The organism is Nostoc sp. LPT, assembly GCF_017115165.1.
Lineage (GTDB): Bacteria > Cyanobacteriota > Cyanobacteriia > Cyanobacteriales > Nostocaceae > Nostoc.
Genome location: NZ_JABXKF010000188.1, coordinates 1 through 109,138, shown reverse-complemented (window position 1 = coordinate 109,138; position 109,138 = coordinate 1). Strand labels below are relative to the sequence as shown.

Annotated in this window: 92 protein-coding genes and 7 pseudogenes; 51 read left to right on the top strand and 48 right to left on the bottom strand. The window is 41.4% G+C overall.

All coding sequences use genetic code 11. The annotated features are described in order from the left end of the window. The 5 genes from HWQ58_RS37955 to HWQ58_RS37935 all read right to left on the bottom strand — a co-directional run. Positions 1 to 291: hypothetical protein (locus HWQ58_RS37955; protein ID WP_292873949.1), on the bottom strand; the 291-nt coding region annotated here is incomplete at its 3' end. After that, on the bottom strand, positions 288 to 1,751 hold the full coding sequence (xylB, locus tag HWQ58_RS37950) for a xylulokinase (protein ID WP_292873947.1): 1,464 nt from the start codon (positions 1,749 to 1,751) through the stop codon (positions 288 to 290). The genes HWQ58_RS37955 and xylB, both read right to left, overlap by 4 nt. Before the next feature lie 146 nt (positions 1,752 to 1,897). After that, the gene (locus tag HWQ58_RS37945; protein ID WP_292873945.1) at positions 1,898 to 2,746 is read right to left on the bottom strand and encodes a metallophosphoesterase; all 849 of its coding nucleotides are present in this window, start codon (positions 2,744 to 2,746) and stop codon (positions 1,898 to 1,900) included. Positions 2,747 to 2,922: 176 nt separating this feature from the next. Next, positions 2,923 to 4,419, bottom strand: coding sequence for a mannitol dehydrogenase family protein (locus HWQ58_RS37940; protein ID WP_292873943.1), 1,497 nt, complete (start codon positions 4,417 to 4,419; stop codon positions 2,923 to 2,925). Further along, on the bottom strand, positions 4,376 to 4,561 hold the full coding sequence (locus HWQ58_RS37935; protein ID WP_292873941.1) for a hypothetical protein: 186 nt from the start codon (positions 4,559 to 4,561) through the stop codon (positions 4,376 to 4,378). The genes HWQ58_RS37940 and HWQ58_RS37935 overlap by 44 nt, the downstream gene beginning before the upstream one ends. Before the next feature lie 246 nt (positions 4,562 to 4,807). Between HWQ58_RS37935 and HWQ58_RS37930 the strand changes: the two genes are divergently transcribed. Both HWQ58_RS37930 and HWQ58_RS37925 read left to right on the top strand, forming a co-directional pair. Continuing rightward, positions 4,808 to 5,608, top strand: coding sequence for an SDR family NAD(P)-dependent oxidoreductase (locus HWQ58_RS37930; protein ID WP_292873939.1), 801 nt, complete (start codon positions 4,808 to 4,810; stop codon positions 5,606 to 5,608). Positions 5,609 to 5,709: 101 nt separating this feature from the next. After that, positions 5,710 to 6,702 (top strand): sugar-binding transcriptional regulator, encoded by a 993-nt coding sequence (locus HWQ58_RS37925; protein ID WP_292873937.1) that lies wholly within the window; start codon positions 5,710 to 5,712, stop codon positions 6,700 to 6,702. Between the two features lie 224 nt (positions 6,703 to 6,926). Here HWQ58_RS37925 and HWQ58_RS37920 read toward each other — a convergent pair whose 3' ends face one another. Both HWQ58_RS37920 and HWQ58_RS37915 read right to left on the bottom strand, forming a co-directional pair. Continuing rightward, positions 6,927 to 7,676, bottom strand: a complete 750-nt coding sequence (locus tag HWQ58_RS37920; protein WP_292873935.1) for an SDR family NAD(P)-dependent oxidoreductase — start codon at positions 7,674 to 7,676, stop codon at positions 6,927 to 6,929. Between the two features lie 40 nt (positions 7,677 to 7,716). Beyond that, positions 7,717 to 9,174, bottom strand: coding sequence for a DHA2 family efflux MFS transporter permease subunit (locus HWQ58_RS37915; RefSeq protein WP_292873933.1), 1,458 nt, complete (start codon positions 9,172 to 9,174; stop codon positions 7,717 to 7,719). A 97-nt stretch (positions 9,175 to 9,271) separates the two neighbouring features. Here HWQ58_RS37915 and HWQ58_RS37910 point away from each other — a divergent pair, with 97 nt between their 5' ends. From HWQ58_RS37910 to HWQ58_RS37900, 3 genes are all read left to right on the top strand, one after another. Further along, positions 9,272 to 9,463, top strand: coding sequence for a hypothetical protein (locus HWQ58_RS37910; protein ID WP_292873931.1), 192 nt, complete (start codon positions 9,272 to 9,274; stop codon positions 9,461 to 9,463). 531 nt (positions 9,464 to 9,994) lie between these two features. Beyond that, complete coding sequence (locus HWQ58_RS37905) at positions 9,995 to 11,023, top strand: Npun_R2821/Npun_R2822 family protein (RefSeq protein ID WP_292873929.1); 1,029 nt, start codon at positions 9,995 to 9,997, stop codon at positions 11,021 to 11,023. A 65-nt stretch (positions 11,024 to 11,088) separates the two neighbouring features. Beyond that, the gene (locus HWQ58_RS37900; protein ID WP_292873927.1) at positions 11,089 to 12,036 is read left to right on the top strand and encodes a glycosyltransferase; all 948 of its coding nucleotides are present in this window, start codon (positions 11,089 to 11,091) and stop codon (positions 12,034 to 12,036) included. Positions 12,037 to 12,282: 246 nt separating this feature from the next. Here the strand turns inward: HWQ58_RS37900 and HWQ58_RS38695 are convergent, their stop codons facing one another. Continuing rightward, positions 12,283 to 14,667, bottom strand: a complete 2,385-nt coding sequence (locus tag HWQ58_RS38695; protein ID WP_366839359.1) for an ATP-binding protein — start codon at positions 14,665 to 14,667, stop codon at positions 12,283 to 12,285. Next, positions 14,646 to 18,206: a serine/threonine-protein kinase PknK gene (locus HWQ58_RS38690; protein ID WP_366839357.1), complete on the bottom strand. Its 3,561-nt coding sequence runs from the start codon at positions 18,204 to 18,206 to the stop codon at positions 14,646 to 14,648. Before HWQ58_RS38690 ends, HWQ58_RS38695 begins: the two co-directional genes overlap by 22 nt. 212 nt (positions 18,207 to 18,418) lie before the next feature. Between HWQ58_RS38690 and HWQ58_RS37890 the strand changes: the two genes are divergently transcribed. From HWQ58_RS37890 to HWQ58_RS37875, 4 genes are all read left to right on the top strand, one after another. Then, on the top strand, positions 18,419 to 19,144 hold the full coding sequence (locus HWQ58_RS37890; RefSeq protein WP_292873925.1) for a pyridoxine 5'-phosphate synthase: 726 nt from the start codon (positions 18,419 to 18,421) through the stop codon (positions 19,142 to 19,144). A 187-nt stretch (positions 19,145 to 19,331) separates the two neighbouring features. After that, on the top strand, positions 19,332 to 20,051 hold the full coding sequence (locus HWQ58_RS37885; protein ID WP_292873923.1) for a SnoaL-like polyketide cyclase: 720 nt from the start codon (positions 19,332 to 19,334) through the stop codon (positions 20,049 to 20,051). Between the two features lie 61 nt (positions 20,052 to 20,112). Further along, a complete protein-coding gene (locus tag HWQ58_RS37880) occupies positions 20,113 to 20,442 on the top strand; it encodes an MgPME-cyclase complex family protein (RefSeq protein ID WP_292873959.1) in 330 nt (109 codons plus the stop codon). 377 nt (positions 20,443 to 20,819) lie between these two features. Beyond that, complete coding sequence (locus HWQ58_RS37875; protein WP_292873921.1) at positions 20,820 to 21,473, top strand: hypothetical protein; 654 nt, start codon at positions 20,820 to 20,822, stop codon at positions 21,471 to 21,473. Positions 21,474 to 21,768: 295 nt separating this feature from the next. On the opposite strand, the gene HWQ58_RS37870 is transcribed toward HWQ58_RS37875, so the two are convergent. From HWQ58_RS37870 to folD, 3 genes are all read right to left on the bottom strand, one after another. Further along, a complete protein-coding gene (locus HWQ58_RS37870) occupies positions 21,769 to 22,224 on the bottom strand; it encodes a divergent PAP2 family protein (RefSeq protein WP_190939008.1) in 456 nt (151 codons plus the stop codon). A 288-nt stretch (positions 22,225 to 22,512) separates the two neighbouring features. Next, a complete protein-coding gene (crtE, locus tag HWQ58_RS37865) occupies positions 22,513 to 23,445 on the bottom strand; it encodes a geranylgeranyl diphosphate synthase CrtE (RefSeq protein WP_292873919.1) in 933 nt (310 codons plus the stop codon). Positions 23,446 to 23,602: 157 nt separating this feature from the next. After that, the gene (gene folD, locus HWQ58_RS37860; protein WP_292873917.1) at positions 23,603 to 24,487 is read right to left on the bottom strand and encodes a bifunctional methylenetetrahydrofolate dehydrogenase/methenyltetrahydrofolate cyclohydrolase FolD; all 885 of its coding nucleotides are present in this window, start codon (positions 24,485 to 24,487) and stop codon (positions 23,603 to 23,605) included. A gap of 430 nt (positions 24,488 to 24,917) precedes the next feature. Here folD and HWQ58_RS37855 point away from each other — a divergent pair, with 430 nt between their 5' ends. The 5 genes from HWQ58_RS37855 to HWQ58_RS37835 all read left to right on the top strand — a co-directional run bounded on the left by HWQ58_RS37855 (position 24,918) and on the right by HWQ58_RS37835 (position 28,829). After that, complete coding sequence (locus tag HWQ58_RS37855) at positions 24,918 to 25,334, top strand: hypothetical protein (protein WP_292873915.1); 417 nt, start codon at positions 24,918 to 24,920, stop codon at positions 25,332 to 25,334. A gap of 21 nt (positions 25,335 to 25,355) precedes the next feature. Beyond that, positions 25,356 to 25,790 carry an NUDIX hydrolase gene (locus HWQ58_RS37850; RefSeq protein ID WP_292873913.1) on the top strand — a complete coding sequence of 145 codons (435 nt, stop codon included), beginning with the start codon at positions 25,356 to 25,358 and terminating at the stop codon, positions 25,788 to 25,790. 226 nt (positions 25,791 to 26,016) lie between these two features. Beyond that, a complete protein-coding gene (locus tag HWQ58_RS37845; protein WP_292873911.1) occupies positions 26,017 to 27,120 on the top strand; it encodes an AI-2E family transporter in 1,104 nt (367 codons plus the stop codon). Between the two features lie 341 nt (positions 27,121 to 27,461). After that, positions 27,462 to 28,208 (top strand): hypothetical protein, encoded by a 747-nt coding sequence (locus tag HWQ58_RS37840; RefSeq protein ID WP_292873909.1) that lies wholly within the window; start codon positions 27,462 to 27,464, stop codon positions 28,206 to 28,208. 9 nt (positions 28,209 to 28,217) lie between these two features. Next, positions 28,218 to 28,829, top strand: coding sequence for a DUF4231 domain-containing protein (locus HWQ58_RS37835; protein ID WP_292873907.1), 612 nt, complete (start codon positions 28,218 to 28,220; stop codon positions 28,827 to 28,829). A 564-nt stretch (positions 28,830 to 29,393) separates the two neighbouring features. On the opposite strand, the gene HWQ58_RS37830 is transcribed toward HWQ58_RS37835, so the two are convergent. The 9 genes from HWQ58_RS37830 to HWQ58_RS37790 form a co-directional block, all read right to left on the bottom strand. Further along, positions 29,394 to 30,254: a hypothetical protein gene (locus HWQ58_RS37830; RefSeq protein WP_292873905.1), complete on the bottom strand. Its 861-nt coding sequence runs from the start codon at positions 30,252 to 30,254 to the stop codon at positions 29,394 to 29,396. Positions 30,255 to 30,312: 58 nt separating this feature from the next. Continuing rightward, entirely contained in the window at positions 30,313 to 31,128 is an 816-nt protein-coding gene (locus HWQ58_RS37825; RefSeq protein ID WP_292873903.1) for a DUF692 domain-containing protein, read from the bottom strand. 519 nt (positions 31,129 to 31,647) lie between these two features. Then, complete coding sequence (locus HWQ58_RS37820) at positions 31,648 to 31,857, bottom strand: hypothetical protein (RefSeq protein WP_292873901.1); 210 nt, start codon at positions 31,855 to 31,857, stop codon at positions 31,648 to 31,650. 811 nt (positions 31,858 to 32,668) lie between these two features. Beyond that, on the bottom strand, positions 32,669 to 33,403 hold the full coding sequence (locus HWQ58_RS37815) for an HAD family hydrolase (RefSeq protein ID WP_292873899.1): 735 nt from the start codon (positions 33,401 to 33,403) through the stop codon (positions 32,669 to 32,671). A gap of 131 nt (positions 33,404 to 33,534) precedes the next feature. Continuing rightward, complete coding sequence (locus tag HWQ58_RS37810) at positions 33,535 to 34,629, bottom strand: 30S ribosomal protein S1 (RefSeq protein WP_292873897.1); 1,095 nt, start codon at positions 34,627 to 34,629, stop codon at positions 33,535 to 33,537. Positions 34,630 to 34,923: 294 nt separating this feature from the next. Further along, the gene (locus HWQ58_RS37805) at positions 34,924 to 35,031 is read right to left on the bottom strand and encodes a photosystem II reaction center protein T (protein ID WP_084227385.1); all 108 of its coding nucleotides are present in this window, start codon (positions 35,029 to 35,031) and stop codon (positions 34,924 to 34,926) included. A gap of 112 nt (positions 35,032 to 35,143) precedes the next feature. After that, complete coding sequence (gene psbB / locus HWQ58_RS37800) at positions 35,144 to 36,673, bottom strand: photosystem II chlorophyll-binding protein CP47 (RefSeq protein WP_292873895.1); 1,530 nt, start codon at positions 36,671 to 36,673, stop codon at positions 35,144 to 35,146. A 195-nt stretch (positions 36,674 to 36,868) separates the two neighbouring features. Then, positions 36,869 to 37,225 carry a hypothetical protein gene (locus HWQ58_RS37795; protein WP_292873893.1) on the bottom strand — a complete coding sequence of 119 codons (357 nt, stop codon included), beginning with the start codon at positions 37,223 to 37,225 and terminating at the stop codon, positions 36,869 to 36,871. After that, positions 37,189 to 37,515 carry a hypothetical protein gene (locus HWQ58_RS37790; protein WP_292873891.1) on the bottom strand — a complete coding sequence of 109 codons (327 nt, stop codon included), beginning with the start codon at positions 37,513 to 37,515 and terminating at the stop codon, positions 37,189 to 37,191. Before HWQ58_RS37790 ends, HWQ58_RS37795 begins: the two co-directional genes overlap by 37 nt. Positions 37,516 to 38,023: 508 nt before the next feature. Here HWQ58_RS37790 and HWQ58_RS37785 point away from each other — a divergent pair. Together HWQ58_RS37785 and HWQ58_RS37780 are read left to right on the top strand one after the other, a co-directional pair. Then, a complete protein-coding gene (locus HWQ58_RS37785; protein ID WP_292873889.1) occupies positions 38,024 to 39,676 on the top strand; it encodes an ABC transporter substrate-binding protein in 1,653 nt (550 codons plus the stop codon). Positions 39,677 to 39,843: 167 nt separating this feature from the next. Next, positions 39,844 to 40,869, top strand: coding sequence for an ABC transporter permease (locus HWQ58_RS37780; protein WP_292873887.1), 1,026 nt, complete (start codon positions 39,844 to 39,846; stop codon positions 40,867 to 40,869). Positions 40,870 to 40,885: 16 nt separating this feature from the next. On the opposite strand, the pseudogene HWQ58_RS37775 reads toward HWQ58_RS37780, so the two are convergent. Next, positions 40,886 to 41,491 (bottom strand): annotated as a pseudogene (locus tag HWQ58_RS37775) (hypothetical protein). 41 nt (positions 41,492 to 41,532) lie between these two features. Then, a complete protein-coding gene (locus tag HWQ58_RS37770; RefSeq protein ID WP_292873885.1) occupies positions 41,533 to 42,075 on the bottom strand; it encodes a hypothetical protein in 543 nt (180 codons plus the stop codon). A 191-nt stretch (positions 42,076 to 42,266) separates the two neighbouring features. Between HWQ58_RS37770 and HWQ58_RS37765 the strand changes: the two genes are divergently transcribed. Genes HWQ58_RS37765 through HWQ58_RS37755 form a run of 3 tightly spaced genes read left to right on the top strand, consistent with a single transcriptional unit; the run spans position 42,267 to position 45,987 of the window. Next, entirely contained in the window at positions 42,267 to 43,169 is a 903-nt protein-coding gene (locus HWQ58_RS37765; protein WP_292873883.1) for an AAA family ATPase, read from the top strand. Positions 43,170 to 43,181: 12 nt separating this feature from the next. Beyond that, positions 43,182 to 43,337, top strand: coding sequence for a hypothetical protein (locus tag HWQ58_RS37760; protein ID WP_292873881.1), 156 nt, complete (start codon positions 43,182 to 43,184; stop codon positions 43,335 to 43,337). Positions 43,338 to 43,350: 13 nt separating this feature from the next. Continuing rightward, on the top strand, positions 43,351 to 45,987 hold the full coding sequence (locus tag HWQ58_RS37755) for an ATP-binding protein (RefSeq protein ID WP_292873879.1): 2,637 nt from the start codon (positions 43,351 to 43,353) through the stop codon (positions 45,985 to 45,987). Positions 45,988 to 46,292: 305 nt separating this feature from the next. On the opposite strand, the gene HWQ58_RS37750 is transcribed toward HWQ58_RS37755, so the two are convergent. Together HWQ58_RS37750 and HWQ58_RS37745 are read right to left on the bottom strand one after the other, a co-directional pair. Beyond that, positions 46,293 to 47,408, bottom strand: a complete 1,116-nt coding sequence (locus tag HWQ58_RS37750; RefSeq protein ID WP_292873877.1) for an ABC transporter permease — start codon at positions 47,406 to 47,408, stop codon at positions 46,293 to 46,295. Between the two features lie 121 nt (positions 47,409 to 47,529). Then, positions 47,530 to 48,411 carry an Npun_R2479 family HD domain-containing metalloprotein gene (locus HWQ58_RS37745; RefSeq protein WP_104908142.1) on the bottom strand — a complete coding sequence of 294 codons (882 nt, stop codon included), beginning with the start codon at positions 48,409 to 48,411 and terminating at the stop codon, positions 47,530 to 47,532. A 796-nt stretch (positions 48,412 to 49,207) separates the two neighbouring features. Here HWQ58_RS37745 and HWQ58_RS37740 point away from each other — a divergent pair. Continuing rightward, positions 49,208 to 49,471, top strand: a complete 264-nt coding sequence (locus HWQ58_RS37740; protein ID WP_292873874.1) for a hypothetical protein — start codon at positions 49,208 to 49,210, stop codon at positions 49,469 to 49,471. Between the two features lie 208 nt (positions 49,472 to 49,679). After that, positions 49,680 to 49,897 (top strand): annotated as a pseudogene (locus HWQ58_RS37735) (hypothetical protein); the annotation flags it as partial. Between the two features lie 197 nt (positions 49,898 to 50,094). Here the strand turns inward: HWQ58_RS37735 and ovoA are convergent. Next, positions 50,095 to 51,432 carry a 5-histidylcysteine sulfoxide synthase gene (gene ovoA, locus HWQ58_RS37730; RefSeq protein WP_292873872.1) on the bottom strand — a complete coding sequence of 446 codons (1,338 nt, stop codon included), beginning with the start codon at positions 51,430 to 51,432 and terminating at the stop codon, positions 50,095 to 50,097. An 859-nt stretch (positions 51,433 to 52,291) separates the two neighbouring features. Here ovoA and HWQ58_RS37725 point away from each other — a divergent pair. Both HWQ58_RS37725 and HWQ58_RS37720 read left to right on the top strand, forming a co-directional pair. Continuing rightward, a complete protein-coding gene (locus tag HWQ58_RS37725) occupies positions 52,292 to 53,314 on the top strand; it encodes a glycerophosphodiester phosphodiesterase (protein ID WP_292873870.1) in 1,023 nt (340 codons plus the stop codon). A 35-nt stretch (positions 53,315 to 53,349) separates the two neighbouring features. Beyond that, a complete protein-coding gene (locus tag HWQ58_RS37720) occupies positions 53,350 to 54,525 on the top strand; it encodes a DUF3466 family protein (protein WP_292873868.1) in 1,176 nt (391 codons plus the stop codon). 153 nt (positions 54,526 to 54,678) lie between these two features. Here the strand turns inward: HWQ58_RS37720 and HWQ58_RS37715 are convergent, their stop codons facing one another. The 4 genes from HWQ58_RS37715 to HWQ58_RS37700 form a co-directional block, all read right to left on the bottom strand. Continuing rightward, positions 54,679 to 55,374, bottom strand: a complete 696-nt coding sequence (locus HWQ58_RS37715; RefSeq protein WP_292873866.1) for an SAM-dependent methyltransferase — start codon at positions 55,372 to 55,374, stop codon at positions 54,679 to 54,681. A gap of 219 nt (positions 55,375 to 55,593) precedes the next feature. Next, positions 55,594 to 56,691: an iron-containing redox enzyme family protein gene (locus HWQ58_RS37710; RefSeq protein ID WP_292873864.1), complete on the bottom strand. Its 1,098-nt coding sequence runs from the start codon at positions 56,689 to 56,691 to the stop codon at positions 55,594 to 55,596. Positions 56,692 to 56,945: 254 nt separating this feature from the next. Next, a complete protein-coding gene (locus HWQ58_RS37705) occupies positions 56,946 to 58,784 on the bottom strand; it encodes a penicillin-binding protein 2 (protein ID WP_292873862.1) in 1,839 nt (612 codons plus the stop codon). Between the two features lie 96 nt (positions 58,785 to 58,880). Then, the gene (locus HWQ58_RS37700; RefSeq protein ID WP_292873860.1) at positions 58,881 to 59,558 is read right to left on the bottom strand and encodes a hypothetical protein; all 678 of its coding nucleotides are present in this window, start codon (positions 59,556 to 59,558) and stop codon (positions 58,881 to 58,883) included. 502 nt (positions 59,559 to 60,060) lie between these two features. Here HWQ58_RS37700 and HWQ58_RS37695 point away from each other — a divergent pair. The 3 genes from HWQ58_RS37695 to glgB all read left to right on the top strand — a co-directional run bounded on the left by HWQ58_RS37695 (position 60,061) and on the right by glgB (position 63,670). Continuing rightward, a complete protein-coding gene (locus tag HWQ58_RS37695) occupies positions 60,061 to 60,258 on the top strand; it encodes a hypothetical protein (protein WP_292873858.1) in 198 nt (65 codons plus the stop codon). Positions 60,259 to 60,771: 513 nt separating this feature from the next. Beyond that, on the top strand, positions 60,772 to 61,104 hold the full coding sequence (locus HWQ58_RS37690; RefSeq protein WP_292873856.1) for a hypothetical protein: 333 nt from the start codon (positions 60,772 to 60,774) through the stop codon (positions 61,102 to 61,104). Between the two features lie 274 nt (positions 61,105 to 61,378). Beyond that, the gene (glgB, locus tag HWQ58_RS37685; protein ID WP_292873854.1) at positions 61,379 to 63,670 is read left to right on the top strand and encodes a 1,4-alpha-glucan branching enzyme; all 2,292 of its coding nucleotides are present in this window, start codon (positions 61,379 to 61,381) and stop codon (positions 63,668 to 63,670) included. Between the two features lie 554 nt (positions 63,671 to 64,224). Here the strand turns inward: glgB and HWQ58_RS37680 are convergent. Then, a complete protein-coding gene (locus HWQ58_RS37680) occupies positions 64,225 to 64,734 on the bottom strand; it encodes a GNAT family N-acetyltransferase (RefSeq protein WP_292873852.1) in 510 nt (169 codons plus the stop codon). Between the two features lie 314 nt (positions 64,735 to 65,048). Here HWQ58_RS37680 and ligA point away from each other — a divergent pair, with 314 nt between their 5' ends. Then, on the top strand, positions 65,049 to 67,085 hold the full coding sequence (gene ligA, locus HWQ58_RS37675) for an NAD-dependent DNA ligase LigA (RefSeq protein ID WP_292873850.1): 2,037 nt from the start codon (positions 65,049 to 65,051) through the stop codon (positions 67,083 to 67,085). A 611-nt stretch (positions 67,086 to 67,696) separates the two neighbouring features. Here the strand turns inward: ligA and HWQ58_RS37670 are convergent. Continuing rightward, on the bottom strand, positions 67,697 to 68,680 hold the full coding sequence (locus HWQ58_RS37670) for a Rieske 2Fe-2S domain-containing protein (RefSeq protein WP_292873957.1): 984 nt from the start codon (positions 68,678 to 68,680) through the stop codon (positions 67,697 to 67,699). Positions 68,681 to 68,741: 61 nt separating this feature from the next. Between HWQ58_RS37670 and HWQ58_RS37665 the strand changes: the two are divergent. From HWQ58_RS37665 to HWQ58_RS37645, 5 genes and pseudogenes are all read left to right on the top strand, one after another. Next, a pseudogene (locus tag HWQ58_RS37665) lies at positions 68,742 to 69,344 on the top strand (TetR/AcrR family transcriptional regulator); the annotation flags it as partial. Positions 69,345 to 69,401: 57 nt separating this feature from the next. Beyond that, positions 69,402 to 69,506 (top strand): annotated as a pseudogene (locus HWQ58_RS37660) (IS1 family transposase); the annotation flags it as partial. A 148-nt stretch (positions 69,507 to 69,654) separates the two neighbouring features. Next, positions 69,655 to 69,843, top strand: coding sequence for a hypothetical protein (locus HWQ58_RS37655; RefSeq protein ID WP_292873848.1), 189 nt, complete (start codon positions 69,655 to 69,657; stop codon positions 69,841 to 69,843). Between the two features lie 66 nt (positions 69,844 to 69,909). Further along, entirely contained in the window at positions 69,910 to 70,701 is a 792-nt protein-coding gene (locus HWQ58_RS37650) for an IS5 family transposase (protein WP_292873846.1), read from the top strand. Then, the gene (locus HWQ58_RS37645) at positions 70,694 to 71,422 is read left to right on the top strand and encodes a transposase (protein WP_366839343.1); all 729 of its coding nucleotides are present in this window, start codon (positions 70,694 to 70,696) and stop codon (positions 71,420 to 71,422) included. Before HWQ58_RS37650 ends, HWQ58_RS37645 begins: the two co-directional genes overlap by 8 nt. Before the next feature lie 69 nt (positions 71,423 to 71,491). Here HWQ58_RS37645 and HWQ58_RS37640 read toward each other — a convergent pair whose 3' ends face one another. After that, the gene (locus HWQ58_RS37640) at positions 71,492 to 72,229 is read right to left on the bottom strand and encodes an SDR family oxidoreductase (RefSeq protein ID WP_292873844.1); all 738 of its coding nucleotides are present in this window, start codon (positions 72,227 to 72,229) and stop codon (positions 71,492 to 71,494) included. Between the two features lie 639 nt (positions 72,230 to 72,868). Continuing rightward, positions 72,869 to 73,534 (bottom strand): phosphoribosyltransferase, encoded by a 666-nt coding sequence (locus HWQ58_RS37635; RefSeq protein WP_292873842.1) that lies wholly within the window; start codon positions 73,532 to 73,534, stop codon positions 72,869 to 72,871. 986 nt (positions 73,535 to 74,520) lie between these two features. Here HWQ58_RS37635 and HWQ58_RS37630 point away from each other — a divergent pair. Next, positions 74,521 to 75,024: a hypothetical protein gene (locus HWQ58_RS37630; RefSeq protein WP_292873955.1), complete on the top strand. Its 504-nt coding sequence runs from the start codon at positions 74,521 to 74,523 to the stop codon at positions 75,022 to 75,024. 460 nt (positions 75,025 to 75,484) lie between these two features. Here the strand turns inward: HWQ58_RS37630 and HWQ58_RS37625 are convergent, their stop codons facing one another. Further along, on the bottom strand, positions 75,485 to 76,276 hold the full coding sequence (locus HWQ58_RS37625) for an ion transporter (protein WP_292873840.1): 792 nt from the start codon (positions 76,274 to 76,276) through the stop codon (positions 75,485 to 75,487). Positions 76,277 to 76,364: 88 nt separating this feature from the next. Here HWQ58_RS37625 and HWQ58_RS37620 point away from each other — a divergent pair, with 88 nt between their 5' ends. Continuing rightward, positions 76,365 to 76,790, top strand: coding sequence for a nucleoside deaminase (locus HWQ58_RS37620; RefSeq protein WP_292873953.1), 426 nt, complete (start codon positions 76,365 to 76,367; stop codon positions 76,788 to 76,790). Positions 76,791 to 76,969: 179 nt separating this feature from the next. On the opposite strand, the gene HWQ58_RS37615 is transcribed toward HWQ58_RS37620, so the two are convergent. From HWQ58_RS37615 to HWQ58_RS37605, 3 genes are all read right to left on the bottom strand, one after another. After that, positions 76,970 to 77,473, bottom strand: a complete 504-nt coding sequence (locus HWQ58_RS37615) for an O-acetyl-ADP-ribose deacetylase (RefSeq protein WP_292873838.1) — start codon at positions 77,471 to 77,473, stop codon at positions 76,970 to 76,972. A 218-nt stretch (positions 77,474 to 77,691) separates the two neighbouring features. Then, entirely contained in the window at positions 77,692 to 78,354 is a 663-nt protein-coding gene (locus HWQ58_RS37610; protein ID WP_292873836.1) for a response regulator transcription factor, read from the bottom strand. Next, entirely contained in the window at positions 78,354 to 79,619 is a 1,266-nt protein-coding gene (locus tag HWQ58_RS37605; protein WP_292873834.1) for a sensor histidine kinase, read from the bottom strand. Before HWQ58_RS37605 ends, HWQ58_RS37610 begins: the two co-directional genes overlap by 1 nt. Positions 79,620 to 79,985: 366 nt before the next feature. Between HWQ58_RS37605 and HWQ58_RS37600 the strand changes: the two genes are divergently transcribed. The 3 genes from HWQ58_RS37600 (at position 79,986) to HWQ58_RS37590 (ending at position 81,579) form a co-directional block, all read left to right on the top strand. After that, entirely contained in the window at positions 79,986 to 80,498 is a 513-nt protein-coding gene (locus tag HWQ58_RS37600; protein WP_292873832.1) for a P pilus assembly/Cpx signaling pathway, periplasmic inhibitor/zinc-resistance associated protein, read from the top strand. A gap of 223 nt (positions 80,499 to 80,721) precedes the next feature. Then, positions 80,722 to 80,964 (top strand): regulatory protein SipA, encoded by a 243-nt coding sequence (gene sipA / locus HWQ58_RS37595; protein ID WP_292873830.1) that lies wholly within the window; start codon positions 80,722 to 80,724, stop codon positions 80,962 to 80,964. Between the two features lie 57 nt (positions 80,965 to 81,021). After that, positions 81,022 to 81,579, top strand: a complete 558-nt coding sequence (locus tag HWQ58_RS37590; protein ID WP_292873951.1) for a peroxiredoxin — start codon at positions 81,022 to 81,024, stop codon at positions 81,577 to 81,579. Positions 81,580 to 81,757: 178 nt separating this feature from the next. Here HWQ58_RS37590 and modA read toward each other — a convergent pair whose 3' ends face one another. Continuing rightward, complete coding sequence (gene modA / locus HWQ58_RS37585; protein WP_292873828.1) at positions 81,758 to 82,567, bottom strand: molybdate ABC transporter substrate-binding protein; 810 nt, start codon at positions 82,565 to 82,567, stop codon at positions 81,758 to 81,760. A gap of 95 nt (positions 82,568 to 82,662) precedes the next feature. On the opposite strand from modA, the gene HWQ58_RS37580 reads away from it, so the two are divergent. Beyond that, positions 82,663 to 83,106 carry a molybdopterin-binding protein gene (locus HWQ58_RS37580; RefSeq protein WP_292873826.1) on the top strand — a complete coding sequence of 148 codons (444 nt, stop codon included), beginning with the start codon at positions 82,663 to 82,665 and terminating at the stop codon, positions 83,104 to 83,106. A 211-nt stretch (positions 83,107 to 83,317) separates the two neighbouring features. Here HWQ58_RS37580 and HWQ58_RS37575 read toward each other — a convergent pair whose 3' ends face one another. Next, a complete protein-coding gene (locus HWQ58_RS37575; RefSeq protein ID WP_292873825.1) occupies positions 83,318 to 84,286 on the bottom strand; it encodes a TauD/TfdA family dioxygenase in 969 nt (322 codons plus the stop codon). A gap of 740 nt (positions 84,287 to 85,026) precedes the next feature. On the opposite strand from HWQ58_RS37575, the gene HWQ58_RS37570 reads away from it, so the two are divergent. The 5 genes from HWQ58_RS37570 to HWQ58_RS37550 all read left to right on the top strand — a co-directional run bounded on the left by HWQ58_RS37570 (position 85,027) and on the right by HWQ58_RS37550 (position 91,517). Continuing rightward, positions 85,027 to 86,619 (top strand): glycosyltransferase family 39 protein, encoded by a 1,593-nt coding sequence (locus HWQ58_RS37570; protein WP_292873824.1) that lies wholly within the window; start codon positions 85,027 to 85,029, stop codon positions 86,617 to 86,619. 189 nt (positions 86,620 to 86,808) lie between these two features. Continuing rightward, positions 86,809 to 90,753, top strand: a complete 3,945-nt coding sequence (locus tag HWQ58_RS37565; RefSeq protein WP_292873823.1) for a DUF2157 domain-containing protein — start codon at positions 86,809 to 86,811, stop codon at positions 90,751 to 90,753. Positions 90,754 to 90,880: 127 nt separating this feature from the next. Continuing rightward, positions 90,881 to 91,018 carry a hypothetical protein gene (locus HWQ58_RS37560; protein ID WP_292873822.1) on the top strand — a complete coding sequence of 46 codons (138 nt, stop codon included), beginning with the start codon at positions 90,881 to 90,883 and terminating at the stop codon, positions 91,016 to 91,018. Between the two features lie 112 nt (positions 91,019 to 91,130). After that, entirely contained in the window at positions 91,131 to 91,313 is a 183-nt protein-coding gene (locus HWQ58_RS37555; protein WP_292873821.1) for a hypothetical protein, read from the top strand. A gap of 6 nt (positions 91,314 to 91,319) precedes the next feature. Then, the gene (locus tag HWQ58_RS37550) at positions 91,320 to 91,517 is read left to right on the top strand and encodes a type II toxin-antitoxin system VapC family toxin (protein ID WP_292873819.1); all 198 of its coding nucleotides are present in this window, start codon (positions 91,320 to 91,322) and stop codon (positions 91,515 to 91,517) included. Positions 91,518 to 91,565: 48 nt separating this feature from the next. Here the strand turns inward: HWQ58_RS37550 and HWQ58_RS37545 are convergent, their stop codons facing one another. Then, a complete protein-coding gene (locus tag HWQ58_RS37545) occupies positions 91,566 to 92,225 on the bottom strand; it encodes a hypothetical protein (RefSeq protein ID WP_292873817.1) in 660 nt (219 codons plus the stop codon). 1,160 nt (positions 92,226 to 93,385) lie between these two features. On the opposite strand from HWQ58_RS37545, the gene HWQ58_RS37540 reads away from it, so the two are divergent. Then, positions 93,386 to 93,748 carry a hypothetical protein gene (locus tag HWQ58_RS37540; RefSeq protein ID WP_292873815.1) on the top strand — a complete coding sequence of 121 codons (363 nt, stop codon included), beginning with the start codon at positions 93,386 to 93,388 and terminating at the stop codon, positions 93,746 to 93,748. 70 nt (positions 93,749 to 93,818) lie between these two features. Here the strand turns inward: HWQ58_RS37540 and HWQ58_RS37535 are convergent, their stop codons facing one another. Next, on the bottom strand, positions 93,819 to 94,778 hold the full coding sequence (locus HWQ58_RS37535; protein WP_292873813.1) for an NAD-dependent epimerase/dehydratase family protein: 960 nt from the start codon (positions 94,776 to 94,778) through the stop codon (positions 93,819 to 93,821). A 644-nt stretch (positions 94,779 to 95,422) separates the two neighbouring features. Here HWQ58_RS37535 and purD point away from each other — a divergent pair. Both purD and nblS read left to right on the top strand, forming a co-directional pair. Then, positions 95,423 to 96,700, top strand: a complete 1,278-nt coding sequence (gene purD / locus HWQ58_RS37530) for a phosphoribosylamine--glycine ligase (protein WP_292873811.1) — start codon at positions 95,423 to 95,425, stop codon at positions 96,698 to 96,700. Between the two features lie 182 nt (positions 96,701 to 96,882). Beyond that, positions 96,883 to 98,829, top strand: coding sequence for a two-component system sensor histidine kinase NblS (gene nblS, locus HWQ58_RS37525; protein ID WP_292873810.1), 1,947 nt, complete (start codon positions 96,883 to 96,885; stop codon positions 98,827 to 98,829). 129 nt (positions 98,830 to 98,958) lie between these two features. Here nblS and HWQ58_RS37520 read toward each other — a convergent pair whose 3' ends face one another. Further along, positions 98,959 to 99,330 (bottom strand): zinc ribbon domain-containing protein, encoded by a 372-nt coding sequence (locus HWQ58_RS37520; protein ID WP_292873809.1) that lies wholly within the window; start codon positions 99,328 to 99,330, stop codon positions 98,959 to 98,961. Between the two features lie 258 nt (positions 99,331 to 99,588). Between HWQ58_RS37520 and HWQ58_RS37515 the strand changes: the two genes are divergently transcribed. Together HWQ58_RS37515 and HWQ58_RS37510 are read left to right on the top strand one after the other, a co-directional pair. Continuing rightward, the gene (locus tag HWQ58_RS37515) at positions 99,589 to 100,974 is read left to right on the top strand and encodes an AAA family ATPase (RefSeq protein WP_292873807.1); all 1,386 of its coding nucleotides are present in this window, start codon (positions 99,589 to 99,591) and stop codon (positions 100,972 to 100,974) included. Beyond that, entirely contained in the window at positions 100,971 to 101,708 is a 738-nt protein-coding gene (locus HWQ58_RS37510) for a chromosome partitioning protein ParB (RefSeq protein WP_292873805.1), read from the top strand. Before HWQ58_RS37515 ends, HWQ58_RS37510 begins: the two co-directional genes overlap by 4 nt. A 171-nt stretch (positions 101,709 to 101,879) precedes the next feature. Here the strand turns inward: HWQ58_RS37510 and HWQ58_RS37505 are convergent. Next, a pseudogene (locus HWQ58_RS37505) lies at positions 101,880 to 102,110 on the bottom strand (hypothetical protein); the annotation flags it as partial. 234 nt (positions 102,111 to 102,344) lie between these two features. On the opposite strand from HWQ58_RS37505, the pseudogene HWQ58_RS38685 reads away from it, so the two are divergent. The 3 genes and pseudogenes from HWQ58_RS38685 to HWQ58_RS37495 all read left to right on the top strand — a co-directional run. Further along, positions 102,345 to 102,455, top strand: a pseudogene (locus tag HWQ58_RS38685) (Uma2 family endonuclease); the annotation flags it as partial. Then, positions 102,429 to 102,665, top strand: a pseudogene (locus HWQ58_RS37500) (hypothetical protein); the annotation flags it as partial. The pseudogenes HWQ58_RS38685 and HWQ58_RS37500, both read left to right, overlap by 27 nt. Before the next feature lie 414 nt (positions 102,666 to 103,079). After that, entirely contained in the window at positions 103,080 to 103,532 is a 453-nt protein-coding gene (locus tag HWQ58_RS37495; protein WP_292873803.1) for an Hsp20/alpha crystallin family protein, read from the top strand. Between the two features lie 130 nt (positions 103,533 to 103,662). Here HWQ58_RS37495 and HWQ58_RS37490 read toward each other — a convergent pair whose 3' ends face one another. From HWQ58_RS37490 to HWQ58_RS37480, 4 genes are all read right to left on the bottom strand, one after another. After that, positions 103,663 to 105,843, bottom strand: coding sequence for a CHASE2 domain-containing serine/threonine-protein kinase (locus HWQ58_RS37490; RefSeq protein WP_292873801.1), 2,181 nt, complete (start codon positions 105,841 to 105,843; stop codon positions 103,663 to 103,665). A 192-nt stretch (positions 105,844 to 106,035) separates the two neighbouring features. Then, complete coding sequence (locus tag HWQ58_RS37485) at positions 106,036 to 108,138, bottom strand: FHA domain-containing protein (protein ID WP_292873799.1); 2,103 nt, start codon at positions 108,136 to 108,138, stop codon at positions 106,036 to 106,038. After that, on the bottom strand, positions 108,135 to 108,338 hold the full coding sequence (locus tag HWQ58_RS38680; RefSeq protein WP_334849144.1) for a DUF6760 family protein: 204 nt from the start codon (positions 108,336 to 108,338) through the stop codon (positions 108,135 to 108,137). Before HWQ58_RS38680 ends, HWQ58_RS37485 begins: the two co-directional genes overlap by 4 nt. Continuing rightward, positions 108,281 to 108,664 (bottom strand): phage tail assembly protein, encoded by a 384-nt coding sequence (locus HWQ58_RS37480; protein WP_292873797.1) that lies wholly within the window; start codon positions 108,662 to 108,664, stop codon positions 108,281 to 108,283. The genes HWQ58_RS38680 and HWQ58_RS37480 overlap by 58 nt, the downstream gene beginning before the upstream one ends. Positions 108,665 to 109,138: the final 474 nt, after the last annotated feature.

The window sequence follows — 109,138 nt, the reverse complement described above, 5'->3', positions numbered from 1 at the left end:
AAGTAGGTAATCTTTGGGATTTAAGAAGAAATTCGACTTGTGTGTACACGGTAGCCACTTGCGGGGAGGGGCTGGGGGTGGGGTGCAATGATTGTGGGAATCATAACTAATTACCCAGACTTGATATAACTTGCTCTCTCCAATTATCTTCATAATAGAACACCATGTCTTTTTCGAGCGAGGATTGGCGATTAAGTTCCAGAAAGAAACTGCAATAATTACAGGATGGTCTAGATAGCTCTTTAAAGCAACTTCTAGTTCAGGGTAATTGAAAGATAATTTAATTCTCAACGAACAGCTCTCAAGGTATCGTAAAGTAGCTTGTAGCGATTAAACCCTGCTTCATACAAAGTATTTACCTGCGGCTGTACGATATTATTATTCTGCGGTAAAATATTGAGTGCAGTTTTTAAATTGGGGTAAACACCAATCCCCACCATTGCTAAAATAGCTGCTCCGTAAGCGGCTCCTTCTTCGGTGGAAGCAATGAGTTTTGTTTGCAAAACATCTGCCAAAATTTGTAACCAGATGTGAGAACGTGCGCCTCCACCCGTTGCTAAGAGTTGCTCGATGGGAGCGATCGCACTGATGACTTCCAACGCTGAACGCAAGCTAAATGCAACCCCCTCCAGCACAGCACGAGTGATATCTGCCTGGGTATGAGCTAATGACAGATTCACCAAAGCACCGCGAGTATCTGGATCGAGGTGAGGACTGCGTTCCCCTGCGAGGTGGGGTAGAAATAGAACACCACGCGCACCGGGCTGCGATCGCTCTGCCATATCCATCAAATCAGTGTATGATATATGCGGCGCAAATGTATCTCGATACCAACGCAGAGAACCACCCGCCGCCAGCGTTACTCCCAGTAGATGATAGCCGCCATCGACATGACAGAACAAATGCACCCGACCTTCGGGATCGGGAATTGGGCGATTACACGGTGCAAAAATAACTCCCGATGTGCCAATACTCAAACTCCCTCGGTTGAGGTTGCTCAATGAGATGCCCAAACCAATGGCTGCTGCTGCATTGTCACCTCCACCTGCAATTACAGGTAATCCCACAGGTAGTCCCACGCGGGTGGCTATTTCTGATTTTAGGCGTCCGGCGATCGCCGTAGATTCGATGACTGGGGGGAGCAATGCTGGATTGATATCAAGAGCATGGAGAATATCTGTATCCCATTGCCGATTTGCTAAGTTCAAACAGCCGACACCAGAAGCATCTGATGGTTCTGTAAATGGTTCGCCAGTTAGCACATATCCCAGATAATCTTTGGGCAAAAGAATCTGCCACAACCGAGTGTATGCTTGTGGTTCTTCAGTCCGCAACCATAGAAGCTTCGGCAGTTGAAAGCCAGTAATTGCCGGATTTCCAGTGCGTTGGATTAACTCCTGACGAGGAATAGCGGCTTCAATCTCAACAACAGCTTTACCTGTGCGCTGGTCATTCCACAAAATTGCCGGTCTAATCGCTTTGCCCTCCGCGTCGAGAGCAACCATACCATGCATTTGTCCAGACAAACCGAGGGCAATCGCTTGGTATCCGTCTAGCTGTTGAGTAACATCGAAGAGAGCATCGAAACTCGCTTCCACCCAATCCGATGAGTTCTGTTCCGTCCAACCGGGTTGTGGAGTTAATAGGGGATAGCTTCTGGTTGCTTGAGCGATAATTTGCCCTTGTAGGTCAACTGCGATCGCTCGTACTCCTCCTGTACCCAAGTCTAAGCCAATTACGATATCGGTCAATTGCCCCTCCAAATTCTTAATCCTAAATCGGCAATCTTACAGCAGTTTACATATATTTAAGACCCCACTCTGATTTCTATATTTTTATAACTACGCCAGTCCAGTAGAAGGTGTTGACATAATGCTATGTCGCTAAAAAATCAAGCCTAGTTCAGAAACCACTCAAAATAGCTAATCTCTGGGACTACACCCATTCTCACTGGTAAAACCGAAACTCCTAGTCCACGTGATACGTACATGGCAATCACACCATCTCGATACCAACCACTGACATAACGTCCGCTACCAGGCGGACGTAAAGGAGCAAAGCCAAATAATGATAATTGTCCGCCATGAGTATGTCCTGATAACATATATTGTGGTTTGTATTGTGTTATCTTTGCTAACTCATCACTTGAAAATGAATCTCGATATGCTGGTGAGTGGGCAAGTAATAAATGGTTTTGTTGAGGGCGAAGACCTTGGAGTGATTTGATTAAATCGGGTTTGCTGACTAAATCATCTAATCCCGTAATTAATATAGAGCGATCGCCGTAGTTATGTAAAATGCTTTCATTAACTAATAAGCGGCAATTATAAGTGGCATAGATTTTTGTCAAATGTTTTAAATCAACACCTGCCCAATATTCCCAATTACCCATAATTGCATACTTAGCTGTTTGCTTGTCAAGGAGCGACAAAAAGCGATCAAATCCATCAAGCTGTTCGACTTTATCAACCGAATCTCCAGTAAATAGTACAACATTTGGGTTAAGTTTATTAACTTGTTCGGCAATATGTTGTGCCCGATTGTTAAATTGTTTGAGATGGAGGTCGCTAATTTGAACAATCTTAAAACTATTATTGTTAGAAGCGAATTGTTGATTTAGTTGATGACGTGTGACGACGAAACGATTCGGCTCAATGATAAAAGCATACAGAATCAGTAAACAAAAGGTAACACTGATAGCAAGTAGAATAAATAGCCACTTTCTTATCTTCTTTTTTATTAACATTATTTGAAATATTTCGGAAATTATCTAAAAATAATACAAGATGTAATTGTACCATTGTCTAGACCCTTTCAAGGTGACTTTAAAAATCCCGTTTTTTCTTTCTGTAACACGAGGTTAGAAAAGGATTTTTTCACCAATATTTTGAGCCACCTTGAAAGGTCGCGGCTTTCATCTGGTTAAGTTTTCTCTAAGAATCGGACTAATGTTTCTTTAGCTCCAAACTCATACAATCTGCGTAAATGGTTCGCAACTGCATCGGCAAAAGGCGACTGCGATAAATCGCCAAAAATCTCAGTCAGGTTGAGCAACGGTTTGGCATCGGAACCACTAGAATGAGCTAGTTGAGTCAAAGTACCTGCTATTGGGTCATCAATCGGGATGGAGTTACCTTGGTCATCGTATCCATTCAGGTAACGGAACCAAGCAGCAACCGTGAGGCTCATGTAATCAATCGCCCCACCTTTGCGTAGCGCGTCACGGACTGAGCCTAAAACAAATTTTGGCATTTTGGCGGAGCTATTCAAGCAAAGGCGCGGCAGTTGATCGCGAATCTTCGGATTAGCAAAACGTTCAATTAAGGTTTTTTTGTAATCGTCCAAATCAATCCCCGGTACAGATTGCAGTGTTGGCGTAACTTCTGCCATCAAGTTATCGACGGCTTGCCGAATCAATGGATCTGCCATCACCTCATGAACGTAAGTGTACCCTGTCAAAGTGCCGAGATAGCCAATCAACAAGTGACTGGCGTTGAGTAGCCGGATTTTCATCATCTCGTAGGGATGGACATCGCTGGTCATCTGCACGCCAACTGATTCCCAATCGGGTCTACCTGCGCTGAAATTGTCTTCGACTACCCACTGAAGAAACGGTTCGGCAACAACTGGAAAAGCATCATCGATATTAAACTGTTCCGCCACCATTTTGATATCTGCTGGGGTGGTGGCGGGAGTAATGCGATCGACCATGCAGTTAGGAAAGGCTACCTGTTCGGCTACCCAACGTCCCAATTCTGGGTTTTGCATTTCGGCAAATGCGGTTAACATTTTGCGGGCAATGTTGCCGTTGCCTTGGAGATTGTCGCATGATAATACAGTAAACGGTGCAATTCCCTGTTGACGGCGGCGGTCGAGGGCTGCTGTCAAAAAGCCATATACTCCTATTGGCTCGTCGGGATGCTGCAAATCATACTGAATTGTTTGGTGATTGGCATCGAATTCACCGCTACCTTCAATATAGTAATAGCCTCCTTCAGTAATGGTGAGGGTAACGATGCGGCAATTGGGAGCTGCTAAGGTATCAATTACTGCTTGGCAGTTATCTGGGGCAAACAAATATTTTGTAATTGCTCCAATCACACGAGCGCGATCGCCTGATGGTGATCTTTCCACTAACGTATACAAACAATCTTGTGATTTCAGTGCATCCCGCATCCGTTTGTCGAATTCTAGTAGCCCAATCCCGCAGATTCCCCATTTACTAGCGGGATTTTGATGAAAGTAATTATCAAGGTATAAAGCCTGATGTGCGCGATGGAACCCACCCACACCGATATGGACAATACCGTTAGTAATTTGATGGCGATCGTAATTGGGTACGCGAACGTTATTTCCTAAATGGGACAGAGATGCTTCATTCAGCTTGATTGCTGAGTCTGTGCTGATATTGCTGTTCATGGGATTCATTTTGGGTTAGGTGGTGACGATGAACTTTGGGAATGGCTTCACTGTCGCGAGCGAACAAATGGCAAAGCTCACCGTTAATGTAAATAGGAATGTAATCGTGCATTTTAGCCGGATTATCTCCGTCTGTTTGCACAACTATGGTTTCGCCACCCGTAATTTTGATGTAGAGAAAGGTTTCTCCGCCTAAGCCAGAAATGCAGCTAGCACTTTAGCGAAGCGGCGAATACGCATCGCATAACTCCTTTAAAGTAAAAAACCGAACAAAATAAACTTTTGATTTTATGCTCTAATTTTGGGCAAAAGCTCAATAATAGAAATCATACCAATCTGATTTTCATCACCACCATTTGCAACAATTCTTCAATAAGAGGTTGAATCTATGACGGCAAAAGCAACTTATCAGTTTGCAGGTAAGACGATCCTAATTACTGGCGGTGCGGGAGATATTGGCAAGGCAACTGCACACCGTTTTGCTGCTAATGGCGCAGGAATAGCCTTGCTAGATTTGAATGAACCGAAAATGGCAGATGTGGCTGGGGAACTAAAAGGTTACAACGTTCCAGTTAGCACGTTTCGCTGTGATGTTACAGCTAGTGATGATGTTGCCAAAGCTTTTACTGGCGCTATAGAGCAGCTTGGGCGGATCGACTATGTATTTAATAATGCGGGTTATCAAGGAGTGTTTGCCAAGACTGACGAATATCCTGAAGACGACTTTCAAAAGGTGATTGACATTAACGTTGTCGGCGTTTTCCACATTCTCAAGGCGGCTGCACAGCAATTACGCGATGCAGGTGGAGGCGCGATCGTTAATATGGCGAGTTATGCAGGGGTGGTTGGGCCGCCAAATATGTTGGCTTATGCCGCTTCTAAGTTTGCGGTGATTGGAATTACTCAAACGGCAGCAAAAGACTTGGCTCCCTACGGCATTCGCGTGAATGCGCTCTCGCCTGCGCTCATCGGCCCTGGTTTTATGTGGACGCGGCAAACCGAATTACAAGCAGCAGTAGGGTCACAATACTTTGATGCCGATCCCAAGGTAGTTGAGCAACAGATGATCAATTCCGTGCCAATGCGGCGTTTGGGAAGTTTGTCAGAAGTGGCGAATGGGGTAGCGTTTTTGATGAGCGAAGAGGCAAGCTACATTACTGGCTTTAACTTGGAGGTTACTGGGGGATAATAGAAATTTAAAAATAATTGAGCAAAGATTATATCATTGGGCATATTCTCTAAAAAAGGCAATCATACCTTTGACAGATACATAGTTTTTGCAGGTAGTATATGGGACAACCTTTTTTGGAGCGGCGCGATGCCAGCAAAGCTGGCTTGCCCTTTCGGTCTCGCAAATTAGACCTGGCTGCTCATGCTGCTTGGCTCTATTACATCGCCGGCAATACGCAAGAAGAAATTGCCGCCAAGCTCAATGTGTCCCGGCAAGCTGCACAACGCTTAGTGGCACTGGCAGTCAGTGAAAAATTGATTAAATTTCGACTCGATCATCCCCTGAGTGAATGCATTACTCTGGCTGAGTCGTTACGCGATCGCTTTGCTCTGTCACTTTGTGAAGTAGTACCAACTGACGCAGGTAGTGGTGATACATTATACGGAATTGGTGTCGGTGCTGCCACTCACCTAGAGGCTTATCTGATGGCTAAAACCCCAACCATACTGGCGTTGTCATCAGGTCGCACATTGCGAACAATGGTGGAGCAGATACCCTCAATGAACCAACCCCAGCATAAGATTGTGTCAATTATTGGCAATATGTCCCACTCTGGGCGTGCAGGTCGCCACGAAGTGGTTATGCATTTATCCGATCGCGTCGGTTCCCAAGCTTACGCAGTGCCGACTCCCGTTGTCGCCACTAGCATTGAAGAACGAGAACTTTTGCAGACTCAGCGATCGTTTATCGCCGTCAAAACTCTTGCAGAGCAAGCCAAAGCAACCTTTGTCGGAATTAGTCACATAGCCTGGAATGCTCCGTTACATCAAGACGGCTTCATCAATGACGATGAGGTAGCTAAATTGATTGAACTGGGAGCAGTAGGAGAAATTGCAGGTTGGGCTTACAGCGATCGTGGAGTATTACTACAACAAGGGACAAACAGTCGGGTTGCCAGTGTAGCTCTTGAACAACCGGCTCATCGACTGATTATTGGTGTGGCAGGCGGTGTGAGAAAGGCAGAGGCGATTTTGGCTGCTCTGTATGGCAAGTTAATTACAGGATTGATTACCGACGAAGCCGCCGCCCAAGCGATTCTTTCTAAAATTTAGTAAATTTCTAGTAGTAAATTTCTAGGTCATAGCCTGAGCGTCCAACATACGAAAAATCAAAATGGCGATCGCTCGATCAATCCCTAAAATTGTGCAATAAATTTTTTAGGTTGGGTCTAAGGATGAGACCTAATATTCACCTGGGTGTTGGGTCTGGCGTTGTTCAACCCAACCTACGCTTAATGCTTGAATTACGAACTACGAATTACGAATTACGAATTATTTTAATGTTCTTGTCCCGTTGGTCGGATGAGGATTTCGTTGACATTAACGCGCGGCGGTTGCGTAAGAGCGTAAACGATCGCAGCTGCAATATCTTCACTTTGCAGGGGTTGAATTGAATTGCGTCGTTCTTGAATCCGTTGTTTGGCAACAGGATCGGTAATTTGGTTATCAATTTCCGTATCCACCAAACCAGGTTCGATTATCGTGACGCGGATGTTGTCTTTGTGGACTTCTTGGCGCAATGCTTCCGAGAGGGCATTAACACCCCATTTGGTAGCATTGTAAACACCGATCCCCGCGCGCGCTGTCCGGCCTGCTACTGAGGAAATATTGACTATATGCCCCGATTTTTGTGCTTTCAACAGAGGTAAAACAGCATGAGTAGCATATAAAAGTCCTAATACGTTGAGGTTAAACGATCGCCGCCAGTCTGAGCTATTTCCAGCTTCAATAGTTCCTAGCAAGGCAATCCCGGCATTATTTACGAGGATATCGACCCTTCCCAATTCTGCATTGGCCTTTGCCACCAAGTTATTTACCTGGGTTTCATCAGTTACATCAGTGACAATAGGCAATGCCTTGCCACCACTAGCTTCGATACGTTCTGCTAATGCCTGAATGCGATCGCCACGCCTAGCAGCGAGTACTACTGTTGCCCCAACTGAAGCCAAAGCGATCGCTGTTGCTTCTCCAATTCCCGCTGAAGCCCCAGTGATAATTGCCACTTTTCCTTCTAATTTACCTGTCATTTATTTAACTCCTTAATGATTGAATATTGGGCATTGGGCATTAATTATTCTTTCCCTGCCCCCCTGCCTCCCCTTCCTGCCTCTTACCGATCCTCAAAACAGATGCAACTGCTGCCCCACACAGTATTAGGGCTGCAAAGCGAAAAGTTCCTTGAAACCCCGCAACGATCGCATCAGGAGGAGCAACAGAGACATCTGCACCCGCAGACATACTAGCGATTAAGGCTCCAAATACTGCCCCAATTAGAGAAACTCCTACGGTGTTCCCTGAGGTACGTGACAAAGACAGCAGCCCAGAAGCAATCCCTAGCCGCTCTCTCGGTACCGATCCCATAACAGTGCTGTTATTGGGCGATTGAAATAAACCTAGACCAATGCCGTAAATAAAATAGCGCGATACATAGCCTAGCTCAGTAATTTGAGCATCAAAGGTGCTGATCCCCAGACAGCCACCAATCATCAACCCCAGCCCAATTGAACTGATTAGTCGAGCCCCAAAACGGTCTGAAAGTATTCCAGCTAGAGGGGCAATTAATCCACTAAGTACAGGTGATACAGCTAGTAATAGCCCTACTTTTACTGTCGGATAATGCTTGACGCTTTCTAGAAAGAAAGGGACGATGAGTAGCGAACCGCCAATAACAATGAATGCTAGCCAGCCACTTAGCAAACCCATACTCAATTGAAGATTGCGAAACAGCTTTAGCTCTAGTAGTGGCTGCTTTAAAATCGCTTCAACTACCAAAAATGTAATGAAACTTACGGCAGCGATCGCTAATAATACTAATGCATTGGTACTGCCAAAGCCCTGGCTTTGCCCTAGCGTCATACCTAAACCAAAACTACCCAGAGTCAATAAAGCTAATATGGCTCCCAAAAAGTCAAATTTCTGTTTGCCCTCAATGCGTGCAGAAGGTGGCACCACGCGAGCTATTAAGAAACTAGCGATAATCCCCAAGGGTACATTGATGAAGAATATACTATGCCAGCCTGACCAGCTTAAAAGCAATCCGCCAGCAGAGGGGCCAAAAGCAATTCCCAGTGACACTACACTACCGATGACGCCAACAGCCCGACCTCGTTCGGAAGAGGGAAAAACTTCTGTGATGATTGCTAAACCAAGCCCAGAAATGAACACAGCGCCTAGTCCTTGAAGTGCCCGAAAGCCAATCAACCACTCAATACCCGGTGCAAAACCACACAACAGCGAACTGAAAGTAAACAGAATAAGTCCCCCCTGGTATAAGGACTTCTTACCCCACATATCCCCCAAGCGGGTTGCTCCCAAAACTAAACCGGAACTGACCAACTGGTAACTCAATACAGCCCATTGGGTGGTAGGAAAACTGGTGTTAAAGGCTTTCACCAATGTGGGCAAAGCAACATTAATGATGCCTACATCCAGGGTAGACATGAATACCCCAAGTCCGACACCGAGTAAGACCCAATTTTTTTGCGAACCTGATAAAGCCAGAGGTTCTGCTTGGAATTGTGCCAACGTTTAGCCTCCGCCTTTGACTTTACGGTTGTAAATAGTTTGCATACGTATATTCATTGTAGGGTGCTATCCTTGCTACCAAGTTCAGGAAACTAAGTTGGCGATTTTGTTGAGTGCGATCGCAGCAAGCGCTTGGTCGATCAAAAATGCTCTGGATGATTTGAAAAATTCAGGTTTATGTCAGGTATCTACTTCTGAATCGGCAAGATTGGCTTTTCCAGTTGTCATATATTTGCTAAAGTACTTAAGTACTCTTAACTCTGCACTCCTTCGGCTATATCAACGATAGTGTTCAACAAAGTACGGTAGTTTGATTGAGTTACTGTACTTGAGACTAGTTAGCAAACTATCATAGACAACTCTCAGAAGCAAGCTCTAGAGACAATGGGAAATCGGGAATGGGAAATGTCAATTATTAAAGTCACATCTGCAACTGCAAATAAGTTGGGGTGTGGGAACCGCCGGGTTCCTGAGATTATTCTCTAGGAGGCAATTGTTTAATAGCTAGGTTTTAGGCACTTCTAAGTAGGTGGGTAATGTTTAGTATCATCCAAACTAACCAAAATAGTTTGCTCCTTATTTTCCGCATAAAGTTTCCGCATAAAGTTAAAAATGTGTATTTATTTGAGAATAATCGGTCAAAAAATAGCGATCGTGTTATTCGCCTTAGACCAATTCTGTATAAAGATGTGTAGAAATAACCCCACCACCTGCGGCACTTCCCGCGAGTTCGGGAAGGTTGGGAGCGGTGGAAATGATGTGCAGCTTCACAGAGAATTGGCTTTACTCAGTAAATCAAAGATCAAAAAAATTTATTACAATGGATAATTTTGGAATTTACACACTTGCTAATGACGTGGTATTTGACCAACTAGTAGCTTTGCTAAATAGTATTGAGGTGAATGTTAGTCCAGATATTCCGATTTGTATTATTCCCTATGATGACCGCTTAAAACGAGTTAAGCAGGAGATACGTTCTCGACCTAATGTCACCCTGTTTGACGATAAAAGCTCGATCAAAAAATGGGAGGATTTTGCCATTCAAGTTTGGAACGCTTATCCAAGAAATAACCGAAAAAATAAACCTTCTATCGAATGGAACAAAAAAAATAATTTAATCAGAAAAATGTCTGCTTTTGACGGTGAGTTTGAAAGATTTGTATTTTATGATGCTGATAGTTTGGCAATGAATAAGCTGGATAAGGTTTTAGAAAAACTAGACCAATACGACTTTGTGTTTGATGACTGGGAACACACAAAACAAACTTCAGTTGCAGCTTTCGACTTGCCGAAGTTAGAACAAAAAATGTCTTTGCCTGAATCTGAAATCAGACGAGAAATACACTGTTCTAGTTTTTTTGGTTCAAAAAAGGGTATTTTAGGCGTTGAAGAATTAAAAATACTCAAAAAGCGATTGATAGAAGATAAGGAAGTCGAATGGATTAACGAAATCGCTTGGTGGTGTGACGCAGATTTATTTAGTTACATGACTTTCAGAATTGCTCGACCACTATTTAATTTTACACTCAGTCCCGATGGTGAAGATAGAACTGGCAACTGTGCTAATGCCAATCCATTTGTGAACATTGATAATGTTCTTTATAACCAACAGGGATTAAAACCAATTCATCGCCTTCACTATATGGGCTATTCTGCTATTGGATTTGCCCGCTTGTGTAAAGGTGAAGATGTTGATATTCGTTACAAAAATGAATTTTTACACTATCGCTTTCTGAAGCAACCAGAGCAAAAACCGAAGCAATTAAAGCCACCCACTATAGCGGCTAGAAGCAATCGATTTATCAAAAAACTTTGGAATAAAATCAATCAAACTATTTCTTACACTTAGCTTTTGCCCAGCCTTGCTCATTATGCGTTTAGTTTGTGAGCAATCTCCACTCTCATTTTGCAAAAATGCCTAAAGTTAGTGTTTCCATTCCCACTTTTAATCGAGTTAATTTACTACCTTTCGCAATTGACAGTGTACTCAATCAGTCTGAACAAGACTTTGAGCTAATTATTTGTGATGACGGTTCTAGCGATGGTACGTCTGAGTTGATGTCACAGTACACAGACAACCGGATTAAATATATCCGTCATCAGCAAAATATTGGTAAAAGTAATAATATGCGCTCTGGCTTTGATGCTACCAGTGGTGAATATTTTATTAAATTTGATGATGACGACCGCCTAACACCCGATTTTCTCGCAAGTACAGCAGCTATTCTTGCTCAAGACTATAGCATTGATTTTGTTGGCACAGACCATTGGATAATTGATATTAACAATATGCGGGATGAAACAAAAACTCAAGAAAATTCTCATCGCTGGGGTAGGAAGAATTTACCAGCAGGTGTTGTAAATAATTTGTTAGAAGTTGTATTTATTCAGCAAAGCTTTCAAGTGGGGGCGACATTATTTCGCCGTAAAACCTTGCAAGAATTAGGATATATGCAGCCAAATCTGCAAAATTGTGAGGATAATGATTTATTTGTACGTCTGGCTTTGGCTGGAAAAAAGGGCTATTACTTACCAGAATTATTGATGGAATATCGCTCTCATGCAGAGCAGCAAGGTATTAATCGAGCTATTCCTTATTTATTTGATAAAATTCAGTATTTAGAAAGTTATAAGTTTGAGTCTGAGAAATTAGAGAAAGTTAGGAAAAATCGTTTAACTGAAACGCAATTATTATTAGGGTTGCGTTTAATTGAAAAGGGTGAGACGCCAAAAGGCAGAGAACTAGTTTTAGCAGGACAGTCTTTTTCAACTGCTAAAGCTTGGACTGGTTTAGGATTATCGCTGTTACCAGTTGGGTTGCGAGGTAAGGCGTTTAATGCATTGCGACAGATGCGGGTTTAGACATTGACATATTGTGCAACTTACTTTTCGGCGTTGCAGAATAGAAATATGAATTAGTGCGTAGGCGTAGCCCGTCGTAGACATCGCTATGCAATGTCCTAAGTGTGCATCAACTTATACCCGCAAAAATAGTAAAGAGCGTGGTAAACAAAATTTTATTCCCAACTAAAATTTAAATAGCGAAAATGAAAAGTGCTGAGTAAAGTAGAAATTACTCAGCACTCACAACTCAGAACTCAGCACTCATTATTGTTGTTGAGTAGAGATTTGAATGACAAACTCTGTGCCTTTTCCAAGTTCGGAAGTACAAGAGAGCGAACCGCCATGTGCTTCTACCACAATTTGACGAGCGATCGCTAATCCTAATCCAGTGCCTTTGCCGACAGGCTTGGTAGTATATAAATGGTCAAATACTTTTTGTTTAACCTCCGGTGACATTCCCACGCCATTATCAGCAATCTTAATCAAAACATCCTGACCAGAGTCTGCTATACGAGTTTGAATGGTGATGCAATTGGGGTTGGCAAGAATTGCTTCCAAACTGCGTTCTGTATTGTATTGTTCAAGCGCATCAATGGCATTTGCTAACAAGTTCATAAACACTTGATTAAGTTGTCCAGCAAAGCATTCCACTAGGGGTAGTTTGCCATAATTCTTCACTACCTCAATTGCTGGACGGTTTTCATTAGCTTTTAAACGGTGTCTGAGAATCAGAATAGTGCTATCAATTCCTTCGTGAATATCAAAGGGAACTTTATAATCCTTATCTGCTCTGGAGAAGGTTCGCAAACTGGTACTGATACTACGAATACGGTGAACACCCAATTTCATCGAGTCCAGCAATTTAGGTAAATCTTCGCGTAAATAATTCAGGTCGATGGCATCAATTTCATCTTGAATATCTGAGCCGGGATTAGGAAACTTTTTCTGATAAAGATTAATTAGGCTAAACAAATCTTTGACATAATCTTTGGCTGGTTCAATGTTACCGGCAATGAAGCCGACAGGATTATTGATTTCATGAGCAACACCTGCTACGAGATTACCAAGAGCAGACATTTTTTCACCCTCGACTAATTGCAATTGCATCGTTTGGAGTTCTTGCAACGCTTGTTCTAATTGTTGTTTTTGCTGTTGCAGCAATTGTTGTGCTTGGTGGTATTTAGTAATGTCTTCAGACGTGCCAAGGATGCCAAAAACATTTCCTTCTTTATCTCGTAGCGGAATTTTATTTGTATTTGACCAGATTTGTTTTCCATCTACTTGCTGGATGGTTTCGATAATATTGAGTTCAGCTTGTCCAGACTCCATAATGCCGCGATCGCACTCTACATAACAATCTGATTCCTCACGAGTCCAGGGAAGACCGTAGTCTGTTTTACCAATAATATTTTCTGGCACTCCTACACCCGAAGTTTGAGCAAACTTATGATTACAGCCTAAATAAACACTATTGCGGTCTTTCCAGAAAATAGACTGAGGAATATTGTCGATAATTAACCGCAAGAATTGTTCAGTCTGTCCAAGGTTTTCTAGAGTATTTTGTGCTTGCTGATAAAGTCGGGCATTTTCCAGAGAGATTGCAGCTTGAGTACATAACAGATTGAGAATTTTAACGCGATCGCTACTAAACGCCCCAGTGATCAAATTGTTTTCTAAATACAAAATCCCTAATAGTTTCCCTTGATAGAGAATCGGTGTACACAGCAAGCTTTTGGGTTGCTGACTAATGATATAGGGGTCAGCTATCAGCACTGGATGCAATGTTATATCAAGAATTAGGGTAGGTTGCAAGCTGCGTTTGACGGTGTAAATTAGGCTATGGGGAATGTCTGCACTATCTTCCATAAAAATGGACTGTAACACCGTTGATTGCTGGCCAACTTGAGCAGTCGCTTCAATGACTAATCTATCTTCTTTGAGCAGTAGTAACGCACACTTATCTGCTCCAGCATTTTCAATCACCACTTGCAGCAGCTTCGTCAGTAATTTATCTAGTTCAATTTCACTTGAGAGAGTTTGAGAGGCTTTTAAAACTGTTGCCAAATCTAGCATTACTGATGTATTGCTGCTAGATGTTACTGATTTATTAATACTTGGGTGGAAGGTAGTAATGCTGTCAATATTTGCGATCGTCTCATTGGGTGTAAGTAGTGATCGCCTCTGTTGTAAGATAGGAGCTAGCAGTTGTGGATAACGTTGTTCTAAATCATCGACTTTAGCTTTAGCACCCCAGCGTGTGTAGCAATAGTAAGCATTAATCAAATACTCTTGAGCAATGGGTTCTTTCCCCCATTCTAAATAAAACTTGGCTGCAAGTTCATTGGCGAGAGCTTCTTCATTGAGGTATTCGTTTTCTCTAGCTTTGGCAATGGCGCGATCGTAATACTCAATAGCCTCGGCTTTTGCCCCCAAGACTCGACATTTTTCTGCGATAACTAAAGCATGGCGGTGAGCCTGATTACTTGGTGCATGAGCCGCCCAAGTGCTGAGTTTTTCTTGATGGACTGTCACCCGTTCTATAATGCTGATTTGGTCTGTCTGACTGGCAGTTGGGTAAACCGCTAATCGAACTAGTGCATCGTAGAAGTAAAACAGAGGAAGCATTACTAGTCCTGTGACTGCACCCAAAACGGTTCTGCCAGTTTGGCGTTTTGTAGAGCTTGTTCATAGTGTTGGAACAGGTAGGAAAGGAACAGTTTATTGAAATAAACCTCATATAGTCCTGTTCCGTGATTCGTTTTGAGGTAAAGCTGAATTATTTCATCCTCATAGCAGTATTCGCCAAGCAACCGTTCAGGTTCAGCCGCAACCTCCAACAGATTGACTACAACCTGATGATAAATACTTTGTGTGTAGAGACAACTATCCTGGCGCAATTGCTGAATGACCTGGCGATGAGCTTCTATCGTTTGTCTTAAGGCAGATAGTTCCTGACCACTCCAGTAAGCTGTGTAGCAATAACACATCAGGCTGAGAGCGACATACTCAATGTCACCGGTTTCTAGCCCAGTGGAGTAGGCTTGCAAATATCCTTCCAGGGTATATTTTGCAGGTTCTTGCCAATGTCTGAGGAAGCAGTTAAAGGCAAAAATGGTTTTAGCGTTTAACTTGGGGGCATGGATGCGTTGCAGGAGATTCACCCCCAATTGCCCAAACCGATAGCCTGCGTCAATATCTCCCAATATGGCAACCAAGGTCAACCCATACATTACATAGCCATGAGTCGATTCTGGAGCATTGCCGTATTCTACTGATAAATTGAACTCGGCAAAGATCACTAGAGGCAAAAGGTCAGGGGCAGCTTGATAGGCAGCAGAAATAATGCTGGATAAAATAACCATTGCCGCTTTTTTCTCTGGTGCGGTCATTTGGGGTAATTCCAGTAAAGATTCGATTGATTTGTTGTTGAGCAAGGTCTGGGTGTGTCTCAGTGCCTGTTCGATGTCTGCTGGGGTGGGTTGTTCCGGCAAATGTACTCCCAGATGCTTGAGGATTTTTCGCGCTAATTGCAAGGCTTCTAGCTGCTGATGTTGTGCCATGCAAGCCTGAATTTTAATACTGTAGATATTTACCCGATCCAGCCAGGATTGGGCATGATTCAGTACTATCTCAGCTAACTGTTCCATCTGTTCAAAATCGGTGCAGAGGTAAGCTGATTCTGTTGCTCCTTCATACAAGATGAAGGCGAGATTGTATTGGCTATGCCAGCAATTACTCGTGAGCATGGCAATACCTGTGTTGAAATAGTCTAAAGCTGCTGCGTAAGCTGTTGCACCCTTGGCTTTATGCCCAGCCACCAAGTTTAACTGCGCGAGTTCCTGTTGCTCCTGCTCATCACTAATCAAAGCGGCCCCTTGATTGAGGTGGTTGACGATCGCAAAAATTTTTTGATCACCTTCATTTGCAGTCGTGGCTTGTTGCAGCAAACGCCCAATGTGCAGGTGAGTAACTTGCTTTTGATTGTCAGGAATTAGTGAATAGGCAGCTTGCTGAATGCGATCGTGAAGAAATTTGTAGCTGATGGTTATTTGTCCATAGTCATTCTGGTTATTTACCAATGAATGCTGTTGATAGAACTTGTAAACATCACTGGTAGGAATGATAAATCCTTCTTGGAGTGCTTTCCATAATTCATCTGCCGTTGTTGCCTCAGACTGTTCATAGACAATCGCTAATGTGGCTAAATCAAAAGAGTTTCCTACACAAGCCGCTAATTTCAAAACTTCTTGAGTTTCTATTGACAACTTTTCCAGCTGAATTGCCATAAACTCTACTACATCATCGGTAAGGGCGAGCGATCGCACCTGAGCAATATCGCATTCCCAATAACCACCGTCAAAATTAAATGTAATTAGTCGATCTTGATGTAGCGCTTTCAGAAACTGGGTGCTGAAAAAAGGATTTCCTTTGGTTTTGCTCAATACCAACTCTGTTAACGGTGCAGCTAATGCTAGTGTGCAACTCAATGTATCTGCAACTAAATGATTGACAGATGTTTGATCGAGGGGAGCTAAGGTAATTGTATTGACTGTAGCGCCGAACTTCTGAATCTCTTCTAAAGTTAGCATCAGGGGGTGTACTGGATTGACTTCGTTATCTCGATAAGCACCAATTAACAGTAGATAGCCAATGTCAACTTCGCTGATCAACAAGTGGATTAACTTTAAAGAAGCAGAATCTGCCCATTGCAGATCGTCAATAAAAATTACCAATGGATGTTCTAGTGCTGCGAAGACTTGAGTGAATTTCAAAAACAGCAAATTGAAGCGATTTTGTGCCGCACTCCCAGAGAGTTCCGGTGCAGCAGGCTGTTTACCAATAATTCTTTCGAGTTCTGGAATCACCTCAATCATCACTTGTCCGTTCTCACCCAAAGCAGAGAGAATTTTGGACTTCCACTGCTCGAATTGGGTGTCAGTTTCACTCAGCAGTTGCCCGATTAAGTCTCGAAAAGCTTGCACGAAGGCAGAGAAAGGTATATTGCGCTGGAATTGGTCAAATTTACCTTTAATGAAATAACCTCGTTGTCGCACAATTGGCTTGTGGACTTCGTTCACCACAGCAGTTTTTCCAATGCCAGAGAACCCTGCTACCAACATAATTTCAGTGCTTCCCTGGCTGACTCTTTCAAAGGCATCCAATAAGCCTTGAACTTCACTTTGGCGACCGTAGAGCTTTTCTGGGATGATGAAGCGATCGCAAATATCCCGCTCGCCTAATTTAAAAGATTTAATCGAGCCAATTTCTTGCAATTGAGACAAACATTTTTCTAAATCAAATTTCAGCCCTAATGCACTCTGATAGCGGTCTTCAGCATTTTTCGCCATCAATTTCATCACAATGTCACCAAGAACTTGGGGAATTTCTTCTTCCCTACTGCCCCCTGCCTCCTGCGCCCTGCGCCCTGCCCCCTGCCCCCTGCCCCCTGCCTCCTGCCCCCTGCCTCCTAATTTTTCTGGAAGCTTTGCAATATGACAGTGAACCAACTCCATCGGATCATTTGACTGGAACGGTAGCTGTCCGGTAAGCAGTTCATAGAAGGTAACGCCGAGAGAGTAGTAATCACTGCGATAGTCAATTCCGCGATTCATCCGTCCGGTTTGTTCTGGGGAAAGGTAGGCGAGAGTACCTTCTAAGACATTGGGACTGTAAATTTCCTGGGTTTCTTTAGGTAAAAGAGAGGCAATACTAAAGTCAATCAACTTGACTTGCTTAGTTTCCGGGTTGATAAGGATGTTGGCAGGCTTGATATCTTTGTGGATAACTCGATGGCGATAGAGTTCATCAAGAGTATTACTCAGGGTGATCGCAATATCCAAGAACTCTGCCAGAGTATATTGATTGCTCCCCATTTTTTTGTTCATCCAATCTTTGAGGGAAATGCCGCCAAAATCCTCCATCACCAAAGCATAGCTGTTGCCGTAAGGTTCCAGACTATAGGGATGAACAATACCAGGTAGGTCAATATTTTTAGCGATAGTGTACTGATTACGGAACAGCAACAGTTCATTGAAGGTGGGATACTCCTGCTGAAGCAGTTTGATGACGACTGGAAGTTGATCGGCCTCTCGAATTGCACGGTAAACTAAGGTTCTAGAGCCTGCATAAAGTTGTTCGCTAATTCGATAGTTCAAAAGCTTGTCCATCGGTTCAACTGCTGTATTCATACTTGATCAACTCTTGTTAAATCAGCTATTTATTTCAACTAGTCTGCCCAAAAACCAGCTTTTTCTAACTCAGTTTTCTTTTGGGCGATACCGAAAAGCCCGTCGTAGACATCGATTTTACGTGTGTGATCTGTCTTTAGCTTTCAAGCAAAACTGCCCTTGTTTCCGGTAAAATCAAGTTCTGAGGACTGTGAATTCGGGAGAAACTTGGGGTGCCTACACTTGGCGTTAACATTGACCACATCGCCACCATTCGGCAAGCACGGCGGACGGTGGAACCAGACCCGGTAGCGGCGGCGGTACTGGCAGAATTAGCGGGTGCAGATGGAATTACGGTGCATCTGCGCGAAGATCGGCGGCATATCCAAGATCGGGATGTATTACTGTTGCGACAAACGGTGCGATCGCATCTTAATTTAGAAATGGCCGCTACAGATGAAATGCTAGCGATCGCTCTCGATATCAAACCAGATTACGTAACTTTAGTTCCCGAAAAGCGCGAAGAAGTGACAACAGAAGGCGGACTAAATATTGTCGGGCAAATTGCTAGAATAGGTGAAATAGTCGATAAATTGCAAAGCGCTAGCATTCCAGTTAGTTTATTTATCGATGCCGAATCAGCACAAATTGAAGCATCTGTCAAGGTACAGGCGCAGTTTCTTGAATTACACACCGGACAATATGCTGAGGCTAAAGATGAAACAAATCGCCAGCGAGAATTAGCCATATTAGCAAAAGGGTGTGAACAAGCGATTCACGCCGGATTGCGAGTCAACGCTGGTCATGGACTCACCTACTGGAACGTCTATCCAGTAGCTGCGCTTCCAGGCATGGAAGAACTAAACATCGGTCATACCATCATCAGTCGGGCAGCATTAGTAGGTATGGAAAGAGCAGTCCGGGAAATGAAACAAGCTATATGGGGGAATGGGGGATAGGGAATGGGGCATTGAGAAGAGACAAGGAAGAGGGGGGAGATAAGGGAGAGACTTGTTCAATAATTCCCCCTTGCTCCCTTATTCCCCTCATCTCCCCCTGCCCCCTGCCCCCCACTCCCACGTCTTAAAAGAGGGGTTGTCACTGCGAAATCTAGAAATTGGGATCAAATCTTTAGCAAAAACTTCTATGAGCGCAACACAATCTAACAACCTACCACTTTGGGTACAGGATCGGGATAAAGTGATAGCAGAAAGCACTGATGTCGAGTGGCGCTATCAGACACCGCCTGATTATTCCCGTTCAAAAGAGAATCTTGCTAAAGAAAGTACCTACAATCATCTTGAAGGAACACTGGAAGCGATCGTGCAAAACTTGGTGAGAACCTTCGAGATGGAAGTATCCTTCAAAGCTAACCCGCAAGAGTGGTTATCTATTGTGAATGATAACTTTCGCGTCAGTACCAATGGTGGAGTAGAGTATACAGCAGCAGATGTATCAGCCCAAGGTACTTACAATTTATTTATGGCTGATTCAGAGCATTACAAGGCTTCAGAAGAAAGCTTTGAATCATCCGGAAAACTCTTCCACACAACATTTCCCCAAGGATTTCCTTGGGAAGTGGTGGAAGTTTTCTCAGGGCCACCGAATGTAACATTTAAATGGCGGCATTGGGGACATTTTAACGGAGAATACAAAGACCATGCACCTACTGGAGAGACGCTAGAAATTATAGGCATGAGCATTGCAAAAGTTAGCGATGACTTGAAGATTATTTCCTTAGAACACTATTTTGACAATAATCTGTTCTTGGAAAAGCTAACATCTGGTGGCAAACAGATAAAATCTGAAAACCAGAAAAGTGCTTGTCCGTTCAGTTCTTGGTTCAAGAAATCTCAAAAAAGTTAGCTTGTAAGGGTACAGAGTCACTGTGCCCTGAAATTATTCACATAGCAACCAAAGGATGAAAATGCAAACATACCATTACGTTTTGGCAAGTCAACGCTTTCTTCTCCAAGAAGAACCGATACACGAAGTTCTCAAAGAACGCACTCGTAACTACCACGAACAAGAAAAACAAATAGATTTTTGGTTGGTTGAGCAACCAGCTTTCTTGGAAACACCGCAGTTTAAAGAGCTAAAGGCAAAGTGTCCCCAACCAGCAGTAGCAATTATTTCTACAAATCCCCAATTTATTACTTGGTTAAAACTGCGTTTAGAGTACGTCATCACTGGAGAATTCCAGGCCCCTTCTGAGGTAATACCAGATGCTTTGGCATCGTTAGCTACCGTATCTTAGGTATAGCGCATTGGGCATGGGACATTGGTTATTTTCCTTGTCTCCTTGTCCCATTGTCGCCCCCACTCCCCACTCACCATTCCCTAATTTTATTTTTGAGTAACAAAATATATTTTTTGACCAAGCCCCGTTGGGGCGGGGTTGCAGGTTCTAGAGAGCCCCAACAACCATCAATTTCACTTGCCCCGTCAATTCACCGGCGTAGCAAAAGGTCTCTGTCACTTGCCTCGACCAATGCCGTCCTCCCTATACCCTATACCCTACCCCCTATACCCTATTAGTGACACATATTTCATCACCATACTGAAGTAGCTAGGTTTTCAGCTTTTTTCTTATAAAATCTTTTAGGACACCTTAATTTACATAATCTAACTTTTGTGCATAGATTTCAGAATTTACCAAGTGTTTTAGGATTAGCGATTGCAGGGTTGATTGGTGGCATGAGTTCTGTACTTGCTCAAAAAACCATTCCCTCTTGTCAACCACCAAATGCGGGTGAGTATCTTTTATTAGTAGTCAGTCCCACAGCAAATAATCAAAAGCAGTTACGTAGCGCCTTACCACCTGAACTTAAAACTATCACCTGCAAATATCTCAACGAAACCGTGACGCGAGTCGGGGGCTTTAACAAAATTGACGATGCCAATCGTTGGGCAAGATATGTCAGTAATATTGTTGGCTTGTCTGCCATAATTACCACTCGACCAACAACAACGGCAGATGTGCAGCCACAGTCACAGCCAAAACCACCTCAGCAGACAGTCAGTTATAATCCTCAAGCATTAGGAGAAGGTTATGCAGTACTGGTAGATTATTACAACCGTCCAGAACTAGTAAATAGTGTGCAGCAAGTGGTCGGAGGTAACGTCGGTTTTGTTTCCTATGGACAACGCCCTTACTTGCTAGCAGTTTATACCACTAACCAAAGTGAAGCTTATAATACATTGCAAAAACTAAACAATGGCGGTTTCGTTGCCAGCCTAGTAGATAGTCGTAAAGTGATTCTGCTGCGCTCGACTGTGCGGTTTTAGTGATATTAAGTTCACTGGCATCCTGATGCAACCTACCAGATTGGTAATTTGTCAATTAACGGAATTTTAGATTTTAAATTTTGGATTTTAAATTCAAAATTTAAAAAGGTTTTAAGCGAATATATTTATTTATATTCGCTCTGTGAGAAACAAGTTATTTGGAATAAATCCTTTTACCCTTAATCTCCTGAATTTATTCACGAGGTAAATTTAAAATCAAAAATTCAAATTTTATTGACAAATTACCAGTTACTAATTATCAATAGCTGCTCAAACAAAGATTTCTTGCCCTAGTTCAATAAGCAGACCTAGCTAACCAATAAATGGTTATACCCAAAGCCGACCCAGCGATTACCTGAACTGGTGTATGTCCGAGTAATTCTTTAAGACGGTCTTGGCTAAAATCTGGTTTCTCATGAAATAATTCATCAATCATTTGATTGAGAATACGAGCTTGTTTACCAGCTGCCTGACGAACTCCGGCTGCATCATACATGACAATGATGGCAAAAACGATCGCAACAGCAAAATCAGGAGATGCCCAACCCAGTGTTTGCCCTACACCAGCGGCTAGAGCCGTAACCAGAGCCGAATGGGCACTGGGCATACCTCCGGTTGTCACCAAAACACGCACATTCAGTTTGCGATTTTTGACGATCTCAACCACGAGCTTTAATGCTTGAGCAATTAAACAAGCTACCAGAGCAACCAGCAGCACCCGGTTGTCTAAAATGTTGCCTATGTCCTGCATGGTATTTTGGTTAGGTTAGTAAATATTAGCAGCAGTTGTTGGTTGAGGAAACATTTAGATTCAACCCAAAATTCCCAAATTAATCTATTACGTTGGAGAAAGACCAACGATTCAAAATAACCTAAAAGCTTACTTGGATAAGCTTTTGTAATTTTGAATCAGTGAATTTTTAATTTTGCTGGGCAGTAGTAGTACAGTATGGTGTAAATAAACTACCCATTCCCAATCAATGAAACGCTTGCGGTATAGGAATTACGAATTATGAATTACGAATTACCCAAAGCGTTACTAGTTATTACGGCTAGTAATAAAATGAGCGATCGCTTGGAGTGGTTTTGCTCTGTCTCCAAATGGTTCTAATTCCACACAAGCTGCTTTAACTAGCTCTTGGGCTTTTGAGCGCGATTCCTCAAGTCCCCAAAGGCTAGGATAGGTGACTTTCTGGGCTTTTTGGTCTTTGCCAGCTGTTTTACCTAATTGCTCTTGGGTAGAAGTGATATCCAGAATATCATCAATGATTTGGAATGCTAGCCCAATATTTTGAGCATAACGAGTTAGCCGCTGCACATCTTCAGGCGATGTATTAGCGATCAACCCGCCACAAACTACGCAAGCTTCCAAAAGGGCGGCTGTTTTGTGTTTATGAATGAAATTTAGGGTTTCTAAGGAAATATCAGATTTACCTTCTGACTCCAAATCTACAATTTGACCGCCGACCAAACCACCTGCCCCCAATGCTCGACCAAGACGAGCAATGACCTGCAAGACTACCTCTCTCTTAACGCTTTGGGGGGTTTGAATGGCAACAGACTCAAAAGCAAGAGCCAACAAGCCATCTCCAGCCAAAATCGCTACATCTTCGCCATAGACTTTATGATTCGTCAGCTTGCCACGACGATAATCGTCATTATCCATCGCTGGGAGGTCGTCATGAATCAACGACATTGTGTGGATCATCTCCACAGCACAAGCTGTTGGCATGGCCATCTCAATGGTTCCACCCATCATTTCACAGGTGGCAAGGCAAAGAATGGGACGTACACGCTTACCTCCAGCTAATAACGAGTAGCGCATCGCCTCATAAATCTTTTCTGGATAAATGACCGGGATAGACCGATCTAAAGCATTATCACAAAGCTTTTGTCGCTCTTTTAGATAGGCTGCTAAGTTAAATGTGGCTTCCTCTGGTGGTGTCTTTTGCACGTTATCAGTTGCTACCATTCTTTAATTCCTGACATTTTGCGATTTTTGCCTTATACGTCACAATTTTAAGGTGCTGTGGCGCTGAAAAAAATGAAAAGTTAGGAGCACAGACGCGATTAATCACGTCTTTACAGGATTTAGGAGTTAAGAGTTATTAAGAATAACTTTTAACAGTTCATCTTTCTTCTTTTGCCGTTCTGGAATAGCTAGCAAATGTATTTTCCAACAATATGGCAACAGTCATCGGGCCAACACCACCAGGAACTGGGGTGATAAATCCTGCTACATCAGCGGTTGATTCAAAATGGACATCGCCAATCAGCCGACTTTTGCCATTAGCATCGGTGACGCGATTCATCCCCACATCTACCACAACAGCGCCCGGTTTCACCATCTCAGCAGAGATCAATCCGGGACGACCTACTGCTGCAATTAGAATATCAGCATTTTGGGTGATGGTTTTGAGGTCATGCGATCGCGAGTGAGCGATGGTGACTGTGGCATCAGCTTCTAATAGCATTAGCGCCATCGGTTTACCCACCAAAATACTGCGCCCCACGACTACTGCCTGTTTTCCCTGCAAAGGAATCTCATATTCTTGTAAAAGCCGCATCACACCAGCCGGGGTGCAGCTACGTAAACCGCTTTCTCCCCGTACTAGTCGCCCCAAGTTAACTGGGTGCAGTCCATCAGCATCTTTATCGGGATCAATTTGATGTAGCAGAGTTATAGCATCCAGGTGGTTAGGTAAGGGCAACTGTACAAGAATGCCATCCACTCTTTCATCGTGGTTGAGTGCAGCAATTACCTCTTCCAACTCCCCAAGGGTAGTTTGGGCAGGAAAATGCTTACCAAAAGAAGCGATCCCAACTTTAGCGCAGGCTTTCTCTTTATTGCGTACATAAGCGGCTGACGCTGGGTTATCACCAACCATCAACACTGCTAAACCAGGTGGTCGTCCAATTTTTGGTTGTAATTGTGTAATCGCAACAGAAAGTTCTTGCTGAATTTTTGCTGCTATTGCTTTCCCATCTAGGAGTTTGGTAGTTTTTGTTTCCATGAAAATTCCCAGCTATGTTCGCTTGTTGTCCAAAGTCCAAAATGAAAATATTGATTCTTGAATCTTGACTTTCGACTATTATTATGTTGCTGTGCTGTTTGATGTCGTAGCGTTTCTCTCACAGTAGATCCATAATGTTTATTTTCTCAGATCAACGGCATCATCTGAAGAATAAAGAATTGGGAGAATGGGGAGTAAGGGAAATGAGGAGACAAGGGGGAATTATTGAACAAGTCTCTCCCTTCTCTTTCCCCTCTTCCTTGTGTACCTTGTCTCTTCTCAATGCTCAATGACGCCAGTTGCTTCTCCCTTGGCGTAGCCTCTCCCTTTGGGAGAAGGGGAGACGCTACGCGAACAAGTCGGGCATTGCCCGCCCAACGCACTGGCTCCCCAGTGCCCCATGCCCAAAATAAATAAATCAGTGGCTTTTATGCAGCAAATGAGAAATTTATCCCTTTCATTCTTCTATGGGCATAGTATTGTTCCTTACCGTTTGGGGTTGACTTTTTTTCTGATAGCAGGACTTTGTAGTTGTGGTAACTTGACATCACCTGGCTTGCGTGGGGCTGGCTTGAAAATTGGGACAAATGTCACTCCAATTGGAGAAATTAAACCAAAACAAGACAATCAGGCTATAGTTTACATCCAAGGCCAGGTAGAAAAGCAAGCTCCCCTGATCAAACAGTGGGCTTATAAAATTAAGGACTCAACGGGCAAAATTTGGGTTGTCACCAATCAAAAAAATCTGGGTGAAGGTTCAGAAGTTGTAATTAAGGGTAAAGTTCGCTACCGAAGTATTCCCTTAGCTGGCAAAGAATTGGGGGAAGTTTATTTAGAAGAAGAATAATCAGCAATTAAAAATGAAGATATGAACAATCAACAGGTGCACGTTGCGATCGCAATTCTCTACCAGAAAAACAAGTTTCTCATGCAACTGCGTGACAACATCCCCGGTATTCTCTACCCTGGTTACTGGGCGCTGTTCGGCGGTCACATCGAACCTGGTGAAACGCCAGATGTAGCGGTAAAACGAGAAATTTTAGAAGAAATCGGCTATGAGCTACCACCCTTTGTTGAATTTGGCTGTTATCCCAACGAAAGAGTTGTCCGTCATGTCTTTCATGCACCACTCTTGGTGGAATTAAATCAACTGGTTCTGAATGAGGGCTGGGATATGGCGTTATTTACGCTAAAAGAGATTCGCCAAGGTAACTGTTATTCACAAAATGCTGGTAAAGTGCGACCTTTAGGGGCAATGCATCAGAAAATTATGTTGGATTTTATTGAGAAAAATCCAACATAATTTGGGAATGGGGCATTGGGCATTGGGCACTTGTACTGAGCGTTCGCGTAGCGTCTCGTAGAGAAGCCGAAGTATTGGGCATTGGGTATGGTTATTTTCCTCATCTCCCTCATCTCCCTCATCTCCCTCATCTCCCTTATCTCCCTCATCTCCCTCATCTCCCTCACTCCCCACATCCCTAGAAGCCAAAATAAAGTTAGAACGAACTCTTATGAGGTCATCACTAATGCAATCAGCAAACAAACTGCCGCGATGGTTAACTATAGGATTGGCCTTTCCCATTGCCATTCTCAACGGCTGGCTATTGCTCCAGGTTATACAGTATTTTCAACCCTTAGTTAGCATTATTGCCGCCGCCATCCTGCTGGCTTTTGTCTTGAACTATCCAATCCAGTTTCTCCAAGAACAAGGAGTGAAACCCAACTTAGCGATCGGGGGAGTGTTGCTTTTGACTCTGGTGATTTTAGTAGCTTTAGGCATCACCTTGGTTCCCCTGATTATTCAACAGCTGGTTGAACTGGCTAATATTTTGCCCAGTTGGATTGATTCTGGTACTCAGCAGCTGCAAGCTTTTCAGGATTGGGCGTTAAGTCAACAGCAACTTCCGATTAATTTAAGTGGTTTATTTACCCAAGTTCTGGAACAATTATCTAACCAACTTCAGTCCTTCACTGGTAGAATTCTTGGTTTTGCTGTCGATACCATTGGTAGTGTCCTGAATGTGTTGCTGGCAGTAGTGTTGACTATTTACCTAATATTGAATGGTGAACGTCTTTGGGACGGAATTTTTCAGTGGTTTTCTCCTAATATTGGGTCACGAGTACGGGAATTGCTGCGAGAGGATTTCCACAATTACTTCATCGGCCAAGCAACATTGGGAGCTGTGTTAGGCGTGACAATTACATTAGTGTTTTTAGCGCTGCAAGTTCCTTTAGCTCTACTGTTTGGCATTGGTATTGGCTTATTTTCACTCTTCCCCTTTGGTACGGGAGTCGGTATTGCCATAGTAAGTTTGCTGGTAGCGCTGCAAAATTTTTGGTTAGGAGTGGAAGTCTTAGGTGTAGCTGTTGCGATCGACCAAGTTAATTCTAATATTATTGCACCTCGAATTCTCAGTAATTTGACTGGCTTAAATCCTGTGTGGGTGGTGATTTCTTTATTGCTGGGTGCAAAGTTGGGAGGAGTACTGGGTTTATTAATTGCGATCCCTATAGCTAGTTTTATCAAGGATATAACAGATAGCTGGCAGGCTGGAGAGTTTAATAAGATAGAGGATATAGAGTCAGAACCTGTGACGGTAAAAAGTGAGAGAGCAGGAACTTATAGCTAAAATTCAATCATTCAGATTAACTGAAAAACTGGTGCGATAGTCCACAAATAAATTGCAAAATCCTAATTTAAGATGTCAAAAAACAAGAAGCTATTACTTTATGGATCAATAATTTTCCAGAAAGAAAAATAATGGCAAAAAACTGGAGCGTAGGCTTAGATAGCCGTAGGCATCGCTATTGACATCTAAGCAAAAATCTGGCGAAACATTAATCAATGATAAATCCATATAAAAGCATCATAAAATTCCTTTTCGTCAAGGGAATAATGGAATACAACGCTTGCAGAACATGACTGCGAAGCTCTACGCCAGAAAACCTAAGCAGTCAGTATTTTGAAAAAATGAAAAGTTGTTTAAAACTTACCTTTAATAATGGGCAAACAGCATTAGCTACTCAAGTTGAGCAGCCAGAAGAATTGCCTTATGCTCTTGAGACAATAGGGCTGTGCGGTTCGCGTCCTGTTTTAGTAGTAGTGGGGGGTGCAAGTAACATCAGTGAAGCTGACTTTCTCCGTATTCAACGGTTGTTTGTGGAAGTTTTAGCCCCCATCGCCGAAACTTTGGGGGCTTATGTCGTGGATGGGGGTACGGATGCAGGAATTATGCGAATCATGGGTACAGCTCGTACGCAAATAGGTGCTAAGTTCGCTTTAATTGGTGTGACACCTGAAGGCAAAGTGGCTTTACCTAATTATTCGGAAACTGCTACTGATTTAATACCGTTAGAGCCAAACCATACTCATTTTGTACTAGTTCCTGGGAAGAATTGGGGCGACGAGTCTCCTTGGATATCTTGTGTTGCCACTATGTTGGCTAATGATGCACCTTCGATGACAGTACTCTTGAACGGTGGTGAAATTACCTTTAAGGATGCCTTTTCTAGCGTTAATAGCGGCAGGGTAGTTCTTGTGATTGCTGGTAGTGGTAGAACCGCAGATATACTTGTAGATGCTTTGCGTGGAAAGGCTACTGATGAACGAGCCAAAAAGCTAGCTAAGTCTGGTACATTACAATACATCGACTTAATCGACATAGAGAAAGGAGTTGAGAATCTAGGCAAAGTAATTAAGAGGTTACTTTCTAATTAGGAGTAAAAAATGGCAAAAAAAGATAGTTATCACGAATCTTTAAAAGAAGATTTTAACAAGTTGTTTGCAGGTATTAACTTAGGTGATGTGCAAAAACATTTTTTGCGATCGCGCTGGTTGGATCAAGTACTCTGGATGGAAAGTAAGGCGAATTTATCGCGCGATCGCCATTATTTTTTACGGATAACAACTATTGTTGGTGGTGTAATTCTCCCAGCATTGGTAAGTCTAAACATTAACACTAATTTCAAACCTAACAATAGGGATATAATTATGTGGTCAACTTTTGGTTTGAGCCAAATAGTTGCTATTAGTGCTGCAATTGAAGAGTTTTTTCACTATGGAGAACGCTGGCGACACTATCGCCGAACAGTTGAATCTTTAAAAACCCAAGGGTGGCAATTTTCGCAGTTGACAGGCCCTTATCGTATTTATCCAAGCCACGAACAGGCATTTAATCTATTTGCAAGTCATGTAGAAGATATTATTCAGCGAGATGTGGAAATATATGCTACTCAAGTTGTACAAGAGAAGAAAGAAGAAAAACAAAATTATGAAGACCATATCCTTATGCAAAATACAAAGATAACTAATTTAGAAGAGAAGAAAGACGAAAAATAAAATTGATTCAATAAAGTCTCTCCTGCTAAATAAAAACATAATAATAGTTAAAAACAAGGTTCAGTAAAGTAATCGGGCTACTTAAGTTTTGATTATTTATGGACTTTATTTGATTTCAATAAATAAAAAAGCTGAAACTTAAATAAAAATAGAAAGGTTTTTCTTATACCAATTCTGTATGAAGGTGCGCTATATATGAGGAACGAACCGCCAAGGGCGCATTCGCGCAGCGTCTCGTCAGAGAAGGACGCAAAGAAATAAGAAGTCAAAAGAATTTACTGGAGTTTAGACTAAGCAACAAGAAAAGTGTCCGGCTTTCCAACCTGGAGACTTTCCACGAGGTTTGGGTGAACGGGCAGGAGTACCAATATATTAGCAGGCGAGAGTTGGTGGTTCTTCTCTCAGCTTCTGCTAATAGGGGGTCTGTGTTCAATCACACCCCCTATTTTTTTCTTTAAGTTCTACCATCTAGTCTAAACTCCAGTAAGAAGTTGACTAAGGAAAAGTGGGTTCCTCTTGCTCAAGAATTGATAGCAGAATCTCTTGCATGACAGCTACTTTTCGCTAATTCCACGATTCTACCAAAATCCCTTGTTTACAGAGTTTTTGAATTAACTCAACATAAATTTGTTTAAAATTTTCTGGAATATTAGTAAGATTATGAAAAAATGCAGCTTCTCTTACAAGGTTCTCTATTGATATAGGTGACTCAGCTTTGTTAAGAAGAAATTGAATAGCTGGCGATAAATGACAAACATTCACCAACTGGATATCCAAAAGGATGAAAGCAAAGATACTAGGTTCAGTTTGTAGTTCGTTGATATTTATACCTTTATATAAAGCCGGAATATTATAACTAAACTCTTCAATAAAAACTGATGGGGACTTAGTAACAAGTAGAGAGTCTATGTTTCCAATAAGGTTAGCTGGATTGCTAGCTATTTGCATTTTTATTTCATCGTATTTTTGATATTGCAAAGCTAGCAGAGGAGCTTTACAAGCTATTAGGTCATACCTTACAACCTCTTTGAAGCATTTAAGAACGGGATCTTCAGATTTATCAGAAAATTTATAAAGAAGATTAGCAAAATAGTCAAAAGTTTGTATATCACTTCTGCTTTTAAAATCATAACAATATTTGATGCTGGTTATTACCTCTTCTTTTAAACAGTCAAAAAAAGTACTTACTGTTCTAAAGCCATCCCATAAACCGTAAATTTTTTTGTTCAGTAAATAATCATTAAATTCTTCTAATTGAAGCTGATTTGACTCTTGAGTGACAGCTAACTGAGTCAAAGCGCTGACTTCAATTTCACTTAGTTCATAACCTTGCAAGCTCTTATTTAAGTCCATTCTTAAAGTTGTGCGGAATGATGGACTCGTATATATTTTTAAGAGTACACGTTGGAATTCAACTAATGACATTGCTTCACCATTTAAGCGCACTAATAAGTTATGTAGTATTTTACAAAAAATACAAACCTTAAGACAACTCGTAGTTGATTACTGGCTTACGAGCTCGTTCAACTTCCGTTATAATTTCAATTATGGGTGGAAAATTAAACTCTCTCTCTATAATTACATAGTCAGGAGTACAAACCGATATAACGTAGTCGTAAATCTCCCAGATTTCAGGTGTAATAGCACTTGAGTGAGTATCTGTAAGAAAGCCATTTTTTTCTAAGTAGCCAGCAACGTGAAGCTGCTTGATTGATGACTTAGGGAGTCTACTTATAAATGCTTTTGGGTCAGTGCCAAAATTTTTTGAATCAATATAAATGTTGGTAACATCCAGCAAAATACCGCAATTCGTTTCATGACATACAGATGCTATAAAATCTTCTTGAGATATGGTGTTAAAAGGTATATTAAACGGATGAGCAATATTTTCTAGTATAAGGGGTAGTCCTAAAAAACGTTGAATACTTGTTACATTTGTAATGACAACATCTAATAATTCATCTGTGTACCAGAGCGGAGATAGAGCGTCAATACTTTTTTCTGTTGTTTGTGTAAAAGCAAAGTGTTCGCTATAGTAGGTAGGCTGTGTGATCTCTAATAAACGAGCAATAGTATCAAAATATGACTGTGGCGGACGTTCTACAGAACCGATTGATAAGCTGAGTCCATGAGGAATTAGTGTAAATAAATTAGACAAGTTGCGAAGTTCTTTTAACTGAGGGTCAGAGAGAGCAGAATATGATTCTACTAAGAACTCAAGGCAATCAAATGAATCTTGGAAATCAAGAATTTGAGACTTGTTGATATGACGCCGAAACGCTAAACCTGTCTTAGGCATAAAATCTCACTTACTTTGCAAAAATTTTCTGGAGAATCTTTCGGAGAAACTGTCTATTCTTTCGCCCTGATTTTAATAAAAAGGTTATATCTTAGAGAACTTTACAAACTAAAACTTAAGCTAACTAGCAAGTTTCTTTTGGGGAAGTAAACTGCTATAGCAATCCTAAATGAAATCAAACTTCACAGTACTTTAGTACTATATTAAGATTCTTTATCAATCAACAAGAATTTGATTTTCCTAAGTTGCATCAGTATGAACCCTGTTCGGATCTCAAATAGGATTGCTATAGCTAGTAGAAAAATTACCAAAAAGATAAGCGGAAGTGCTTACCAGATCAATTAACAATGCCGTGGGACTTGTGCCAGATATCGAACCACTCTAAGTGATGAAAGGGCACACAAGTTTATCCATGACAATAGGATGGTCAGCTTTTGATAGGTGTATGATGAAGGGGTATTGAGTTGCCCACATCAATTGAACTGCCCTTTCCCTACATCGACACCACATCGACACCTTCTAACAAATCCCACAGTTGTGGGTGCAACTGCCGTCAACACTCATGTAAGCTTCCTCGAAGGCACTATAGCCTCCAATCACCAAAATCATCTCTTCTTTAGTAAGCTCATTTAGCTCACTAAAAAAGCTTTCGGAGTTGGTAGAGGGTTTATTCCCAGATGAATTCAGGTCAGAAGAAATTGTAAGTTCATTAATTGTAATTTTAGCCATTTTAAATGTTACCCCAAGTGTAGTTTTTGCGGCTGTGATTAGACTTTTAATTGCCTGTATCACTTTTACTAGTATTTATCTATTTATCTAAAATTACAATACCTTACTCGTTAAATAACAAGTAAAAAATAATGCAAATATGTCCTTTAAATTTATAAATTATCTATAGACAAAAAGCTCATAATATCTATTAAACCCAAACGTTTGCTTAAGCAGTTAAGGAAAAATTAATTCTACATCTACTTTTGAGGTTATCTAAATGACAGTTTTTACAAAGTTTCACGAACTTAATATAGGACTCATGTCTGATTTCTGAACAAGATTTCAGATAAAACCCTGATAAAACGGGCTTTTCAGTCTCAGTATGTTTTCAGAAATCAAATCGGAGTCCTATAGTTAGTAATAGTCAGCAAAAAATCAAGCCTTTGAGACTACTAAATTTAGTGACACAACTGGAACAATTATGTCCGTATATCTACTTTTTATTAATCATTTTGGGAACGTTGTAGCGCGATCTAGTACAGGTCGGCGGAAATAAACTTTCATCTTCCGCCATTGGGATGCTTGTTCTTACAGGCATCTCTTCATTTTTCCCACTGCCACTGCCCAATGATCGCTTGCTTTAGTCTAAAGTCCAAAATTTAGCGCAGCCTCACAAAGAATGGTATTAGGTATAGACAGACACTATGGTATTTTGACTTGATTTGACACAGAAACTCTGTGACATAGATGATTTCTATGCCATCTGAAAACTAATGTTTCAGAAAAAGGCCCAACTGCCGTTTTTTGAGTTCACCGAACTCATATTAAATTAAGCCTCTACAATTTTGATTTCATCAAGTTGATTAATCACCACATCTGCACCTCGGACGTCATCTGACTTACCTACCCAAGTGATACCAATACAACCTGCGGCTTTAGCATTACGCGCCATTTGCATATCACCAACTGAATCACCCACCATCAATGTAGCGTTTGGTTCAACTCCCAAAGCTTGGCAAGCTTGCAAAAATAGCACCGGGTCTGGTTTACTAGGCCCTTCATCTACGCCCATTTCTAACTGGATATAATCACTTAACTGGTGATTGGCTACAAAATTACGTACTTCTTCAGTTGTCGCAGCTGAGAGGATACCAAGTTTTAGACCACCCTCCCGCAGGTATTTCAAAATTTCTAGGCTACCTACAAATAGTGGTGAAGGAGTTTGTCCAATGTATTTTTCCGCTTCATCCAAAGCTTGACGGGATATTTTTAAGCACTCAAACCATCCTCTTCCTGTTTCGGCAATATATGCCGCAGCTGCAACTTCTGTTTCACGACGGCTTGCTACTGATATTAAACCTGCGGGATCTAGAAAATTGCCATTGATGCCAAATGCCATTAATAGAGGTTCCCCAGTTCCCGGAATTTGAGCATCTATTAACCTCGTTGCCTTTTGTGCAAGCGATCGCAAATACGTTTCTGAATCTTCTAGAGTACCGTTTTTGTCAAACAAAATTGCCTGGATATTATCAAAAGTGATATTTCTACATTTAATGGTTGCCATAATATTTAACTTCTAACTACTCCCAACTCTTCACTTTTATCAATTCTCCACATAAAAAAAGAGGGTTTTTCCCTCTTTATAAAATGATTTGATACTCTTACTTAAAGACAAGTAAAACTATAAAAAATTTATTACTCTTCAATAGCTGCTGGAATTTCCTCTTCAATTTCCGTTGCTGCTGGAATATCTGTTTCAATTGCCGCAATTACTGGAATATCTTCTTCAAGTTCTGTTGCTGGTGGAATATCTTCTTCAAGTTCTGTTGCTGGGGGAATATCTTCGTCTGCTAAAGTTTCCGCAGGTGCAGCCGCAGCAGTAGCACCTTGCTGCTTGGCTAATAGCTGTTCGCGATACTTAGCAGCCATTTCTTCCGCCTTATCGTAGACCAAATCCCGGTTTTTAATCATGTCACCAGGTTCGGGTTCTAGCTGCTTGGTAGATAGGGAAATTCGACCCCTTTCTGCATCCAAGTCAATGATCATAACTTTCACTTCATCATTGACATTGAACACGCTATGAGGTGTATCAATATGTTCGTGAGAAATCTCAGAAATATGCAGTAGACCACTGACGCCGCCAATATCGATGAAAGCACCGTAGGGTTTGATCCCACGAACAGTACCAATTACTACTTCGCCGACTTCTAAGCGGTTCATCTTGCGCTCAACCAGCGCCCGACGGTGAGATAGAACGAGGCGATTACGTTCTTCGTCCACCTCTAGGAATTTCAACGGCAGATCCTCGCCGACCAATTCTTCTTTAGGTTTGCGGGTACTGATGTGGGAACCTGGGATAAAACCACGTAATCCCTCAATCCGTACCAATGCTCCACCGCGATTAGTTGCAAACACGCCAGAACGGACAGTAGCATCTTCTGCTTGCAACTGTCGCACGCGTTCCCAAGCCCGCATATATTCAATACGGCGAATGGAAAGGGTTAATTGACCATCTTCGTTTTCATCGGTAAGGATGAAAAATTCGCGCGTTTCGTTTGACTGTAAGACTTCTTCCGGGCTATCCACCCGGTTAATAGACATTTCTTGTATAGGTATATATGCTGCGGTTTTAGCACCAATGTCAATCAGAGCGCCGCGCGGCTCTATACTGAAAACTGTTCCTGGGACAACATCGCCAGGGCTAAAATGATAATCGTATTTGTCAAGTAGAGCAGCGAAATCTTCGTGAGTGAATCCAATTTCTGTAGCGGTTAAATTCTGATTGACCATGCTGATTTGTTCCTGGTTCTAGTCTCCGTAAAGGTGGTGCGACAAGCGCGATGCGTTATATAAGCAGTTCTATGGCAGCTTAGACAAAACATCCTTTTTCATCCTAGCGCACAAAAGCTAGCATTAACACATATCTACTCCCAAGATTGGAAATTATATCACAATATAAAAATGATTTGTCATTTACTTAGTAGTGAAAACCAACAAAGGACAAACACAATAATATCCGTTGCCACCATGCTTAGTAGCAACGGATATTAAGATTAAATCCGCTTAAAAGTCTGGGAATAGGATCTACTTATCTTTTGGTTTCTCAAAGCGAGGGGGTTCGCGAAATGCGATCGCAAAGAAGAGAGTACCTATACACAGAGTAAAAATCAAGATGTACGCAACGCTTTCCATATTACAATTTCCTCTCTATCCAGCCAGTAATTAAAGTTCTGAGTACTGAATCACTTGAGTGCTGAGTCAGAGGTTTAATTCAGAACTCAGCACTCAGAACTCAGCACTGAAATTAAAGCGCTTCGTTGCGGCGGGTTGACTTATCACCCACTTTCTGGAACAGACCCCACTCAACTTGCTCTTCAAGATCCGCGTCAACACCAGCAAATACGTCTCGGTAGATTGTCCGAGCGCCATGCCAGAGATGACCAAAGAAGAACAGCAGAGCAAATACGGCGTGTCCAAAGGTAAACCAACCTCTAGGACTGGTGCGGAATACACCATCAGAGTTCAAGGTTTCCCGGTCAAATTCAAAGATTTCACCGCCTTGAGCCTTACGGGCATACTTCTTCACATCAGCTGGTTCTGTAAAGGTCTTACCATTCAGATCGCCACCGTAGAAACTAACGGTAACACCAGATTGCTCGAAGCTATACTTAGATTCTGCCCGACGGAAGGGAATGTCCGCGCGGACAATTCCATCTGCATCAGTCAAAATCACTGGGAAGGTTTCAAAGAAGTTGGGGAGACGACGCACGGTCAATTCCCGTCCTTCAGAATCTTTGAATACGGCGTGACCTTGCCAAGACTGAGCAATGCCATCACCTTTCACCATCGGCCCTGTACGGAATAGACCGCCTTTAGCAGGGCTATTACCGACATAATCATAGAAAGCCAATTTTTCAGGAATCTGCGACCAAGCTTGCTCAAGGTTTCCACCTTGGGCAACGTTTGTTTGAACGCGGCGCTGAATTTCTTGACGGAAGTAGTTTTGATCCCATTGATAGCGGGTGGGACCAAACAATTCGATGGGAGTGGCGGCGTTACCGTACCACATAGTACCAGCAACCACGAAAGCAGCAAAGAAAACTGCTGCAATACTGCTAGAAAGTACTGTTTCAATGTTCCCCATCCGTAGGGCTTTGTAGAGCCGTTCGGGGGGTCTAACTGTCAGGTGGAATAAGCCTGCAATAATACCAACAACACCAGCAGCAATGTGGTGAGCCGCAATGCCACCAGGGTTATAGGGGTTAAAACCATCTGGGCCCCATTCTGGTGCTACTGCCTGGGCCGCACCAGTTACACCATAAGCGTCAGAAACCCATATCCCCGGCCCAAATAGTCCGGTGACATGAAAAGCACCAAATCCAAAACAAAGTAGACCAGATAAGAACAGGTGAATGCCAAACATCTTTGGCAAGTCTAAGGCGGGTTCACCAGTACGAGGATCTCTAAAGAGTTCCAAATCCCAGTAAACCCAGTGCCATACGGCGGCTAGGAATAGCAGACCAGAAAGAACAATGTGAGCAGCAGCAACACCTTCAAATGACCAGAAGCCAGGATCGGTTGATGGCCCACCAGTAACGTTCCAACCACCCCAAGATTGAGTGACGCCCAAACGTGACATGAACGGCAGGACGAACATTCCTTGACGCCACATCGGGTTGAGAACTGGATCGCTAGGGTCAAAAACAGCCAGTTCGTAGAGTGCCATCGAACCAGCCCAGCCTGCTACTAAAGCTGTGTGCATTAGGTGTACAGAAATCAGTCGCCCTGGATCATTCAGAACGACTGTATGTACTCGGTACCAGGGTAGTCCCATTGACTACGCTCCTCCTCGATGAGTTAGTTTACAAAGCAATTTTCTTACTGAGGTTATGAGAGACGAAAATCGTCACTCATAAAACTCTCTCTTGTTTTTTGTTATTGCCAGAGCCAGAGTATTACCACAGCTTAGTCCTAATAAGTCAGACAGCGTGGGTGCTTTGGCAATGCTGACTCGCTTCGGGAGGTTTACCTATGTAGGGTAGCCATCGCCAAGCAAAAATGAGAATGTTTTAAAAAGTGTAACTATTGATGGAATTGTTTGCAAGCGTGTAAATTGATGCGATCGCGTAGCATATCCAAGTTTTTTCGCTACCAATGCGCGTCGAGGATTAAATTTACTTATCTTTTCTTTACGTGGGGAATAGGGATTGGGGATTGGGGACTGGGGAAAAAGAAAGGGAGCAGGGAGCAAGGGAGAAGAGTTTTCCCCTCTGCCCCCACACCTTGCTCCTCGTCTCTTTTCAATGCCCAATGCCCAATGCCCAATGCCCAATGCCCAATGCCCAATCTCTACTGAACCACCAACTGGATATTTTGCAGTTGACACTTCGCCTCAGCTGTACTTAGGCGTTCGATTACCTGTTCGGCGCTCATCAGACGCTTGAGTACTACTTGACCGATGGTCTGATTGGCAATTACTGGTGTTGTTGGCTTGACTTCCACGGTTAAAACGGCTTCTTCAACTCGATAAAGCCAGAGCAATTCATTTTCTTCGACTAAACAAATATTCATTCGCTGAATATCTGGTTGGCGTCGCCATGCAGTTATTTGCCAAAGTCCATCAGATGCCCAGACTCTTGCAACTGCCCATCCCTCAGATAGAAAGAAATACTTCACGGTCTTAGTCTCACTATTAGACTTTCAATCTGCTGTTAACGATATCGCGATCGCTTTAGTCGCTGATGTTCAAACACTCTTCTTTTTGACAATAAAGCCAATCTTGACGATAAACCGCTTTATCGGTGTCTGTTCCTAAGCAGCAACAATAGGTAAAATCTCAACGTACACTACTTGGGCTAAGATTAGCCCCTTCAGGGAAGTCAAAAGTCAAAGCTTAACAAGACCTATTTTTTTAGTAACTATGAATTTACGACAAATTTAACCAATGTTTGGTTGAAAATTTTAATTAAATAAAAACTTTTCAATACTTAACAAATGTTAAATGTCAAATTCTGTATTTTATCAATGATTTTTTGTAACAAAATAGTGCGTAGGCGTAATTTTTGATTTAGATGGCTGCTGAGTGTTCCATCGAAATAAGAACCACTATAAATTGTGAAGATTCAGCATAAGAGTCACAAATGTAGTAAAATTGCTGACCGCTGATATCAAATATATTATTGCTATGACCTGGTTTTCCTTGTTCGTGAAACGGTGGGGTCGGATTAGACAATTCCTATCTTTGTTCTGTCTATGTTTATTTTTAGTTGTTAGTTGCACTCCTCGTCCGCAGTCAACTACGCCGCCATCTGGTTCTGTAAATACCCTTACAGGTGATGGTCGTATTACTATCGGTACAACAGCCAAGCCAAGAACTCTTGATCCGGCTGATGCCTATGAGTTAGCATCTTTAGGTTTGGTGTTTAATATGAGCGATCGCCTCTACAACTACGAATCAGGAAGCACCGAAATTAAACCCCAACTAGCTACAGCATTACCCAAAGTCAGTCAAGACGGCTTAACTTATACCATCCCCTTACGTCAGGGAGTAGTTTTTCACGATGGGACTCCCTTCAACGCTCAAGCAATGGCTTTTACCATCCAGCGCTTTATTGAAAATAAAGGAAAACCCTCATTCTTACTAGCTGATATAGTAGATTCGATAAAACCTACAAGCGAGTATGAGTTAACCATTAAGCTGAAAAAGTCCTTTGCAGCTTTTCCCTCACTGTTGGCATTTCCTGGAGTATGTGCCGTTTCACCAAAAGCTTACGAAGTCGGCGCTGGTAGATTCAAGCCAAATATTTTTGTGGGAACTGGCCCTTATAAATTAGGACAGTATGGTACTGATTCTATCAGATTTGATGTGTTTGATAAATATTGGGGAGAAAAACCAGCTAACAAGGGTGTTAATCTCCAAATTCAAACTAGTCCGGTTAATTTGTTTAATGCTTTTCGTACAGGTGCAATCGATGTAGCTTATCTGTCGCTGCAACCAGATCAAAATCGGAGTTTAGAAGAAGGTGGTAAAAAAGGGGATTGGCAAGCGATCGCAGCTGAAGGTAGTGTAGTAAGTTATCTGGTATTAAACCGGAATCAAAAGCCTTTAGATAAATTAGAGGTAAGACAAGCGATCGCTTCCATAATTGACCGTCCACTTTTAAATGAACGAGTGTTACTTGGTCAAGCAGATCCGCTTTATAGCATGATTCCCACAACGTTTAAAGTTTCTGTGCCATTATTCAAAGATAAATATGGTGATGCTAACTTCGATCAAGCTAAAAAATTATTAACTACTGCTGGTTTCTCCAAAGAAAATCCTGCAAAAGTGCAAGTTTGGTATCCTTCTAGTTCACCTACTCGTAGTTTGGCAGCACAGACACTCAAATCCCTTGTGGATGTCAAAATGGATGGAATACTGCAATTTGAAGTTACCCAAGCGGAAGGGCCTGCCTTCTTTAAAGACATTGCCAAGGGTTTGTATCCGGCAGCTTTACTTGATTGGTATCCAGACTTTTTAGATCCAGATAATTACGTCCAACCATTTTTGTCTTGTGACAAAGGTTCAGATGCTAAAGGATGCGAAGATGGAGGCAGTCAAACTCAGGGTTCGTTCTACTATAACGAAGCCATAAATAAACTGATTGATGGGCAACGCAAAGAACAAAATCCCGAAGCGCGTCAGAAAATTTTTAACGAAATTCAAACGCAAGTTACTACTGATGTACCTTACGTTCCCTTATGGCAAAACAAAGACTATGTATTTGCCCAAAAAGGTGTTAATGGTGTAAAACTTAACCCTACCCAAATTTTGGTTTACCAGACACTTAAAAAATAATTCGTAGTTGATAATTCGTAATTCGTAATTTATTTTTTTGAGGTCTAAATCCCAACAGCTAAAAGCCACAAATTTGACAACTTGGTGTGGTGAAAAGCCAACATATTACGAATTACGAATCACAAGTTATGAATTACGAATTACAAATTACGAATTACGAATTACTTATGTCTCGTTCTAAAGCTTTACAATATTACATTGTTTCTCGGTTGCTTCTTGCGCCACTTCAGCTATTAACTATCATCACCATTGTATTTCTGTTACTAAGAGCAACACCAGGAGATCCAGCAGATGCAATTCTCGGTGGACGTGCGCCAGAAGCAGCTAAAGAAGAATTGCGAAAACAACTCGGTTTAAATCTTCCCCTGTGGCTACAGTACCTAAATTATTTGGGAAGCATACTGCGTTTTGACTTGGGAACCTCTTTAATGAGCCGGGGAGAAAATGTTTGGGACATCATTGGACAATATTTCCCAGCGACAGTGGAGTTAGCAGTATGTAGTATGGCGGTTGCACTCATCGTTGGAATTGCAGTTGGGACTCTTTCGGCTTCCCGTCCTGGAACATATTTTGATGTCGGCGGGCGCTTATTTGGGATCATCACCTATGCACTTCCGATGTTTTGGGCGGGAATGCTTTTACAGTTGATTTTCTCAGTCCAACTGGGTTGGTTTCCCAATTCCAACCGCTTTCCGTCTAATCTGCCGGCTCCCACTACTGTCACTGGATTGTATACAATTGATAGCCTACTCGGTGGAAATTTCACCCAGTTTTTCACATCTTTGCACCATCTTGCTCTACCAAGTCTCACATTAGGAATTTTGCTCAGTGGGATTTTTGAGCGAATTGTGCGAGTGAATTTAAAGCAAACCTTGCAAGCAGATTACGTAGAAGCGGCTAGAGCTAGAGGTATTGGGGAAAATAAAATTTTAGCTTCCCACGCTTTAAAAAATGCGCTAATTCCAGTGATTACAGTCTTGGGATTAACCTTTGCATCTCTGTTGGGTGGGGCGATTTTGACAGAGGTAACATTTTCTTGGCCTGGGTTAGCTAATCGATTGTATCAAGCGATCGCCGATCGCGATTATCCCACAGTCCAGGGAGTACTCGTATTTTTTGGTGCGATCGTTGTCAGCGCCAGCATTTTGATTGATATTTTAAATGCTTATGTAGATCCGCGAATTCGATATTAAGCTGTTGGACATTTTGTTAAATTTCTTGAGAAATACCACTGGCTAAAATACCAAGAATTTTATTCACATCTTTGAGATAATATTCGCTTAAATCAATGGTCAATGTTTGTTGTTGTAATTTGAGGAATTGCCAAATACTGCCCGTTGTGACTGCTCCGTAAATTGTTTTAATCTCAGTTGCAGCTTGCTGATTAAAAATTTGTGCTGCTACCATTTCTGCTGCACACTGACCAAAACCCGCATTAATATTTTCTTTTTTAGCTTCTACAACTGTAATTACTGGTGCTGTCAAAATTAGAATTTCTGGAGATTTCGTAATAATAAAATCGCAAGTACCGTTTAATCCTTTGCTATTATCGACAGTAAAATCTACCCCAGCAAATAAACCAATTTGCTCGCGTAATTGTCGGCGCAAGTCAACTAAAATTGGCGCAATAATTAACTCAGAACGAGCTTTTTAATTATTACTACCTAAAGCGATATCGAGGTTATAATTGAGTGTTTCTACAAGTAAATTACTCGCTGTTAATTCAGGGACAGCAGCGAAAATATCGCGTTTTTCTAATATGGTTAAACTCAACTCTTGTTTTGCTTTAGCTAAACTAAAGTCGCTGTAAGCCATAAAACTATTACTCACTTTTGCTTTTAAACGGAAGACTGAAATTACTGTCCAACATCCAAGTTAAAGTAGAAACTATCATCAACAATTCTGTTGCTGCCAACATTTTTGATAATGGGTATGCTAACTCGGTGCTGTCCTGCTTCAAGCTTCCAGATTTTTTGGAAGTTACCAATATTATGACAAGCAGCATTAATCGGGAAGTTACTAGGAGTGAAAAGTCCATTTTTATAACTCTCAACTCCATTGGGAAACAGATAACCTTTTACTTCTATTCGATTGACTGGAGCTTTAAATGGTATGCAATAGGTTAGATTTGATAATCTTAGAGTATCTCCAGCTTTTAGAAGTATGCGATCGCGATTTTTTACTTGCTGAGGTTCGTTGCTATTAAACTGCACTGTAAGATTATCAACGCATACTTTAGCCACAGTAACTTTATCACACGTTGTAGAAGTGGCGCTGACAGAGGGTGACTTTAGAGAAGATTTGTTCCCAAGCCCCATTATGACAGGTACTCCGGCAGCTACTATAGTGGCGGTGGCAGTGATAAGAGCAAGTGCAAGCTGTTGTCTAAAAGTTGTCATTTCTCAAACTCCTCAACTTTTGTTCTGTAACACCATCATCACTTGAGACACAGACGCTATAGGTAGGCGTTAGTAGGAAGCTTAAGTGTTTAAATTGTTGTAAGGGAAAGTAGGCAAATGTAGGTTTGTAGGGTAAAGTATTACACTGACGGCTAATTTTAAAATTTACTCTGCCAATTCAAGTATGCCAAATGGACTCACAACAAGCGTTAGCATTCATTAACGGACTGCTGACGGAAAAGAGAAAGCAAGTTTTAAATGAGTTGGAAGAAAAGCTCTTTTTAGGAATATGGGAAAATCAGACTTATTCAAATATTGCTGCTAAAACTTCTCACTCTGATCAATATTTGAGAGAAGCAGCCATAATTTTATATGCAAAAATAACAGAAATATTAGGAATAGAAGTTAGGAAGAAAAATTTTAAAAACCCAATAAAAGAACGATATAGATATCAGTTAAAAAATGCTTTATCTTGCCAAGAGCAAATTGCAGAACCAACTAATCCAGTACAAGTAGATGAATCACAGTCAGATTCTCTATCGCAGCAAAATTATAATCCTTTCATTCCCATTAATGGCAGAGTAGAAGAAAAGAATCTATTCTTTGACCGAGAGCGCAAAATCCGACGAGTATTTGAGGTGTTGAATAGCGGTAGTAGTGTTGTTTTAATTGGGGAAGAAGGAATCGGTAAATCCTCGCTGCTATGGATGATTTGCCAAAAAGCAGAAACTCGTCTAAACGTTAAACGTCAGCCAGTTTTCTTAGACTTAAATTTACTTCATAATGAAAGTCAATTTTATAGTGATTTGTGCTCCGAGATTGGTATACCCGAAAGTAAAGACTATCAGTTAACTCGCAATTTGCGAAGTTGTAAAATACTATTGGCTATAGACAATGTAGGAAAACTTACAGGTGAAGGTTTTAGTCGCAACATAAGGGATTATTTGCGCGGTTTAGCCGAAGGAAGTAATGCTCCGTTAAAGCTGATTTTAGCTGCCACTGAACCTCTAAACAACCTATTTAATGATAGTCAGGAGCAAGGTAATACTTCGCCGTTGGCAGGTATTTGCCAAGAGGAACACATTCATCCTTGAGATGAAACTACTATGCGTGCTTTTATGACCAACCGTTTGGCTAGAACTTCAGTGAGTTTTACTGAAGAAGAAATCATCCAACTCATCCAAGAAAGTGGCGGACATCCTCGCAAACTGATGCAATTGTGTTATCGAACTTATTCGCAGTATGTAGACAGTTTGCAATAATGGAGACAGAATAATGACCCCTGTACCCCGCTTAGACTTAAAACCCAAGTTAAAGCGTTCGCTGTCTATTTGGAATCCCTTTGATTATCTGCGCCTTTTGTACTGGGTGTTTTTCTTTCCCCAGGCTTTGCGGTGGTATTTGGATAGATTTGGGGGTGGGTATATTCCTAAAGGGGAAATGAATTCGCGGAAGGGATGGGAGTTATTGCGTCAAAATGCTATTCAACGTCAGTTACTTTTGCAAGGATTAGTTTTAACAGTAATTACACCTCTAGCTGTAGGTCTATTTTTTCAGGCTGTAAATGTTCCCGTTAACTGGTTCGGCGTGGCGGTAGGCGTGGCGTTCGGCGTGGCGGTAGGCGTGGCTGGAGGCGTGGCGTTCGGTGTGGCGTTCGGTGTGGCGGTAGGCGTGGCGTTCGGTGTGGCTGGAGGCGTGGCGTTCGGTGTGGCGGTAGGCGTGGCGTTCGGCGTGGCGGTAGGCGTGGCTGGAGGCGTGGCGGGAGGCGTGGCGTTAGGCGTGGCGGTAGGCGTGGCGGTAGGCGTGGCGGGAGGCGTGGCGGTAGGCGTGGCGGGAGGCGTGGCGGGAGGCGTGGCGGTAGGCGTGGCGGTAGGCGTAGCGGGAGGCGTAGCGGGAGGCGTGGCGGTGCTGCGTCCAGAAGTCTGGCTTATTAGCTCACCTTTAAACTTGCGAACTATTCAAAACAGTAGTTGGGTACTTCCTCGTATCACTCCGCTTCCGCTTCCTAATCTTGTCTGGCGCTTACAAAATTGGTTGCAAAATGATTGGGAAACAGGTTTACATAATACTAATGAACTGCTGGCATATACCCTACAATTCATTCCTGTTGTCCAAGCAGTCAATAGAGTACTTGCCAAAATCTCCTCAGACCAAATCATTTGGAATATCTCTCGTCTAGCGGCAAATCCTTTTGATTGGAATATAGTACGTTTTACTTCGGCTTCTCTAAATGAAACCCTAAAGTCAACGTTTATCAAAGATTTCTTCTTCTTCCCCTTGTCCTTTTTCTTCCCTCGTTCTTGGCGAGAAGGTTTACAGGCTCGTTTTAATACAGACACTCGTTTAGATACTCCTGCCCGTGCTGCTGCTGCTGGTTTCTGGCATCTGCATAAAAAAGAACCAGCCAGAGCAATAGAGGCTTTTGCTGTAGTGCGTTCTCTTCTCTATGGCGAGGAAATGTTTATCCTTGCCCAAACTTTAGCGGCGTTTGAGAAAGCTGAAAAACCAGCCTTTATTGCTGCTATCCAAGTTCATCCTTTTCCACAGGAACCGCTTTTACATCCAATTACTTGGAAAATCCTTGCTAATCTGCGTCGAGTTGTTGAGGATGTCCAGTTTGTAGAGCGCAGCGTCTCACGTTCAGCCAGGTCTTTAGCTCTGAATCGAGCATTAGGCGAACTGACAAATATCATAAATCAAGCCGACACCTTGCCGCAAGCAGAGCGAGGCTTAATTATAGATATCGCTCAAACTTGGAAAGAAAGCCTTTTACAAATCACTGGTGAAGTGGGAGAAATTTCCATCACCAAGTCTGTGGTTAATCCTTATGTTGTAGGCGACCCCGTTCAAGGTCATCTCTTTATTGGGCAAGAAGATATCATCAGACAGTTAGAAGAACTCTGGGTGATGGGTAATCAACTCCAGTCTATAGTTCTGTACGGTCACAGGCGCATGGGTAAAACTTCTATTCTGCTTAACACTGCTAACTGTTTAGGCTCACAAATACAGCTAGCTTATATCAACTTGCTACGTTTGGGAGATAGTCCCCAAGGAGTTGGTGAGGTGCTGATGGCAATTTGTGATGAAATTTCTCAAGTTGTAAAACTTCCACCCCCAACTGACGCTGATTTACTAAATCTTCCCTACCGAACTTTTGAACGCTATTTAAAACAGGTGGAAGCAAAGCTAGATGGTGGGTTAATCATCGCCTTAGACGAGTTCGAGAAAATTGAAGATTTAATTGAAGCGAACAAAATACCTATCGACTTTATGGGTTTTCTGCGCGGTTTAGTGCAAATGAGTTCTAAAATCGCTTTTGCCTTTGCTGGTTTGCACACCTTAGAAGAGATGACAGCAGATTACTTTCAACCTTTCTTTGCCAGTGTCATTCCTATTCATGTTGGCTTTCAAGAACGTGCAGCTACTCGCCAAATTCTAGCTAACCCAGGTAATGAAGACTTCCCCCTCGACTACATCCCGGAAGCTTTAGATGAAATTTATGCTTTGACACATGGTCAACCATATTTAGTGCAACTGCTGGGTTTTCAGCTAGTGCGCCGCTACAATGACTTTGTTTTTGAGCAAGGACGATCGCGTGACCCAGTTTTCACAATAGAAGACGTGGAAGCAGTTATCAATAACCCTGAGTTTTTCAAACGGGGACGTTACTACTTTGATGGGGTTTGGGGTCAGGCGGCGCGGGGTGCTGAGGGTCAACAAGCAATTGTACAAGTGCTTGCACCTCATCCAGAGGGGCTAAGTCTGGATGCCTTAGCTCAGTCTACAGGTATGAACGACGCCGATTTACAGAAAGCGCTGAATACTCTGAAGCGCCATGATGTCGTTGAGGAAACTCAGGGAAGCTGGCGGATTATGGTAGAACTGTTTCGCCGTTGGGTTTTGCAGCAGTAGAGTAGAGTGATTCCTTTGCTATTTCGGCATACGCATTTGTTATTTCGGAGTACGCATTTGTCATTTCGGCGTACGCATTTGCTATTTCGGCGTACGCATTTGTTATTTCGGAGTACGCATTTGTTATTTCGGCGTACGCATTTGTTATTTTGGCGTACGCATTTGCTATTTCGGAGATCACATTTGGTATATCAGCGACAGCATTTGCTATTTCGGCGTACGCATTTGCTATTTCGGAGATCGCATTTGTTATTTCGGAGTACGCATTTGTTACTTCGGCGTACGCATTTGCTATTATTGAAGGCTTATCTTCTTAAACTACGCGGATCGAGGGCATCTCTTAGCCCATCACCGAGTAAGTTGAATGCTAGCACTGTGAGAATAATCAGCACAGCCGGCGGCCAGATTAACCAAGGTTGCAGTACCAAAATTGAAGCATTGCTAGCCAGAGATAACATATTCCCCCAAGAGGGGTCTGGTTGTTGAATACCCAAGCCGATGAGACTTAGTATTGCCTCTGCGCCAATAAAGCTGGGAATTGCCAGGGTAGCAGAGATAACTACATAACTAGCCGTTTGTGGCAAAACGTGACGGATAATTATATAAATTGGGTTCCCGCCCATCGCACGCGCTGCTTGGACAAATTCTCGCTCTTTAAGTGATAGTACCTGTCCCCGAATCACCCGTGCTAAACCAGCCCAGCTAATAACCGAAGTAATCACCACAATCAGCAAAAAGCGCTGCGTACTACTTAAACCCGCTGGTAAGACTGCACCCAATGTTACCAAAAGATAAATACTAGGGAAAGTCATTAGCACTTCTGCCAAACGCATAATGATGCTATCAGTCACACCGCCGAAATAACCAGAAATTCCCCCGATGAGCAAACCAAGGGGATAGGTAATAATAATGCCAAAAATCCCGATAAACATACTGATGCGACCGCCATGCAGCAAGCGACTAAATTGGTCGCGACCTTGGTCATCAGTGCCGAAAATATTGACTTTTGCCCCAGTTGTTGTGCCAAATAAATGCCAATTTAAGGGGATACCAGAAAAGATTGTGACTTCATCCCACTTTGGGGGTAGTGGCAAACTCATCTGCAACAATCGATATTCTGCCCCGGAGACAAATAGACGCAAGGGTGAAGGCTTTGTTGAGTCTACAATGAGTTCGCGATCGCCTGTATCTAAATTGGTATCTCCCTGAGTCGTCGGATAAACATAAGGCCAGGTAAACTGCCCTGACTGAGAAACCCAGTGTATCTTAGTTGGTGGCAGCAGTGAACCATTAGGCTGTGAAGCATAGGGGTCATAAGGAGCTACGAAATCAGCTGCAATTACTCCTATATAGAAAATTAACAGCAAAATTGCCCCAAAGCGTGCCAAAGGATTTTTCTTAAGTCGTCGCCACCAATCCATAGTAGTTAGGAGTTATAAGTTAGGAGTTATGAGTTATTAAGCTTTTATCTTAATTCATAACTCATGATTAATAATTTTCAACTCCCAACCCCTGTACAGACAAGGGTTAATCGCGTCTCTCCTAACTCTTAACTGCTAACTTCTCTAAATACCGCTGCTGTTCTTCCTGTTGTTTTTCATGTTCCACAACAAACACGTTTGAGTAGAGATTAGCGAGAATTTGTTTTCCCTGTTGTGTCAATGATAGGTAATGCAGTCCTTCTTGGATATAGGGATAGACGCCATTCCAGTAAAACTTAGCGTAGTTGTTACGCAAATCGGCAGGGGTTTTATAGCCCAAAACTTTATTTACACCAGTTTCTTCAAATTCGTAAAATAAAGAAGTAATTTTCTTCAGGTAACGCGGGTCGCTTAGTTGACCAATCAAATCAGCAGCACGCACTAATCCTGCAAAGCACTTTGTATCTTGATGATCCTCTGCCGCAGGCACGGGAAATCGAGTTAATTCGATATTGCTCTTAATTGCCTCAGCATCTATTAACTTGTGACCTCCAAAACGCTCATCAATAAATAGCTTGGCTCTATCAACATGATACGGTGTCAGACTCGCATCAGAAGCGCCAGCAGCCACAGAAATCATTTTGCCATTTTTACCTGTGGCATATAAGTTTGCTGTTTCTCGGTCTTGTCGGCAAACTCCCTTAACATAACCAATATCATGACTGACTAAAGAAATAATACAATGCAACCAGTCCTCACTAGAAACACCGCCTTCCCTGATGTGTTTGCCACGTAAAATTTCTTGTCCCACCAGGGTGACTAAGACAGTGTGTTCAACATTGTGGTAAAGGGCATCGCTATTGGCAATGTTTTCCAAAGCCATGTTACCTGCCCAGGCGATAATGTCCTGATAATCATTTTTAAAGCAGCCATAAGTGCGGCGATAGCCGTCTCTAATTTCATTTACGAAGGCATCAATTAAAATTTCAGTGGCATTGAACATATCTGCTTACTCTGGTAAATACCAATTTTTTATTGATTTGATTGATTTCAAAATTCCATAATCAAGGCTACCCTTGCTGGAATTTAAAGTAATGGAGTTTGCTCCTTTGTAACTCACGTGTAGCTGTAAACGCTAGCTTTATCTATATCTGGATACATGGTTTCCTGACAACATAAAGGCTTTAGAGGAATAATTGATTACGTATAAAAAATAATTACTTGGTGTGCCAAGATACATATAGCATTTTGTATCTAAATGAAGTACATCCTTTACCCCCCTTAATCCCACGCCACTTGCTATAACGGATAGCGCAGCGTTAGCGAGTACTCGAGCGTCGGGAACCTCCGCAACGCAGTGGCTCCCCGATGTATTAAGGGGAAACTCTTAATCTAGTTTCCTCCCCAATACATACGGGGAGGGTTAGGGAGGGGTATTTTTGTACTTGATTAACTTGCAATCTGTTGTAAATACTTTTGATTCTAATTAGATAAATCTAGATGAACTATATCAGTTTTTCATATCTAAGTATTGGTTGACAGTGATCTAAATACAGATGGTGTGTGACATAAAGTAGCTCTATAAGAAAGATGAAAGATTTTTTTATCATAATCTACATAAAATTTATTATCATTTTTTACTAATAATTTTTCTGATAGGCAAAGTTGTATTATATGCTACTATAACTAAAAGACATTTATGATGAAATGCGTCATAGTTGATATCGAAGTAAATAAACTTCAAGTTTTCTTAAGAAAATACCAAGATTTGGTATGCATAGACAGCAAGTAGAGGTGATGTGAGCGATGAAAGTCTTGCAGAAGTCGAGGTGGAAGAAGCTATAACCTCTGAAGATAGGAGTTTTTTAAGCAAATCAGATCAAAAACTAACCAGGGGATGGTTGAAGCCATTATTCTTGGGTACTGGTTTAGGAATTGCGATCGCCTTGGTTGGGATGAGTGTATTAAATCGTTTTCCATCCCGTCAACAAAAGGTGGTAGCGGATAAAAAAGTTAACCCAGCGATGACAGTCACCATCGCCACAGTCGAAACGTATCGGTGATATTTAGCTACATTGACAACTTCCAAACTTGGATTATGGATAGATTACGCTATGGCTTTGCCAAGAAACCATCGGGCCAATAATTGTAGAGACGGCGATTTATCGCGTCTCCTTAACCGAACCGTATTCCTTCCGCCCGTGTACTTATTGCGCGATCGCATTTACCAGTGAAAATCATAACAAACAGATTCACCTGAGTAAATATCCAATGGCTTACCAAAACATTACCGCGTCCCTTTCCCCAGCAGATATCCAAGAAATTAAAGCAGCTTTTGCGACTATCCAAGCAAAGTTGCCTTTTCTTGTTACCCTCAGTGCAGAAGAACGACCAACTTATTTAAGATGGGCGATAAAAGACTAGCTTTTGTCAACAATAGCCTGATTGCTGCCCAATCTAACCGAGACATTTTACCAGTCAGTTCTGATAGCGATCTTGAGATAAAATTCGATCTCAAAACAGAAATTCAAAATTTTTTGCATCTCTGTAACCTTATATAGCGGTTTCCATTCAGATTCGGTACAACATTATATCGCAGGGTGTAGGGACACGGCAGTGCCGTGCCCCTACGGGTGTACCTCACACAAACGAGAAACGCTATAGTATGTGACTGAGGCATATTCTCTTAAGCTTTGATATCTTGAACAATCCGAAAACCAGCGTGCTGATAAAAATTGGGACGGAACCAGTTGCGGTAATATTTTAAAGCTTCTGTACCATTAGTTATCCAACACCCTCCTAACATCATTTGATGTTTATCATCAAAAAAGACGGCAGAATTATCTTCATAAAGAAAATGAGGTTGATATCCTGCAAAAGGGTTTAAGTTATTACTCAACCATTCCCAAACATTACCCCGCAAATCGTATAATCCCGAATTACTTTTGGCTGTTTCTAACATCCCAACAGGACTAGGTGAGCCAAATTTTAAATTGAGATTATAATTTTCGACATCATCTAATAAACTATTACCATAAGTTGCTAAATGGTATTCTGGTTCACTCATTAAGCGAGTATCTTTCCCTTGCCAACGACAATAGGCCATTGCTTCATAGTGATTGACTTCCACAGGCCAATCTAGGGGTAAGTTAATTTCATCAAACATGGCTCGATATTTGTAGCTACCATTTTCATGTAACCAAAATTTAGGACATTGAATATTATATCGAGTTTTCCAATTCCAAGATTCTTCATCCCAATATTCTTGATTTTCGTAGCCACCAGCCTTAACAAAATAGATAAAATCAGCATTGGTAATCAGATATTTACTGGCTAAAAAGGGTACAACTTCAATAGTGCGATCGCCATAATCAATATCCCATCCATAAGTTGAATCATCTAAGGCTTTACCGAGTTTTACTACCCCACCAGCAACTTCTATCATTTCGTTCTCAGAAGTGTAACCATTAAAAGGGGCATATTCCCAATTTTGAGGACGTTTCACTCTCTCAATAGGCAGTTGGCGAATTAACATCGAAGAAGTTTCAATGTGAATACGTTGGTGTTCAATCCCCATCATTAAAGCCCAAAGAGGATGATTGGGATGAATTGGCAGAGTAATCTTGGTTGTCTTAATTAGTTCAGAAATTACAGAATATGCTTGTTCTCGATACTCCCAAGTTTGTGAAACTTGCGGCCATTCTAGATGAGCGATCGCTTCATTCAACTCTTCTGGTTTTTCTGGATCGACTCCAAATTCAAACAAAACTTCATACTCTGGATTGAGGCGTTTTTCTAATAATCCTACCTGAATTAATTTATTGATGTAGAAAATAGCCGAATGTCCCAGATAAAAAATTAGAGGATTTCTCAAAGGATCGGGATTGAGATAAAATGTCTCTTCCCCAACTAGACTTTTCAATAACATATCTTCCAGTTGCCAAGCATTCTCAAAGTAATCGAGGATAACTTGGTTATTACAACTATCAAGTTTTGGAGGTTTAACAGATTGCAGATTATTCATGGTTAAATTGCTATTATAGAACAATAAAACAAATTAATTATCTATAAATCCGATTTGATTCCTGAATTTACTTGCATAGGTAGGGATTAACAATTCAAAATTCACGCATTCAAAATTCAAATATTTTAGACATTTCAGACGTTCGCGTAGCGTCTCGTAGAGAAGAGAAGTGCCTTGCGCGGGTTAAGAGCGTTGTGGCAACTACGTTCCATTTAAACCCCGACTGAAACTGGTGCTACATATAGATGTAGGGGTCTTAAAACCTTGAATTTACGATAATAAAACTCTTAAATATGACAGATTTATTATTTAATAGCAATACTTATTCTTCAATAATTAGTTTTTTAAATATGACTAATACTGTATCGATTTAGTGGTATTATAATGGCAGATTTGATTAATTTAATACTTATTGAATAATTCAACTATCAGCCAACAATTAATTCACTAGGAATAAACAATAACTATATTATTCAAGATAAAGACTAGTTAAACTCTTACCAATGAAAAATTACAACCCTCTTTAGACAGTTTTATTTGTCTTGACTTACCCTGAGTTAAAAATAATTTTAGGTTGAGTAGCGATCGCAAGACTAAAAATACTTGTTTTTTGGTTTCGATAAAAAACTAAACTGTATTGAATTGTGAGTTTTTCCGAATCTCGATTAATGTATTGGATCTGGATTTATCCACCTTTGATATTATTAACGCAATATCGTTAACCCAATACGGTTGACAAAATGGTTGGTCAAGTACACCTACTAGTTGATGTAAGTGGCTACAGCATCAAATTCTGATCGCGCACTGCTTCTCTACGACATACTACGGATAGCTTTCTTCTGTGTAGGTGGGTAAAGTAATGACTACAACTTTGCAAGACGCATCTCCAATTATCATTGCACACCGGGGTGCTAGCGGCTATCGTCCGGAACATACTTTAGCTGCTTATGAGTTAGCGATCGCACTTGGGGCTGATTATATTGAACCTGATTTAGTTTCTACCAAAGACACCGTTTTAATTGCTCGTCATGAAAATGAGATTTCTGAAACCACCAACGTTGCAAGCCATCCAGAATTTGCTCATCTTCAAACCACTAAAATAATTGATGGCGAAACAAAAACTGGCTGGTTTACTGAAGACTTTACCCTAAAAGAACTGAAAACACTACGAGCTAAAGAGCGAATTCCCCAACTGCGATCGCAAAATACCGCCTATGATGGACTCTTAGAAATTCCCACACTGCAAGAAATCATCGATTTAGTCAAGGTTAAAAGTGGCGAAATTAATCGGGCGATTGGCATTTACCCAGAAACTAAGCACCCAACTTACTTTCAATCTATTGGGTTAGCCCTAGAAGCACCCCTACTTGCAACTTTAACAGCTAACGGTTATCAGGGAGCTAACGCACCTGTTTTCATTCAGTCTTTTGAAGTGGGTAATTTACAAGATTTATCCACAAAGACTGATTTACCTCTGGTGCAATTGCTGAATAACAGTGGTAAACCTTATGATTTTGTCGTTAGTGGCTGCGAACGCACCTATACAGATTTAGTCACAGCATCAGGTTTAGCAGAAATTGCTGAATATGCACAGGCGATTGGGATTCATAAAAATTTACTGGTTCCTAGAGACAGCAATGGTAAATTGCGTAGACGCAAAGCGGCTTGTCGCCAGACATCGCCTACATCTTTAGTCATCGATGCTCATGCGGCTGGTTTGCTAGTTCATGTCTGGACTTTCCGCAATGAAGACTGTTTTTTGCCACTGGATTTTCAAGGAAATCCTCAAGGTGAATATGAACTATTTTTCAACTTAGGTGTTGATGGCGTATTTAGCGATTACCCAGATACGGCAGTTCACGCCTCTACTGTTCAGTGGTAATTTGGTAGGGTAATAGAAAATCACGGCAAAGTAACATGGTTTTACTTAAGTGGAAATCCTGTATAACAGCAATAACCTTCACCGCAATCAGTCTGACTGCATCCAAGTCGGCATTGGCGGTATCTTTATACTCAGTTACTGACTTAGGCAATCTTACAGGAGAAGCTTACAGTTACGCTACAGATATTAATAACTCAGGTGAGATAGCCATTAATACTTTAAGCGGTTCTTTTTTTTACAGCAACGGTTCGCTGCAAAAAATTAGTCCATTGCCTGGTGATAGTCAACTTGGAGTGGCTGGTATCAATAACTTGGGGCAAGTAATTGGTAATTCCATCGGTAAAACTGACAGTGATAATAACGCCTTTATTTACAGTGATGGAACAACGCAAAATATCGGTCTTAAAGGCATTCCTTATGCTATCAATAACTTAGGTGAGGTAGTTGGCGGTACAAATGGTGGCGGTATATTCCCAAAACTTGCCTTTCCCTTTGGAGCCGCTTTCCAATACAACAATGGTACGACGACTATTATTAACAGTAACTTAAATGAAAATTATGTTGCCTATGGCATAAATAATCTAAGTCAGGTAGTTGGCATTTTCGGTTCTTCCGGCCGAGCCTTTTTATCCGACAACGGTATAATCACTAATCTCGGTACCCTCCCTGGTGACAGATACAGTCAAGCAAACGATATTAATGACTCAGGACAGGTAGTTGGTAGTTCGGGACTCACTGGCGTAAATGATACTCGTACTTTTCTGTACAGTTCCAGCACAGGACTGCAAGACCTCGGTAGGTTACGTCCTACAGATTTATTTAGTACTGGTTTGGGGATCAATAATTTGGGTCAAGTAGTCGGGTTTTCTGGCACTAACAATAACTTTTTTGCCGCAGATGGCAATGGTTTACGGGCTTTTCTTTATAGTGATAACACTCTCTACGACTTAAATGACCTAATTGCTCCTGGTTCAGAGGCTGGCTTTACCTTGACAGCAGCATCTGCCATTAATAATAATGGACAAATTGTCGGTCGTGGTGCAGTTAATGGTGAATTACACGCCTTCCTCTTGACGCCAACCTCATCTGTCTCTGTAGCTGAACCAACTTCAGGTGTTCCTATTTTGTCGTTTGGTGCTGTTGTAATTTTATTTGCAACGTTCAAGCGCAAACCTCACTCTAGCAATGCAACCATACAACAAACAAGTTAATGCAACAACTTTAGGCAGAAAAAATGATCAGTTGGAAATATGCATTTATAAAAATGCTAGTTGAAAATCTTTGAGATATGTCTCTAGGCCGCGCTTAGAGACACATCGTACTTTAGGCAAGGGATGACATCATTGCTAAGTTGTTCTCGATTTTCATAAACTAGTCATCACCTGAGCTAATTGATTAGATAAATCAATTACAGACTCCTGGCATTTTTTAAATAAAACTCCAGCTAAAAAATAATAATTACCAGAATAAAATGCCATCTGATTTTTTTTGAGTTTTTCGATGTGCTTCTTTACCTTGGGATCGGAGCTATAGTAGCCAAACTGCAAAGGTAACACCATGAAGTTTTGAACATAATAACCATTCTGTTTTGCTAAGTTCAATGTATTTATTGGATTAGAAAAGCTAGATATTAAAACCAACACATTTTTATAACCTAACGATAAAAGCTCGTTGGTAACTGTAGCTCCATCTATACCCCCAAATAATAATGGCATATAAATATCGTTATCTGGTGCGGGAAGATAGGGTGGATTGGCTACAAGATACTCAGCATCGGGTTGAGAAGAATTAAACAAAGATGAATTATGGATGATGTATTTACTAGTGAGATTGTATTCATCAATGGTTGAATTTGCGACTTTCCATGCAGAAGTATTTAATTCAAATCCCTGAATGACTCCATCAAACTTGTTTCTCAATAAGGAATTAATTACAGGGCTGCCATCTCCTGAACCAAACTCCACAATAGATTCAGAATTTTGACAATTTCTGATCACAAAGCTTTCTAAGCAGTTGGAGTAGAAATTAGATTCTTCAGGGCAAAAAAAGATATTTTTCATTTGACTGCACTTCAAAGTGTATGGTATAATCAATCTAATATGAGGTTATTTATTACCTTGTATTTAGGCAATAAAAACTATTCTTTTAGCAAAGGGTTGCTAAAAAAATGTATTTGCAGATGAATTAGCAATAAAATGACTTAAATAATGTCGAATTAAAACGCTAAGAATAACCTGCTATTTATAATTTTTTGGATTGAGCAAAGCGAGTAAAGCGGCTTATTCTGCTTCGCGTATCGATCGCATAACAGCACTAGCGGCGCGATCGCCCATTCGTTTCTCCTGGTCATAGCCAAGCAGCAGTTCCCACGCATCATTGGGATACCGTTCTGCCAAAGGCAAAGCTACATCATCTAACATCCAACGACCGTGGCGTTCATCTTCCCTGATGTGTAGTTCCCAATAACCCATCGCCGCCTCTGAGAGTCCCAAGCGTTGCGCTGCCGCCAGATAGTTTTTGTAAGCCGCAGGACCAGCCACCTCAAAAAATGTCAACGCCCCACTGTAACGTAGGAAATAGCGTTTGCGATCAGTGGTCAAAAAGTTATGATTATCGCAAGCTAGGACTTCCCAAGGCACTAAATCGAAGTATCCTTCTGGTTCAGTATTCATCCCAAACTCAGCCAGCATTTGAGCAAAAAATGTCGAGTGCTTGCGGGATAAACGACCGTTGCCGTATTCTTCTAATAGTACTCGCACCAGCGTACACTGCACTTCATTAGCAGCACCACCCAATACGTAGCAAAGACGACTACCTTCAACCAAACCATCAAAGGAGCCGATCGCTAGCAAATGACGATAGCCAGCTTCAGTCATTTCCTCACGAATGTAGCGGCTATCCTCCGATAAAGGTGGATTTAAATCGGCAGATGCACGCTCAATTAAAGCTTGTTTTACATCCAATTGTTGCAATGCAGCCACATCGATTTGTGCCAATTCCCACTGTTGCCAAGCAGCTTCAATTTTGTCACGACAAGAGTACAAATACAGCGATCGCTCATTGGTATAATGCCGCAAATCGTCGTACCAAAACAGTTTTAGCCGATTAATTCGATAAAGTATCCGTTGGAGAAAACGGTGAGCCTGTTCATCAGAGCGATCGTTTCCATAAGCAGCGCCAATTGCCATAGAGAGCGACTGTTCAAACTGACTAGCTCTTGCAGGTTTTACATCCAGTTGATTGTCCAAATCCTCCATTGCTAGCAGTTCTATAAATTGCTCCTCAGCATGGTCGTACTGGGTAATTGTTCTTTCTTCTGTTTGCGTGCTATTTTTCGCAGCCCCAGCTTTAGGAAATATAACTAAATTGCTTTGCATGGAATCTTTGGTAGCTTTGCAAAAGTGAGAAATTAATTTCACCTCTAATACTTAACTTTTCACACAAGTAGCTTTGTGTACATCTTTCCCTGGTTATAAAGAAAGATTAAGTTTCAAAATAAAGGGGTATGGAGAAGAAATGAGGGAGATAAGGGAGAGACTTGTTCAATAATTCCCCCTCATCTCCCCCTGCTCCCTCATCTCCCCCTGCTCCCTCTGCTCCCCTGCTCCCCTGCTCCCCTGCTCCCTAATCCCTAAGGCACTTGCGTCCGTTGCTCAATTGCCTTACTGGGTGGAATCTCCTCAAGAGGAATCAGTGCTTCGATTACCGACTTCACAATTGGCGCGGCGACAGTAGAACCATAGGCACTTTCTCCTTTTGGCTCATCTACCAGTGCGAACACTACATAGCGAGGAGATTCCACGGGTAAAATAGCCACGAAACTGGTCATTCTCGCACCCTTGATGTAGCCGCCATTGGGACTAGCTTTTTGGGCTGTACCAGTTTTACCAGCAATGCGATATCCCGGAATTTGTGCCGGCTTCCCGCTGCCTTCAGTAACAACAGTTTCCATCATTTCCACAACCTTTTGAGTTGTTGCGGTTGAAAAAATTTGCCGGGGGATGGTGTGAGTGGGTGAATCATGCATCTGCCCTTTGCTATCAATCAACCCGCGAACTACATGGGGTGTAACTAACTTACCGCCATTCGCTAGAGCACCGTGCATTTGCACTAACTGTAACGGTGTCATGGAAAAGCCTTGTCCAAAGGAAGTAGTAGCTGCTTCAATCGGGGAAGCGATAAATTCTTCTTGACTTTTGAGCCGTCCCCCAACCTCAAAAGGTAAATCTGTATCAACTTTTTGTCCTAGTCCCAATCGTTCTAACCAGTTGTAGTAAATTGAAGGCTTTAAACGTTGGATAATTTGCACCATGCCAATATTGCTAGAATATTGCAAAATTTGAGCGATGCTGATTCGCCCATTACCATTATTCATCGCATTTTTGATAGTGTAATTAGCGACTCGAATCGAACCGGAGTCATTAAATATATCATCTGGTTTGATGATGCCATTTTCTAGAGCGATCGCCACATTCAAAGGCTTAAAAGTCGATCCCGGTTCATAAAGATCCGCTACTGTCCAGTTTTTAAATAGCGAGATATCAGATTTAGTATATTCATTAGGATTATAAGTGGGCTGAGAAACGAGGGCGAGTAAGGAACCATCCAATGCATCCATGACAATTACCGCCCCACGTTTGGCGTCAAACTTCTCCATCTGTTGTTTGAGCGCAACACGGGCAATTCGTTGCAGACGGCTATCGATAGTAAGTTGTAATCGCAAATCGTCAAAATGCAAAAAACCTTCGGGCGCACGATCGGGCATCAGGGCCCCATTCCCCGACCGACTGAGCCGCACCGTTTGCACAGGACGTTCTAGCAACTTCTCTTGAGAGTATTCCACACCAGCTTGACCGCGACGGTCAACATTCACATAGCCCACCACATCAGCAACCAAATCGTCTGGCGGGTAAAATCGGGAGTATTTTTGAATCCACTCCAGGCCATTTAAGCGCAAAGAGATGACGCGATCAATAATTTCTTCTGGTAAGGCTGGCGCAAGGATAATTCCACTTTTTTTACTTTCAAAAGTTTTCACCAATTCAGCAGTATCTTTTGCCAAAATCGGGGCAAGTCGCTCTGCCATATCTTCATTAGACTTATCAAACAGCTTGGGATGAGCGTACAAAGTATATACAGGACGGTCAATAGCCAACAGATCGCTATTGCGATCTATCACTGGGCGACGGGGCATAAAAGGTCGCAAATTTACCATTTGCTGGTTGCGCGCCTGTTCAGTTAACTTTGGCCCCTTGACAATTTGTAGATTATACAAGTTAATAGCCAACCCCAACCCTGATGCCATTAATACGCCCCAGACGATGAACAGTCGGGACTTAGTGTTGGATGTTTGGTCTTGCATATTAGAGGCTAATTTTCCCAAAAGCCCTCGTTTATCACCCTTGTGTCGCCCTGTGAATTCTGGATTCTGAAACTTTCTGAATTTTGTTCTGCTTGGTGACTTCTGCATTGGGTTCGTCCTTTGTCCTTTGTCTGTTGCCTTTTGTGATTAACCAGAAGTCTCAGTCCTAATGACTAATGACAAATGACAAATGACTCTTAGGGATTAGTATCCCAGTGGCGAGAGTGTTTGCGGTTGCGTTTCAGAATTTGGCGTTGTGTTAGGCAATGCTGGCTTAGGACTTTGAGATGCTGGAGGCAAAAAAATCACCCCTTCAGGAGTTGGCGATACCAGCCCTGCTGTTGGTTGTTCTGCTTCATTAGCCATTTTATTTTTCAGCGTCGCGTTGGTTGTTGTTAGCAGCCGTTCATGACGTTGGAGGTTTTGCAGTCTGCGATATGACTGACCCCAAATCTCTTGAGAATAGACTGTCCAAGCATAAACAGTAAGTGTCGATGCTACTAACAAGAACGCCACAACTGACGAATAACGATGAAAGGTGTACAAGCGCAGCAACCACAAAGGTGCGGTTCCAGAATTAGGCATTGTGGGAAGGCCAAGAAAACCTACCCCCAGAGTCTTTCGGTTCGCATTCAACTGCTCATTGAGATTTGGTAATTGTTGTCTACCCAACTGTTTCACTGATTTGGCTACAACTGCCTCATTTGTGGGAGAAACCACTAAATTTTTCGATATACGCTGTTGTCTTTGAGATGATAGTGGTGTAGAAGCGCTCTGTGCTGCTGACTCCATACGCGCAGATCGCCTCCCTAAAGAAAGGATAGAATCTCGCCGGAACCAATTACCCCTTGTAGAAACAGTAGATTTACGAGCAACTACCATAAATTTTTAAATTTTTTTAGATAGAAAATACTGCACTTTCGATTGATTGTCTTGATTGTCTGTTTTGCTAAGGTTAAAATAACCTTCTGTGCAACAAGCACACATAACAGACTACACCCTTTTAACTTTTCTGATAGGTAGCTGTATCAATGTTTGCATCCCCTAGATATGCAATATTTGCAATCAGCGACTAGAAACTGGACAGCTTACCCTTTAGGTATCGCCCCTAAAGTATGGCAACGTCAGGTAGCCAGATGCAATACTCTGTGAAAAAAATAAAATTTTTTGCTATCATAGCTCCATTTGCTAAATAAGTTTGGTAATTTTCGTTTTGCTCCTGAGTTAAGAGAAACTAATCAGGCTACGTAATTCCAAAAACAATACCCCAAAGGATTGTTTTTTTTAAGTATGTAATCTCGCAGAATTTAAAAAAAGCAATAAATACGGTATCGTATTCAACAGGCGAAAAATTGTTCTAGCCACAATTGGTGAAAGAGGAGTTATGAAAACAAAAATCTTTGGTTTGGCTCTAATGTTAAGTCTGGCTGCAATTCTTGGGGCTTGTGAAGGTGGTGGTGAAGGTGGTGGTACTGCTACTCCAGCTGCTACAGGTGAACCAACTGATGCACCTGCTAAGTCTACTCCTGCCACGACTCCCGCAGCGACTCCTGCAACTACTCCCGCAGCGACTCCTAAATAAGGCATTTTAAACTTTAGTTTAAATCACGCCCAGAACTACTTAGTGACAGCTTTCCTCACTACATAGCTCGAAACATCCGCTTGAATTAATTGGGTTCACAAAAAAACCTCATTTTTATGATGGTCGATTGGAGCCTAGAGTTTGCTCAAATATCAACTAGTAGGGCAGGAAGTAGAGGACACTGGTAAAGAGGGTTATGTCCTCTACCAAGTGTCCTTCTAAAAGTCGCGCCCGCTCAAACCTTGTTCTCAGTTCAAAGGAGTTGAGTGAATCTAAGCTATTTTGTAGGCAGATACTTCCCTCGTTTTGCATTTTAAATTACTTATACTACTGAGTTTTGAGAGTGTAAAATAATTTATCGCGATCGCTGGCAATTGCTCTTGAGCATTCCTGTAGTCTATTCCGTATCAGGAAAGACCTGGTATCTCCCTTGATATTGCCAGATTTTTATTGGGAAAATTTGGGCACGAGAAAAACAGATTTTCATCCTGCGTTGTGAACGTAGTTCGGGAGATGAGGAAAGTTAAAACGAGAAAACCTATAAAATTACTGAGCTTAATTGTAATTACTGTAACTTCGATTGTCTTAAGTAGCTATTGGAAATCGGCAGCAATAGCATTACCGCCACCAGAGGATACACCAGAAGAAATATTACGGACAAAGATTATTATAGAAGCGCGATCGCCTATTGATGGAAGATTCCTAACAGCTGCCGAGTATATCCAATTGCAAGCCCAGCTACAAGAAGTCCCGCCACCAAAACTAGACCCCAAAATTCGAGAACAGATTTTCTTGCTTCGCTTACGTAAAACACTATTGCAGTTTTTCCCATTTTTAAATTTTTGATAAATTAGTCATTAGTCATTCATCCTCTGCCCAATGCCCCATGCCCTTCAAGAGTGCTGAGTTCCGAGTTTTGAGTGCTGAGTGGGGCAGAGGGGAGAATAACTCTTAACTCAGCACTCAGCACTCAGCACTGTTTTGCCCAATGCCTCATGCCCAATACCCCATTCTGATGTAGGATAACGGTGGCGACAAAATTGCAAATAAATGTAAAGAATATATATAGATATTACAAAAGTAGATTTAGTCAATCACGTTATTTCACTTAGGTAGCTTCATGTCCATGACCACGATCGCCCCTGAACAGGTTAACAGCATCGTTTGGAATCAGCATAACGATCCCTTTGAAATATTAGGCTCTCATCCCATAGAGCAAGACGGCAAAACTGTCTGGGCTGTGCGGGCCTACCTACCAAATGCAAGTGCAGCATGGGTTGTTCTTCCTGAACAACGTAAAGAATACCCAATGCAAACGGTGCATCATCCTCACTTTTTTGAATGCACCATTGAAACTGCCGAACTTGCAAACTACCAGTTACGGATTAAAGAAGGAGAACATGAGCGTGTCATCTATGACCCTTACGCTTTCCGTTCTCCCCGCTTGACAGACTTTGACTTGCATTTGTTTAGTGAAGGCAACCATCACCGGATATATGAAAAACTGGGAGCGCACCCCACGGAAATAGGCGGCGTTAAGGGCGTTTATTTTGCCGTTTGGGCACCCAACGCTCGTAATGTTTCATTGCTGGGAGATTTCAACCTCTGGGATGGGCGTAAACATCAGATGCGTAAAGGCCCCACCGGAATTTGGGAATTATTTATTCCTGAAATCGGTGTGGGAGAGCATTACAAATACGAAATCAAAAATTTTGAAGGACACATTTACGAAAAATCCGATCCCTACGGTTTCCAGCAAGAACTTCGCCCGAAAACGGCATCTATTGTCACTGATTTAGATGTTTATAGTTGGAGTGATGAAAACTGGATGGAAAAGCGGCGTCATATTGACCCCCTAACTCAGCCAGTTTCAGTTTACGAAGTGCATTTAGGCTCTTGGTTACACGCTTCGAGTGCAGAACCAGCTAAACTTCCCAATGGTGAAACTGAACCAGTAGTTGTCGTTTCTGGACTAAAGCCGGGCGCACGCTTCCTTACCTACCGAGAACTAGCTGACCGACTCATTCCCTATGTCAAAGAATTAGGATACACCCACATAGAAATGCTGCCAATTGCGGAGCATCCCTTTGATGGTTCTTGGGGTTATCAAGTAACTGGTTACTATGCCCCTACCTCGCGTTTTGGCAGACCCGAAGATTTGATGTATTTTATTGACAAATGTCACGAAAATGATATAGGGGTAATTGTAGATTGGGTTCCTGGTCACTTTCCCAAAGATGGGCATGGTTTAGCTTTCTTTGATGGTAGCCATTTATACGAACACGCTGACCCCCGCAAAGGCGAACATAAAGGATGGGGTACTTTGGTATTCAATTACGGTCGCCATGAAGTTAGTAATTTCTTAGCAGCAAATGCTCTCTTCTGGTTTGACAAATACCACATTGACGGGGTTCGTGTCGATGCTGTTGCCTCGATGCTCTATAACGACTATTGCCGCGAACCAGGAGAATGGCTGCCCAACCAGTACGGCGGCAGAGAAAACCTAGAAGCAGCAGATTTTCTGCGTCAGGTAAATAACATTATCTTTAGCTATTTCCCCGGTGTTCTTTCAATTGCGGAAGAATCCACTTCCTGGCCAATGGTATCTTGGCCTACCTATACAGGCGGACTGGGCTTTAACTTGAAGTGGGATATGGGCTGGATGCACGATATGCTGGATTACTTCAGCATGGACCCTTGGTTCCGCCAGTTCCACCAAAACAATATCACCTTTAGTATGTGGTACAACCACACTGAGAACTTCATGCTGGCCCTGTCTCACGATGAAGTCGTGCATGGCAAGAGCAATATCATCGGCAAAATGCCGGGAGATACATGGCAAAAGTTAGCTAATGTGCGTTGTTTATTTACCTATATGTTTGCTCACCCAGGCAAGAAAACCATGTTTATGAGCATGGAGTTTGGGCAATGGAGTGAGTGGAATGATTGGACAGATTTGGAGTGGCATTTATTGCAACATGAAGCCCACCAACAGTTAAAAACGTTTTTCCACGATTTGAATTATCTTTACCGTTCTGAACCAGTTTTGTATACCCAGGATTTTGCCCAAGCAGGGTTTGAGTGGATTGACTGTAGCGATAACCGCCATAGTGTAGTTGCCTTCATGCGTCGTGACAAGGATTCTGATGATTTCGCGATCGTCGTTTGCAATTTTACACCACAACCCCATTCTCACTACCGTATCGGTGTACCGCAAAAGGGATTTTATACTGAGTTGTTTAATAGTGATGCTCGTCAGTATGGCGGCAGTAATATGGGCAATTTAGGTGGTAAATGGACGGATGAGTGGTCTTTGCACAGTCATCCTTATTCACTGGATTTATGTTTACCACCTTTGGGTGTGTTGATTCTCAAGTTGGATAAGAAGAAGACTGCTGAGGTAATTGGATAACAATTTGGGGTGGGTGCTGCCCTACCCTAGACATAATTTTGTTTATTGACAGCTACTCAACCCAGTTGTCTAATAGACTCTGGTGAAATTAAATATTCGTTATTCATAACCCTTGTAGAGACGTAGCACTGCTACGTCTCTACATTTTTTTACAGCAGATTGGAACTTCTCTACCAGAGGCTACGGCAAGATAAGCTACAGATAATCGTAGGGGCACAACATATTCATTGGTGTCAACTTAAGCTGAAACTCCTTTAAAACCTCGTTTCCAGCCTCTGGCTGGAAATGCTGCTCCTAGTAGCTCCGCCTCCCTTGCTGGCGGCAGGCGGCAGAGCCTCTAGGACGGCATTCCCAGTCTCCGATTGGGAACGAGACAATATCTAAAAGCTGGTTATAGGCTGGCTTTCACGTTAAGTTGACACCTATGCAACATATTGTACCCCTACTTGGGGTACAGCCGGGATACGTGCAAAATGGGATACGTTGTAAATTTTTGTAACAGAAACAGTTAAAACGCTTTATTTACAACTTTTCTAGTTTGTATAAATTAACGACTATTGAATAAGTTGATGTGACATAAATATCATCCGTGGACTTCTTTGGAAGCCATTCTTTGTGTAAAAAGCCTCAGCCAACCCATCTTTTGAGGTGAGAAGGTAAATCGAGTTAACGTTCATTGATTTAAGTGTATTGACTAGTTGCTGAAGTAGGTTTGTCCCTATTCCGTGACCTTGTCTATCAGATCGGACACAAATTGTTTTCAACTCGAAGCGAAGAGTATTTTCCCATTGCTCACAAATGCCAACAACAAATCCCTGCATCTCCCAACTTCTGCATACAAGTCCGACGAATCCGGATGTGTTAAAGATTTCTTGTAACCTTACTCGAGCGGTTTCTCGTGTCCAATGCTGATTGGGAAGCTCACCATTGAATACTTCAACGGCTAAATTGGCGCATTCATCCAAATGCTCAACGGTGAACGTTAGGATTTCTTCTTTCATTTGTAATGGCAATGATTTTGTTATGTATTCTTTGTAATATAAATCATAATACAAAGCTGCCATGTCATACATCTTTGACGACACTTGCCAATGTCTAAAGTAAGACAACAATAGCTAGCTTGATTGGATGCACGGCTGTTCCCCTACTTCATTTACTCGCGATCGCTCTACATTTTTTACCAGTGGAATTATACTTAGTACTCAGGGGAAGCGCACTACTGAAGTTTGCGACACATCGCCCTATTCAAGTACTGAGTAGCGGAAGATTTGGTAAAACTTATTTAGCTTTGGATATAGCTCAAAAGCCAAAAAAAATTTTGTATAGTACAAATGTATGATTTGTTAGCTCTAATTCTAGATATTTTATAATAATTCTAATGACACAGATTAAGCCGGAAGTAAAGTGCACAGAAGAATTACGCCAGTTATTGCAACAAGCAAGTTATGCTTATTACGTCCTAGATGCTCCAATCATGGAGGATGCAATCTATGACCAGCTATATCGAGAATTGCAACAACTAGAAACTCAATATCCAGAATTGACAGCACCCGATAGTCCGACTCAGCGCGTGGGTGAGCTTAGGCATACGCAGTTTACCTCGGTGCGGCACAATATCCCCTTGTATAGTCTGGAGAATGCATTCAATATTGATGAGTTGCAAGGGTGGGATCGGCGTTGGCGGCGACAAGTACCGAAAATAGATTCAGCGGAATATGTCAGTGAACTTAAAATTGATGGTTCTGCTTTGGCTCTTACCTACCAAAATGGCATTCTAGTTAGAGGCACAACTAGGGGTGATGGGGTAACGGGTGAAGATATCACTCAAAATGTGCGGACAATTCGCTCAATTCCCTTACGTTTGAATTTTGAAGGGTTAGAAATTCTAGAAAGGGTGGAAGTGCGAGGCGAGGCGTTTTTGCCGTTGGAAGTATTTAAACAAATCAACGAGGAAAGGCAAAAGGCAAGCGAGCAATTATTTGCCAATCCCCGTAATGCCGCAGCTGGTACACTCAGGCAACTAGATTCTCGCATTGTCGCTAAACGGCGGTTAGATTTCTTTGGCTACACCCTGCACATTCCTGGTAGAGATGACACCAGTATTGCGAATACCCAATGGGAAGCTTTGGAGTTGTTGGAAAAGATGGGTTTTCGAGTCAACCCCAACCACAAACTCTGTGCTTCGATCGCAGAAGTGGCAAAATATTATGAATATTGGGACACAGAACGGCTGAATTTACCCTACATGACAGATGGGGTAGTGGTAAAGCTGAATTCTTTTAAACTTCAGGAACAGCTAGGGTTTACGCAGAAATTTCCCCGCTGGGCGATCGCTTTGAAGTACCCAGCCGAAGAAGCACCTACTCGTGTGGAAAATATTGCTATAAATGTAGGGCGAACGGGGGCGTTAACGCCATTAGCAGAGATGCGCCCGGTGCAACTGGCCGGAACAACGGTTTCCCGCGCCACTTTACATAATAGCGATCGCATTACTCAATTAGACATCCGCATTGGCGATACTGTGATTGTCCGCAAAGCTGGGGAAATCATTCCAGAAGTGCTGAGGGTAATCAAAGAACTCCGTCCCGTTAACACCGAACCCTTTGTTATGCCTACCCATTGCCCAGTCTGCGGTCAACTGGTGGTGCGAGAATCAGGTGAGGCGGTGACTCGGTGCGTCAATGCTTCCTGCGCGGCGATTCTCAAAGGTTCCATTGAACATTGGGTAAGTCGTGATGCCTTGGATATTAAAGGCATGGGCGAAAAGCTGGTATATCAACTCGTTGATAAAGGTTTGGTGCATTCCGTTGCTGATTTATATGAGTTGACAGCAGAGAAATTATGTGAATTGGAAAGGATGGGGAAAAAGTCGGCAGAGAAATTGATCGATGCGATCGCTCAATCAAAAAATCAACCTTGGTCAAGAGTATTGTATGGTTTAGGTATCCGTCACGTTGGCAGTGTAAATGCTCAATTGTTGACTCAGAAATATTTCGCTGTAGACCAGTTAGCTACAGCAAAGCAATCAGATATTGAAGGCATTTACGGTATTGGTGCTGAAATTGCCCAATCAGTATACCAATGGTTTCGGATTGACGCTAATCAAAAGTTGATAGAACGCTTACAAGCAGAAGGATTGCAATTAACTGCCCCAGAGGAAACAAAAATAGTTGGAGATGGCAATCAAAAGTTCGTAGGTAAAACTTTTGTAATTACGGGAACATTGCCAACCTTAAAGCGAGATGAAGCGAAGGCATTGATTCAAAAATCTGGGGGAAAAGTGACTGATTCAGTGAGTAAAAAAACAGATTATTTAGTATTAGGAGAAGATGCCGGTTCCAAGTTAGAAAAAGCAATTTTGTTGGGAATTACACAGTTAATTGAGGCGCAATTGTTGGAAATGCTTGAAGATTAAAATCAGGTAAAAGCGTGGAATGCTATATAATATTTCCTGAAAGAATCCAGTGTTGGGTTTCGTTCCTCAACCCAACCTACAGATATTATAAGTGTTTAACCGGACATGATATTAATCTAGTTAATTATCAATAATGTCAGATTATTCATATAGAGATAACGGAAAATCAAGGATTTTAAAAATAATTTTCCGTTCTTTTCTGTCTATTTGATTCCCAACTCGACTTGTGTATACACGGTAGCTACTCAAACGGGGGCAAGTTATTCGGGTCAATACCCTGAGATTGCAAATAAGCAATACCCACTATCAATTAGAATAAATCTGAATATATCAAAATATTAAGATAATTCAGATAAAAATTTTATTTTATTAACAAAAAAATTCAGCTGAATCGAAGTAATTTCCTCAGATTTCCGATCCAATCACAGCCTCATGCGATCGCTGCTATGTCTAATTGCAGGTGAATGAGCGATGCTACTTTCCTTAGTAATGTGGCCTTTTAGACCTTACGAGCCACTACGGATAGCTTTGGCTGACTGCTTAAATGCGATCGCCAACTACATTCAGGCATTTATAGGTAAAGTAGCAACATCGGAAAATATTCTCGAAATTTACTTTGAAAGATTAGGTGAAACTACATTAGGGAAGCTTTCAAAATTACGTCGTACCCAATCCATACCTATTTCATTGTTGAGTTTAATTTTCTGAGGTGTATCTGGATAAATTTTTCCAAGAATATCAGTATCTTGATCCACTATGACCTTGCCAAACTTGAGATAAGTGTTGCCAAAAACCTTAAAAGCAGGATGCTTGGCTTGACCGAATAGCAAAATGTAAGTTCGTGTCCGATTCTCCGTTTCTGGCACAAAAATGTGACACTGCGCCGCTTTACCCAACGGCATTTCTCCATGAAAAATCACCAGGGATGGGAAATGATTTTCCAGATGGGCCTTAATAGTGTTGGGTAGCAGAAATAAATCCGGTTTTCTGAGCTTTTCCACTAAACTGTAAGGGGTCGTGGGCATATCATAAAACGCATGGGAGTGATGCCCATTATCAATGAATTGATGAAATTCCACCTCAGTAATCCGAAATAAGTCCCGATGAGTGCCGTTTTGATGATTGTAGTCGTGCATATTCAGCAGCATACTTAGTAAGTCTGTCTCAATACTTCGATCTGCGGTATGCCCAACAAAGTAGTAGGTGTTTGCAATTTCATTCAGCACAGTAGGAATGGATATTTTTGGCTCGTATTCCCCATAAGACCAGACGAAATCACCTTGAATTTTTAGTTCTAAAGGTTTCAGTTGAGGTAATGTTTTCTTGCTCGATCCGGGCAACACAGTGCAGCCCTCACCATCAAACTTCAGGGCATGAAACGGACAGACTATAGCACTTGTCCGACCGCTTTGGGCTTCGCACCATCCTTCTGATAGCATCGCTCCCAGATGGGGGCAAGCGTTGGGTAAAGCATGGATGTCTCCAACAGTATCCTTCCACATCACATAGTCAGCACCATATAAAGAAATTTTTCGAGGTTGATTCACTGTCAGCATAGACTTGTGCGCTAATAACCAAGGCGCTCCAGGAAGCATAGATTGCATAGGATTCTCCACTAAAGATAAAATTGTGAAAGATTTGTCGCATTTCTAAAATATGACAAAATATTCACATTCGTCAAGTAGCTTGCGCCACCAACCCAAACAGCAGCGAGGTAAGGAACGAGTTGAAAAAATCCTAGATGCTGCTGCTGCTGTATTTGATGAAATGGGCTATGAAGCAGCAACAACTCATCAGATTGCAGCAAAAGCAGGGACAGCGATCGGCTCTCTGTATCAATTTTTCCCTGACAAAGCTGCTATTTTCAAGGCGATGGAGTTACGCCATGTTGAGCGGGTGAAGGCTATGTGGGCACAGGTAGACATCCCTATAATTGTCCAGTTGCCACTCCGTCAAATGATTCATGCGCTTGTAACGACTGTTGCAAAACTATTTGAACAGCCAGTATCGCAGGTGGTGTTTGTGCAGTTTTTTCTGGCACGCGAAATTTTCCAGTCGATCGATGAAAGCATGACCCAAGAGGCGATCAACTTTATGGCGAATATGCTGAAGCAGCGAAATCCCGCACTGAAGCAGGAACATTACAGTTTACTAGCAGAAGTGTGTGTGCATAGTAGCAATGCGGTTATGCTAGCGGCACTTCGCAGCCCCGATGAGGAGTACCGTAAACAGTTGACTCAAGAGATTGAGGACTTGATGGTCTCATATTTAGAGCCATATATGGATGACAATCAGTTGAGTAATGTAATGAAAGTAATGATATGTCCCCGCTGTCAATCGAAGCAGTTATCCAAAAACGGGTATCGACGGGGGAAACAGTGTTATCGCTGTAAGGAATGTGGCAAACAGTTAGTAGAGAATTCCCAGCGATCGGTTATGTTGAAGACATCTCTGACCGATCAAAAGTGAGCAAAAGCGATCGCTTTCTTGAGGGCGATTGTTTTATTTCCTGAACCACACGCGGCAGTCCCCACCCTCAGCGTACTCGCAGGGTGGGGAAGGATAGCGGTTGACGACGTTAGACCAAGTTCTAAAACCAGAGGTTCTACCAGTCGGTGCAATTGGCATTGACTTAGGTTGTAAAGCAGCATTGTCAATTACTGACGAAGAAAACCATCAACAGGTTGATGCTCCTAAGTTTTTGAGAAATGCCGAGCAGAAAATCAAAAAAGCTTCTAAGAGGATGTCTGAAAAGTAAGAAAGCCCACGTAACGGTATCCTGTCATTAGAAAAAATACTTAAGTATGACAGCGTTACGAGAGCCATGAGTCCATCCTACCCAAGTAACTTGACTTCGGAGCAGTGGAAACTGCTATCAGGGCTAATTCCAGCAGCGAAAAAAGGTGGTAGAAAACGCAGTGTTGACATGTCCGCAGTAGTGAATGCAATCTTTTACATCTTGTGTGCAGGTTGTGCGTGGCGTATGCTCCCCCACGACTTCCCAAACTGGAAAACCGTTTACCATTATTTCCGGCAGTGGCGCAAAGACGGCACATGGCAACAAATTCATGAACGCTTACGTTTATGGGTACGTGTTAGCCAAAACCGAGAACCATCACCATCTGAAGTAATTATGGACAGTCAATCGGTCGAAACCGCAACAATGGTGTCCAAGGAAGTCGGCTATGACTCAGGGAAGAAGATCAAGGGACGTAAGCGGCACATACTTATTGATACCTTGGGCAAGCTTTTCGTTGTCGTAATCACTGCCGCAAATGTAAGTGAACAAGCAGGCGCAAAACAAGTTTTGTTTAAACTTAATCAAGTACGCGATCGCATGAATCGGTTGATTAAAATTTGGGTTGATGGAAGATATCGTGGAAAGGATTTTACGCACTGGGTCATTGATGTTTATCGCTGGCTCTGGAGTGTTGTGACACGCCATGAGGAACAGAAAGGTTTTGTAGTTTTACCTAAACGTTGGCTTGTTGAGAGAACTTTTGGTTGGTTTAATTGGTGCCGACGATTAAGTAAAGATTATGAAATCTTACCTGAGACAACAGAAACATTCATTTATATTGCCATGATTCGTTTAATGCTTAAGCAACTTGCGTGATCAAAATCACCTATCAGAAACTTCTCAGACATCCTCTAAGGAGAAGAGACGTAAACGCGCACAGAATAGAAACAAAAAAATCAAGGCTTCTAGAAGATATAAAAGAGCCACTGCAAAGGTTAGTAGACTAACTCGCAAAGTCGCCAATCAGCATCAGAATTGGGTACATCAAGTTGCAGCAGACATTGTAAGCGGTAATAGCTTCGTTGCAACCGAAACTCTAGTTGTCAAAAACATGACCGGTAAAGCTAAAAAAGGCAAACGGAAGAAGCAAAAAGCGGGTCTAAACAAATCCATTCTTGATGTTGGTTTTGGAATGCTACGCAGCACCATCAAATACAAAATAGAACAGATCGGTGGTGTATTTATCGAAGTTCCAACCCGTCTTGTAAAACCTTCTCAAACCTGCCCTAAATGTGGACACCAACACAAGAAAACACTCGATATCCGAGTGCATGAGTGTGATGTTTGTAATTATGTTCAGGATAGGGATATTGCTGCTGCCGAAGTTATGCTTTATTGGGCAAAGAGAACTCTACCGGGGTTTGGAACGAGCCTCGTAGACGTAGAGTCGCCTAGCTCTACCGCAAACACTCGTAAAAAAGCGGGTAGTATGCGGCAACTAGGGGCGAAGAAGCGTCAAAAATCTGTAGAAAGTTCTACCAAAAAAGAACTGTGGGATGTAGAAAGCCATAGTTCAGGCAAAACCAACTATGGGTAGTTCATAGGTCGATTATGTTCAAGATATCGTCTGGCTATCTGAGCCGAATGCAAGCCCCTAAACCGAAATTTAAAGTTCTTGACGTGTCGGACGGATGATGATTTCATTCACATCAACATCACTGGGCTGTTCAATGGCATATCCGATCGCACGAGCAATGGCATCTGCATCAATGGCGATCTCATAAAGTTGATTAATTCCCGCTGCTGTGTCTTTATCGGTAATCGTGTTAGCCAGCTCGGTGGCAACGGCTCCTGGTGAGATATTAGTCGAACGGATTTCACCGTTTGACTCTAGCCGCAGCCCTTCAGAGATCGCCCGCACTGCGTACTTGGTGGCACAGTAGACGGCCGATCCCGCAAACACCTTATGTCCAGCCACGGACGATAGGTTAATGATATGACCAGACTTTTGCTGACGCATAATCGGCAACACGGCAGCAATCCCATAGAGAACGCCCTTAATGTTCACATCGATCATCCGATCCCACTCCTCTACCTTTACTTGGTCGAGGGGAGAAAGCGGCATCAATCCGGCATTATTGATTAGCACGTCGATCTGGCTGTATGTACTCAAAGTTTCCTTCGCTAAGGCTTCCACTTGGGCGCGATCTGCTACATCCGTTACTTGATAGGTTGCAGTTCCTCCTGATTTAGCGATGGCTCCAACCAAATCTTTGAGCCGATCTTCGCGTCGAGCAGCCAGCATCAGTTTGGCTCCACTAGCAGCAAGTCGCTTCGCAGTCGCCTCACCTAAACCACTGCTGGCTCCGGTGATGATTACCACTTTGTTTTGAATCTCAGACATATTGATTAATACGGGTTATTAAGTGTGGGTCATGAAACATTGGGTACTGTTTGATTCTGAACTTAGCATTATTCAACCATATCAACTAGTACCGCAAAGCAGAATTAAAAATTAAAAATTAAAAATTAAAAATGAATACAGCATAAGGGTTTCGTTGATTTGGGATGGTGAGGCAGTCGCTCAGAGGGGGTTCCCACGCCACTTGCTCCACTTGGGGAGACCCCAAGACCGCAGTGGCTCCCCATGAGGAACTGCCGTTAGGGCAGCGTAAAGCCTTCTCTTCTCTTTCAGAGACGCTAACGCGAACGAGAGGCTTCTCTTTCAGAGACGCACTCGCGTTCGCCAACGGCATGGCAACGCTATGAGCGAGCCTGCGTACTCTGTAAGAGTTGCAAGCTACGCGCAGCGTCTCGTAGAGAGCGTCACCCGTTAGCGCAGCGTTAGCGACGCAGGAGCGTCAGGGTTGGTTTATTTCCGCCGACCTGTACTAGTTTGTAACTGGATCAATGTTTTTGTTCCGGTAGCATTACTAATCCGAACCGCTATCATCACATTGTTTGAGTTCTATCCCGTTAAAACTTCAGTTGGTGAGTTGAGTCCATCTCAGAAACTTAATCTTGGCATTCTCAAACACCAAATCTACGTGCCAAGAGGTATTGCTTCACCGTTCTTCGTCGCTTTTGCGAGTAAGTAGCGGACTTCTTCATCGGTAGTTTGAGGAAAGCTTTCGTACCAAAGACCAACGCTCTGGAAAGGGCTGGGTCTGGAGATGCAAACGATTTCGTCTACCTCAGTTTCTAACTCTTGGCAAGTTTCAGGTGCAGCCACGGGCACAGCGATCGCAATCTGAGCAGGTTGGTGTTTTCGCACGGTTACAACAGCAGCCCACATCGTTGCACCTGTGGCTAAACCATCATCTACCAAGATGACTGTGCGTCCTTGTAAATTTTTTAAGGGGCGATTTCCCCGATAAAGCCGTTCCCGCCGCTCTAACTCCCGTTCTTCTTGCGCCGACACTCTGGCAATTACTTCATCGGATATCTTCACCAAGCTGATAATATATTTATTGACTATCCGCACACCACCAGAAGCGATCGCTCCCATCGCTAGTTCTTCTTGATCGGGCACACCTAATTTACGTACCACTAAAACATCTAAGGGAGCATTTAACGTTTTGGCAACTTCAAAAGCAACGGGTACACCACCCCTTGGTAGCCCTAATACCAGAACATCTGGGTCGTTAGCATAAGCGGTTAACTCCTTAGCCAAAATTTGACCCGCAAACCTCCGATCTTTAAATAGCATGGTGTGATATTCCTAATTTGTTTCCAAAAAATCAAATAAATATTTACATACGTTTGTTATTGGCTATCAACCTCAAACAATGGGGCAATTGAGCAAATTCCAAACTTGTTGTTATAGTTCAGATGTTCTGAATCGATCTTAGAAAGCTAAATATTCCCTGTCCTCCACTAACGGAGCGACATCTTCTATCTACAGTTCTATCAAACGGATGAGTTAGCTTTAATGCAACAAAATTTCTGCATCTGGCGCTGAGACTATTTTACCAAACTCAGTGCTGAGTCCTGGGTCCCTCGGCTAAGAGTAAATAAAAATTACTCAGTACTGATGTACTTGGGTCTTTGCCCCGCCCAACGTTAAGCGGAATCTTTTCGCCAGTGGTCTTTCAACTCAGCACGGGCTAAACGCCCCGCTACCGCTAACAGCACTCGGAACTCAGCACTCTTCATTACTCCACACTCAATATCCGTCCCCAAATGGCTTGTTGAGAAGACACGGTGACGCGGTGAACTCTCGCTGTAGGGGGTTTACTGCTGTAGGTAACTGGTGTTAGCGTCAAGCAAAGTTATAGTGCGACCACAAAAGAAGGGTGACATGGAAAACCTAGTGTTTAAGTAGAGGTGCATTTGAAAACTGCTATAAGTTTTGCCACTTGCTAACATTTACTGTTAGACTTTTACTGATTATTTTTTTTACTGAACGTTAAAAACAAATTACTTAATTGCTAGCAGATGCAAAAATCTCTGAAAATCCAGTGATAATTCAATTGTTAATTGTTTGCGTGTCCCCTGTTACTGAGGTTATGTTGATATTATCTTTACATTATCCCTAAATTGTGAATATGAGATAATGCACCATCTGCTTGTTCGTTATATAATGCTTAATATTACAGAGAAAAGTCATCAAAATTACCCAATTAACACTTTTGAATAAAAATTAATAGGGTAGAATCACTGAATATGTTTGAAAATCAAAAGAAGGTGTTTTTAATGATCGGCTTAACTAATTCAGAAAACGGCACAGTTAGCAGCACAGCAGCCACTAAGAGACTGGCAAGGGCGATGATGGTTTCTGGTGGAGAGTTTTCGCTATTGTTGGCGTGTTGTAACTGTGTTCAAAGGCAGCAGAAAGTGTTGAATTTGTTAACAGAATTTTCATCAGCAGATATCCACGAAATTTTGCTCTCACCTACGGTTGACAAGTTATACACAGCTATTACAAGTGAAATTGGTACTACTCAACCCGAAGCTTTGATGGTAAGGGGCTTAGAATCTGTAGTGGCAATTAACCAACTGATTATTAGTACCAATATCATGCGAGATGAGTTTCGGAAACAGTTTCAGTTCCCCTTGGTGTTGTGGGTGAATGATGAAATTCTGCGTAAGCTAGTCTGGCTAGCACCCGATTTCAAAGACTGGGCGGCTAGTACTATTAGATTTGATGTGCCAAATAATCAGTTAATTGAATCTGAACAACAACCCATCAGCGCCTAATATTACCTGAAATTACTTTCAAAATCTTATATAGGCTAGGTTGAGCCGAGTAAAACCGAAGCTGATGTTCTGTCACATTCTTTTGTAAAATTACTTTTATTGAACCTCCCTTACCAAAGTAAGATAAAAACCCTTGGAAGCTATTTTCCAAATAAGAATATGGTATGGGTGTCAGGTGTGTTATCGCCTTAGTATGCGTCACCCTAAAAAAAGTGTGGAAGTTAAGCTGCGTTAGCGTAGCTCACCGTAGGTATCACCAGCTTTGTTTGAATCGTATAATTAAAGTCTTGAATTTGTTAAGCTAAAATTTTAATCGTTGCTGACTATTGAATTTGTTGTTATTGAACCTGGGTTTTCCTCAAAGGAGATATCCTATAGGAGTGAAAAAGAATATAAAGACATAGCAGTGCTACATCTCTCCAACGATTGTGGATAACGCATATTTAATTTCACCAGATGTCTAATCAATCCTGAGACTAGGTAACTTAGTCCCGCACCTCTGACAAAACCCAGCATTTACATCATGGAAAGCTAAACCACAACCTGAACAAACTATTTCTACCTGATTAGCAGTTTTCACCACTTGCTTAATTAAATCTCCCACTTGCCAAGGAATCAATGCAATTCCAGTAAAAATCATCAATACTGTTAGCAAGCGTCCTAATTCCGAAATTGGAATAACATCGCCAAATCCTACAGTTGTCATTGTGACAACGGAGAAATAGAATGCATCCAAAAATGTACCGTATTTTTCAGGATTAACCGGATGTTCAACTTGATAAATTAAGCCAGAGTAAATAAAAACAATTGTAAATAATGTAAATAATATTCGCGCAAAAATCATCCCGTCTTCAGAACTGATACTGGCAAATAAAAACTTTCTATCTATAAATCTAATTAATCGTAAAATCCGAAACCATCGTAATAAGCGGATAAAGCTAATATCCACCATTCCTAGAAAAAATGGCAAAATCGCCATTAAGTCAATAATCGAATAAAAGCTAAAAATATACTTAATTTTATTTTCTGCACTCCACAGGCGGAGCGAATATTCTACCGCAAAGATAATGACGATCGCAGTATCAGCTACATTTAACTTAAACCGCATATAATCAGGAATATTATATGTTTCTGCCACAAAAATTCCTGATGATATTAGCACCAATGAGGCAAGTGTTAAATTAATTGCTTTACCTATTGGTGTTTCTAGGTCTTCTAAGTAAAATTCTGTTTCTTGTCGGCTCAGTAACATATTCGACCATTAATACATCTTAATTCCCAGTTATAACATTAGAAATACGATATTATTAACCATTATCCTTATGTTAACTCCAGCTTATATGAACCCAGAATCTTTTATGCGTTTAGCATTGGCAGAAGCAAAAGAAGGTGATGCACCTTACGGTGCAGTGATTGTTAAAGATAACGAAGTCGTTGCGGTAGCTCATAATACTGTGAGGAGAGACAACGATCCATCAGCCCATGCAGAAATCAATGCTATTCGTAGTTTAACAGCTAAACTTAAAAACCCTTCTTTAGAAGGTTATAGCATATATACAACTGGCGAACCTTGTCCGATGTGTGCAACTGCTTGTGTTTGGAGTGGTTTATCAGAAATTGTATATGGTGCTTCAATTCAAGATTTAATTAATGTAAATCAATCACAAATTAATATATCTTGTGAACAGGTAATCGATAAGTCATTTAGGAAAATAAAACTCACAAAAGACGTTTTAAAAAATGAATGTTTGGAATTATTTAAATAAGCTACCAAAAAAATTTTTTTTAGAAATAGTCTTTTCAAAGTAATTTGAATAATCTCATTCTTTTTCTTTGGTGTACGGACTACTATTGCTCAAGTTGGAAAACCTTCTCAAGCAAGTGTCATACTCTGTGTTTCTGCGGTTTAAAAGTAGTTTGTCTAACCAATAATCATTGATTTTTGTCAATGCGTAAGTCCTAAAATATTTTTATATATTCCATAGTTTTCTGGGTCATAGCAGCAAAAAATTATTCTTTGTGGACGGCCATTCTTTTGTAGCTGTTCATTGCATATTTTCACTGCTACCTCAGCTGCTAAAATTTTAGGATATTTATAAATGCCAGTACTAATGCAAGGAAATGCCAAACTATTAAACTTTTTATCTGCGGCAATTTGCATACATTTATAATAACACTGAGCTAGAAGTTCGGGTTCTCCGTGATTACCTCCTCGCCATACTGGGCCTACAGTATGAATGATGAAGCTTGCAGGCAAGCGATATCCTTTGGTTAGTTTAGCATCGCCAATTTTACATCCTCCAAGTGACCTACACTCATCAACTAGATCCGATCCAGATGCCTTGTGTATCGCTCCATCTACACCACTACCCCCAAGCAAACTAGTATTTGCAGCATTGACGATGGCATCAACTTTTAACGTTGTGATATCACCCAAAATCACTTCCATAAAACAATTAAGTGTAATCAAGACTAATTTACATACTACGATTTTAGTATAAAATACTATACAGTTTGAGCTTCAAGCTTAACGATCAGTCTGCTTAAGGTGATGAGCGATCGCTTGCTTTTTCCTGATTTATTCAATCATTTTTTGTCTACTTTATCAATGCATAAGTTATGATTGATTCATTTATATAAGTATCTCGGCAAAGAATTATGAATTATTTAACTTGGCTCATTTAAATAGGATAAATATGTATTTGCCCAAATTGCAGCTTGAGTGCGATCGCGCAAATTCAACCTGTTTAAAATATTCGTAACATGATTTTTTACTGTCCCTTCAGAAATGTAGAGTTCCTGAGCGATTTCTCGGTTACTAGCGCCTGTAGCAATTAACTGCAAAACCTCTTTTTCTCTAGGAGTAAGTTCAGCTAAACTAGATGGTATAGGCAGTGAATGAGTTGGTGCAACATGAGAAAATTGAGTCAACAGCTTTTTAACTATACCTGGGCCTAATTGCGTATATCCTTTATGAACGGCACGAATAGCAACAGCTAATTCTTCTGATGGTGTATCTTTTAATAAATAACCCATCGCCCCATTTTTTAAAGCTGCTGACACATATTCATCATCATCAAAAGTTGTTAGTACTAAAATCTTAGTTTTAGCAAAACGTTTTTGAATTTCCTGCGTGGCTGCAACTCCATCCATAATCGGCATTCTGATATCTAGCAATATTACATCTGGCTGAAATTTGGCAACAGAGTTAATCGCTTGTTCGCCGTTTTCTGCTTCTCCAACTATTTCTAAATCTGGTTCTAGTTCCAATAATGTTCTTAATCCTTGACGAATTAAACTTTGGTCATCTACCAGCAATACTTTTATCATTATCTTAACCTTGTTAAGGGAATATTAACTGTAATTTTGCAACCAGAGCCAAGAGCGCTATTAATATTAAACTTACCTCCAAGTGCTAAAGTGCGATCGCGCATACTATGAAGTCCAAAACCGGTAGTATTTTGCCCTACATCAAAACCTTTACCATTATCCTGAATTATCAATCGCAAATTGCCTTTTGTCGTAGTGAGTTCCAATTTAACCTCTGTGGCATAAGCATATTTAGATATATTAGTCAAAGATTCTTGAGTAATCCGGTAAATAGCAGTATTTATTTCAGGTGGCAGAGGATATTCTAGGTTGATTTGGTAAATTGGTAAAATCCCATTTGAACGATGAAAATTTTCTGAAAGACTAGCGATCGCATCTTCTAAAGATTGTTCTTGTAAAGGATTAGAACGCATAGTAGAAACAGATTGACGAACATCTTTTAGCGCCTTTGAACCTAATTCCTTTGCAGTTGTAAGAAATGTTTCAGCCTTACCTGGGTTAGATTGCCATAATTTTAAAGCAGTTTCTAATTGTAGATTTAAAGCAGTTAGAGAGTGTCCTAATGAATCATGAATTTCACGAGCAATACGGTTACGTTCTTCTAAGGTAGCTTGATTTTCAATTTGCATAGCATATTGACGGAGTTTTTCGTGAGCAAGAGCTAGCTTTTCTTGACTTTGCCGTTCAGACAAAATTGCATTCATCATCAACAACACAAAAACCAAACTTAAGCCAAATACTAGCGATGAATTCAAAATCAAAAATCGATATCGCTCTTGTGCCTGCGGCGATGCTTGAAAATTGAATAACTGATATTTTAGTTGTGTCGTAATTAAAAATAAAGCAAATGACAAAGCTGTAACGAATAAACGCCCATTTAACTGAAAAATCAGACAACTGCGAGTTACTAAAATTATATATAGAAAAGGGAAAAGTCGAGCAAATCTTTCCCCAAAAAGTCCAATTATTAAAATTAATAAAAATTCAATGGTTGTATATATTACCTTAGTTGTCTGGTTATTTCTGGGTAATCTTAAACCCATTACCGCAAAAATAATCAGACTATAAATTGATAGTTCTGGCAATATGCTACAAACTGACAAGTCTGGAAATGCACCACAAATTGATAGTTCTGGAGGCTTGGGACGAAAACGCCGTAACGGAGGTGGTATAACGGCTGTCAATGCGGTGATCGCCAGTAATGTCCACTGTAGATAAAGCAGAGACGGAAAAGCATGTTTCTTAATTTCAATTGGACGGCTCATTAGTCGCATTGCTCCAGTTATAAGTTAGAAGTTAGGAATTAGAAGTTAAGAATTACGAAAATTTGAGCAGATGCTTTCACCGCTTAAGTTTTTCGCTGAGTGAGAAATCAAAAGTAAATTCAAAGAACAAAACCATTAGGTAATAAGCTAAATAATGACTTATAAAATCATCTTAATCAAAATTTCCATAATTTATAACTCCTAACTTCTAACTTCTAACTTCTAACTATTTATTCTCAATCATGTTTGTCAAAATTCAATCATGACTAAAGTCATGGGTAGAACCATGACTTTCTCCTCATGTAACTGCTGAAGATAAGTTCTTATGATGGTGGCATCCAACCAGGAAAACCCACCAGACAAGTAATGAAACTCAAAGCATTATCGCTAGTTGCTTCCGCCATCGCTCTCACTTTAACTGCAACCTCCTTTGCTGTTCACGCTCAAACAGCCTCTCCTTCACCCGTGTTACTTGCACAAACTCCACAAAAAGAAAGAGGCCCTTGGAAAGATTTGGGTCTAACAGATGCCCAAAAAGCCCAAATTCAGACGATTCGCCGCGATAGCCGCACCAAATTTGAAGCAGTTTTGACCCCAGAACAAAAAGCAAAATTACAGGCAGCGAAACAAGCACGTCGGGCTGAATGGCAAGCGCGTAAAGCTCAGGGGGAAACAGGTCAACGGCAACCCGGTCAACGTCGAGGAAAGGGTGGTTTTGCTGACTTAAATCTAACTGAAGCACAAAAAACCCAAATGCGACAAATTCACGAGTCTGAGAAACAACAGATTCAAGCAGTCTTAACCCCGGAACAACGTCAAAAGTTAGAGCAATTCCGTCAAAATGCTCCTTCACGCCGTCAACAAGGCAATCCTCAATAATCATCTTTCAAAAAATAAGAATTCTGGGGTGGGCAGTGCCGCCCATCTCAATCGCAAAATAGATTATGATGCAAAGTTAAAAATTAATAGACTTCTTGCAGAAGATGCGGAAAGGGGAAAAACTTCATCCCCTTTCCCTTTCCCTATTTATTCCTTTGCTCAATTTAGTAGACTTTCAAGCTAGTTTTGAGTTATGAGTTAATCAAAACTCCGCTTGATTAAAATGTCAAAAGAATTCGCAATTGGTAGTAAAGTCCGTGTTGTGGCGCTACCAGCTTATGTCAAAACTGCTGAACCTATGCCCATGCTGCGCCCCCCTAATGTAATTCACATGGGCGAAGAAGGTATAGTTATTGACCGCAGACCCGGTGGATATTGGGGTATTCGCTTTGCTAGGGGGGCTTTTCTCCTAGATAGTCAATACATCGAAAGCACAGATACTCCTGCCGAATCTCACTTAGAATGAGATTTATCGCAACCAAGAATTGTAAACTTGTGTAAAGTTGTGATTCTGGTTTACACTATGATTTCCCGCCGCATTTTTTTAAGCATATTATTTGCCAGCTGTATTTCTGTCATCAGCTGGCTGAATTTTACCCCTACTGCTAATGCTCTTGGTGGTAAACTTCCGGCAATTAATCAACCCGCACCAGAGTTTACTTTGCCAACCAATACAGGTGATGGCAAAATTTCCCTCTCTGACTTGCGCGGTAAATGGCTAGTGCTGTACTTTTATCCAAAAGACTTCACCTCTGGTTGTACTATAGAGGCTCGTCGTTTTCAGCAAGACTTACCCCAATACCTCGAAAAAGACGCTCAGATTATTGGCGTCAGTGCTGATGACATTGATTCCCACGCCAAATTTTGTGATTCAGAGGGACTAAAATTCCCTCTGTTGGCAGACACTGATGGTTCAGTGAGCAAAGCTTACGGTTCATGGCTCGGCTTTTTATCTATGCGCCATAGTTTCATCATCGATCCTCAAGGTGTCTTGCGCGAGACTTTTGTCAAAGTCAATCCAACTATTCACAGTTCAGAAGTGCTAGCACGACTAGAAAAATTACAGTCCACAGCTTCTTAAATGATTAGCCTAAGTTAGGGATTTGTCTCCTTGGCTTAGGCTAACAATAATTAAGCGGTTAATTCAAAATTAGCTACTGGAAGAACTTGCATACATCTAAATTATCCCCCTTAAAGGCTATTCATTACTTGGATCTTTCTTAAAATTTGTGAGAGCGATCGCTAAAGAAATAGAGTGATTATTTTTTATTTTCTTCGCGCACAATAAACCCATATTTTCTGAGTACAGTTTTGACTTCACTGCCAGATAGAAACTGAACAAATTCCTTGGCAGCAGTAGGATTTTTACTGCTTTTAATTATTGCTACTGGATAGACAATTGGGGAGTGAAATTTATCATCAGCAGCGACTACGACTTTTACCTTGTTAGAAATTTTGGCATCAGTGGCATAAACTAAACCTGCTTCGGCATTACCACTTTCTACTGCTGCCAAAACTTGACGCACATTGTTAGCAAAAACTAATTTCGACTTGAGGCGATCATAAATTTTCAATTTCTTTAAGACTTGCTCGCCATATTGACCGGCGGGTACGCTTCTGGGTTCACCGATCGCAATTTTTTTAATCTTACTATCTGTTAAATTGTAGAAGCTACTGATACCAACAACATCCTGAGCCACAATCAAGACTAGACGGTTATTTGCCAGGTTAGTACGGCTACCTGGTAGCAACAGTCCTTTTTGTTCCAAAGCATCCACTTGCTTTTTGCCAGCAGAAATAAAGATATCCGCTGGCGCACCTTGCTCAATCTGTTGCTGCAAGGCACCAGAGGCCCCAAAATTATAACTAATATTGATATTTGATTTACTTTGTTGGTACAAAGGCTTAATTTCTTCCAGTGCCTCTTTTAAGCTGGCAGCTGCGGACACGAGTATGCTGGTGTTCGACTGTGCTATTACAGGAGAAGGAGTAAACAACGGTAAACCAATTGCTAGCAGTAAGCCAGCGATCGCTATACCCAGGAAGCCAAAAATTTGTCTTCTTTTCATAGAAAAGGCGTTTGAAAGGTTTTTTCCATAAAATTGATGCTAGGTAAAATAGTACCAAAAATACCAACATTTGACCAACTAAAGCGGTAAAAAATATGCCTAGAAAAGAACAAGGGTGGGTCACATTCCAAACCTCAGAAGAGGAGCGAAAGATTTTGGAAGAGTTTTGTGACCAGTCTCAGCGAACTAAGACCGAGATTCTTCGGGAACTGGTACGTGGTCTAAATCAACACTCTTCACCATCAAACTTGCTACCATCCATAAACACAGAAGAGGAAGATATATACACTCAAATGCCTGAGATAGAAATTAGTCTTCAAAAGAAACCACTCAAAGTTAGCTCTCGCAATATTCTCAAGGGTGTTGTTAAGCGAGTTGTTACTGGAGCCGTTAATAGTGAAGTAACGCTGGAGATTGTTCACAAAGTTGAGTTAACTTCAATTATCACCAGAGTATCGGTAGAAGAGTTGGATTTGTCTGAAGGGAAAGAAGCTTATGCTGTTATTAAGTCCAATGATATAGTTATTGCCAGGGAATAGGCTGTGGTGATGTCCTTCAATCATTGCTTTGGCGTAGGTGTAGACATCGCTATTCACTCAAGAGAAACGATCAAAATGTTCTCACGAATGATTCGCAGTTGCTGTAAAAATTGCTTAATGCTACGCAAATAAATTTATAGTTCGCTAGATAATTAAGTAGGTAAACCGGGCTACGAAAAGATTTCGCAGCCCTTGTTTACTACTCTGTAGCTTATGAAAGCGCTGGTACTGCTTCCAACTTCTCAGCTTTGTTCTTCAATACGGTTGGTAGCTCGCTATTGAACGCCTCACCTTCAACCACTTGCGATCGGAAACCATCGGGCCCAACTGGAACATCGCCCGTGATGGTGGTGCGATAGAGGACGCGCTCGACTTCCAGATGATCCAAGTCTTGAGGGGCTAAATGGGAGGTAGCGCGGTTGTCCCAGAACGCAATGTCACCGTTATTCCAGCGGAAGCGGGTAGTGTAGGCGGGCTTGGTGATCTGGTTGAAGAACAACTCAAGCAGCAGATCACTCTCTTGTCGTGATACGTCAATAATGTGCGAGGTGAAGCCAGGGTTCACGTACAATGCGCGTTCACCAGTCTCAGGATGAACCCTTACTACTGGGTGGATTGAAACCAGGGGATTGGCTGCAATGCGCTGGGCAATCTTGCTGTTGCTGGGGAAATTCAAACGCGCATTGAAACGATGTTCGGCTTTTAATGTGTCTGCCAAGGCTCGCAGGGGTGCTGATAGACCCTCATAGGCTGCAACTAGATTTGTCCATTGTGTGTCACCACCGAAGCTAGGGACATTAACCGCACGCAAAATTGACGCCGCAGGTGGGTTGACAACTGCTGTGACATCGGTGTGCCAACGGCTCTCGTAGCTGGAACGGCGCAGACCATTGCGCCGCTCGTAACGGCTGCGGTCAATGGGCTGGATTTCTGAGAAGCCTTCAATTGGCTCATCTTCGTGGGGATGTGCGTAAGTCACTTCGCCGAAACGAGCCGTGAATGCAATCTGTGCCGCATGATCGATGTTTTGACCGCGAAAGAATACGACTTTCCACTTCAATAGTGCTTGACGAATTTCTTTGACTGCATCATCGTGCAAAGGACGCGACAGGTCTACCCCGCTGATTTCGGCACCGATGAAACCAGCTACTTGTTTGACCTCAATGTGTTTGTTGCTCATGTAAATTCTCCACAGTTTTATCTATAGGGCGGTGTTCGCACTCGCCCGTTTACTTTAGATATGTTGCTTGCGCTTAATGGCTACATACCAAAGGAAGCGATCGCAGTTTAAATTATAAAACTATAAATCGATAGGCTTACAGTAGTATCTAAGCAATATATTTTAGACTGCTGGAACAACGGTCGATTTAGTCCAGGCAAAGGCAAGTTAAAATTCGGAACACAGATACTAAGAAGCTGCTGAAGCAAGCTACGTAATAAAATGGGTACAGAGCGAGTATTAAATTTTCGCTGCGAATGCTTTTTTTGGAACTTATGCCTACTTACTTAGTGTCTCTGTGTTGTTAGCTACTCACAAATGTATTTATAGTACTTTCATATAAACTTTATGAAATCTTTTTATTTTTAACACAAGTATTTTATTTATTGATGATTTTATACTGTAGGATGACAAAGAAACAATTGTCTTTACTATAAGTATAGTGTTGCAAAAAGCTACAAAATATTTGTTCTTTGGACATAAAAAACTTTTAATTAAAATATTTATAGACAATTTAATACTAGTGAAGAAAGAAATAATACCTTGTATTTAATTTTTAAATTAGATAAATCTTGATTTTAGTCCACTTTCCTATTCAGAAATACTAATTTGCTTTTTTCATTAGCAACACAACAGGTTAAATAACAAATTATGAGTTGCCTTTTTACCAACGTTAATTAAGGCTTTGAGGAGAAGATTACATGAAAAAGCAATTATCACAGAAATGGACTGTTTCTAAATATTGGTTACGTTTTTTAATCATCATTTTATTAGTAATAGGTGTATTTTTTCGCTTCGTCAATATTGACAAAAAACTTTATTGGGGTGATGAAGTTTTTTCATCATTACGCATATCTGGCTATACGCAGTCAGAAATGAGGAAGCAATTAAGTAATGGTCGTTTGCTCGGCATAGAAGATTTACATAAATACCAGTATGTTAATCCTGAAAAAAATGCAATTGATACAATTAAAGGAGTTATTGTAGAAGACTCGCAGATTTTGCCACTATACATCTTGATGGCCCGGTTTTGGGTGGAGTGCTTTGGTGATTCTGTAGCAGCGATCAGAAGTTTTTCAGCATTTATTAGTCTGCTGACCTTTCCTTGTCTTTATTGGCTATGTCAAGAATTATTTGAGTCTTCACTAGTAGGGTGGATAGCCATCGGATTGGTAGCCGTTTCACCTATTCATATCGTGTACGCACAAGAAGCGCGATCGTACAGTTTATGGATAGTAACCATCTTAATATCGAGCGTAGCACTGCTACGAGCTATGCGCCTTAAAACAAAGGTTAGTTGGTGTATATATGCAGCAACATTATTATTCGGATTTTATACTCATCTATTTTTTACTTTGGTTGCTTTTGCACAGGGAATTTATGTACTTGCAATCGAACGCTTCCGATTGAGTAAAACATCGATTTATTTCCTGTTATCATTGCTTGCAGGGTTTATAACTTTTGTACCTTGGATTTGGATTATTATTACTAATCATCAGCCAGAAACAGTAGCTTGGACGAATACTAAACAAACATTATTTATGTCAGCTGCAAGATGGGCTGGTATCTTTAGTCGTACGTTTCTTGATTTAGGTATTAGCCCTAACGAGCCTGGAAAACTTAAGTTTTTCTTAATTCCTTTTATTTTAATTCTTTTAGCTCTAATCAGCTACTCAATTTATATTGTGTGTCGAAGAACCTCTAAAGAAGTTTGGTTATTTGTTTTAACCTTGATTGCATCTGTAGCGCTTCCCCTACTGATAACAGATTTCGTCTTTCTAAAGCGATATGCTACTAGTCGATATACACTTCCTTCAGTTTTAGGGATACAGTTAGCTGTTGCTTACCTATTTACCACTAGGATTGCATCTATTTCTACTAAATCTTGGCAAAAAAAGTTTTGGTCACTTGTAGCATTTATGGTAATTATGGGCGAAGTTGTATCTTGTATGGTTCATTTTCAAGCGCAGATTTGGTGGAACCAAGTCCCTGAAAAATACCAAGAATATCCTAAAATTGCTCAGATTATTAATCAAGGTAAGAAACCGCTTTTAATTAGTGATGAAGATAATATCATTCCACCACTACAAGTACTTAGTAAATTAATCGATCCCAAAGTGCAATTTCAAATTGTAGGAAAAAATCAGTTACCAGAGATTACTAATGGCTTTACTGACATATTTTTGTTCTTGTTCGAGCCGTCTGACTTTTTAAAAGCTGGAGTTGAAAAAGTTTATAACTCAAAGTTACAGCAGGTAGACGATTCTCTCTGGAAAATAACAAAACCTAGTTAAATCAAAGATACAGGCACATCTAGCGGTTAGGAGACTCAAAGATGGAAACTAAAAGCAGACAGTTGGCATTTGAATATCGCTTGTCGGTTAAAAATTAATATCAATTAGCCTTATAAGTGACACAGTTAGAGCAAAAATATACTTTAATTAAACAAATAATTTAAGTATATACTTGTACTGCTGCTGCTTATGTCATCGCCCCTTGAGCGCCCGCTAAAAATTGAAATCAGACTGCCATCTTCCCATCCTCAATTATTAGAAGGACTGGATATATGGTTGCGTTTAGGTCTAATATCTGATGCCCAAGTCAGGCAGTTATGCCGAGAGTTTCTAGTGTGTGCGGTAGTATTGCAACCCCAGGCTGAAGCCAAAACAAAGGTAGTATTTGCAACTTCCGATCCCGTGCAGCAGTTGCCCATAGCAGCTTTACAATCTAGTAGCGGTAAACAACCACAACAAAAACCAGCTAAACCCAACTTTATCAGCACAATGTTGCAGTCCTTGGGGGCAGAACTGAGTGTGCGTTGGCTACTTTTTCTAGGGGTTTTCCTGGTAGTGGTATCCTCTGGGGTACTGGCTGCTAGTCAATGGGCGAGGTTTCCCGCTTCTGGACAGTACGGGGTTTTATTTGCTTATACTTTGAGTTTTTGGGGATTAAGCTTTTGGGCGACTAGGCAAAATAACCTCAGATTGACGGCTCAGACATTACTGATTGCCACTCTTTTGTTAGTGCCAGTGAATTTTTGGGCAATGGATAGCTTTCGGTTGTGGCAAAATCCTGTGGATTGGATTGTAGTTGCGATCGCCTGTCCTACCCTGACTGCTATAACTGTTTTACTCTCCAAAAATCGGACTATTTTTACTAATTTACATACTGGCAAATTACCTCTGGTAAATATTCTGGGGCTAAGTTATCTGCATTGGGGTTGGCAATTAAGAGGATTTCCTTTAATTGCTGTTTATCTGGCAATCATCGGCACAACTATTATTACCATTTATCATCATTACCAACAGCCTCATCCTGTTAGTGAGAAAGATTGGGGCGATCGCCGTCGGTTAAGTATTAGTTTACCTGCCGCTGTGATTATTTATGCTTTGCTCGTGATGCTAGTGCGGGCGATTTTTGTTGCCAGGATAGATGCCACACAATTGGGGTTAGCTATTGGCATTTGTGGCTGGTTGGTGACTTGGTTAGCAGAGCAAGGGGAAAGGGTAGGAGGATCAGCGGGAGGAGAAAAAGGGGGAGCAGAAGAAGTAACAGTAATATTCTCCTCATCCCCCTCATTCCTCTTACTCTGGGAAAGACTCGGTGGCATTTTACTCTTTTTGGGTTGGGTGGTATCGGTAGAAAATTATCCTTGGCAAGCAATAGCTGTAAGTGGTTTGGGTTTGTGGTTTGTGGGGAGTCGCTTGTGGCGGTACAGTTTAAAGCGAGACTTTGCAGCAGTTTTTTTCATCGGCTTAGAGACGATTTGGCTAGGTTGGCGATTAGTACCTGATAACTTACAGAAATTCGCCATCGCAACTAGTACCCAACTCACCAATTCTCAAAATGAACCTTGGGCTTTACTGGGTATAGCTTTATTTCCCTACGTAATTTTGATGGTGGCGCTTACAGATAGTTTGTATGGCAGCCAAAAGCGAGAATTAGCTAAATTTGGCGAACTGCTTACCCTGCTATTTGGAACTCTTTTAACAACCATCGCTCTAGTAAATCCCACATTGCGATCGCTAAATCTGCTATTTTCTACCGCCACTCTCGCATTCGTTACTCAACGCCGCTCCCCCTCATCTCTTCCCCTGGTATACCTAACTCACATCATGGGGGTGCTGACGTTTTGCTTTACCATTAATTGGTTATTCCCCAGCCTGACTCAACAAGCCTGGGCAAGTATTTTATTGGCTCTGATGGTTGCAGAATGGCGATTTAGCTTAGAGGAAGGACTATGGCAACGTAGTGCATGGGATATCGGTTTAGGATTAGCCGCAGCGAGTTTTTTCCTCTTGTGGATGAATGCAGAATCATCTTGGTATGGCATCGCTGATAACCGATCTGATTGGGGAGTTTTATGGCTAGTTACGCCTTTAGCTCTGACGGGTGTTGCCAATAGCACAATTATAGAGCGGCGGCTTACTAGCCGTTACTTAAGTGTCTTGGCTGTGATAATTGCCCAGCTAGTGACTTTACAACTACCAGGAATGAGATTAATCGGTTTGGCTGTAGGTGCTGGATTGATGTTTGCAAATACGCGCTATTTGCGAAATCAAGTATCTGCGTTAATTACAGAAGGATTTGTTTTAAGTTTCATTGGGGTGCTGCTGTGGACGGGTGTGCCTGGTTTACCTCGCCTAGCGGTAGCAGGTTGGTTTGTTGCTGGAGCGATCGCCACTCTCAGTTTATGGTTAGCACGGACTATTTTGAATCGACGCGGTAACGAATTAGCAGTTATCTATGCAGCCGCTAGTGATAAATGGGCGATCGCATTGTGTAGTGTTGAATTGTTAGGTTTGACGCTGCACTCAGTGCTGATTTACCAAGGGTTTACTACTTCGGGATTTTTATTCTTAATTGCCACTGCGATCGCCTTGGCAGCTATTGTTTATCGCAGTTGGCGAGAACCGACAAATTGGGCATTTTATGGGATTGGTTGGTGTTTGGAATTGTTGATTACCCAAGTGCTAGGGTTAGGGGAACGCTCAATTGTGAGAATTGCAATTGCAAACATCGCCTTGGGTTTAATTACTCAACTTGTCGGCGAGTGGTGGCGGCGACGACATCAATTAGAAAGGTTTCCTAGCAGCCTTTACATTTTGCCATTAATTTATGGTGCATTCAGTATATTGCTGCGTTTGGACACCTTCACCGAGTGGACAGGGTTGTATTCCTTGGGTGCAGCTTTAATTGTTATTGGCGTGGGGCGACGGCGCGAGAGCTTCAAACCCTTGCTGTATTTAGGAATTATTGGCGTATCGATTTCTGCTTATGAACTTTTGTTTTATCAAATGTCACAAGCTTCAGGAGGAGTATTAGGTGATGGATTAATTGCCATGTCTGCCCTTGGCACTAGTATCATGTATGCTTACCGCATTCTGTCACCTGGGCTTGTCAGCTACTTACGCCTAACTCCCCAAGAATTGAAAAGAATTGCCCATATTCATTGGGTTTGGAGTAGCTGTTTATTAATGGCTGCTATTACTACACCCATTGGAGTTAACCGTTTGGTGGGATTGGGAACTGGAGTATTTTTGATTCGCTATGCCATCTTTCAGGGACGAAATTCATTCACTTCCCCTAGTTTCTTCGGAGGAATTACAATCGCCGAGATGTGGGTTTACCTTGGCTTATTAGAGGTAGCCGGCATGAGGATTTATTGGCGGGAGACAGCAGTAGGGCGATTTTGGGCTGGGCCATTAGTTCCTTGGAATGGTGCGATCGCTTGTGTGGTAGCCTACTTTCTGTACATCCTACCTTGGGAAAATTGGGGTTGGTCTAAAAGACCTTGGCAGCAAGCTGCATACATCACACCTCTGATAATTTTATGGGAAACCAGACTGCAAACTTACCCCATAACCTTGATAATCGCAGCTGGATTCTATATCTTCCTTGCAAAAGTGGGTGAAAACATCCGTTTCACCTATATTAGTGTGGCGTTGATTGATTGGGCACTTTACCGTTGGTTTGATTCCTTACATTTAACTGATGATTTATGGTATGTAACACCCATTGGGTTATCACTGCTGTATATTGCTCAAGTCGATTCTCAACTGAGGCTACTAGAGTATAAAACCCCTCGCCATATTCTGAGAGTGCTAGGTAGTGGTTTAATTTGTGGATGGGCAATTTTATTTGATCAAAATGCAGCTTGGATACCGGGGATTCTCAGCCTCATCGCCATTTTTGCCGGATTAGCTTTGCGAGTGCGGGCTTTTCTCTACATTGGTACAGCCACTTTTTTAATTACTACAATCTATCAATCGGTAATTTTCAGCTTGCAGTATTCCTTTTTAAAATGGGTTGTTGGCTTGCTAGTTGGCATCTTACTAATTTATATCGCCGCCAACTTTGAAACCCGTCGCGCTCAAATAACTTCCTTAATTCGTAGCGCCATTGATGAATTTCAATCATGGGAATAGAACTAGGGATTAATCTCAGGCTTGAAGTAATTAGACAGGCGATCGCCTAAATTCAAGATACTTGTAAAATTAAGCAAGAGCGATGGCTCTGCCAAAGCCTTAGGCTAACGCATAAAAGTACAAAACAATGACACGGATTCCATTAACAGAAGCTCAACTTCGTTTACCCGAACTGATTGCAAGTCTCCAACCCGGTGAAGAAGTGCAGATTTTTTCCGGCGATGTCTACGACGGGCTATTCGGCGTCGCACTGTTGCTAGACTAATTGGCGAATTCCAACCACCCCGGAAGCCTCGCCAGCCCGGTACTGCAATTGGAACCCTAACCATCCTGTCCGAAGATGAAACCCACTTGCAAGACTTTCACGACTACATACCATGAAGTTTCTGCTCGATACTCAAGCATTCCTCTGGTTTGTACTCAATGATCTTGCCCTTAGTCAAGTCGCCTGTGATTTGATTGTCGATCCCCTCAATGACATCTTGTTCAGTCCTGCTTCCTATTGGGAAATTGCCATCAAAGTTAGTATTGGTAAGTATCAAATTCCTGAAAATTTTTAAACATGGATGGAGCATCAAATCCAAGTTAACAAATTTGAAATATTACCAATTAAAGTTGCTCATGCAGCCGCAATCGTGACTCTGCCATTCCATCATAAAGATCCCTTTGATCGGCTTTTGGTTGCCCAAGCACTCACAGAAAAGATCCCGATCGTTAGTGTAGATACAGTGTTAGACAATTATGCAGTTACTCGTTATTGGTAAGTACGATAATCTGCCGTCAACCGCAGTGCGATCGCTCATCCCCGTAGGTTAGGTTGAAGTTTTATAATTGCGTACTTCGGAATACGCAATTGTCAATTTTAATGAATTGATCGCTTCGTTAAACGCTTTTCGGTAAACTGCATCATTACTACTACCGTAATTCGTTTTGGCAAAGCTAATCAAAATCATATTGTTATCTCTAGGGTTTTTGAAAATGATATTTTCATGCTCATAAAGTCCACGATAGGTAAAGAATAGTCCTTTATGTCCAGCGATTGTTCGCTGCTGAAAGTTTTTTGCGTCTACAATCCAGTCTTTTTGCTGAATCCATTGTTGTAAAGAAAGTTGCTGAGGATTGCGATGCACTGATATAGTGACGTTGGGTGGATAGTCTCCTTCGTATACACTTACACTACTGATCTTTTGATAGTCCTGTTTTGTCCAGATGGCGATCCAGCCTAACGCTGAGGTATCGCCCGATTGAGCCGATTGAGAAACAACGACAAACTGAGTTGGAGAATAGCTGAATTTAAAGCCGTAGCGATCAGTATAGACAGCTTGATTGTTTACGCCCGATGTCGAAGCAGGATTCGCTTGATTCGCTTGGCTGATTCTTAAAAAACTAAGTGACGTTAGTGTTGCGATTCCCATAACTAAAATTGCGGCAGATGACAGTAAACGATATTGCTTTAAGTGTTTGAAATTCATAATTCTCTGTAAACCATCGATGTGAAACTTAGAATTACATATAGATTCAAGTTTGAATCAGCTAATTCCGCAATGTGACCAAAACCAGGAAGGCACTCATGCAATAAAAAAAAGGATACAAGCCCCTTAATTTATTAATGTCAGCAAAGAAAAGATGCGTTTCGAAATATAGCAAAAGCCTTGGTGGTTAGGACATTAACAGATGATAAAACTTAGATACAAAAAGGCTTTTCACCCAGTCCCCAGTCCCTTGCTATACATAGTGCGATCGCTCATCCCTGTAGGTTGGGTTGACGTAAGAAAACCCAACATTCATTAGCTCAAACAAAGTGCGATCGCACCCTTGCTTACGATTCGCAATCAGCAAGAGTATGAGCAAGCTATCGGTTTGTGGAAAATCTTGGTCAATCCCTGCAAGATTGGATAATTTATTTGTTGGAAGTCCCTAATACATCAAAAAATATTGCTCCAGGGTTGACGTTTCGGTGTTTCGCGCAGTCTGTAACAACTTCCGCCTTGACGTTTTGGTATTTCGCGCAGTCTGTAGGAACTTTTGCCTTGACGTTTTGGTGTTTCGCGCAGTTTGTAGGAACTTCCGCCTTCCCTGCAAGAGCTTCTGCCTTGACGTTTCCGTGTTTTGCGCAGTCTGTAGAAGCTTCCGTCTTGACGTTTCGGTGTTTCGCGCAGTCTGTAGCGACTTCCGTCATCCCTGTAGGAACTTCCGCTTTTGCTGTAGCAATTTCTGCCTTAATTTACTAAGTTTTGAGTGAAAAAAAAGTAAGAGCGGGTTTACTAGACTTCTTGCATGAATCAATGAACTTTCACCCTAAATCCCTCTCACAATTTTGGAAAAGGGACTTTGAAATTGGCTCCTCTTCTCCCAAAATTGAGAGAAGGGGTTAGGAGACGTTACAAGTTTGTGCAAGATATCTATTTTCTACAGATTTCTCATACATCCAAATTTTTCATAAACTCGCCCTTAGTTGCTCTTTGTAAAACCACTGCGGTTATTAGAAGCAGCGAGGAAAATGAAATTGGTGAAATTACTCAAATTTTAGTCTTTAAAAAAATAAATAATTTTACTCAGGACACCTTTTAAAAAATTGTCCACTATGGAATTACTAAAAAATTAGGTTATTTTTTCAGGTAAAGGAGTATTAATGGCAAGGCACAAACGCGATTCCCGTATTCTGAGCAAAGCTGAAATGCGCTTGGCAAGTATTAAATCTATTAGTCCTACTCTTGATGTAGGAGATAGTTTAACAGTTAAAGATTACACTGATAAAATTGAAAATCTCCGTCAATTTCTAGAAACCTACAATACTACTCTCTCTACCATTGATGTTTTATTAACTCAAATCATTGAAAATGAACGGGATTTGGCAGACTTTTCTGAAAAAATTTTGCTTGGTGTTGCTCATAAGTTTGGTAAAAACAGCTACGAGTATCAGATGGCTGGGGGTACTCGTAAAAGCGCTCGCAAGCGTGCTGCGCGCCAAGATGTTGTTTTGACTACCAGCTAAGGGCAAAACTTTTATCAGTACGGTTTACATAACAATTAAACAGTTAAAAAGATAAACAGGAGGAGGAAAATTAGGAAGATAGGGAATACAAAGATTTCACCCACTCCCATTCCTGTGTCAAACCCTCTTTTAGAAAGACTTGCGGCTGATATCCGAGAATTTTCTGTGCTTTAGATACATCAGCAGCCGTGTGGCGGGCGTCTCCCATCGCTTTTTCTATATGATTTCTTTTGATTGGCTTCCCAACAATTTCTTCAATCGCATCTAAGACTTCTGCTAAAACCACCCTGCTACCACCACCGATATTAAAAATTTCTCCCACTGCTTGGGGTGCGGTAGCGGCGGCTAAATTAGCGGCGACAATATCACTAACAAACGTAAACTCTCGCGTTTGCTGGCCATCGCCGTAAATAGGAATCGCCTCATCGTGCAAAATGGATTGAAAAAACTTATGAAATGCCATATCTGGGCGCTGTTTGGGCCCATAAACTGTGAAATAGCGCAATGTCACACAGGGCACACCAAAGTTCTTGTAATACAGTTCACACAAAAACTCTGCCGCTAGCTTCGTAATACCGTAAGGAGAAACCGGTTGAGGACAAATTCTCTCGTGGGTAGGTAATGTTTCTGCATCACCATATACACTAGATGAAGAGGCAAACACTAATCTTTTCAGGTGTTTAGCATCCTTAGCTGCTTCTAGCAAAACTTGTGTAGCGTTAACATTTCGTTCTGTATAACCTCGAAAAGCTTTACCCCAACTTGCTCTAACACCTGCTTGTGCCGCTTGATGGTAAACTATATCAACATCTTTCAGGAGTTTTTGCCAATCTAAAAACTGCATATCTTCTTCAATTAATGTAAAACCAGATAAACGATACAAGTGTGCAACATTGGTTCGCTTTAACATAGGATCGTAATAATTATTGAATTCATCAATCCCAATCACTTCGTTTCCTTGTTTTAGCAATGTTTCTGCAAGATGAGAACCAATAAATCCTGCGACTCCAGTAACGATAGTTTTAGCCATGTTGCCGATTTTTTTGATTAACCGCTATATTCACAAGTTAATAATTATAATCAAAAGTTGGTGATTAATTGAGGATTTTTTCCTAGATCATTTTGTTTGTATCAGCAAAAAAAATAATTAAATTAATACACTTATGCAGAAAATATATCATTAACTTGATTTATTAATTGCTAACAATAAAAATTAAAACTTTACTAATTAGTGAAAATTAATTTTTAGAATAGATGCAGTTGGAATTTAATGGCTAAAATATTTCAGCAGATGGAATAATTAAAGTGATGGATAAATAAAACAACCCCACTCTGCCTTTGAGTTACGTCAAAGTCTCCCCTCCCCGCAGGTATACAGTGTGATACACAAGTCTGAAATAGTTTACTCACCTGGTTTTTCGTGTCAGTTTTACCCCACTCTAACCCTTCCCTTTCCAAGGGGAGGAAACTAGATTTTTTCCCCCAATGCATCGGGGGGATTAAGGGGGGTAATTCGACTTGTGTAAGACCAGCCCCGCAGGAGTGTTAGGGGAATTTTGCAATAAGTATACTAAATCACCAAAGACTTGCACAAGTGTGAGAATTGATGAAAAAATTGATCCGCGAGAGTCGAATCAGGTATTCTCATTTTGCAAGGGACGCACGAGGAAATCAGTGAAAGTTTTAGTTGTTGGAAATGGAGGGCGCGAACACGCTCTGGCATGGAAACTGTTGCAATCTAAGCAAATTGAGCAAGTTGTCTGTGTACCAGGGAATGGGGGCACAGCAACTATGGAACGTTGCCAAAACTTGCCCTTAGCAGTAGATGATTTTGAGGGGATAAGCCGATATGCTCTAGAACATGGCATAACTCTGGTGATAGTTGGGCCAGAAGTCCCCTTATCTAAGGGAATCACAGATTACCTCCAAGACAAAGGATTGATGGTATTTGGCCCAGTCAGAGCCGGAGCGCAAATTGAGGCGAGTAAAGCTTGGGCAAAAGCCCTGATGCAAGAAGCAGGGATTCCGACGGCCCGATCTGCGGTATTTACGGAAGCTGCAGCAGCAAAATTCTACGTTAAATCTCAGGGAGCGCCAATTGTTGTTAAAGCTGATGGTTTGGCAGCTGGTAAGGGTGTAACGGTAGCTGAAACAGTTGCACAGGCACAAAGTGCCATTGATGCAATTTTTCAAGGACAATTTGGCAGTGCTGGTAAATTTGTCATCATTGAAGAATGTTTGATTGGACAAGAGGTGTCAGTTTTAGCGTTGACTGATGGGTTAACAATTAGACCCTTGTTGCCAACTCAAGACCATAAGCGAATTGGTGACGGCGATACAGGAGAAAATACTGGCGGCATGGGAGCATATAGCCCCGCACCCATCGCTACGCCAGAGTTGATGGCACGCATTCAAACAGCAGTATTAGAAAAGGCGATCGCCACCTTAAGAGCTAAAGGCATTGATTACCGAGGCGTGCTGTATGCTGGGTTAATGATTGCACCCGATGGCGACTTGAAAGTCTTGGAATTTAACTGTCGCTTTGGCGATCCCGAAACCCAGGTGATTTTGCCACTGTTAGAAACACCCCTAGAAGACTTGATTCTAGCCTGTGTACAGCAACGCTTAAGTGAATTGCCACCCATTGCTTGGAAGGGGGGAGCATCTGCTACTGTCGTTGCCGCTTCCGGTGGTTATCCAGGAGAATATCAGAAGGATCAGGTGATTACTGGCATTGAAGAAGCAGAGGCAACAGGAGCAATTGTATTTCATGCAGGTACAAAGTTGAACCAGCAACAAAAAATACTCACAGATGGAGGTCGAGTATTAAATGTGACAGGAATCGGAGAAAATTTTGAACAAGCGATCGCCCAAGCCTACGCTAGTATCAAACATATTCAGTTTCAGGGAATGTATTACCGGAGAGATATTGGGCATAGAGTAAGGAGTTAAAAGTCATTCAATTTTGGATTTTGGATTGAAGGAGAAATCTATAATCCAAAATTGGCAAAATCAGGAGTTATTCCCCATGCCCCATGACCTATTCCCCCTTCCCCTAACATATTTGTCAAATTAACTGTTAATTTTTTAGTTGTTGGGCTTTATAACAAAGACTACTAACAACTTTATTTAAGATGCTAACTCTGTTAAAAACAATTCGAGATGAGATCGCAAGTTGGTGGTCGGAGTTCACCCTCCAGACTAAACTGCTGGCTGTTGCCACAATGGTAGTTTCGTTGGTGATGAGTGGTTTGACCTTCTGGGCTGTGAATACAATTCAGCAGGATGCGCGGATGAATGACACCCGCTTTGGTCGTGACTTAGGGCTGCTGCTTGCTGCTAACGTTGCCCCCTTGGTCGCGGACAATAATCTCACAGAGGTTGCCCAATTTTCCCAACGCTTTTATAGCAGCACCTCTAGCGTGCGTTATATGCTTTATGCCGATGAAAACGGGGAAATCTTTTTTGGCATTCCTTTTTGGGAAGCTGAGGTAGAAAACTCCCTTACCATTAAACGGCGGATACAACTGCCAGAAGATTACCCTGGTGATGGGGAAAAGCCGATGGTGCGGCAACACACGACCCCAGATGGGATAGTCACCGATGTATTTATTCCCCTGATTGTCAATAAAAAATACTTAGGTGTATTAGCGATCGGGATCAACCCCAATCAGACCGCTGTTATCTCCACCAATTTTACCCGCGATGTCACCATTGCCGTTTTTATCACAATTTGGGTAATGGTGATTTTGGCCGGAGTGATTAACGCCTTGACCATCACCAAGCCCATTAAAGAACTACTGGTGGGGGTGAAACAAATTGCTACCGGGAATTTTAAGCAGCGCATTAATTTACCTTTAGGGGGCGAACTAGGGGAATTAATTTTAAGCTTTAATGAGATGGCAGAGCGATTAGAGCGCTATGAAGAACAGAACATTGAAGAACTGACCGCAGAAAAAGCCAAGCTAGAAACCCTAGTTTCCACGATCGCAGATGGCGCTGTGTTGATTGACAACAATATGCAGGTGATTTTAGTCAACCCTACAGCAGAGCGAATTTTTGGCTGGGAAGCCGCTAATGTAGTAGGTTGCAATGTCTTACATCACTTACCCCCAGCTGTACAAATCGAAATCACCCGTCCCTTGAACGAAATGGCAGCAGGCGAATGTGAAAGCGCCGAATTCCGAATTTTTATCAACCAACCCACCCCGCGGACGATCCGCATTCTCTTGACTACAGTACTCAACCTGCAAAGAGAAAGTATTAAAGGTATTGCGATTACTATTCAAGATATAACCCGTGAAGTTGAACTAAACGACGCAAAAAGTCAATTTATCAGCAACGTTTCTCACGAACTGCGAACGCCTCTATTCAACATTAAAACTTATATTGAAACCCTGCACGACTACGGCGAAGACTTAGCTTTACAAGAACGGCAAGAGTTTCTGCAAACAGTCAACCATGAAACCGATCGCCTAACCCGCCTAGTTAACGATGTTTTGGATTTGTCAAAACTCGAATCTGGTCGCAACTACAGCTTCGATGGCGTAGATTTAGCCCAAGCGATCGAGCAAACCTTGCGTACTTACCAACTCAACGCAAAAGATAAAGGTGTTGAACTTGTTCAGGAAGTTGCCTCTAATTTGCCGCTGGTATTAGGTAATTACGATCTGTTAGTACAAGTGTTTGGCAACCTGATTGGTAATGCCCTTAAATTCACCAAAGCCGGTGGTAAAGTAGCAATCCGCGCCTACCAACTAGATTTCAAACCCAGTCACACCGAATCTGCACCAGTGCGGATTGAAATTTCCGATACTGGAATTGGCATCGCCACAGAAGATCAACACTCAATTTTTGAACGCTTCTTCCGCGTAGAAAACCGAGTTCACACCCTAGAAGGCACGGGTTTAGGTTTATCGATTGTTAGAAATATCATCGACAGACATCGTAGTAAAGTCCATCTAGTGAGTGAAGTCAGCATTGGCACCACTTTTTGGTTCGACTTAGCCACTTTTGAAGAAAAAGCGCTACTGATACAAGTTGAACCTATTGCAGAGGCATCCAAAATTATTACAGCTTGAAGGTTAAGGAATGGGCAGTGGGGATTGGGTACAAGAGACAGAGTGCAGAAGTGCAAAGGGGCAGAGGGGAAAAACTTACTGCAACTTCTCCCTTGCTCCCTTGCTCCCCTGCTCCCCACTAAACCCAAATCAAGACCTTAATATAACGAACAACAAACATACCAATAATAAACCTAATAGCAACAATAAAGCCTGATTGCGTTTTACCCAACTTTTCACAGTTACTGCAAAACTGTTAGTGTAACGCTGCTGTTCCAAATCTAACTTTGCCTCTTCAGTATTTTGATAGAGGGTACAGTCTTTGGCGTAGGGACGTTTAGGAAAATTGCAAGTATCATCAGCGTGATAGGTGCAGGTGTCGCACAGATACCCATCCCCAGCAGCGCGGTGCAATGGAATACCGGGATGACCGTAAGCTTTGAGTGTAGTCCGGCAATAGGGACAACTAATAGCTTGACTATCAACAAGTTGATGGCAATGGGGACAAGATACAGTAGCCAAAACCTTTAGCGCAAATAGGTAAACACTTTGATTTTAGCCATTTACAGGGATAATGGGGAAATACATACGTAGCCTGTTAATTTTGAATATGGCTAGCTTTCAAAATTGGTTACTTTATCAGCATAAGTACTAATTTTATGATGATTTTTTAGATTTTATAAGTGATTTCTATCACTCAACATAATTAAGGCTATGCCATAATCTAGCAAATATTAGGTTTTGTCTTAAGTCCAATAATTATTTAGAGGTAGAAAAATATTGCCTTTTAATCCTGAGCTGTGCCGTAACGAAAGCGAAGTTGAAAGCAAACTCATAGTGCAATATTTGCTACCACAGCTAGGTTATACTCCTGACACCTGGCATCAAGAAGTTGCCGTTGGTAGCATCCGCTTAGATTTTTTGGCATTTGCCGCACAAGTGATTCCCTTTGTCTTAGATGCCAACTCACCGCTGAGTGTCGTCATGGAAGCGAAGCATCCCAAACAAAACTTAAATCATCATGTTCTTCGACTCAGGCATTATTTAACCAGTTTGCATGTCAGATATGGATTGCTGACTAATGGCAAAGAGATTAGAATTTATCAAAAATTACAGACTGATATTCAGTTAATATTTCAATGCTCTGGGAAAGAAGTCGAAATTAAGTTAGAGAATATTAAAAGTTTAATTGGTAAAGAGAGTCTAAAAGAACGACAGTTAGTAGATAAATCAGAATTTAAAATAACTGAAAATAATTTCAATTTTGAAACCAAGAGGGAAAATTCAATGAAAACAATCGCAATTTACCACAATAAAGGTGGCGTTGGTAAGACTACTGTTGCAGTTAATCTTGCAGCAGCATTGAGCAAAAAAGGTAAAAGGGTACTGTTAATTGATATAGATTCCCAGGCAAATACAACTTTTGCTACAGGATTAATAAAATTTCAATTTGATGAAGATGATGATTTACGAGATTCTAATATCTATCATTTATTAGAATCAGGTGACTTTTACTTAATACCCGATGTAACTAGAAAGTCACATTATTTTAACAATCCTGAATTAGATGTTATTCCTGCACATATTAATTTAATAGAAGGACAATATAAACTTAATCAAATTGATGCTAGCAAGACTAGGCTAGTTACGAAATTAAAAAAAGTAGAACAAGAATATGACATTGTTATTATTGATACACCTCCATCTAGAGATTTATATGCTAAAGTCGCACTTGTCGCTGCTGATTACCTGATAATTCCTTCAGATTTAAAGCCATTTGCAAACCAAGGATTGTTAAGTGTCAAAAACTTTATTATAGAAGTTAATGAATTTAGAGAAATGATAGGAAAACCACACATTATATTAATGGGTATACTGGCTTCAAAAATCTCTACCAATTCTAAATTTTTACAATATACATTTCCTAAGCAAAGGAGCGTGATTTTAGAACGTTACAATCTGCCTTTGATGGAAACAGTAATTTATGATAGAACCGTACTATCCGAATGCATGAATCAGACTATAACAGTTGGAGATTTAGAATATCCTGACCCAAAATCTGTTGTTAAATATGCAGAAGAAGTAAAATCAGATGCTCAAAAATCTGCTATGGAATTTGACATTTTAGCAGATGAAGTGTTAATAGGAATAGGGTTAAATAAATGATAAATTTTTCTTTGGTAGATGTAAAAAGCATTACTTCTAATGAACCTCGATCAAATTTTTCTGTGGCTGATTTGGAAAACCTCGCAGACATAATTATAGAAACTGGAGGAATTATCAGACCATTAGTTGTGAAAGTTACCGGAGTAGAGAGCTATACGGTAGTTGATGGACATTTTGAATATTATGCTGCTGTCAGGGCAAGAGAAAAAAATCCTCGACAAGGTGAGATGGTTAATGCTTTTGTCATTGCTCCAAAATTAGAGGATTTAGTAGTAAAGCAAGTTGCATCTCTCAAAAAAATTGATTCTTCTACTAAACAAGTAACACTACAGTCTGAAACAACAAAGTTAGAACCACGTCTGGCAAATTTAGAATTACGTCTTGAGAAGCAATTTAATGAGTTTAAGTCAGAATTTATACAAGAAAGACAAAGAATAGATAGTCAGTTAAAGCAACTTAAAAACCTTATTCCCCAAAAGAGTGACCAGAGTAATCCGCTTAGTTTATTGAACACTTTGGATAAAGACGAGTTATCTATAAAGTTGCAACGTGCTAGAATTTCTGGTGCAGAAAAACTTGCAAAGGGCATATTTGATGCTCGACGCAAGAAACCGAAGCAAGAGTTTGAAGATTACCGCGATGTAGTAAAGTCTGTTAAAAGCTTGGGTGATAAAACAATAAAATTGGGTGATAAAACAATTTTGACTATTATTGATGAGTGGTCAAGAAGTTAGTAGTTATTTAAATAAGTTATTCACGGTGTAAAAACTTGCATAGCTCTTCTCTGCGTCTTTGTGTGAGCCATGAGCCACCAAGATAATTGTAGGTTGGGTTGAACGAAGTGAAATCCAACAATTAACGCTCAATGTTGGGTTTCGTTCCTTAACCCAACCTACACAGCTTTTCTAGATTGCGTGAAAAGTAGGCGTTGCTGAATCAAAATATGAATCACGCGATCGCCTCAAGGTTACGGCGCTATGTGCCCATACTGGCACTGAACCATACTTGAGATAATATATTACTAAGTAAATCGATAAATCAAGCATTTATACTGATTTAGAATAACAAAATGTTTTACGATGTAGCCTAGTAAGATAATGTCGAAAACGACTGTTTTCTACTTCTACCCGTGTCATAAGCAGTTCCCGCTATTCTGCAACGCCGAGTTTTGAATCAAATCTTCTAAAGTCGGAATGTCTTCGCCAAAAGCTTTACGAATAGTAAGTTGCATTTGCATTATCTGTATCTTCTATTACATTGATTGTTTTACATAATATCTACACTCATGCTCCAAGGCGATATACTTTAAGAAAGTTGATTTATAAATTCTATTGGCTACATAAATTACTACATCAACTTTCTGAGGTGATATGCTTTTAAAACTGCAACAAATTATTGTAAAACCTGGTCAACAAATGTTGTTTCAAGATATTAGTTGGGAGCAGTTAGAAAGTGAGGAAACAATAGGCAGAGAAACGGCAATATGGTTGCGGTTTTACGACGTGGCTGGCAATCTGGTTTTATTACCAGAGGAGGCTGCTGCTGCACAAGCACAAGCCGCTGCTGCAAGAGAAGAAGCCGCAATTGCACAAGCACAAGCTGCTGCTGTAAGAGAGGAAGCCGCAGTTGCACAGGCGGCTCGTTTAGCGGCTAGATTAAGAGAACTAGGAGAAAATCCAGATATGTTGTGAATTTTGGCTTTTTTGATTTGTTTGGACTACAGTTTTGAGTTGTACTTTAAGGTTGAATGTTTAGGACAAACTTGAACAGATATGTATTTAACTGAGGTTATCTGAAAATTTATGCAAAGCTGTTACTTAGTTGTAGACATAGCTCAACTGAGGCATCGTATTTCTACGCTATCTCTTCAACAGCAGATGTATTGATTTAGTAGAATTGAATCTAATTTGTCTATTCGGGTTTACCGAACATACAAATTACAGTAAGCCGTAAAATTTTTATATCTAATTGAGTACGGTAATCATCAATTATTTGGTGTTAAAAACCGCATTTACAGCAGCTTTAACTATACATAATATGAAGATGTAAGCACAAGGTTAAGTGCAAAACTTATTAAACAAAGCTAACTAATGCGAGGAAGAGTTATGACACTAGGTCGTTGGAATCCTTGGAGAGAAATTGACACTCTACAACACCAGATCAATAATTTATTTGAAGATACCAGACTACCATCTGCATTGTTTGACAAAGACTTAAGCAAAGTTCCTGCTGCTGAAATCCAAGAAACTGAAGATGCGATTCATCTGAAGCTAGAACTGCCAGGAATAGAAGCTAAAGACCTGGATGTGCAAGTCACAGAAAATGCTGTTTACGTTAGCGGTGAGCGTAAGTCTGAAACTAAAACAGAAGAAAAAGGTGTTACCAGAAGTGAGTTTCATTACGGGAAATTCCAACGTGTAATTCCTCTATTTGCTCGGATTAAAAATACTGATGTTACGGCAGATTATAAAGATGGCATCTTGAATCTGACACTGCCTAAAACTGAGCAAGAAAAGAACAAAGTTGTCAAGGTGAATTTGGAACAATCTGGTAACTAATGGTTTGCGATGTCTACGACGGGCTACGCCTACGCACTACTTTACCTGCAATGGTTGATTGAAATAGTTAAGAGCTTGGTCACTCGCATAACCGAGCTTTTTTATTAGCACTTTAGTGTTAGAAAAAATACTAAAGACTTTCGAGATTTTTAAGCACCTCTGCGGCTGACTGATATCGTTGAGTGAAGTCGAAATGTACCATTTTATTTAAAATCATAACTAACTCGTCTGTAGCCTCAGTTAATTCGCGCCAATGTTGCCAAATCTGTTGATTAGCATTAGCTTGGCTTTGGATAATTATTTCACCAGTATTTGTGTCTCTACGAAACTCTCTGGGTTCTACCCCAGTTAAACCTTGTATTCCCATAATTCCCAACGCATAAATATCGCTGTTGAGTTTTGGCAATCCACTCATTTGTTCAGAAGGTGCATAACTAGGAGTGCCAATTGAAATTGTCTGAGCTTCTTGCTGCTGAGGTTGAATCTGCTTAACAGCGCCAAAGTCAATTAAAACAATGTGCCGATCTGATTCTCGCCTAATCAAGTTACTAGGTTTGATATCTCGATGGATTACGCCATAGCTGTGAACAAAAACCAGCACGTTTAAAACTTCTTTGAGCATCTCCACAACTTCAGCTTGTTTTAGTCGTTTCCCAGCAGTTAACTCTTTATCCATAGCGTGCCCTCGAACAAATTCTTGCACTAAAGAAAATTGCCGATTTTCTTCAAAAAAAGCTAGCAGTTGGGGAATTTGTGGGTGCTTACCCAAAGTTTCTAAAATTTCTGCTTCAGCGTCGAATAGGCGTCTGACAACATTTAAATATTCTGCATCTTGGCAAGGAGGTCGCAACTGTTTAACCACACACTGCGGATTACCAGGACGCTGGATATCGTCAGCCAAATAAGTATTGCTAAATCCCCCAGAACCCAAGGGTTGAGTAATTTTGTAGCGGTTGTTTAGTACCGTTCCTAGTGCAATTTCTTGCCCAATGGAATCAACAATTACCGTTGGCGCTTCATTTAAGGCATTGCCGCGCTGCCGCAAAAGACCTTGCAATTCTAGAATTAATTGTTGGTGTTCTTGAACCCGTTGGGTAATTTCTTTTTGCTCTTGCTTGGTTTGATAAGCACTATAGGCAAGGACACTCCCGGCGGTAAATACTAACCCCAACGCTGGAGGTATGACTGGGAACCATCTAGTTTGGGTAAAAATGACAAAATTGGCTCCAAATAATACTGCAAGGGCTGTTGCTCCTGCCAATCCTAAGCCTAGTGGATGTTGAATCCGCCATACCAGCAACCCACCAACTACAGTCCATCCCCATATCCAAAGGACTTTACCCCACTCAGGCAAAAACCAAAATAGAGGCTGTTTGTTAAGAACAGCACTGAGAATTTGACTAACGCTGTGGGCATGAATTTCAATTCCTGCCATCTTGCCAGAATTATCTGACTTCCCACTAGCAAATGGCGTATTAAAAATATCATTTAAACTATTGGCTGTTGAACCAATTAAAACGATGCGGTCTTTTACTAAATCTGGTTTAACTTGATTTGCAAGTATTTCTGTAATAGTTACCTGCTGGGCAACCTGATAACCGGAACGGTAGTTAAGCAGAATTTGGTAGCCATTTGTATCCGCTTTCTGATAACCACCAGCATTACTTTGCAGTGGTTTAAATACAGTATTTCGTAGTCTTAGTTCCTTTTTTGGGGTAAATTCTAGTTGGATGCCTCCGACTTCTAAATATTTGAGTGCTAGTTGTAAGCTAAAGGAATAGGTACTTTGACAAGAATCAGACTCCTCTGCACTTACCAATAAGAGGTTGCGGCGAATTGTAGCATCAGTATCTTCTACAACATCATTAAATCCGACTCGCTCTGCTTCAACGCCTTTTGGGGGTGCTATTCCCGGATTATTAGAACCAGAATGTTTGCAGATAGGAATGATGATATCGCTCTGTTGGAGGCGTTGCAGTAGTTTGTCATGACCAGGCGGTACTGGTAAGTCACGAAAAATATCTAGACCAATGACTCGCGGTTGATATTCTTCAAGCTTGCCTAATACCCGGTCTAGAAGTTCACTAGACAGGGGCCAATTCCATTTTTGGATATCTTTTTCAGTTAAAGCAACAATCAACAGACGAGTGTCTGGGCCTGAGTCAGCACGTAGTTGCATCATTTGGTCGTAGACTTTCATTTCTAGAGGCTCGAAAACCCCAAGTTTTTGAATGCCTACTAGTAAAATTGTAGCGATCGCACTTGAAAGAATAACTGGCTGTCTAAATAAATTTTTAAAATTTACAACCATTTTTTTAAATAAATTTTACTTTAAAATATACATATATTTTTAGATTAATTTTTAATATTGAAATTATTCTACGCAATTTGCAACTTTTCAAAAAATATAGTAATCATATTTTACCTGCAAACACTAACACCTCAGATACCGAATTTATTTAATAAGTCCGGTATCTTGTTGTTCGTGACTAATTTAGAATTGCTATATGTGTTTCAGATAATGCACAATCGCCTCTGCTGTTGGCATATTAGTAGCCAATAAAACTTGATTAATAGTGCATAATCTTAACAGCGCTTCTTCATTTGCTTGACCAGGCTGAGGTTGCAGCAAATCTCGCAAGAAAATAACTGCTACAATTTCTCCGGCTCCAACCAATGAAGCAATTGTTTGATATCCTCCAGAAGTTGGTGCGGCAGTTTGTTGACTAATAGTTATTCCTGTCTGTTGATGTAAGACTTCGCTAACAGATGGCCAGGTAATTGTAAAACTCTGTGAGAAAAATTCCTGATGTTCAGAAACCAATTCAGCAAGTTCTGATTTCTTGCTTTCATGAGCGATCAGTACTATATTTCTTTCAATGATTGCTTGAGGAGACTCACTGACATTTGTTTCTTCTGGAGTTTCATCAAAACGCTCTTTTATTTCAGGTAATTCTTCAATAGTTTGACTGATGCTCTCAGTAGCTCTACTTTCTGTTGTTTCCAAAGATGGAATATCAGCTGAGTCAGAAATTTCACTTATTTGTGCAGCAACATCATCAACATATACACTAACTTCTTCAGTAGTTGCATTACTCAAATCAATGTATTGATTGCTTAAAACTTCCGCAACGACATCATCAGGTGCAGTTGATGCTTGAGAAACTTCGCTTATTGTTTCATCCACCGCAGAAGTAGATTCTACTTCGTCAACATCTGCGCTGTCTGCTGCTGTAACTGACGTATCCCAATTTATCGCTTCATCAGTTGATGCTTGAGAAACTTCGCTTATTGTTTCATCCACCGCAGAAGTAGATTCTACTTCGTCAACATCTGCGCTGTCTGCTGCTGTAACTGACGTATCCCAATCTATCGCTTCATCAGTGGTATCCTGTGTAACTTGGCTCAATGCTTCTTGTGGCTGAATCTCTTCGTTTTCAACAACTTCACTGGCTTTTTCTGCGACTGGCGTATCCAAATTCACTACTTCATCATGAGTAGCTTCGGCAATGTCACTCTCCTCCTCAGATACATGGTGGGAAATATCGCGCGGCTGTACGGAGGTAACTTCTGCTGCTAGTGTTGCCTCCAATGCCTTCTCATCGTCGGTAGCTTCAGGAATAGGACTCTGTGCAGGAACTTCGTTGAAAATATCCCGTGGCTGTACAAAGGTAACTTCTGCTTCTAGTGCTGCCTCCAACTCTGCATCCTCGTCGTAGGCAGTTTCTGGAATAGCACTTATATCACGCTGTTGTACGAAAGTAGATTCTGTCGCCAGTGCTGCTTCAAAGTCTGTAACCTCATCGTGGGTAGCTTCTGGAACTATACTTTTCTCTTCAGGAGTTTCAATGATGTTTTCAGGTGCAGCTATGGCGTCATCAGGTTCAGTCAAAGAAACTTCTGAGGCTTCGCTGACTTCTGGAACCTCTACTTCCTCACCATCTGGTTTACTGAATGTAGGCAAATCCCCAATTTCATTACGGACATCGTGTGGAACTTCGTTGACTGCTTCTGGTGGTTGAATGATGTTTTCAGGGGCGATTATCTCAACAACCGGGATGACATCATCAGGTTGATTAGAAACAACTTCTGAGATTTCGCTGATTTCTGGGGAAGCAGCTTTAATTTCAGGTGTTTCTACTTCTTGACTAATCGGCGCTGGAACTTCGTTAACTACCTCTGGGGCTGGATTAACAACATTGGCAGCGCTGACATTTTCAGGCGATCGCGGCCGAGAAAACAGTGAAGGATCTATAATCCTAAAAACCGTCTCTGGTTGCTCATAAGCGGGAGCAACTGCTTCCAAAATAAAAACATAATCTGCAATCCGAATAATATCTCCATCGCTCAAAGAATATGGTCGATCTTTTTCAGCTTGTTTCCCGTTAAATATTGAGCCATTTCTACTGCCAAGGTCAGAAAAGTAGTAATTTCCACTTTTAACAAAAAACTTAGCATGTACCCGACTGATATCAGGGCTGTCTAGGACTAAATCAGAATCAGGAGAACGGCCTATTATCCATTCTCCTCTCGGTGTAGTTTCTAGGGTAAGGTCAACTTCATTGACTTCACTTAGATTTGGTGAGTAGCTAACTTTTACTTTCATATTAATTTTTGGTTAATTTTATTGATTTCTCCTACCCAACGCTGACGGGTAGTATGTTCTAAATTTAAAATATCATCTTGTGACCAATGGAAATGATAAGCAATAAAAGCTACCTCCTCATATAAAGTATCAGAGGGGTAGCTTACGACTCCCCCGCTAGTTCTAGCTCCACTGAAAATTGAGTATTGCAGTGGGGACATTGTGTCGGAATGTGTACATTGCCTTGCTGATTGATTCGATTGTAAAATTCTCTGAGATAGGCAATGTCATGTAAGAGCAATCCTTCGAGTAAATCAGGACTAACAGAGTTGAAACTGCCCATGCGAGTAATAACCCGCGCAAGCATTACTAATACGCCGTAAGCTGGATTTTCTTGAACTTTGCGCTCTTGTTGCACCAAAATTTCATCTTTGGCGGTGGCTAAACGCATCACCCCATGACGATGTACTCGGTGTTCACTATCACTCAATCCTCTAGGAAGAGTGAAAGCAAATTCTGTGCAGACAGTATCTTTCTTACGGCGCATAGGTTAATTTTATTTGGGCATTGGGTATTGGGGAGTGCTGTTAGCGTCAGCGGGGCGTTTAGCCCGTGCTGAGTGCTGAGTTAAGAGTTAGGAGTTAGGAGTTAGGAAGAAATATTATTGTTTCAAGCTTAAAACTCGGAAATTGAGCCTTTTTGCTTGAACGTTGAGCCTTTGATCTCGGAAGTTGAGCCTTTTTACTTGAACGTTGAGCCTTTGAACTCGGAAGTTGCACCTTTTTGCTTGAACGTTGAACCTTTGAACTCGGAAGTTGCACTTTTTTGCTTGAACGTTGAACTTTTGAACTCGGAAGTTGCACCTTTTTACTCGAACATTGAGCCTTTGAACTCAGAAGTTGCACCTTTTTACTCGAACATTGAGTTTTTGAACTCGGAACTTTAACCTTAGCACTCAACACTCAACACTCAGCACTCAGCACTCAGCACTCAGCACTCAGCACTCAGCACTCAGCACTCA

Coding starts and splice junctions, on each gene's coding strand:
- HWQ58_RS37945 (WP_292873945.1), bottom strand. CDS start 2,746: ATGTTAATAAAAAAGAAGATAAGAAAGTGGCTATTTATTCTACTTGCT.
- HWQ58_RS37940 (WP_292873943.1), bottom strand. CDS start 4,419: ATGAACAGCAATATCAGCACAGACTCAGCAATCAAGCTGAATGAAGCA.
- HWQ58_RS37930 (WP_292873939.1), top strand. CDS start 4,808: ATGACGGCAAAAGCAACTTATCAGTTTGCAGGTAAGACGATCCTAATT.
- HWQ58_RS37925 (WP_292873937.1), top strand. CDS start 5,710: ATGGGACAACCTTTTTTGGAGCGGCGCGATGCCAGCAAAGCTGGCTTG.
- HWQ58_RS37920 (WP_292873935.1), bottom strand. CDS start 7,676: ATGACAGGTAAATTAGAAGGAAAAGTGGCAATTATCACTGGGGCTTCA.
- HWQ58_RS37905 (WP_292873929.1), top strand. CDS start 9,995: ATGGATAATTTTGGAATTTACACACTTGCTAATGACGTGGTATTTGAC.
- HWQ58_RS37900 (WP_292873927.1), top strand. CDS start 11,089: ATGCCTAAAGTTAGTGTTTCCATTCCCACTTTTAATCGAGTTAATTTA.
- HWQ58_RS38690 (WP_366839357.1), bottom strand. CDS start 18,206: ATGAATACAGCAGTTGAACCGATGGACAAGCTTTTGAACTATCGAATT.
- HWQ58_RS37885 (WP_292873923.1), top strand. CDS start 19,332: ATGAGCGCAACACAATCTAACAACCTACCACTTTGGGTACAGGATCGG.
- HWQ58_RS37880 (WP_292873959.1), top strand. CDS start 20,113: ATGCAAACATACCATTACGTTTTGGCAAGTCAACGCTTTCTTCTCCAA.
- HWQ58_RS37870 (WP_190939008.1), bottom strand. CDS start 22,224: ATGCAGGACATAGGCAACATTTTAGACAACCGGGTGCTGCTGGTTGCT.
- crtE (WP_292873919.1), bottom strand. CDS start 23,445: ATGGTAGCAACTGATAACGTGCAAAAGACACCACCAGAGGAAGCCACA.
- folD (WP_292873917.1), bottom strand. CDS start 24,487: ATGGAAACAAAAACTACCAAACTCCTAGATGGGAAAGCAATAGCAGCA.
- HWQ58_RS37855 (WP_292873915.1), top strand. CDS start 24,918: ATGCAGCAAATGAGAAATTTATCCCTTTCATTCTTCTATGGGCATAGT.
- HWQ58_RS37850 (WP_292873913.1), top strand. CDS start 25,356: ATGAACAATCAACAGGTGCACGTTGCGATCGCAATTCTCTACCAGAAA.
- HWQ58_RS37845 (WP_292873911.1), top strand. CDS start 26,017: ATGCAATCAGCAAACAAACTGCCGCGATGGTTAACTATAGGATTGGCC.
- HWQ58_RS37840 (WP_292873909.1), top strand. CDS start 27,462: ATGAAAAGTTGTTTAAAACTTACCTTTAATAATGGGCAAACAGCATTA.
- HWQ58_RS37835 (WP_292873907.1), top strand. CDS start 28,218: ATGGCAAAAAAAGATAGTTATCACGAATCTTTAAAAGAAGATTTTAAC.
- HWQ58_RS37830 (WP_292873905.1), bottom strand. CDS start 30,254: ATGTCATTAGTTGAATTCCAACGTGTACTCTTAAAAATATATACGAGT.
- HWQ58_RS37825 (WP_292873903.1), bottom strand. CDS start 31,128: ATGCCTAAGACAGGTTTAGCGTTTCGGCGTCATATCAACAAGTCTCAA.
- HWQ58_RS37820 (WP_292873901.1), bottom strand. CDS start 31,857: ATGGCTAAAATTACAATTAATGAACTTACAATTTCTTCTGACCTGAAT.
- HWQ58_RS37815 (WP_292873899.1), bottom strand. CDS start 33,403: ATGGCAACCATTAAATGTAGAAATATCACTTTTGATAATATCCAGGCA.
- HWQ58_RS37810 (WP_292873897.1), bottom strand. CDS start 34,629: ATGGTCAATCAGAATTTAACCGCTACAGAAATTGGATTCACTCACGAA.
- HWQ58_RS37805 (WP_084227385.1), bottom strand. CDS start 35,031: ATGGAAAGCGTTGCGTACATCTTGATTTTTACTCTGTGTATAGGTACT.
- psbB (WP_292873895.1), bottom strand. CDS start 36,673: ATGGGACTACCCTGGTACCGAGTACATACAGTCGTTCTGAATGATCCA.
- HWQ58_RS37785 (WP_292873889.1), top strand. CDS start 38,024: ATGACCTGGTTTTCCTTGTTCGTGAAACGGTGGGGTCGGATTAGACAA.
- HWQ58_RS37780 (WP_292873887.1), top strand. CDS start 39,844: ATGTCTCGTTCTAAAGCTTTACAATATTACATTGTTTCTCGGTTGCTT.
- HWQ58_RS37770 (WP_292873885.1), bottom strand. CDS start 42,075: ATGACAACTTTTAGACAACAGCTTGCACTTGCTCTTATCACTGCCACC.
- HWQ58_RS37765 (WP_292873883.1), top strand. CDS start 42,267: ATGGACTCACAACAAGCGTTAGCATTCATTAACGGACTGCTGACGGAA.
- HWQ58_RS37760 (WP_292873881.1), top strand. CDS start 43,182: ATGCGTGCTTTTATGACCAACCGTTTGGCTAGAACTTCAGTGAGTTTT.
- HWQ58_RS37755 (WP_292873879.1), top strand. CDS start 43,351: ATGACCCCTGTACCCCGCTTAGACTTAAAACCCAAGTTAAAGCGTTCG.
- HWQ58_RS37750 (WP_292873877.1), bottom strand. CDS start 47,408: ATGGATTGGTGGCGACGACTTAAGAAAAATCCTTTGGCACGCTTTGGG.
- HWQ58_RS37745 (WP_104908142.1), bottom strand. CDS start 48,411: ATGTTCAATGCCACTGAAATTTTAATTGATGCCTTCGTAAATGAAATT.
- ovoA (WP_292873872.1), bottom strand. CDS start 51,432: ATGAATAATCTGCAATCTGTTAAACCTCCAAAACTTGATAGTTGTAAT.
- HWQ58_RS37725 (WP_292873870.1), top strand. CDS start 52,292: ATGACTACAACTTTGCAAGACGCATCTCCAATTATCATTGCACACCGG.
- HWQ58_RS37720 (WP_292873868.1), top strand. CDS start 53,350: ATGGTTTTACTTAAGTGGAAATCCTGTATAACAGCAATAACCTTCACC.
- HWQ58_RS37715 (WP_292873866.1), bottom strand. CDS start 55,374: ATGAAAAATATCTTTTTTTGCCCTGAAGAATCTAATTTCTACTCCAAC.
- HWQ58_RS37710 (WP_292873864.1), bottom strand. CDS start 56,691: ATGCAAAGCAATTTAGTTATATTTCCTAAAGCTGGGGCTGCGAAAAAT.
- HWQ58_RS37705 (WP_292873862.1), bottom strand. CDS start 58,784: ATGCAGAAGTCACCAAGCAGAACAAAATTCAGAAAGTTTCAGAATCCA.
- HWQ58_RS37700 (WP_292873860.1), bottom strand. CDS start 59,558: ATGGTAGTTGCTCGTAAATCTACTGTTTCTACAAGGGGTAATTGGTTC.
- HWQ58_RS37695 (WP_292873858.1), top strand. CDS start 60,061: ATGAAAACAAAAATCTTTGGTTTGGCTCTAATGTTAAGTCTGGCTGCA.
- HWQ58_RS37690 (WP_292873856.1), top strand. CDS start 60,772: ATGAGGAAAGTTAAAACGAGAAAACCTATAAAATTACTGAGCTTAATT.
- glgB (WP_292873854.1), top strand. CDS start 61,379: ATGTCCATGACCACGATCGCCCCTGAACAGGTTAACAGCATCGTTTGG.
- HWQ58_RS37680 (WP_292873852.1), bottom strand. CDS start 64,734: ATGGCAGCTTTGTATTATGATTTATATTACAAAGAATACATAACAAAA.
- ligA (WP_292873850.1), top strand. CDS start 65,049: ATGACACAGATTAAGCCGGAAGTAAAGTGCACAGAAGAATTACGCCAG.
- HWQ58_RS37670 (WP_292873957.1), bottom strand. CDS start 68,680: ATGCTTCCTGGAGCGCCTTGGTTATTAGCGCACAAGTCTATGCTGACA.
- HWQ58_RS37650 (WP_292873846.1), top strand. CDS start 69,910: ATGAGTCCATCCTACCCAAGTAACTTGACTTCGGAGCAGTGGAAACTG.
- HWQ58_RS37640 (WP_292873844.1), bottom strand. CDS start 72,229: ATGTCTGAGATTCAAAACAAAGTGGTAATCATCACCGGAGCCAGCAGT.
- HWQ58_RS37635 (WP_292873842.1), bottom strand. CDS start 73,534: ATGCTATTTAAAGATCGGAGGTTTGCGGGTCAAATTTTGGCTAAGGAG.
- HWQ58_RS37630 (WP_292873955.1), top strand. CDS start 74,521: ATGATCGGCTTAACTAATTCAGAAAACGGCACAGTTAGCAGCACAGCA.
- HWQ58_RS37625 (WP_292873840.1), bottom strand. CDS start 76,276: ATGTTACTGAGCCGACAAGAAACAGAATTTTACTTAGAAGACCTAGAA.
- HWQ58_RS37620 (WP_292873953.1), top strand. CDS start 76,365: ATGAACCCAGAATCTTTTATGCGTTTAGCATTGGCAGAAGCAAAAGAA.
- HWQ58_RS37615 (WP_292873838.1), bottom strand. CDS start 77,473: ATGGAAGTGATTTTGGGTGATATCACAACGTTAAAAGTTGATGCCATC.
- HWQ58_RS37610 (WP_292873836.1), bottom strand. CDS start 78,354: ATGATAAAAGTATTGCTGGTAGATGACCAAAGTTTAATTCGTCAAGGA.
- HWQ58_RS37605 (WP_292873834.1), bottom strand. CDS start 79,619: ATGAGCCGTCCAATTGAAATTAAGAAACATGCTTTTCCGTCTCTGCTT.
- HWQ58_RS37600 (WP_292873832.1), top strand. CDS start 79,986: ATGAAACTCAAAGCATTATCGCTAGTTGCTTCCGCCATCGCTCTCACT.
- sipA (WP_292873830.1), top strand. CDS start 80,722: ATGTCAAAAGAATTCGCAATTGGTAGTAAAGTCCGTGTTGTGGCGCTA.
- HWQ58_RS37590 (WP_292873951.1), top strand. CDS start 81,022: ATGATTTCCCGCCGCATTTTTTTAAGCATATTATTTGCCAGCTGTATT.
- modA (WP_292873828.1), bottom strand. CDS start 82,567: ATGAAAAGAAGACAAATTTTTGGCTTCCTGGGTATAGCGATCGCTGGC.
- HWQ58_RS37580 (WP_292873826.1), top strand. CDS start 82,663: ATGCCTAGAAAAGAACAAGGGTGGGTCACATTCCAAACCTCAGAAGAG.
- HWQ58_RS37575 (WP_292873825.1), bottom strand. CDS start 84,286: ATGAGCAACAAACACATTGAGGTCAAACAAGTAGCTGGTTTCATCGGT.
- HWQ58_RS37570 (WP_292873824.1), top strand. CDS start 85,027: ATGAAAAAGCAATTATCACAGAAATGGACTGTTTCTAAATATTGGTTA.
- HWQ58_RS37565 (WP_292873823.1), top strand. CDS start 86,809: ATGTCATCGCCCCTTGAGCGCCCGCTAAAAATTGAAATCAGACTGCCA.
- HWQ58_RS37560 (WP_292873822.1), top strand. CDS start 90,881: ATGACACGGATTCCATTAACAGAAGCTCAACTTCGTTTACCCGAACTG.
- HWQ58_RS37555 (WP_292873821.1), top strand. CDS start 91,131: ATGAAGTTTCTGCTCGATACTCAAGCATTCCTCTGGTTTGTACTCAAT.
- HWQ58_RS37550 (WP_292873819.1), top strand. CDS start 91,320: ATGGAGCATCAAATCCAAGTTAACAAATTTGAAATATTACCAATTAAA.
- HWQ58_RS37545 (WP_292873817.1), bottom strand. CDS start 92,225: ATGAATTTCAAACACTTAAAGCAATATCGTTTACTGTCATCTGCCGCA.
- HWQ58_RS37540 (WP_292873815.1), top strand. CDS start 93,386: ATGGCAAGGCACAAACGCGATTCCCGTATTCTGAGCAAAGCTGAAATG.
- HWQ58_RS37535 (WP_292873813.1), bottom strand. CDS start 94,778: ATGGCTAAAACTATCGTTACTGGAGTCGCAGGATTTATTGGTTCTCAT.
- nblS (WP_292873810.1), top strand. CDS start 96,883: ATGCTAACTCTGTTAAAAACAATTCGAGATGAGATCGCAAGTTGGTGG.
- HWQ58_RS37510 (WP_292873805.1), top strand. CDS start 100,971: ATGATAAATTTTTCTTTGGTAGATGTAAAAAGCATTACTTCTAATGAA.
- HWQ58_RS37495 (WP_292873803.1), top strand. CDS start 103,080: ATGACACTAGGTCGTTGGAATCCTTGGAGAGAAATTGACACTCTACAA.
- HWQ58_RS37490 (WP_292873801.1), bottom strand. CDS start 105,843: ATGGTTGTAAATTTTAAAAATTTATTTAGACAGCCAGTTATTCTTTCA.
- HWQ58_RS37485 (WP_292873799.1), bottom strand. CDS start 108,138: ATGAAAGTAAAAGTTAGCTACTCACCAAATCTAAGTGAAGTCAATGAA.
- HWQ58_RS38680 (WP_334849144.1), bottom strand. CDS start 108,338: ATGTCCCCACTGCAATACTCAATTTTCAGTGGAGCTAGAACTAGCGGG.
- HWQ58_RS37480 (WP_292873797.1), bottom strand. CDS start 108,664: ATGCGCCGTAAGAAAGATACTGTCTGCACAGAATTTGCTTTCACTCTT.